This is a genomic window from Photorhabdus akhurstii (assembly GCF_019090985.1).
GTDB lineage: Bacteria > Pseudomonadota > Gammaproteobacteria > Enterobacterales > Enterobacteriaceae > Photorhabdus > Photorhabdus akhurstii.
In genome coordinates this window covers 2,883,571-2,998,913 of record NZ_CP020335.1, presented here as the reverse complement: position 1 = coordinate 2,998,913, position 115,343 = coordinate 2,883,571, and the positions used below count along the sequence as shown (strand labels likewise).

At 41.2% G+C, this 115,343-nt stretch carries 108 protein-coding genes (2 of these 108 only partly in view); 65 read left to right on the top strand and 43 right to left on the bottom strand.

Annotation, left to right across the window (positions count from 1 at the left end; genetic code table 11):
* On the bottom strand, positions 1 to 885 hold the 5' portion of the coding sequence (locus tag B0X70_RS13125; protein WP_217469535.1) for an MATE family efflux transporter. It extends 489 nt beyond the left edge of the window; only the first 885 of its 1,374 coding nucleotides appear in the window; it begins with the start codon at positions 883 to 885; its stop codon lies off the left edge, out of view.
* 224 nt (positions 886 to 1,109) lie between these two features.
* On the opposite strand from B0X70_RS13125, the gene B0X70_RS13120 reads away from it, so the two are divergent.
* Together B0X70_RS13120 and B0X70_RS13115 are read left to right on the top strand one after the other, a co-directional pair.
* Complete coding sequence (locus tag B0X70_RS13120) at positions 1,110 to 1,766, top strand: riboflavin synthase (RefSeq protein ID WP_046396892.1); 657 nt, start codon at positions 1,110 to 1,112, stop codon at positions 1,764 to 1,766.
* A 424-nt stretch (positions 1,767 to 2,190) separates the two neighbouring features.
* Positions 2,191 to 3,168, top strand: a complete 978-nt coding sequence (locus B0X70_RS13115) for a CgnE/CgnB domain-containing protein (protein WP_217469534.1) — start codon at positions 2,191 to 2,193, stop codon at positions 3,166 to 3,168.
* A gap of 62 nt (positions 3,169 to 3,230) precedes the next feature.
* Here the strand turns inward: B0X70_RS13115 and cfa are convergent, their stop codons facing one another.
* Complete coding sequence (gene cfa, locus B0X70_RS13110; protein WP_046396890.1) at positions 3,231 to 4,382, bottom strand: cyclopropane fatty acyl phospholipid synthase; 1,152 nt, start codon at positions 4,380 to 4,382, stop codon at positions 3,231 to 3,233.
* Between the two features lie 297 nt (positions 4,383 to 4,679).
* Positions 4,680 to 5,876: a purine nucleoside transporter PunC gene (gene punC / locus B0X70_RS13105; protein WP_046396889.1), complete on the bottom strand. Its 1,197-nt coding sequence runs from the start codon at positions 5,874 to 5,876 to the stop codon at positions 4,680 to 4,682.
* Positions 5,877 to 6,023: 147 nt separating this feature from the next.
* Here punC and punR point away from each other — a divergent pair, with 147 nt between their 5' ends.
* On the top strand, positions 6,024 to 6,932 hold the full coding sequence (gene punR, locus B0X70_RS13100; protein WP_046396888.1) for a DNA-binding transcriptional activator PunR: 909 nt from the start codon (positions 6,024 to 6,026) through the stop codon (positions 6,930 to 6,932).
* Positions 6,933 to 6,938: 6 nt separating this feature from the next.
* Here punR and purR read toward each other — a convergent pair whose 3' ends face one another.
* Positions 6,939 to 7,964 (bottom strand): HTH-type transcriptional repressor PurR, encoded by a 1,026-nt coding sequence (purR, locus tag B0X70_RS13095; protein ID WP_046396887.1) that lies wholly within the window; start codon positions 7,962 to 7,964, stop codon positions 6,939 to 6,941.
* A 691-nt stretch (positions 7,965 to 8,655) separates the two neighbouring features.
* On the opposite strand from purR, the gene B0X70_RS13090 reads away from it, so the two are divergent.
* Positions 8,656 to 9,003, top strand: coding sequence for a Grx4 family monothiol glutaredoxin (locus B0X70_RS13090; protein WP_046396886.1), 348 nt, complete (start codon positions 8,656 to 8,658; stop codon positions 9,001 to 9,003).
* A 112-nt stretch (positions 9,004 to 9,115) separates the two neighbouring features.
* Here B0X70_RS13090 and rnt read toward each other — a convergent pair whose 3' ends face one another.
* Together rnt and gloA are read right to left on the bottom strand one after the other, a co-directional pair.
* On the bottom strand, positions 9,116 to 9,772 hold the full coding sequence (gene rnt, locus B0X70_RS13085; RefSeq protein WP_046396885.1) for a ribonuclease T: 657 nt from the start codon (positions 9,770 to 9,772) through the stop codon (positions 9,116 to 9,118).
* Positions 9,772 to 10,185, bottom strand: coding sequence for a lactoylglutathione lyase (gloA, locus tag B0X70_RS13080; protein WP_040149886.1), 414 nt, complete (start codon positions 10,183 to 10,185; stop codon positions 9,772 to 9,774). Before gloA ends, rnt begins: the two co-directional genes overlap by 1 nt.
* A gap of 172 nt (positions 10,186 to 10,357) precedes the next feature.
* On the opposite strand from gloA, the gene B0X70_RS13075 reads away from it, so the two are divergent.
* Positions 10,358 to 10,597, top strand: coding sequence for a DUF1289 domain-containing protein (locus B0X70_RS13075; protein WP_036805434.1), 240 nt, complete (start codon positions 10,358 to 10,360; stop codon positions 10,595 to 10,597).
* Positions 10,598 to 11,156: 559 nt separating this feature from the next.
* Positions 11,157 to 11,588, top strand: coding sequence for a transcriptional regulator SlyA (gene slyA / locus B0X70_RS13070; RefSeq protein ID WP_036805437.1), 432 nt, complete (start codon positions 11,157 to 11,159; stop codon positions 11,586 to 11,588).
* A gap of 86 nt (positions 11,589 to 11,674) precedes the next feature.
* Here the strand turns inward: slyA and B0X70_RS13065 are convergent, their stop codons facing one another.
* Positions 11,675 to 12,145, bottom strand: a complete 471-nt coding sequence (locus B0X70_RS13065; protein ID WP_036805439.1) for an outer membrane lipoprotein — start codon at positions 12,143 to 12,145, stop codon at positions 11,675 to 11,677.
* A 347-nt stretch (positions 12,146 to 12,492) separates the two neighbouring features.
* Here B0X70_RS13065 and anmK point away from each other — a divergent pair, with 347 nt between their 5' ends.
* The 4 genes from anmK (at position 12,493) to pdxY (ending at position 16,666) form a co-directional block, all read left to right on the top strand.
* The gene (anmK, locus tag B0X70_RS13060) at positions 12,493 to 13,605 is read left to right on the top strand and encodes an anhydro-N-acetylmuramic acid kinase (RefSeq protein ID WP_046396894.1); all 1,113 of its coding nucleotides are present in this window, start codon (positions 12,493 to 12,495) and stop codon (positions 13,603 to 13,605) included.
* 49 nt (positions 13,606 to 13,654) lie between these two features.
* A complete protein-coding gene (pdxH, locus tag B0X70_RS13055) occupies positions 13,655 to 14,308 on the top strand; it encodes a pyridoxamine 5'-phosphate oxidase (protein WP_036805442.1) in 654 nt (217 codons plus the stop codon).
* 119 nt (positions 14,309 to 14,427) lie between these two features.
* The gene (gene tyrS, locus B0X70_RS13050; RefSeq protein ID WP_217469533.1) at positions 14,428 to 15,702 is read left to right on the top strand and encodes a tyrosine--tRNA ligase; all 1,275 of its coding nucleotides are present in this window, start codon (positions 14,428 to 14,430) and stop codon (positions 15,700 to 15,702) included.
* Between the two features lie 100 nt (positions 15,703 to 15,802).
* A complete protein-coding gene (gene pdxY, locus B0X70_RS13045) occupies positions 15,803 to 16,666 on the top strand; it encodes a pyridoxal kinase PdxY (RefSeq protein ID WP_214039461.1) in 864 nt (287 codons plus the stop codon).
* 47 nt (positions 16,667 to 16,713) lie between these two features.
* Here the strand turns inward: pdxY and gstA are convergent, their stop codons facing one another.
* The 9 genes from gstA to pspF all read right to left on the bottom strand — a co-directional run bounded on the left by gstA (position 16,714) and on the right by pspF (position 26,460).
* Positions 16,714 to 17,319 carry a glutathione transferase GstA gene (gstA, locus tag B0X70_RS13040; RefSeq protein WP_105395165.1) on the bottom strand — a complete coding sequence of 202 codons (606 nt, stop codon included), beginning with the start codon at positions 17,317 to 17,319 and terminating at the stop codon, positions 16,714 to 16,716.
* Positions 17,320 to 17,694: 375 nt separating this feature from the next.
* Complete coding sequence (locus tag B0X70_RS13035; RefSeq protein WP_217469532.1) at positions 17,695 to 18,453, bottom strand: hypothetical protein; 759 nt, start codon at positions 18,451 to 18,453, stop codon at positions 17,695 to 17,697.
* Positions 18,454 to 18,908: 455 nt separating this feature from the next.
* Positions 18,909 to 19,697 (bottom strand): enoyl-ACP reductase FabI, encoded by a 789-nt coding sequence (gene fabI / locus B0X70_RS13030; protein WP_105395195.1) that lies wholly within the window; start codon positions 19,695 to 19,697, stop codon positions 18,909 to 18,911.
* Positions 19,698 to 19,871: 174 nt separating this feature from the next.
* Positions 19,872 to 20,681, bottom strand: a complete 810-nt coding sequence (gene sapF / locus B0X70_RS13025) for a putrescine export ABC transporter ATP-binding protein SapF (protein ID WP_046396878.1) — start codon at positions 20,679 to 20,681, stop codon at positions 19,872 to 19,874.
* Positions 20,682 to 21,674, bottom strand: coding sequence for a putrescine export ABC transporter ATP-binding protein SapD (sapD, locus tag B0X70_RS13020; RefSeq protein WP_046396877.1), 993 nt, complete (start codon positions 21,672 to 21,674; stop codon positions 20,682 to 20,684).
* Positions 21,674 to 22,564 (bottom strand): putrescine export ABC transporter permease SapC, encoded by an 891-nt coding sequence (gene sapC / locus B0X70_RS13015; RefSeq protein WP_217469531.1) that lies wholly within the window; start codon positions 22,562 to 22,564, stop codon positions 21,674 to 21,676. Before sapC ends, sapD begins: the two co-directional genes overlap by 1 nt.
* The gene (gene sapB / locus B0X70_RS13010) at positions 22,551 to 23,516 is read right to left on the bottom strand and encodes a putrescine export ABC transporter permease SapB (protein WP_105398747.1); all 966 of its coding nucleotides are present in this window, start codon (positions 23,514 to 23,516) and stop codon (positions 22,551 to 22,553) included. The genes sapC and sapB overlap by 14 nt, the downstream gene beginning before the upstream one ends.
* Complete coding sequence (sapA, locus tag B0X70_RS13005; protein WP_217469530.1) at positions 23,513 to 25,177, bottom strand: ABC transporter substrate-binding protein SapA; 1,665 nt, start codon at positions 25,175 to 25,177, stop codon at positions 23,513 to 23,515. The genes sapB and sapA overlap by 4 nt, the downstream gene beginning before the upstream one ends.
* Positions 25,178 to 25,440: 263 nt before the next feature.
* Positions 25,441 to 26,460, bottom strand: a complete 1,020-nt coding sequence (gene pspF / locus B0X70_RS13000; protein ID WP_046396874.1) for a phage shock protein operon transcriptional activator — start codon at positions 26,458 to 26,460, stop codon at positions 25,441 to 25,443.
* 186 nt (positions 26,461 to 26,646) lie between these two features.
* Between pspF and pspA the strand changes: the two genes are divergently transcribed.
* The 7 genes from pspA to tyrR all read left to right on the top strand — a co-directional run bounded on the left by pspA (position 26,647) and on the right by tyrR (position 32,469).
* Positions 26,647 to 27,321 (top strand): phage shock protein PspA, encoded by a 675-nt coding sequence (pspA, locus tag B0X70_RS12995; RefSeq protein ID WP_046396873.1) that lies wholly within the window; start codon positions 26,647 to 26,649, stop codon positions 27,319 to 27,321.
* A 37-nt stretch (positions 27,322 to 27,358) separates the two neighbouring features.
* A complete protein-coding gene (pspB, locus tag B0X70_RS12990) occupies positions 27,359 to 27,577 on the top strand; it encodes an envelope stress response membrane protein PspB (RefSeq protein WP_036805474.1) in 219 nt (72 codons plus the stop codon).
* Positions 27,577 to 27,930 (top strand): envelope stress response membrane protein PspC, encoded by a 354-nt coding sequence (pspC, locus tag B0X70_RS12985; RefSeq protein WP_046396872.1) that lies wholly within the window; start codon positions 27,577 to 27,579, stop codon positions 27,928 to 27,930. The genes pspB and pspC overlap by 1 nt, the downstream gene beginning before the upstream one ends.
* 46 nt (positions 27,931 to 27,976) lie before the next feature.
* The gene (locus tag B0X70_RS12980; protein ID WP_217469529.1) at positions 27,977 to 28,114 is read left to right on the top strand and encodes a hypothetical protein; all 138 of its coding nucleotides are present in this window, start codon (positions 27,977 to 27,979) and stop codon (positions 28,112 to 28,114) included.
* 55 nt (positions 28,115 to 28,169) lie between these two features.
* Entirely contained in the window at positions 28,170 to 29,567 is a 1,398-nt protein-coding gene (locus tag B0X70_RS12975; RefSeq protein WP_105395170.1) for a YcjX family GTP-binding protein, read from the top strand.
* Entirely contained in the window at positions 29,564 to 30,628 is a 1,065-nt protein-coding gene (locus B0X70_RS12970; RefSeq protein ID WP_217469528.1) for a YcjF family protein, read from the top strand. The genes B0X70_RS12975 and B0X70_RS12970 overlap by 4 nt, the downstream gene beginning before the upstream one ends.
* A gap of 257 nt (positions 30,629 to 30,885) precedes the next feature.
* Positions 30,886 to 32,469, top strand: coding sequence for a transcriptional regulator TyrR (tyrR, locus tag B0X70_RS12965; RefSeq protein ID WP_046396869.1), 1,584 nt, complete (start codon positions 30,886 to 30,888; stop codon positions 32,467 to 32,469).
* A gap of 42 nt (positions 32,470 to 32,511) precedes the next feature.
* On the opposite strand, the gene tpx is transcribed toward tyrR, so the two are convergent.
* Entirely contained in the window at positions 32,512 to 33,015 is a 504-nt protein-coding gene (tpx, locus tag B0X70_RS12960) for a thiol peroxidase (protein ID WP_217469527.1), read from the bottom strand.
* Positions 33,016 to 33,188: 173 nt separating this feature from the next.
* On the opposite strand from tpx, the gene B0X70_RS12955 reads away from it, so the two are divergent.
* The gene (locus tag B0X70_RS12955; protein ID WP_217469526.1) at positions 33,189 to 34,811 is read left to right on the top strand and encodes a peptide ABC transporter substrate-binding protein; all 1,623 of its coding nucleotides are present in this window, start codon (positions 33,189 to 33,191) and stop codon (positions 34,809 to 34,811) included.
* Positions 34,812 to 34,827: 16 nt separating this feature from the next.
* Positions 34,828 to 35,811: a zinc transporter ZntB gene (gene zntB / locus B0X70_RS12950; RefSeq protein ID WP_217469525.1), complete on the top strand. Its 984-nt coding sequence runs from the start codon at positions 34,828 to 34,830 to the stop codon at positions 35,809 to 35,811.
* 370 nt (positions 35,812 to 36,181) lie between these two features.
* On the opposite strand, the gene ttcA is transcribed toward zntB, so the two are convergent.
* The 8 genes from ttcA to B0X70_RS12910 form a co-directional block, all read right to left on the bottom strand.
* Positions 36,182 to 37,111, bottom strand: coding sequence for a tRNA 2-thiocytidine(32) synthetase TtcA (ttcA, locus tag B0X70_RS12945; RefSeq protein WP_217471729.1), 930 nt, complete (start codon positions 37,109 to 37,111; stop codon positions 36,182 to 36,184).
* A 702-nt stretch (positions 37,112 to 37,813) separates the two neighbouring features.
* Positions 37,814 to 38,221 carry a hypothetical protein gene (locus B0X70_RS12940; RefSeq protein WP_217469524.1) on the bottom strand — a complete coding sequence of 136 codons (408 nt, stop codon included), beginning with the start codon at positions 38,219 to 38,221 and terminating at the stop codon, positions 37,814 to 37,816.
* A gap of 29 nt (positions 38,222 to 38,250) precedes the next feature.
* Positions 38,251 to 38,658, bottom strand: a complete 408-nt coding sequence (locus B0X70_RS12935; protein WP_217469523.1) for a hypothetical protein — start codon at positions 38,656 to 38,658, stop codon at positions 38,251 to 38,253.
* A gap of 29 nt (positions 38,659 to 38,687) precedes the next feature.
* On the bottom strand, positions 38,688 to 39,092 hold the full coding sequence (locus B0X70_RS12930; RefSeq protein WP_246593290.1) for a hypothetical protein: 405 nt from the start codon (positions 39,090 to 39,092) through the stop codon (positions 38,688 to 38,690).
* Between the two features lie 294 nt (positions 39,093 to 39,386).
* Positions 39,387 to 39,794: a hypothetical protein gene (locus B0X70_RS12925; protein WP_217469521.1), complete on the bottom strand. Its 408-nt coding sequence runs from the start codon at positions 39,792 to 39,794 to the stop codon at positions 39,387 to 39,389.
* Positions 39,795 to 40,354: 560 nt separating this feature from the next.
* Positions 40,355 to 40,771, bottom strand: a complete 417-nt coding sequence (locus tag B0X70_RS12920; RefSeq protein ID WP_217469520.1) for a hypothetical protein — start codon at positions 40,769 to 40,771, stop codon at positions 40,355 to 40,357.
* Positions 40,772 to 40,800: 29 nt separating this feature from the next.
* The gene (locus B0X70_RS12915) at positions 40,801 to 41,208 is read right to left on the bottom strand and encodes a hypothetical protein (RefSeq protein WP_217469519.1); all 408 of its coding nucleotides are present in this window, start codon (positions 41,206 to 41,208) and stop codon (positions 40,801 to 40,803) included.
* A 1-nt stretch (position 41,209) separates the two neighbouring features.
* Complete coding sequence (locus B0X70_RS12910; protein WP_217469518.1) at positions 41,210 to 42,100, bottom strand: hypothetical protein; 891 nt, start codon at positions 42,098 to 42,100, stop codon at positions 41,210 to 41,212.
* Positions 42,101 to 42,590: 490 nt separating this feature from the next.
* On the opposite strand from B0X70_RS12910, the gene B0X70_RS12905 reads away from it, so the two are divergent.
* The 3 genes from B0X70_RS12905 (at position 42,591) to B0X70_RS12895 (ending at position 44,376) form a co-directional block, all read left to right on the top strand.
* Complete coding sequence (locus B0X70_RS12905) at positions 42,591 to 43,070, top strand: Hcp family type VI secretion system effector (protein WP_036805511.1); 480 nt, start codon at positions 42,591 to 42,593, stop codon at positions 43,068 to 43,070.
* Between the two features lie 602 nt (positions 43,071 to 43,672).
* The gene (locus B0X70_RS12900) at positions 43,673 to 44,005 is read left to right on the top strand and encodes a DMT family transporter (RefSeq protein ID WP_036780782.1); all 333 of its coding nucleotides are present in this window, start codon (positions 43,673 to 43,675) and stop codon (positions 44,003 to 44,005) included.
* 53 nt (positions 44,006 to 44,058) lie between these two features.
* On the top strand, positions 44,059 to 44,376 hold the full coding sequence (locus B0X70_RS12895) for a putative hemolysin (RefSeq protein ID WP_217469517.1): 318 nt from the start codon (positions 44,059 to 44,061) through the stop codon (positions 44,374 to 44,376).
* 137 nt (positions 44,377 to 44,513) lie between these two features.
* Here B0X70_RS12895 and dsbB read toward each other — a convergent pair whose 3' ends face one another.
* Both dsbB and nhaB read right to left on the bottom strand, forming a co-directional pair.
* Positions 44,514 to 45,023 (bottom strand): disulfide bond formation protein DsbB, encoded by a 510-nt coding sequence (gene dsbB / locus B0X70_RS12890; protein ID WP_046396855.1) that lies wholly within the window; start codon positions 45,021 to 45,023, stop codon positions 44,514 to 44,516.
* Positions 45,024 to 45,201: 178 nt separating this feature from the next.
* Positions 45,202 to 46,749, bottom strand: coding sequence for a sodium/proton antiporter NhaB (gene nhaB / locus B0X70_RS12885; protein ID WP_217469516.1), 1,548 nt, complete (start codon positions 46,747 to 46,749; stop codon positions 45,202 to 45,204).
* Between the two features lie 222 nt (positions 46,750 to 46,971).
* Here nhaB and fadR point away from each other — a divergent pair, with 222 nt between their 5' ends.
* From fadR to B0X70_RS12865, 4 genes are all read left to right on the top strand, one after another.
* Positions 46,972 to 47,700, top strand: a complete 729-nt coding sequence (fadR, locus tag B0X70_RS12880; RefSeq protein WP_217469515.1) for a fatty acid metabolism transcriptional regulator FadR — start codon at positions 46,972 to 46,974, stop codon at positions 47,698 to 47,700.
* 509 nt (positions 47,701 to 48,209) lie between these two features.
* Entirely contained in the window at positions 48,210 to 49,520 is a 1,311-nt protein-coding gene (locus tag B0X70_RS12875; protein ID WP_217471728.1) for a D-amino acid dehydrogenase, read from the top strand.
* Positions 49,521 to 49,526: 6 nt separating this feature from the next.
* Complete coding sequence (gene dadX / locus B0X70_RS12870) at positions 49,527 to 50,609, top strand: catabolic alanine racemase DadX (RefSeq protein WP_217469514.1); 1,083 nt, start codon at positions 49,527 to 49,529, stop codon at positions 50,607 to 50,609.
* A 262-nt stretch (positions 50,610 to 50,871) separates the two neighbouring features.
* Positions 50,872 to 51,624 (top strand): MipA/OmpV family protein, encoded by a 753-nt coding sequence (locus B0X70_RS12865; protein WP_217469513.1) that lies wholly within the window; start codon positions 50,872 to 50,874, stop codon positions 51,622 to 51,624.
* An 80-nt stretch (positions 51,625 to 51,704) separates the two neighbouring features.
* On the opposite strand, the gene B0X70_RS12860 is transcribed toward B0X70_RS12865, so the two are convergent.
* Complete coding sequence (locus tag B0X70_RS12860; RefSeq protein WP_217469512.1) at positions 51,705 to 52,583, bottom strand: D-hexose-6-phosphate mutarotase; 879 nt, start codon at positions 52,581 to 52,583, stop codon at positions 51,705 to 51,707.
* 125 nt (positions 52,584 to 52,708) lie between these two features.
* Positions 52,709 to 53,704 (bottom strand): glyceraldehyde-3-phosphate dehydrogenase, encoded by a 996-nt coding sequence (gapA, locus tag B0X70_RS12855; protein ID WP_036780816.1) that lies wholly within the window; start codon positions 53,702 to 53,704, stop codon positions 52,709 to 52,711.
* A 467-nt stretch (positions 53,705 to 54,171) separates the two neighbouring features.
* Between gapA and msrB the strand changes: the two genes are divergently transcribed.
* Both msrB and B0X70_RS12845 read left to right on the top strand, forming a co-directional pair.
* Entirely contained in the window at positions 54,172 to 54,582 is a 411-nt protein-coding gene (gene msrB, locus B0X70_RS12850; protein ID WP_046397475.1) for a peptide-methionine (R)-S-oxide reductase MsrB, read from the top strand.
* A gap of 82 nt (positions 54,583 to 54,664) precedes the next feature.
* Positions 54,665 to 54,934 (top strand): YeaC family protein, encoded by a 270-nt coding sequence (locus tag B0X70_RS12845; protein ID WP_036805531.1) that lies wholly within the window; start codon positions 54,665 to 54,667, stop codon positions 54,932 to 54,934.
* Positions 54,935 to 54,996: 62 nt separating this feature from the next.
* Here B0X70_RS12845 and pncA read toward each other — a convergent pair whose 3' ends face one another.
* The 3 genes from pncA to sppA all read right to left on the bottom strand — a co-directional run bounded on the left by pncA (position 54,997) and on the right by sppA (position 58,658).
* Positions 54,997 to 55,635 carry a bifunctional nicotinamidase/pyrazinamidase gene (gene pncA, locus B0X70_RS12840; protein ID WP_217469511.1) on the bottom strand — a complete coding sequence of 213 codons (639 nt, stop codon included), beginning with the start codon at positions 55,633 to 55,635 and terminating at the stop codon, positions 54,997 to 54,999.
* Between the two features lie 12 nt (positions 55,636 to 55,647).
* Entirely contained in the window at positions 55,648 to 56,667 is a 1,020-nt protein-coding gene (gene ansA / locus B0X70_RS12835) for an asparaginase (protein WP_217469510.1), read from the bottom strand.
* 125 nt (positions 56,668 to 56,792) lie between these two features.
* Positions 56,793 to 58,658: a signal peptide peptidase SppA gene (sppA, locus tag B0X70_RS12830; protein WP_217469509.1), complete on the bottom strand. Its 1,866-nt coding sequence runs from the start codon at positions 58,656 to 58,658 to the stop codon at positions 56,793 to 56,795.
* Between the two features lie 171 nt (positions 58,659 to 58,829).
* Here sppA and B0X70_RS12825 point away from each other — a divergent pair, with 171 nt between their 5' ends.
* From B0X70_RS12825 to B0X70_RS12815, 3 genes are read left to right on the top strand one after another with little or no spacing between them, the layout of a single operon-like run.
* A complete protein-coding gene (locus tag B0X70_RS12825) occupies positions 58,830 to 59,381 on the top strand; it encodes an NAD(P)H nitroreductase (RefSeq protein WP_217469508.1) in 552 nt (183 codons plus the stop codon).
* A gap of 12 nt (positions 59,382 to 59,393) precedes the next feature.
* A complete protein-coding gene (gene selD, locus B0X70_RS12820; protein ID WP_217469507.1) occupies positions 59,394 to 60,437 on the top strand; it encodes a selenide, water dikinase SelD in 1,044 nt (347 codons plus the stop codon).
* Positions 60,438 to 60,442: 5 nt separating this feature from the next.
* Positions 60,443 to 62,371, top strand: a complete 1,929-nt coding sequence (locus tag B0X70_RS12815; protein ID WP_036780803.1) for a DNA topoisomerase III — start codon at positions 60,443 to 60,445, stop codon at positions 62,369 to 62,371.
* A gap of 65 nt (positions 62,372 to 62,436) precedes the next feature.
* On the opposite strand, the gene xthA is transcribed toward B0X70_RS12815, so the two are convergent.
* The gene (gene xthA / locus B0X70_RS12810) at positions 62,437 to 63,243 is read right to left on the bottom strand and encodes an exodeoxyribonuclease III (protein WP_036805539.1); all 807 of its coding nucleotides are present in this window, start codon (positions 63,241 to 63,243) and stop codon (positions 62,437 to 62,439) included.
* 502 nt (positions 63,244 to 63,745) lie between these two features.
* Here xthA and B0X70_RS12805 point away from each other — a divergent pair.
* Positions 63,746 to 64,609, top strand: a complete 864-nt coding sequence (locus B0X70_RS12805) for a helix-turn-helix domain-containing protein (RefSeq protein WP_036780805.1) — start codon at positions 63,746 to 63,748, stop codon at positions 64,607 to 64,609.
* 268 nt (positions 64,610 to 64,877) lie between these two features.
* On the opposite strand, the gene B0X70_RS12800 is transcribed toward B0X70_RS12805, so the two are convergent.
* Complete coding sequence (locus tag B0X70_RS12800) at positions 64,878 to 65,834, bottom strand: hypothetical protein (RefSeq protein ID WP_418889068.1); 957 nt, start codon at positions 65,832 to 65,834, stop codon at positions 64,878 to 64,880.
* A gap of 1,173 nt (positions 65,835 to 67,007) precedes the next feature.
* Here B0X70_RS12800 and B0X70_RS12795 point away from each other — a divergent pair.
* From B0X70_RS12795 to B0X70_RS12740, 13 genes are all read left to right on the top strand, one after another.
* Positions 67,008 to 69,536 carry a type VI secretion system Vgr family protein gene (locus B0X70_RS12795; RefSeq protein ID WP_217469505.1) on the top strand — a complete coding sequence of 843 codons (2,529 nt, stop codon included), beginning with the start codon at positions 67,008 to 67,010 and terminating at the stop codon, positions 69,534 to 69,536.
* 2 nt (positions 69,537 to 69,538) lie between these two features.
* Complete coding sequence (locus tag B0X70_RS25785) at positions 69,539 to 69,919, top strand: hypothetical protein (protein WP_336246289.1); 381 nt, start codon at positions 69,539 to 69,541, stop codon at positions 69,917 to 69,919.
* Positions 69,916 to 71,148 (top strand): Tle4 family T6SS lipase effector, encoded by a 1,233-nt coding sequence (locus B0X70_RS12790; protein ID WP_336246288.1) that lies wholly within the window; start codon positions 69,916 to 69,918, stop codon positions 71,146 to 71,148. Before B0X70_RS25785 ends, B0X70_RS12790 begins: the two co-directional genes overlap by 4 nt.
* Positions 71,141 to 72,235 carry a Tli4 family immunity protein gene (locus B0X70_RS12785; RefSeq protein ID WP_217469504.1) on the top strand — a complete coding sequence of 365 codons (1,095 nt, stop codon included), beginning with the start codon at positions 71,141 to 71,143 and terminating at the stop codon, positions 72,233 to 72,235. Before B0X70_RS12790 ends, B0X70_RS12785 begins: the two co-directional genes overlap by 8 nt.
* 552 nt (positions 72,236 to 72,787) lie before the next feature.
* Positions 72,788 to 73,906: a KPHS_23130 family T6SS system protein gene (locus B0X70_RS12780; RefSeq protein WP_217469503.1), complete on the top strand. Its 1,119-nt coding sequence runs from the start codon at positions 72,788 to 72,790 to the stop codon at positions 73,904 to 73,906.
* Entirely contained in the window at positions 73,903 to 77,274 is a 3,372-nt protein-coding gene (locus B0X70_RS12775) for an ImcF-related family protein (RefSeq protein WP_217469502.1), read from the top strand. Before B0X70_RS12780 ends, B0X70_RS12775 begins: the two co-directional genes overlap by 4 nt.
* Before the next feature lie 454 nt (positions 77,275 to 77,728).
* On the top strand, positions 77,729 to 78,019 hold the full coding sequence (locus B0X70_RS12770) for a hypothetical protein (protein WP_217469501.1): 291 nt from the start codon (positions 77,729 to 77,731) through the stop codon (positions 78,017 to 78,019).
* Positions 78,020 to 78,084: 65 nt separating this feature from the next.
* Positions 78,085 to 78,516, top strand: coding sequence for a hypothetical protein (locus tag B0X70_RS12765; RefSeq protein ID WP_217469500.1), 432 nt, complete (start codon positions 78,085 to 78,087; stop codon positions 78,514 to 78,516).
* Positions 78,509 to 79,036 (top strand): hypothetical protein, encoded by a 528-nt coding sequence (locus B0X70_RS12760; RefSeq protein ID WP_246593289.1) that lies wholly within the window; start codon positions 78,509 to 78,511, stop codon positions 79,034 to 79,036. Before B0X70_RS12765 ends, B0X70_RS12760 begins: the two co-directional genes overlap by 8 nt.
* Before the next feature lie 72 nt (positions 79,037 to 79,108).
* Positions 79,109 to 79,351, top strand: coding sequence for a hypothetical protein (locus B0X70_RS12755; RefSeq protein WP_246593288.1), 243 nt, complete (start codon positions 79,109 to 79,111; stop codon positions 79,349 to 79,351).
* 282 nt (positions 79,352 to 79,633) lie between these two features.
* The gene (locus B0X70_RS12750) at positions 79,634 to 79,834 is read left to right on the top strand and encodes a tail fiber assembly protein (protein ID WP_036781745.1); all 201 of its coding nucleotides are present in this window, start codon (positions 79,634 to 79,636) and stop codon (positions 79,832 to 79,834) included.
* A 64-nt stretch (positions 79,835 to 79,898) separates the two neighbouring features.
* Entirely contained in the window at positions 79,899 to 80,645 is a 747-nt protein-coding gene (locus B0X70_RS12745; RefSeq protein ID WP_217469499.1) for a hypothetical protein, read from the top strand.
* A gap of 511 nt (positions 80,646 to 81,156) precedes the next feature.
* Positions 81,157 to 82,062, top strand: coding sequence for a phage tail protein (locus B0X70_RS12740; RefSeq protein ID WP_217469498.1), 906 nt, complete (start codon positions 81,157 to 81,159; stop codon positions 82,060 to 82,062).
* Positions 82,063 to 82,131: 69 nt separating this feature from the next.
* Here the strand turns inward: B0X70_RS12740 and B0X70_RS12735 are convergent, their stop codons facing one another.
* Positions 82,132 to 82,614 carry a winged helix-turn-helix domain-containing protein gene (locus tag B0X70_RS12735; protein ID WP_246593287.1) on the bottom strand — a complete coding sequence of 161 codons (483 nt, stop codon included), beginning with the start codon at positions 82,612 to 82,614 and terminating at the stop codon, positions 82,132 to 82,134.
* Between the two features lie 683 nt (positions 82,615 to 83,297).
* Between B0X70_RS12735 and B0X70_RS12730 the strand changes: the two genes are divergently transcribed.
* The 19 genes from B0X70_RS12730 (at position 83,298) to B0X70_RS12640 (ending at position 106,741) form a co-directional block, all read left to right on the top strand.
* Positions 83,298 to 83,747, top strand: a complete 450-nt coding sequence (locus B0X70_RS12730; RefSeq protein ID WP_036805577.1) for a phage tail protein — start codon at positions 83,298 to 83,300, stop codon at positions 83,745 to 83,747.
* 79 nt (positions 83,748 to 83,826) lie between these two features.
* A complete protein-coding gene (locus B0X70_RS12725) occupies positions 83,827 to 84,942 on the top strand; it encodes a phage tail sheath family protein (RefSeq protein WP_217469497.1) in 1,116 nt (371 codons plus the stop codon).
* A gap of 12 nt (positions 84,943 to 84,954) precedes the next feature.
* Positions 84,955 to 86,337 carry a phage tail sheath family protein gene (locus tag B0X70_RS12720; RefSeq protein ID WP_105396544.1) on the top strand — a complete coding sequence of 461 codons (1,383 nt, stop codon included), beginning with the start codon at positions 84,955 to 84,957 and terminating at the stop codon, positions 86,335 to 86,337.
* 48 nt (positions 86,338 to 86,385) lie between these two features.
* Positions 86,386 to 87,585, top strand: coding sequence for a phage tail sheath family protein (locus B0X70_RS12715; protein ID WP_217469496.1), 1,200 nt, complete (start codon positions 86,386 to 86,388; stop codon positions 87,583 to 87,585).
* Between the two features lie 13 nt (positions 87,586 to 87,598).
* A complete protein-coding gene (locus B0X70_RS12710) occupies positions 87,599 to 88,057 on the top strand; it encodes a phage tail protein (RefSeq protein ID WP_046396635.1) in 459 nt (152 codons plus the stop codon).
* Positions 88,054 to 88,233 (top strand): DUF5908 family protein, encoded by a 180-nt coding sequence (locus B0X70_RS12705; RefSeq protein ID WP_040148756.1) that lies wholly within the window; start codon positions 88,054 to 88,056, stop codon positions 88,231 to 88,233. Before B0X70_RS12710 ends, B0X70_RS12705 begins: the two co-directional genes overlap by 4 nt.
* The gene (locus tag B0X70_RS12700) at positions 88,220 to 88,903 is read left to right on the top strand and encodes a CIS tube protein (RefSeq protein WP_217469495.1); all 684 of its coding nucleotides are present in this window, start codon (positions 88,220 to 88,222) and stop codon (positions 88,901 to 88,903) included. Before B0X70_RS12705 ends, B0X70_RS12700 begins: the two co-directional genes overlap by 14 nt.
* Complete coding sequence (locus B0X70_RS12695) at positions 88,900 to 90,501, top strand: phage baseplate assembly protein V (RefSeq protein ID WP_217469494.1); 1,602 nt, start codon at positions 88,900 to 88,902, stop codon at positions 90,499 to 90,501. Before B0X70_RS12700 ends, B0X70_RS12695 begins: the two co-directional genes overlap by 4 nt.
* Positions 90,502 to 90,514: 13 nt before the next feature.
* Positions 90,515 to 90,931, top strand: coding sequence for a GPW/gp25 family protein (locus B0X70_RS12690; protein WP_217469493.1), 417 nt, complete (start codon positions 90,515 to 90,517; stop codon positions 90,929 to 90,931).
* A complete protein-coding gene (locus tag B0X70_RS12685) occupies positions 90,928 to 91,344 on the top strand; it encodes a contractile injection system spike tip protein (RefSeq protein WP_217469492.1) in 417 nt (138 codons plus the stop codon). The genes B0X70_RS12690 and B0X70_RS12685 overlap by 4 nt, the downstream gene beginning before the upstream one ends.
* A gap of 82 nt (positions 91,345 to 91,426) precedes the next feature.
* Positions 91,427 to 94,132, top strand: coding sequence for a baseplate J/gp47 family protein (locus B0X70_RS12680; protein WP_217469491.1), 2,706 nt, complete (start codon positions 91,427 to 91,429; stop codon positions 94,130 to 94,132).
* Entirely contained in the window at positions 94,125 to 97,067 is a 2,943-nt protein-coding gene (locus B0X70_RS12675; protein ID WP_217469490.1) for a baseplate wedge protein, read from the top strand. Before B0X70_RS12680 ends, B0X70_RS12675 begins: the two co-directional genes overlap by 8 nt.
* A 144-nt stretch (positions 97,068 to 97,211) precedes the next feature.
* Positions 97,212 to 98,495: a tail fiber protein gene (locus tag B0X70_RS12670; RefSeq protein ID WP_217469489.1), complete on the top strand. Its 1,284-nt coding sequence runs from the start codon at positions 97,212 to 97,214 to the stop codon at positions 98,493 to 98,495.
* Between the two features lie 63 nt (positions 98,496 to 98,558).
* Positions 98,559 to 100,229, top strand: coding sequence for a contractile injection system tape measure protein (locus B0X70_RS12665; protein ID WP_217469488.1), 1,671 nt, complete (start codon positions 98,559 to 98,561; stop codon positions 100,227 to 100,229).
* Positions 100,230 to 100,238: 9 nt separating this feature from the next.
* A complete protein-coding gene (locus tag B0X70_RS12660; RefSeq protein WP_217469487.1) occupies positions 100,239 to 102,323 on the top strand; it encodes an ATP-binding protein in 2,085 nt (694 codons plus the stop codon).
* A gap of 24 nt (positions 102,324 to 102,347) precedes the next feature.
* The gene (locus tag B0X70_RS12655; RefSeq protein WP_036781780.1) at positions 102,348 to 103,247 is read left to right on the top strand and encodes a Pvc16 family protein; all 900 of its coding nucleotides are present in this window, start codon (positions 102,348 to 102,350) and stop codon (positions 103,245 to 103,247) included.
* A gap of 149 nt (positions 103,248 to 103,396) precedes the next feature.
* Positions 103,397 to 104,296 (top strand): protein-glutamine deamidase Cif, encoded by a 900-nt coding sequence (locus tag B0X70_RS12650; RefSeq protein WP_217469486.1) that lies wholly within the window; start codon positions 103,397 to 103,399, stop codon positions 104,294 to 104,296.
* Between the two features lie 162 nt (positions 104,297 to 104,458).
* Positions 104,459 to 105,478 (top strand): cytotoxic necrotizing factor Rho-activating domain-containing protein, encoded by a 1,020-nt coding sequence (locus B0X70_RS12645; RefSeq protein ID WP_217469485.1) that lies wholly within the window; start codon positions 104,459 to 104,461, stop codon positions 105,476 to 105,478.
* Positions 105,479 to 105,790: 312 nt separating this feature from the next.
* Positions 105,791 to 106,741, top strand: a complete 951-nt coding sequence (locus B0X70_RS12640) for a YwqJ-related putative deaminase (protein ID WP_217469484.1) — start codon at positions 105,791 to 105,793, stop codon at positions 106,739 to 106,741.
* A 93-nt stretch (positions 106,742 to 106,834) separates the two neighbouring features.
* Here B0X70_RS12640 and B0X70_RS12635 read toward each other — a convergent pair whose 3' ends face one another.
* Complete coding sequence (locus B0X70_RS12635; RefSeq protein ID WP_046396646.1) at positions 106,835 to 107,671, bottom strand: S1 family peptidase; 837 nt, start codon at positions 107,669 to 107,671, stop codon at positions 106,835 to 106,837.
* Between the two features lie 746 nt (positions 107,672 to 108,417).
* Between B0X70_RS12635 and B0X70_RS12630 the strand changes: the two genes are divergently transcribed.
* Positions 108,418 to 108,765, top strand: coding sequence for a type II toxin-antitoxin system HicB family antitoxin (locus B0X70_RS12630; RefSeq protein WP_040148744.1), 348 nt, complete (start codon positions 108,418 to 108,420; stop codon positions 108,763 to 108,765).
* 189 nt (positions 108,766 to 108,954) lie between these two features.
* Here B0X70_RS12630 and B0X70_RS12625 read toward each other — a convergent pair whose 3' ends face one another.
* From B0X70_RS12625 to ltnD, 7 genes are all read right to left on the bottom strand, one after another.
* Positions 108,955 to 110,340, bottom strand: coding sequence for a GntP family permease (locus tag B0X70_RS12625; protein WP_217469483.1), 1,386 nt, complete (start codon positions 110,338 to 110,340; stop codon positions 108,955 to 108,957).
* A gap of 2 nt (positions 110,341 to 110,342) precedes the next feature.
* Positions 110,343 to 111,308 carry a D-erythronate dehydrogenase gene (gene denD, locus B0X70_RS12620; RefSeq protein ID WP_040148742.1) on the bottom strand — a complete coding sequence of 322 codons (966 nt, stop codon included), beginning with the start codon at positions 111,306 to 111,308 and terminating at the stop codon, positions 110,343 to 110,345.
* Positions 111,309 to 111,480: 172 nt separating this feature from the next.
* Entirely contained in the window at positions 111,481 to 112,248 is a 768-nt protein-coding gene (locus B0X70_RS12615) for a DeoR/GlpR family DNA-binding transcription regulator (protein ID WP_036805631.1), read from the bottom strand.
* A 12-nt stretch (positions 112,249 to 112,260) separates the two neighbouring features.
* Positions 112,261 to 113,037: a 2-oxo-tetronate isomerase gene (gene otnI / locus B0X70_RS12610; protein WP_217469482.1), complete on the bottom strand. Its 777-nt coding sequence runs from the start codon at positions 113,035 to 113,037 to the stop codon at positions 112,261 to 112,263.
* Between the two features lie 22 nt (positions 113,038 to 113,059).
* A complete protein-coding gene (otnC, locus tag B0X70_RS12605; RefSeq protein WP_046397687.1) occupies positions 113,060 to 113,698 on the bottom strand; it encodes a 3-oxo-tetronate 4-phosphate decarboxylase in 639 nt (212 codons plus the stop codon).
* A complete protein-coding gene (otnK, locus tag B0X70_RS12600) occupies positions 113,691 to 114,968 on the bottom strand; it encodes a 3-oxo-tetronate kinase (RefSeq protein WP_217469481.1) in 1,278 nt (425 codons plus the stop codon). The genes otnC and otnK overlap by 8 nt, the downstream gene beginning before the upstream one ends.
* A protein-coding gene (gene ltnD / locus B0X70_RS12595) for an L-threonate dehydrogenase (protein ID WP_217469480.1) crosses the window boundary here: on the bottom strand, positions 114,968 to 115,343 show its end. It continues 530 nt past the right edge of the window; only the last 376 of its 906 coding nucleotides appear in the window; its start codon lies beyond the right edge, outside the window — the gene reads right to left on this strand; its stop codon occupies positions 114,968 to 114,970. Before ltnD ends, otnK begins: the two co-directional genes overlap by 1 nt.

Sequence of the window (115,343 nt, the reverse complement as noted above, 5' to 3'; positions counted from 1 at the left end):
GGTTGCCGCGGCTAAAGATATTGGGAACATAAACATTAATGAGCCGAAATTTAGTGCAATTTGATGCCCTGCAACAGCAGTAATGCCTAAAGGAGAGATCAGCAATGACACTATGGCAAATAGGGTAATTTCAAAAAACATCGCCATCGCAATAGGAAAACCGAGAGCTGAAATACGTTTCAAAATATGCCAATCTGGTGCGGCAAAACGATGTTTAGGGCGGATATCCTTTTGTGATGACGAATGTTTCACATACCAACGCATTAATAGGAACATGGCCCAGTAAACGCTGGCGGTTGCAACGCCACAACCAACACCACCTAAAGCGGGCGCGCCGAATTTACCGTAAATGAGTATGTAGTTAATCGGAATATTAATCAACAATCCTAAAAAACTAATCACCATGCCTGGTTTGGTTTTCGATAAACCTTCACATTGATTACGCAGCACATGATAAAACAGAAAGCCTGGCGCACCCCACATGATTGCGTGGATAAATCCAACCGCTTTTTCTGCCAAAAGTGGATCTATATTATGTTGCCTGTCAATCAGGAACTTGCTGTTGTATAAAATAGCGATAATGATAATGGAGAGGAAAATCGATAACCAAAATCCTTGTTGAGTTTGGTTAGCAATGAGATTCCTGCGTCCAGAGCCATTCATTTGCGCAATAATGGGTGTTAAAGCTAATAGTAAGCCGTAACCAAATAAAATAACTGGCAGCCAGATAGAGGTGCCAACGGCAACCGCAGACATATCGGTTGCACTGACGCTACCCGCCATAACTGTATCCACAACTCCCATTGCAGTTTGGGAAAATTGGGCAATAATGACGGGGATCCCCAGAGCGAGCAAACTACGCGCTTCTTTTAAATACTTCTGCACGCATCACACCTTATTTTAAAAGTAGAAAATATTAAGAAAAACGCCTGTATATAAGAAACGATTTTCGAAAAATCAACCGTTTACTAACCGGGGTATTGTATCTATTTGATACTATATTACAACAATCATGCTGAGTTTATATTCAAATGTTTAGGTGGTATTTATCAATGACAACTTGATATAAACTAATTAATAATTATACACAGTCATTAAGAGGTTCTTCTATGTTTACGGGCATCGTTCAGGGAAAGGCACCCTTGGTTGCTATTGATGAAAAGAGCAATTTTCGGACTCATGTTGTTAAATTCCCGGCTGAATTATTGCCAGGTATTGAAACTGGAGCGTCGGTTGCCAATAACGGTTGTTGTCTGACGGTAACTAAAATAGAAGGCGATGAGATTAGTTTCGACTTAATGAAAGAGACTCTACGTCTGACTAATCTTGGTGATTTGCAGTTAGGGGATTATGTGAACCTGGAGCGTGCGGCTAAATTTGGGGATGAGATTGGTGGACATTTGATGTCCGGTCATATCATCACGGTTGCTGAGATAGTTAAAATTTTCACTTCAGAAAATAACCATCAGATATGGTTCCGTATCCATGATAAGCAACTAATGAAATATATCTTACATAAAGGATTTATCGGCATCGATGGAATTAGCCTGACAATTGGCGATGTGGTTAATAATCGTTTTTGTGTTCACCTTATTCCTGAAACATTGGAACGTACAACATTGGGTAAGAAACGTCTTGGTCAGAGAGTAAATATTGAGATTGACTCACAGACTCAAGCGATTGTTGATACTGTGGAGCGTGTTCTTGCCCAGAGAGAGCGGGAACAGGTCGTCTCTCAGCAGCCAGAGACATTGATGGAAGAATGATCAATAAATGAGGAGCGACAGGATGAGCCTGCTTGTCGCTTTCAAACAGAATTAACTGCGTTAATTAAGGGAGCATTGAACCAGCGATGCTCCTTTTTGTGATTTATGTAGCAGTGTTCTGTATATTGTGTTAACTAATATAATTAACATTGTTATTATTGTGTTAATGCTCTTTCTCGTAAAGCGCAGACTAATCCCCACGATGATATTTTTAGAGGCTACTTTATGGAAAACCCGATTGAGTTAGATGAATGGCTTGAAGAACCTACACACGATGATGCTGTTGAAATGATGAATGCGCAAGCTGTTGTACCTTTTGGTACGGCACTTTGGCCTTAATAGTTGTTTATAATTAAGATTCTTTATAATAATAGATAAGTAAGGGGAGTCTCCCCCTTACTTAAAAATAAACAGGATTGTCCTCATGGATAAAAGTCTTGAGAATATGTATCGTTGTTTATCGCATCATCCTGCGATTTCGGATAAAGTAAGAAATGATGAATGTATAAAGATATTTATCGGATCTGATACTGAGCATGGCGATATTGCGCAGAAGATGCATGTGTATAAAAAGCATTTCGATGTGAAATCTGATTTCGCTTTCTTAGAAAAAACACCGCCAGACGATGTAAAACAAAAAATAGCCGATTGTGATTTATTTATTTTTCTTTACGCATCATCAACATTAAAGAATGCATCTCCACAAGGGCCTGAATATCTAACCAAAATAAGAAGCTTTATTACTGAATCATGGAAGAAATCTGTACTGTTTAAAGATTATGGCCCGCATTTTATTGAAGCATTCAGTGAGCCACCAGCATCAATAACAGAAAGGAATCAAAAACTTATTAGATTATCAAGTCGATCACAGAAGATTCAATATACAGATAATAAAGGGAACTCGATTGTAGGTTATTTAGCAAAAGACCATAAGTGGACTTCCATTGATGGCAGTGGAAATATTGATGTTATTCCTGGGGAAATAGCAAGTCATATAAAGAACCTTAACGGCAGTATTAGCTTTAGTGGTACTTTTTTGAGTACTGCGCCCTTTGCCATAAAGTATGGGGTTGTCAATGATATGATGACTATAAATATAAAAGAGGGTGAAATTATTGGTTTTGGTTGTGAGAATGATGAATTTAGTAGAGATTTTAATTTATATCTAAATCATAATCACGGAAATAGAATTGTTGAAGAGTTTGGTATTGGTACTAACACCGGTGTGAAAGCGCTTTATGGCAGAAATGCCGGTTTTGAAGAGCGGCATCCTGGCTTACATCTTGGTTTAGGTGGTGGTGTAAAAGGGAGCCATCATTTAGATTTGATATTTTCTGGTGGAAAAATAGCATTTGATCAAACCGTTTTCTTTGATAATGGTTATGTGGGTGATTTCCGTTAATGAGAAATAGATATACTGCATTGAATAAAAGCTACAGTGGAAACCTGTAGCTTTTAGGTTAACTATCGGGCTACCCGTAACCCGCCTTCAATGCCTTTTAGACTGAATATGATTTGCCATAATTGAATATCGCGAGCACGAAATGCACCGGCACAGGCATTCAGATAATAGCTAAACATGCGTTTAAATGTTGGGCTATAGTTATCTTGTATTTCAGGCCAACTGGCAATAAATCTTTCATACCAGGCCATCAATGTACGATCATAATCTGCGCCAAAGTTATGCCAATCTTCCATAACAAAACAGTTTTTGCTGGTGCGAGCTATTTGCTCAATCGAAGACAAGCAGCCATTAGGAAAAATATATTTGCTGATCCACGGATCAGCACTGGCCTTAGTTTTGTTGGAACCAGAGGTATGTAGCAGGAATAGGCCATCAGGCTTCAAGTTTCTTTGAACAACGTCGAAGTAAGTCGCATGATTTTTAGGTCCAACGTGTTCAAGCATACCGACAGAAACAATTCTGTCGAACTGCTCATGTAAATCCCGATAATCTTTCAGAATGATTTTTACATCCAGATTTGTACATTGTTTCTGTGCATATTTCTGTTGTTCGGCTGAAATAGTTATACCTGTGACAGAAACACCATAATTTTTAGCAGCATAAGCTGATAGCCCACCCCAACCACATCCAATATCCAGCAGGGCCATACCTGGAGAAAGTTCCAATTTCTCGCAGATGAGTTTCAACTTATCAAGCTGAGCCTGCTCCAGTGTTTTAGCTTGTTTCCAGTATCCGCAGGAATATTGCATATAAGGGTCAAGCATACGGGTAAAAAGATCGTTTCCTAAATCATAATGTTGATAACCGACAATCCATGATCTTTTTGGCGTTTGCAGATTACGTAAGCGGGTTGTTGCGATTCTTACTATATCTTTGAGATTATTGGGCATTTTATTTTCTAATCCAGCGCGTAAAACGCGATAAAAGAAAATATCTAACCGCTCACAATCCCACCAGCCATCCATATAACTTTCACCTAATCCCATAGAACCTTGTTGTAAAACTCTTTTGTAGAAATTAGGGTTTTTTATCTGGATGTCATAAGGATTGTGACCATTAATTTGAATTCCTGCTTCCTCTAGCATCTGATTGGCAATTCTCTGCCAGGAGTTAATGGCTGTTTTCGGGTTTTCAATATAGGGTGAACTCATATACTCTCCAACGTTAGGGTGATGGAATATTGAGGAGCTCGTTTTAGCTAACAAAGCAGGATGCGAAGACGCAAAATGCAAAAAATAACAAAGAATCAAAGTAAAAAAATCTTAAAGATGACTAATCCATGAGTTTAATGGGGCAATCATTGCTCCTGAAAACCTCAAATTCCAGGTTATTTGTAATAAAGATCTTTATTAAGTATAAAAGCGTAAAATTGTTTTATCAATTAATAAATAAAGGCCGCAATTAATTGATAATTAGCAGCCTTTATTGGAGTAACAATTTGATTAATATCAAGAATTTTGTTCAACTGTTTGAATGCAGCGATCAGCGTTTTTTTTCCACTGTATAAAATATCCTAATGTCATTGGAACAACGGTAGAAACCATGACAGTGGTTGTGGATATAAGTGGATTGCTGATAAATGCTGATACAACCAGACTGGCAATAAAACAGAGTCCTAATTGAAGCGTGTTTTGTAATGCAGTAGCTTTTCCACTGTCTTGTGGATAAGCGGATAAAGCGTTTGCTACTGCAATTGGATATGATGCGCCATTCATTGCAGCCATAAAGCAGAAAGGGATCAGAATAGTGAATAGAGTTGGCTCGCTAAATTTTGCAATCAAATAGAGCGTAATCATGCTGACAGCATAGCCAACTAACAGATAAGGAAAAATAATCTCACTTTTTATTTTGGTCAAAATACTGCGACATCCATAACCTCCAACGATAAAGGCCAACGTTTGAGGGATATAACTCAGACCGATGTCATCGGGGGTATATCCCATTTCACCGAGAATTGAAGGGGAGCCGGTTAACCAGGCAAAAAAGCCGGCGCTGCATGATGCGAATATCAGAACGTTGCCATTAAACAGTGGTGATTTTAATAGCGTAAGGAAAGAGACATTATTTGTTTGCACTTGAGTTTCACGGTTTTTGCGATTTTCTTGCAAAAATAGAGTAAAAAACAACAGTACTAATGTGATTGTCAGTAAGATTAGGAAAATTATGCGCCAGCCGCCATGTTGCAACAGCCAGGCTCCCATTAAAGGCGCTAGGGCAGGGGAGAGTGCAACCAATGGCATAATCGTTGCGAAAACACGTTTGGTACGATTGGAATCGTAACGATCAATAACTAATGCTTGCCATGAGACGGCGGCTGAACACACACCTATGGCTTGGACAAAACGCAAAACTAAAAGTTGGGTGGAATCTGTTATCCACATCATTCCCAGACAGCCAATAGAAAACAGGGATAGGCCGGTGATAATAATCGGTTTTCTGCCAAAGCGATCTGAAAGAGGCCCCCACAAAAGTTGCGCAAAGGCGAAACCTGCAAGAAAGATGCTTAGGCTGGCACTAATTGCGTTTGCTGATGTCCCTAATTCTTGTTGCATAGCACCGAATGCTGGCAGATACATATCAATAGCCAGATAACCTAGCATACTCAAGCCTGCAAGGTAGAACATGAACTGACTTGAGTTTTTCATTTGATTACTCTCTTTGAATGTCATGATTAAAATAATTTGCAGTGATAGGTAGATAACAATATTGACACATATTCTATACGTCGTGATTTTTACTTGTGAAATGGTAATATTTGCATAGTGCTGTGAAAAAAATTGAAAGGTAAAATTATGTGGTCGGAATATTCGCTTGAAGTCGTGGATGCGGTTGCCAGAACAGGCAGTTTTAGTGCCGCTGCATTGGAGCTTCACCGTGTCCCTTCTGCGATCAGTTATACCGTAAGACAATTGGAAGAGTGGCTTGCCGTTTCGTTGTTTGAGCGTCATCATCGGGATGTAGAATTAACTGAGGCAGGCGCTATTTTTATCAAAGAAGCTCGCTCTGTTATCAAAAAAATGATTGATACTCGTCACCAATGTCAACAAGTTGCAAACGGCTGGCGAGGGCAATTTAATATTGCTATTGATCGCGTTGTCAAACCAGAACGTAGTCGTCAGCTTATTCTTGATTTTTACCACCATTTTCCTGATATAGAACTTTTTATTCATCAGGAAGTGTTTAATGGTGTGTGGGATGCGCTGGTGGATAGTCGAGTTGATGTTGCCATTGGGGCAACCCGAGTGGTTCCTGTCGGGGAAAGGTATAGTTTCCGAGATATGGGGTTTATGCCTTGGTTATGTGTGGTTAGCGCAGACCATGAGTTGACTCAATTGCCGGGGCCGCTATCTGATGACCAAATGCGGCCTTATCCAAGTTTGTGCCTTGAAGATACATCTCGTAATTTACCGAAGCGTGACACCTGGAATCTTGATAACCAGCGCAGGCTGGTAGTTCCTGATTGGGAGTCTGGTCTGTCTTGTTTAAACGAAGGGTTATGTGTAGGAATGGTGCCTAAGCATAGGGCGATGCCGCTTATTCGGCAGAAGAAATTAGCCGTGCTGGAATTGGAACAGCCTTTACCAGACAGTCCATGTTGTTTGGCATGGGTACAAAACAGCCATTCTCCAGCATTAAGTTGGTTGCTTGACTACCTTGGCGATAGTGAAACTCTTAATGCTGAATGGCTTCAAGATGAATAAAGCGGGTTAACGGCGATAGTCGATAAATGGACCATCGACGACAGAGCGTCGTTCAACCAAGCGTGGATGTACTTCAATAGTTTGTGCATCTTCACGTTTGTTGACGATTCTGTCCAATAACATAGAAAACGCCATTTGTCCCAGTCGTTCTTTTGGCTGATGAATGGTGGTCAATGCCGGAGAGAAATAACGAGCGTTGCGTATATTGTCATAACCGATGATAGAAATATCCTGCGGGACGCGTAATCCTGATTCATCAGCAGCGCAAATAGCCCCCATAGCCATAACATCTCCGCCGCAGAAAACCGCAGTCGGACGCTGTTTTTGATGCAGAATTTGATGCATGGCTTTATAGCCCGATTCTGGCTCAAAATCCCCCTGAATAATCCATTCTTCTCTGATCGGAATATTGGCTTCTTTTAACGCCTTCAAGAATCCTTGATGGCGACCACCGCCGGTATTTCGTGCCAGAGGGCCGGGGATCGCGCCAATATCACGATGGCCACGCTCGATAAGATAACGACCAGCCAGATAACCTCCGTGGAATGCGTTATCAATAATCGTATCGGTGAAGTCGCTTCTGGCTTGACCCCAATCCATAACGACCATTGGAATATTACGATAATCTTCCAACATTCCCAACAACTGTTCCGGGTATTCTGAACACATAATCAACAGTCCATCCACACGTTTTTGTGCCAGCATGGCGAGATAGGCTTTCTGTTTATCAATGTTATTGTGTGAGTTACATAAAATCAGCGTATAGCCTTTGCTATAACAACTGTTTTCAACAGCCTCAATGACTTCAGCAAAATAGGGGGCTTCACTGGACGTTGCAAGTAATCCGATCGATTTTGTGTGGTTAACTTTCAGACTGCGAGCGACGGCGCTGGGTGAATAATTCAGTGTCTTAATAGCAGCCCAAACGGCAGCTTTAGTATCTTCAGCGACGAAGCGGGTTTTATTAATAACATGGGATACGGTAGTGGTTGAGACACCAGCGTGTTTAGCCACATCTTTGATCGTTGCCATGAGGTGAAAGACTCCTGACCTTTTGGTCTAAATTTAAAACGCTTTGTTAATCATTTGCCAGCCCTTTTACACAAGGGCTGGCAATAAGTTAGCGATAAATCTTGGATTTTGTCTGATCTGGCTCAAAAGTGAAAGCAATAATCAGTGTTATAAAATGAATGGTAATCGCTATTTATGCTTTTCCTTATGTAAGGGCAATTAACCATCTCGATAGACTGGTTTTTGTCGTTATAAACTTTTTATTCTGAGGAGGCTTTATGAATACCGATTTGAAACTTGGTTTATTTACTGCTGTTAGCACGTTGGTGATGATTGCCATTTTTGCCGCTCTTTGCTTGATCTTTGCCTGATTTGAGCTGATGAGATGGATTAAAAATTGACTTTACGTTTAAAAGAAATTGGGCGGATAGTCTCAGTGGTTTATCTGCCCTTTGCCTTTGGGTGTTAAAATAGAGAGTAATGAATTAATCTGATGGTTGTTAAGCCCACCCCAGAACCAAAAGCTTTCACTGCTGCGCCGGTAAATTTCTGGTCGTCCTGGCAACTTCTACGATAAATAACAGTGAAAATGATGCCATCTGCATCAGGATAAGAAAAGATCAGGATACATCTTAGTGAGAGAAAATGGTATTCTCCGTAGTATTGTGACGATGTTGGTTATCAACATAGTGTTGGTTTAAAGGAAATAAAAATGATGACTATTGAGAAGATTGAGCGCCAAATTAAAGAAAACCCAATTTTATTGTATATGAAGGGTTCTCCTAAATTGCCAAGTTGTGGATTTTCTGCGCAGGCTGTTCAGGCTTTATCTGCATGTGGTGAACGTTTTGCTTACGTAGATATTTTGCAAAATCCAGATATTCGTGCAGAATTGCCAAAATATGCTAATTGGCCAACCTTTCCTCAACTTTGGGTAGCAGGTGAGTTGATAGGTGGATGCGATATTATCATTGAAATGTATCAGCGTGGTGAGTTACAAACATTAATCAAAGAAACTGCTGATAAATATCGTCCCGAAGACGAAGACGCGACAGAGTAATTTTTTAATTACTTACAGACAGATTATTATGCTATCTCCCCATATATTGATATATGGGGGGGTATTATTGCTTAATTTAGATTTGATTATATTAATCTAGCCGTTCAGCTATTTATCCGTTTTTTTCTTCTGTTGCGGTCGTTAATGGCCAGCCACCAAGTTGTTTCCAACGGTTAACCATTTCACAGAATAATTCAGCGGTACGATCAGTATCATATAAAGCGCTGTGAGCTTGATGATTGTCGAATGGGATACCGGCGGTGATGCAGGCTTTTGCTAAGATTGTTTGTCCTAATACCAGACCACCTAAAGCAGCGGTGTCAAAAGTTGCAAACGGATGGAACGGATTTCGCTTTAGTCCGGTGCGTTCCGCGGCAGCCATAACAAAGCTATGATCGAAGCTAGCATTGTGAGCAACGATAATTGCCCGATTACAATGATTATTTTTTATCCCTTTACGAACCATTTTAAAAATAGCGTGTAGAGCTTCATATTCGCTCACTGCTCCACGTAGCGGATTTAATGGATCAATGCCGGTGAACTCCAGGGCTGCTGGTTCAAGATTGGCTCCTTCAAATGGCTCAATATGGAAGTGAAGCGATTCGCTAGGCGTTAGCCAACCTTCACCATCCATCTTCAGTGTAACGGCGGCAATTTCAAGTAATGCGTCTGTTTTGGCATTAAAGCCGCCAGTTTCAACATCAATAACAACAGGGTAATAACCTCGAAAACGTCCACTAAGGACGTTTGGCTCTTTTTTATCAGACATCAGATCGAGTTACCCAGAGCGTTGCTGGCATTTTTATTTTCAATCAGTTCAATTTTGTAACCATCTGGATCTTCAACGAAAGCAATAACGGTTGTTCCGCCTTTTACAGGGCCTGCTTCACGGGTAATGTTGCCACCGGCTTGGCGAATAGATTCGCAAGTGGCTGCGACATCATCAACACCTAATGCAATGTGACCAAAGGCATTCCCCATTTCGTAATGGTCAACTCCCCAATTATAGGTTAACTCGATTACTGCCCCTTCGCTTTCATCAGCGTAGCCAACGAAGGCGAGTGAGTATTTATATTCGATGTTTTCACTGGTGCGTAGCAGACGCATGCCTAACACTTCAGTGTAAAAATTAACGGAGCGTTGTAGATCACCAACACGGATCATGGTATGGAGTAAACGCATAATTACCTCTAATTTAATGGTTTTACCAATATTTTTGTGCGGTAGGTCGCACAAAAACCACTAACTATAACGTGTCTTACGGTTACAGTTCAATTTTCCCATAATTATAATTTATTCTTATCTAGGTTTATAATTAAATATAGTATGTGAATTGTATAGGAAACGGGATGTGATGGCTGAGCAACTGGAGTTTTTTGCTATTCCCAGTCCTTGTCGAGGAATTTGTCAGGCTAATGAGCGAGGTTTTTGTCTGGGGTGTTATCGCAGCCGGGAAGAAAGATTTAATTGGATGAAAATGTCTGATGGGCAAAAGCGTGAAGTATTGCGACTGTGCCGGCAAAGATATTTACGTGCATTGAGAGCACAAAATCAGACAGATGAAGAACCACCTGAGCAGCCATCACTATTTTAATTAGAGATTTTTGAAGTTATTAAAGTTAACAATTCAATGATTTACTTATATAGGGTTATATTTTTGGCGAAGTTATAAATGTTCTACTATAATCTTAAGTATTTTGTTTGTTATTTTTTTATTTTTTACTTAACGAAAAGACTAAGGGAGCTTATTTGAGTGTTTTTATAACTTTATGTTTTAAATGGAATTTTAAGCCAAATTGTGTGATAAATGTAAAATAAAAACAACATTAATGTAAAAATAGATAGCTTAGCATTTAGATGACAGCTATTCTTATAGTACTTTGAATAAAGTATTGAATGATATTTATTGGTTTCTGTTTGCTTGTATTCATAGTTCTGATAGTTTTTATGGTAAAAATATTGTATGTTAATTGTTTTGTTCTGAGTTTAAATTAAGTTTAGTTGTTCTTGGTTATAGTTACCTGAATTAGTTAGTTGCTAAGAATTTACTGTGATTATGCAGAAGTTATATATACTTTTTTAAGGCTAGTTAGCCTGATTTAGAAAAATTTGGCTGTTATGTTTAGTAGGCTAGTTTATTTAAGGAGGGACAATTGGAATCTACATTGGGATCAGATCTGGCACGGTTAGTTCGTATTTGGCGTGCTTTAATTGACTACCGTTTAAAGCCGTTAGAATTAACTCAGACTCATTGGGTAACGTTATACAATATTAGCCGGTTACCTCAGGAGCAATCTCAGATACAGTTGGCGAAAGCTATCGGTATCGAGCAACCATCTTTGGTCAGGACATTAGATCAGCTTGAGGAAAAAAAACTTATCACCCGGCATACTTGTGCCAATGATCGTCGTGCAAAGAGAATCAAGCTAACTGAAGATTCTGCATCGGTTATTAGGGAGTTGGATGGTGTTATTGAATCCACAAGAAATGAGATTCTGGAGGGTATTTCACGCGAGGAACTTGCTTTTCTTTCCACTTTAGTGCAGAAGTTAGAGCAAAATATTATCCAATTACAGAGTAGATAGTAATTACGATAGCCATGAAATGTTAACCGGATGAAAGAAGACCGCGACTTACCAAAATGAAGTCACGGTTTTCTTATTTCTATATCTTATTGTCGAGGTGAAACAGTAATACTACTGCCTTGGCCTGCGATTCTTACTCGTTGACCTTTATGGAAAACAGTTTTACCTTGCTTTTGAACAACAATGATACTTTCACCGCTGTCACGACGAATTTCGAGTTCCACACCTTTAGTTGTGTTAAGAGCCCCCTGAACGTTTTGGCCTGCAACACCACCGGCAATCGCACCAGCGGCAGTCGCCAATGTATTGCCACTACCGCCGCCAATAGTATTACCAACCAAGCCTCCTAGAACCGCGCCGCCAATTGCGCCTAATACATTCTCATCGCTACCCGCCTGAATATTGATAGGACGAACAGAAACAATTGTACCGTAAGAGACAGTCTGGACCTGCTTAGCTTGTCCAGCGGTATAGGTATCACCAGAAAGAGAATCGGTGTTGACACAGCCTGATAATGAAGCAACGGCAACCGCGCTAACTAAAAAGTGCTTAAACATAGTAACTCCTAATTTCGATGCCTGACTGCGGAAATCTGATAGCTTACTGGGCAATCAGGCTAACAACTGGCATTGGCAATAAGTAATAAAAAGTTTATCCAAATAGAATGCCAGTACATTAGCAATCTAGTGCTAAACATATATTAAACGTCAATAGAGATTTTTAAAAGAAATAGCTATTAATGAGAAATTCAGCATTTTTTGTGAAGTTGTTTCCAAAACTCAGGTTTTATTCCTTAGTTTGTCTATTAGTCATATACAGCCAAAACCACTGCGCTTTATAGTTATTGGCGTGGTTTCTGATTTTATCAAGACAGATTTTAAGCAGGAAGGCAAATTAAATGGTTATGAAGTCAGGTCGTTATATTGGTGTAATGTCGGGGACAAGTCTGGATGGCGTTGATGTGGTGCTTGCAGCAATCAATGATAAAGTTGTTGCTCAACAAGCCAGTTATTCACATCCATTCCCACACGAATTAAAACAGAAAATTCTTGCGGTCTGCCAAGGGCAGCAAACGACATTATCAGCAATTGGTCGGTTAGATTATGAACTAGGTTCTTTATTCGCTGAAGCAGTGCAGGGCTTACTGATTAAAACAGGGTTAACCACCAGTGACATTATCGCTGTGGGATGTCATGGACAAACCGTTTGGCATGAGCCAGATGGTCACACGCCTTTCACTATGCAGCTTGGCGACAATAACCGTATCGCAGCTTTAACTGGGATGACTGTGGTTGGCGATTTTCGTCGGAGAGATATGGCATATGGCGGGCAGGGAGCGCCATTAGTTCCCGCTTTTCATTTCGCCGTCTTAGGGCATCCGACAGAACGCAGAATAATTCTCAATATCGGCGGTATTGCCAATATAACGACGCTATTACCGGGATCACCGGTCAAAGGTTATGACACAGGTCCGGGTAATATGCTGATGGATAGTTGGGTGTGGCGTCATCAGAAAAAACCTTATGATAAAGATGCGCAATGGGCGCGGGAAGGTGCGGTTAATAACCAGCTACTTAGACAAATGCTTTCTGATCACTATTTTTCACGGCCAGCTCCTAAAAGCACAGGCCGGGAGTATTTCAATATGAGTTGGTTGGAGGCGCAATTAGCTAACTTTCCTGACATATCTCCAGTTGATGTCCAGGCAACACTGGCCGAACTGACAGCAGTGTCTGTGTCACAGCAAATCATGTTGAGTGGTGGATGTGAACGTCTGTTGGTTTGCGGCGGCGGCGCACGTAACCCACAGATAATGAGTCGACTTTCTGCATTATTACCGGGAACGGAGGTTTGCCCGACAGATAAATATGGCTTAAGCGGCGATGATATGGAAGCACTGGCATTTGCTTGGTTGGCATTCCGTACGATGTCAGGCGCGTCAGGGAATTTGCCTTCTGTTACCGGTGCGAGTACTGAAACCATTTTAGGGGCGATTTATCCTGTTAATAATCAATAACAATGATAAGCTGTCTGGTATTTAGTGAGTCATAAACAGAGCTACGTTAATGTCAGAACATAATGAATTTGATGTTGCAGAATTACGCCGTGAATATATTCGTGGTGGGTTAAGACGTAAAGATTTAACTAAAGAACCTATCGAACTTTTTGAGCGTTGGCTCAAGCAGGCATGTGAAGCTAAGTTGAGTGATCCAACTGCAATGTGTATAGCAACGGTTGATGAGAATGGTCAACCGTATCAACGTATTGTGTTATTGAAGCATTTTGATACAAATAGTTTGATTTTTTATACAAATTTAGGCAGCCGGAAAGCAAAACATTTGGCGCACAATAACAAAATCAGCCTCCATTTCCCTTGGCATCCTCTGGAAAGGCAAGTCTCTTTTCTTGGTAAAGCAGAACGTCTTTCTCCTGTTGAAGTGATGAAATATTTCCATAGTCGTCCCAGAGATAGCCAGATTGCTGCATCGGCATCACAACAATCCTCTCGTATTTCCGCACGCGGTGTTTTGGAAGGGAAGTTCCTTGAGTTAAAACAGAAATTCTTGAATGGCGAGGTGCCTTTGCCTAGCTTTTGGGGAGGATTCAAAGTGACTTTTGATTCTGTTGAATTTTGGCAAGGTGGTGCAAATCGGCTCCATGACCGGTTTATTTATCAACGGGAAGGCGATAGTTGGCATATTGACAGGCTTGCGCCATAAATCGTGGATTATCGTTTTTAATACTAGCACTTATAGTATTGGCGTTTTATGCTATGCCGCACTCTTTTTAAGTCGCGATTTATACAACAGACAAAATACACAAATTGATGGAGTCATTAATGTCTAGCAATAACCTGATAAAACAACTGCAAGAGCGGGGCCTCATTGCCCAAGTGACGGATGAGAATGCGTTAGTGGAGAGACTGGCGCAAGGCCCTGTCTCCCTCTATTGTGGTTTCGATCCGACCGCTGACAGCTTGCATTTGGGGCATCTGGTTCCCTTGCTGTGTTTAAAACGATTCCAGCTGGCCGGGCATAAACCCGTGGCGTTAGTTGGTGGGGCTACGGGTTTGATTGGCGATCCAAGCTTCAAAGCTACTGAACGTAAACTGAATACTGAAGCTACCGTTAAAGAGTGGGTAGAGAAAATCCGTAGACAGGTTTCACCTTTCCTCGATTTTGATTGTGGTGAAAATAGCGCTAAAACAGCCAACAATTATGATTGGTTTGGCAACATGGATGTTCTGACTTTCCTGCGTGACATCGGCAAACATTTCTCAGTTAATCAGATGATTAATAAAGAAGCGGTTAAACAGCGTTTAAACCGTGATGATGTGGGTATCTCTTTCACTGAATTTTCTTATAACCTACTGCAATCCTATGACTTTGCTCGCCTGAATGAAGTACATGGCGTTGAGTTACAGATTGGTGGTTCCGACCAGTGGGGAAATATTACTTCTGGTATTGATCTAACTCGTCGTATCAACCAGAAACAAGTATTTGGCATGACTGTTCCGCTGATCACGAAATCTGATGGCACTAAGTTTGGCAAAACAGAAGGTGGCGCTGTTTGGTTGGATCCGAAGAAAACCAGCCCGTACAAATTCTATCAATTCTGGATTAATACTGCGGATGCCGATGTCTATCGCTTCCTGAAATTCTTTACCTTCATGAGTCTTGAAGATATTGATGCGTTGGAAGAAGAAGATAGAAATAGCGGTAAAGCTCCTCGTGCTCAGTACGTGTTGGCAGAACAAGTTACTGGTATGGTGCATGGTGAAGAAGGGTTGTCAGCCGCTAAGCGGATTACAGAAAGTTTATTCTCTGGGGCCGTTGCTGATTTGACCAAAGCGGATTTTGCTCAATTGGCACAGGATGGTATGCCGGTAATTGAGCTGGAAAAAGGTGCGGATTTGCAACAAGCTTTAGTTAATGCTGGGTTAGTACCTTCTCGTGGTCAGGCGCGTACTATGATCAGTTCCAACGCTGTCGCAATTAATGGTGAAAAACAATCGGAACCTGAATATCTGTTTACTGACAGTAACCGTCTGTTTGGTCGTTACACCCTGTTGCGTCGTGGTAAAAAACACGATTGTTTGATCTGCTGGAAATAACTGATATTGCATTATAATGGGGCAACACAAATGTTGCCCTTTTTCTTACCATGACTTTAATCTTATAAACAGAAGCCAGAATAAAATATAGGCCGTCATTGTGAAAAATATTCTCTCAATTCAATCCCATGTTGTCTTTGGTCACGCTGGTAACAGTGCTGCGGAATTCCCTATGCGTCGGATGGGGGTGAATGTATGGCCATTGAATACCGTACAGTTTTCAAATCATACCCAATATGCTCAATGGAAAGGGTGTGTTATGCCGGCGAATCATCTTACGGAAATCGTTCAGGGCATTGAAGAAATTGAACAGCTTAAATCTTGTCATGCGGTACTGAGTGGATATATCGGTTCACCGGAACAGGGGAGCCATATTATCGATATAGTGAAACGGGTAAAAGCGGTGAATCCTGATGCTTGGTATTTCTGTGATCCCGTCATGGGGCACCCAGAAAAAGGTTGTATTGTTGCGCCGGGGGTGGCTGAATTTCTGTGTGAAGAAGCACTGCCTGTAAGTAACATTATTGCACCAAATTTACTGGAGCTTGAAACACTGAGTATGCAGAAAGTGGCTAATGTAGAACAGGCTGTTGTGGCTGCCCGAACACTATGTGAGAAAGGGCCGGATATTGTACTGGTTAAACATCTTAGTCGTGCTGGTTATCGGGCTGACTGTTTTGAAATGTTATTAGTGACTAAAGAGCATAGCTGGCATGTAAGTCGGCCTTTGGTGGATTTTGGCGAACGTCAGCCTGTTGGTGTGGGTGATTTAACCAGTGGCCTGCTATTGGTTAACCTATTAAAAGGCGAGTCTTTACAAACTGCTCTCGAACATGTTGCTGCTGCGGTTTATGAAGTGATGGTAACAACGAAAGATATGGGCGAATACGAACTACAAATTGTGGCTGCGCAGGACAGAATGGTGACTCCTGGCTATAAATTCTGTGCGACGCAATTGGATTAAGATATTTAACCGTTCCACTGATATTATGTGGAACGGTTTTTTTACTCTTAAATTAACCCTTCTGCTTTCAGGGCATCATGAACACTTGGACGTTCTGCAATCTTCTTTTGATAATCTTTAAGATGAACCAGATCAGATAGATCCAATTGCACTAAAGGCGCCCAGCTACTGAGGGTGAATAAATAAGCGTCAGCAACAGTAAAGTGCTCCCCGGCAATGTATGGCTGTTCTGCTAATACCTTATCTATATACTTGAATCTCCTGAGTAGATTATTAATAGCAACAGGACGATAATTTTCTGGTGTTCCCGGGAAAAACAGGGGTGAAAATCCTTTATGGATTTCACTGGAAAGATGGCTAATCCATTCAAGTTGATGATATCGTTCCATCGTTCCGGCTGGTGCGATTAATTTTTTGTCCGGTCTCTGGTCGGCAATATATTGGACAATAACAGCTCCTTCGGTGAGGATCTCATTGTTATCTAACAGAAGAGTTGGTATCTGGCCTTTTGGATTAATTGCGAAAAAATCGTCGCCGTTCTCCATTTTTTTAGTTTTCAGATCAACTTTAATCATGCTGAAATCAAGTCCTGCTTCACGAAGTATGATGTGAGGTGAGAGAGAACAAGCTCCAGGTTGGTAATAAAGTTTCATGTGCCGCTCCTTAAAAGTTTCCGGTAATAGATATAATAGGACAAAGGAACTCAGTAAGGCATTGCTATAGCCTTGATATATACTACCACGACAGATGGAAATAAATGAATGATTAAATAGATATAAGGTGGTGTGGTTGTATCGTGAATAATCCTTTTCTATATTCTGGTATAGAGGCGATTATTTATTTTTTTATCATTATTTTCAAATAGATTGGTTACGTTAATTTAGAAGTTTAGGGAAAAATTTTGGATGAAGTGACTTATCCAAAACTTCCCCGTATTTTGTGTCATATAGTATATTTTGCAATTGGTTATATTATATGGAATAAATAATGGCGATTATTGATAGTTACAAGAATTCATTTTATATTGGTTATAAGATAATTAATATATTATTCTTGTTAAATGATTTGTAATCATAGGAAAATAAATTGAATTTATTTGTAAAGTCACTAAAATAAATCATGCATTGTCTATAGTTTCTTGTAAAAATATCTTTTTTATTCTCTTGATTAAAGTTTTCGACTAACTTTTTATAAATATTATTAATTGTTTCTGTTTGTCCGTTAAGTCTATTGACGGAATTATTTATATTTCTAAGACTAAATGAAACGTCTGATATATTTAATGTGATTTCTTCCATCAATAAAGAGACTTTGTATATTTGTTTTTTATCTTCTCCATCGGGAATATTCTTTAATAATTGTTGTATTTTTATGTGTGTTTTTTCTGCGAAGTTTTTCTTGTGTTCAAAATCAATTTGAGATATTTCAAATAGTTGTGGTAGTTTTGAGATGAAATCGTTTAGCTTACTAAAATCTGATTCAATTTCTTTCAATGCATGATCGACTCTGGCAATATAACCATGACCTAAATATCCACTGCTAAGTGAACCTAAATAAGTTGTTGCTTTGTGTATATTTTTAATAATTCTATCAATATCTTGTTCATCGGAATTATATGCATATTCATAATCTTCCAATGCTGATGGCCAGTGATATAATGATTCCTTAAACTCATTCCAAGAAACTGCAATTCCTTGGGATGGATCATGATTTTTCAGACATTCTGGCAATTTTATATTGGTGATTGATTTAAACATATTAGATATAATTAAAAAATCATTTTTCATTTTATGCACCTTGCTAAAATAATAAATATCATTAAATTGTATAAAAGCGTGAAATATAATATTTAAACTAAAAGGGTAAAATAATAATAAAATATTGCATTAAAAATATTTAACTGGAAATATTTACCTGTAAATGTTGTACTGATAATCGATTTAATGAAATTAAGTTATTGATTATATTAAAGGACATATTACTGATTAGCGCAAGGAAACAAGATGATATTTTTTATTTCAGTAAAATAGTTATAAGGTAATATCGCTTAACTCTTTAATTACAAAGGGTTTAATAATTCGTTCCAATAGGTTTTTTATATTTTGACTTAGAATTAATTTTTACCTATTAGTGATGATTTAATGAAGTAATTAATTTGTTATTTTATTGATAATAAAAGGCCCGAAAAACTAGCTCTTCGGGCCTTGTTTTGTGAGTTGAAATTTACTGATTATTAATCAGATTATTTCAATTCCAGTTCATTCATTGCGACAATGCTGAAACCACCATCAACATGCAGAATTTCACCGGTAATACCGCCGGACAGATCCGAACACAAGAATGCCGCAGCGTTACCAACATCTTCAGTTGTTACAGTGCGGCGAATTGGGTTAACAGTTTCACAGTGAGCCAACATTTTACGGAAATCTTTGATGCCAGACGCAGCCAAAGTGCGGATAGGGCCAGCAGAGATACCGTTAACACGAATACCTTCGGCACCCATAGCGTTAGCCATATAACGAACGTTAGCTTCCAGAGATGCCTTTGCCAGACCCATTACGTTGTAGTTAGGGATTGAGCGCTCTGCTCCCAGGTAGGTGAGAGTCAGTAAAGCAGAATTTGGGTTCAGCATTTCACGGCAAGTTTTTGCCATAGCGACAAAGCTGTAAGAGCTGATGTCGTGTGCGATTCTGAAACCTTCACGGGTAACGGAATTTACATAGTTACCATCCAGTTGATCAGCCGGTGCAAAGCCAATGGAGTGAACAAAGCCATCGAATTTTGGCCAGACCTTACCCAATTCAGTGAACAGGGCTTCGATGCTTTCATCTTCGACTACATCGCATGGCAGAACGATAGTAGAGTTCAGGGAAGCTGCAAATTCTTCAACACGAGGTTTCAACTTGTCATTTTGATAAGTGAAAGCCAGCTCAGCTCCCTGGTCATGCATTGCTTTTGCAACACCATAAGCGATGGAGAGTTTACTGGCGACGCCAGTGATCAGAATGCGCTTGCCGGTCATAAAACCCATAACAGTATCCTTGTGTGATAACGCCGGTAATGATATTAATGGATTAAAATTGCTCATAGAGACAATATCAATATGACGTTTTATTGTTAATAAACCCAGTAATTCTATCACGCTAGAGAGAAATATGCTGTATTTTGCGTTCTGCTCCGAGCAGTGATTATCGTTTTCTATATGTCAAGGAATATCCTGCCGCCAGGCATCAGCGGTGAGTGGCTCACCAAAATGGCTGGCGATCAGACGGCGGGTCATATCATGCAGAGGAGAAGCCAACACTTCTGCGGTATTTCCCCGTTCGACAACTTCCCCCTGATGCATGACCAGCACCTGATCGCTGATATGTTTCATCATGCCAAGATGCTGGGTGACATAGAGGTAAGAAATACCCTGTTTTTCCTGTAATTCCAACATTAGATTAATGATTTGAGATCGCATAGACATATCGAGTGATGCCAATGCCTCATCAGCAATAATAATCTGCGGTTGTAATATTAATGCGCGCGCCAGTGCTACCCGTTGTTTTTGGCCTGAGGCTAACATATGTGGATAATAATTGGCATGATCCGGTAACAGGCCAACTTGTCGCAATGTCTGGTTGATCCGTTTTTCCCGCTCCATTGTATTGAGTGATGTATTAAGCAGAAGGGGAATATCAAGAAGTTGCCCAATACGCTGACGAGGATTTAGCGATGTACTTGGGTCCTGAAATATCATGCGAATGCGTTGGCTGCGATAACTGTAATCACCGTAAGTGAGTTTATGGCCTTCGATCATGATTTCGCCGGAAGTTGGTTCAATAACACCTGAAAGCATTTTTGCCAGTGTTGATTTCCCGGAACCGTTTTCACCAATAATCGCCAGTGTCTGTTTAGCTTTTAAAGTAAAACTAACAGGTTTTACCGCATCAAGATGTTGACGGTGAAAAAAACCGGTTCGATAACGAAAAGTTTTAGCTAAATTCTTGACTTCTAGCAGAGTATTAACCAATTACTGTTCCTCCAGATTCAGTGGAAAGTGGCAGGCAAAAGCATGGTTTTTAATCACCCGCAACCGTGGTGTTTCAATACACGTTTTTTGCGCGTAAGGGCAGCGCGGGCCTAAACGGCAGCCGATGGGTAGATGCTCAAGGGATGGAATAGCGCCGGGTAAGGTGTTTAACCTACTTTTATGGGGCAAAGAGCTGCCAAAATCAGGAATAGCGCGGCTTAACGCTTGTGTGTAGGGGTGATGTGGCGTTATCAGTAATTCATCGGGAACGGCGCTTTCGACCGTTTGACCACAATACAGAACATTAATGCGATCCACCAGTTTGCTCATGACTTGCAAGTCGTGGCTTATCAGTAAAATAGTGGTGTTATTGTTCTGATTCAATCGTGCTAACAGACGGAAAATCTGAGCTTGGGTGGTCGGTTCCATCGCATTGGTTGGTTCATCTGCAATCAGCAGACGTGGTTGGTTAGCCAATGCGATAGCAATCATAACTTTCTGGCATTCTCCTTCCGTTAATTCGCAAGGGAAGCTACTCATGATGTCTTTATGATCTTTAATTCCCACACGGTGGAGTAATTCAATAGCTCGGCGTTTTCGCCATTTGAAACGTTGCCACCAACGGCCTTTGTAAGTCCAGCCGGGGATGGCTTGAATGAGCTGTCGACCAATATTTTCAGAAGGATCAAGACAGGATTGTGGTTCCTGAAAAATCATTGAGATATTGTGGCCGATCACTTTGCGGCGCTGTCGTGGAGTCAGACGGAGCAGGTCAATATCATCGAAGCGAAAACGGTCAGCCGTCACTTTGAGATTATCTTTAGTGACTCCACTTATTGCTTTGGCAATTAGACTCTTACCGGAGCCTGATTCGCCCACCAGACCGCGTATTTCGCCTTCTGTCAGTGAAATACTGACGCGATCAACCGCTTTAACTGGCCCTTTGGCAGTCATAAATTCAATAGTGAGATTGCGAATGTCGAGTAATGGCATTATTCCACCCCGGAATTAATTGCACGGTGTAATCCATCACCTAATAAATTGACTAACAAGACACTGAACATGATTGCCGCGCCGGGCAACATAACGGTCCAGGGCGCAACATAGATTAGCTCTAGTGAATCGCCCAACATGGCTCCCCATTCGGGTGAGGGAAGTTGGGCGCCAAGATCAAGAAAACCAAGTGAAGCGATATCAAGTATGGCGATAGAAATGGCGCGTGTTAACTCATTGACCAAGGCGGCGGTAATGTTTGGTAATACGGCATACCATAGAATATGGTAATTAGAGGCGCCATCCAGGCGAGCGGCAATAACATATTCTTTATCAAGCTCATCGTGAACTGCGCTGTAAACCGTGCGAACGATACGTGGCAATAGCGCTAACCAAATAGCGATTATTGCATGTTGCAAACTGGCGCCCACAAAGGCGACGACAATAATTGCCAGTAATAGTGATGGGATAGAGAGTAATGTGTCGAGAATATGATTGAGTACCGCGGATTTCAATCCTCGTGTCATGCCTGCCAGACAGCCGATAATCAGACCACATAAAGCGGCCGCTAAAGTGACTAACAGCGCTGAACCGAAGGTGGATGCAGTACCTATTAGCAATCGGCTGAGAATGTCGCGCCCAAGATCGTCGGTACCTAGAAAAAATGCGATATTACCGTGATATGACCATGAAGGCGGCAGTAGTTGGTGACCAAGAAATTGTTGATCGAGCTGATAAGGGGCCAGATAGCCACCAAGCAGACTGAGGGCAATCAGAATAAGCACCCCATAAAACCCCATCATTGCCAACATGTCGGAATAAAAAAAGCGCCAGATGACCTTTATCGGTGACGGCATTTTCTTTTCACGATAAAAATTATCTAAGGGCATACCATTCCTTATGCTTCAGAGGGTTAGTTATTGCGCCAATAATATCAGACAGAACATTGACAGAAATCACCAGTGTGCCAATCACCATAACACCGGCAGAAATGGCGGAATAATCTTGCTGACGAATGGCGCTGACTAACCAATGGCCAAGTCCCGGCCAGTTAAATACGAGTTCTGTCATCATTGCCAGTGTCAGCATGGTGGAAAATTGTAATCCTAGTTTCGGAATGATAGGGGGCAACGCATTGTGTAACACATGACGACGGATAATTGTCAGCCTTGATAAACCGCGGGTTGCGGCGGCTTTGATATAGTTTTCACCAAAAACCTCTTCTGTACTGTTTCTCATCAACCGAATAACTTCGGTGGTCGGTGCAACTGCGAGGGTAATCACGGGTAGCAGCAAGTGTTGCACGGCGCTAATGATCATCTCATTACGATGGGGTGATTTTGATAACCAGGCATCAATTAATGAGAAACCTGTCACCGGTTCAATCTGATATAGCAGATTAAAGCGCCCTGAGACCGGTAGCCAGCCGAGATAAAGGGAAAAAAATAGGGTGAGTAATAGTGCTAGCCAGAAAATCGGGATGGAAAATCCGACTAGAGCAATGGAAGTGATAACCGTATCCGCTGGTTTGTTACGCCATACCCCCGCAATAATCCCGAGTGGGATGCCGACTAGCAAGGCGGCAGAGAAAGCCAGAATACAGAGTTCCATTGTGGCGGGGAACACTTCCCATAGTTGTTCGCTGATAAGTTCACCGTTGACGCTGGATACGCCAAAATCCCATAGTAATAAGCTGTGGAAAAAGAATATATAAGCATCAAACAGGGATGCTCCGCTGAGAGGAGCATTAGGGGTGAAGTAGCTGAGACTAAAGCTTATCAGCGACAGGAAAAACAGGGTGATAATCAGCAAAAGCAGACGACGGAGAGTGTAAATAATCATTTGCCACCTTTTTGAGTCATTTGATCAGTCTCTTTTTCCCGATAAACACCGGCAAAAGAGGTATTACCAAATGGACTGAGTACTAGCCCTTTAATATCGTAACGGTAAGCCTGTAAATGCAGAGAATAGGCTAATGGTAATACAGGTAATTGCTGTTCAAGGATTTGTTGAGCCGCATGGTAATACTTAATTCGGGATAATAATTGCTGGTTAATCAAAGCTTCCCGCAAAGTTTTATCAAATTCTGGATCACACCAATGGCTGAAATTGGTCTGTGAAGCAATAGCGGCACAACTTAACAGTGGCCGGAAAAAACTGTCTGGGTCATTACTATCAGTCGACCAGCCTGATAGGGTCATATCGTGAGATTTATCCATCAGCTTGGTTTCCTGAAAGCGGCCCTCAACAGGTTTAATACTCATGGTAATGCCAACTTGTGCTAAATCGGCCTGAATCAGCTCTGCCATTTTGAGTGGACTTGGATTATATGATTGAGAGGCGGAAGGTACCCATAAGCTCAATTGCAAACCGTTTAATCCAAGACCATTAAGTATTTTGCGGGATTTTTCTGGGTTGTATTCCGTAATCTCAGTTTGATTATCATAAGCCCATGACGCCCGAGGTAAAATTGATGAGGCTGTTTCCGCCGTACCATAATAGATGGATTGCATCAGCCGTTGGTTATTAATAGCGTAGGCAATGGCTTGGCGAACCTGTAGTTTATCAAGTGGCGGCTTGCTGGTATTGAAAGCCAGATAAGCGATATTCATTCCTGGGCGTAAAGTCAGACGCAAGCGGGGATCATCTCGTAAAACTGTCAGTTGGCTGGCAGCGGGATACGCTAATACATCACATTCACCGGTTAAAAGCTTAGACATTCTGCCGGTGCCGCCGGCGCCGACATCAATAACTATTTGCCGCATTTGTGGTTTGCCTTTCCGGTATTTATCATGGCGAACCAGACGGATAAATTGTCTGGTCCGATGATCTTTCAACATAAACGGGCCGGTGCCGACAGGTTTCCAGTCAATTTGCTCATGGCGATTCATTTGATGCAATTGTTGCCCATATTCTTGTGAAAGTATCGGGGCATAGTGGGTTGCCAAATGCCAAAGAAAAGAGGCATCTGGTTCGTTTAAGCGAAATTCCACCGTATATTCATTAATTTTACGGATACTTTGAATAGAGTCGGCCAATTGGAGACTGTCAAAATAGGGATAATGCCCGCCATTGACGTTATGATAATAGTGTTGCTTATCAAACAGACGCTTAAAGCTAAAGATGACGTCATCAGCATTCATTGTGCGGGTCGGAGTAAACCAGTCTGTTGATTGAAATGAGACATTACGGCGCAAATAAAAACGGTAAGTAGCGCCGTTATCCAGTATCTCCCAATGGGAAGCTAATTCAGGGAGCAAACGGTAAGTATAAGGATCAACATCTAATAGACGCTCGTAAAGTTGGGCGGCCAGCGTATCGACAGTTAAGCCACTGCTAGCCAGTTGGGGATTAAAGGTATTCAGATTGCCATTAACGCAATAAATAAACCCGTGTTGCTGAATGTCAGCCGGAACGTGGGGCTGTTTTTCAGGCGCAGCCATTGTTTCTGCAATAGCTGGGGCTGAAAGGGATAATATGATCCAATAAATCAAACTGCGCATATAAGGCATCTGTCATTAATTAGAATTGACACATTGTATCTCAAGTAGCGCTTGAGCCCAAAAAAACGCGGTGGTGATGATAATGAGAAAAATTCTCAATAAAGTGCTTTACAAATCGTATTGAGAACCATTATCATCTATACCGCACTTCCGGGGAACAGTTACAGTTTCTATGTCCCAGGAAAGGCACGACATTGCTCACATTGCTTCCAGTGTTTTTTTAGCCAGCTCGGGTGCTGGCTTTTTTTTATCTGTCATTCGGATCACTTATCGCCGACATTGATATCATGTTTCTTCATTAAGCCTCGTAATTGATAATAGGTCAGCCGTAGTTTCTCTGCCGCTTTTCTTTGGTTAAATTTGCTCTCTTTTAACGATAACTCTATGAGTTGTCGTTCGCTGTCATGTTGCCACTGTTTCAAATTAATAGGCAGTGAAGGCAGAAGTTGTGGAGATAAATCATTACTGTCATCAATATTACTATCATCAACATTGGCTATAAAATGCGATGTGGAGGCGAATGGGTTAATAATAATATTATCAAGTTGATCAGAATTCTCGCCGTGACGATAAACGGATCGTTCCACAACATTTTTCAGTTCACGGATATTACCGGGCCAAGTGTAATTCTGTAACTGTTGTTTTGCCTGGTCAGTGAAACCGGGAAATAGCGGCAAATCAAGTTCCCGGCACATCTGAATAGCAAAGTGTTGCGCTAGCAACATGATATCCTGTTGTCGCTGGCGCAATGGAGGAATTTTGACCACATCGAAAGCCAGTCTATCGAGCAAATCAGCGCGGAATTGCCCCTTAGCGGCCATTGCGGGCAGATCATCATTGGTTGCGCATATTAGTCGAACATCGACCTGTAATGGTTGGTTGCCGCCAACGCGTTCAAGATGCCCATATTCAATGACGCGCAATAGCTTTTCCTGAACTTGCATTGGTGCGGTTGCCAACTCATCAAGAAATAGCGTTCCCCCATCGGCACGTTCAAATCTGCCTTGGTGCTTTTTTTGTGCGCCGGTAAATGCGCCAGCCTCATGACCAAATAACTCTGAATCCAATAAATTTTCATTCAACGCCGCGCAGTTTAGGGAGATCAATGGCCCTTGCCAGCGAGGGGATAAATAATGCAAACGGCGGGCAATCAGCTCCTTGCCGGTTCCGCGTTCCCCAATAACAATAACGGGTTTGCTTAATTTTGCTAGTGTGGATACTTGTTCCAAGATTTCGACAAAGCTGTTTGCTTCACCTAATAGATTTTCTGTGGCGTCATTCATGGTTATTTTCACCAATAATTGGTTATTTATACCACTTTATTTTGTTGTGATAAAAAGTCAAATAAAAAATTCTCTTTGTATTTCATGAGAATAGAACAAATAAAAAGTTGGCACGATTCTTGATAATAAATTATAGGAGTGACATGAATAGTATTAACTAACCTTAACCAAAGAGGATAATTTATTATGGGTATTTTCTCTCGTTTTGCTGATATCGTGAATGCCAATATCTCTTCATTATTGGATAAAGCGGAAGATCCGCAGAAAATGATTCGTCTGATGATTCAAGAAATGGAAGACACTTTAGTTGAAATTCGCTCAACTTCCGCCCGTGCTCTGGCAGAGAAAAAGCAGTTGTCTCGCCGTATTACCGCAGGTGAACAACAAATGCACGATTGGCAGGAAAAAGCGGAACTGGCGTTGAATAAAGAGAGAGAAGATTTGGCGCGAGCAGCGCTGATCGAAAAACAGAAAGCAGCTGCTTTAGTGGATACATTGAAACATGAATTAACCATACTGGAAGAGACGCTTGAGCGGATGAAAGGGGAGGTTGTTGAGCTTGAAAATAAGCTAAGTGAAACCCGAGCAAGACAGCAAGCGTTGGCTTTGCGTCATCAGGCGGCGGCCTCTTCCCGACAAGTTCGTCATCATTTAGACAGCGGTAAAATTGATCAGGCAATGGCTCGCTTCGAGCAATTTGAGCGGCGTATCGATCATATGGAAGCGGAAACAGAAGCTGTGGGCATGGGAAAACAAAAATCTCTGGATCAACAGTTTGCTGAATTAAAAGCAGACGATGAAATCAGTGCGCAGTTAGCGGCAATGAAAGCTAAAATAAATGCTAATAAAGAACAACATTAAGTGTTGGCGCACTCAACTAACCGTTTAAGGAAAAGTGATGGGCTCGATATTTCTCGGCATTCCACTGACTATCTTTGTACTTTTTGTGTTACCCATCTGGTTGTGGTTGCATTATAACAGCCGGAATTCCAATCACAGCCAGTTGGATCAGAATGAAATTCAGCGTCTGGCAGAGCGTGTACAACATATGCAGACACGAATCAAAACATTGGAAGATATTCTGGATGCAGAACATCCTGATTGGAGGCAATCATAATGTCGAATAGTAACCGTAGGAAACTGTATCGAATACCCGAAAAGGGCAAAATTAAAGGTGTTTGTGCCGGGCTGGCCGATTATTTTGATGTACCGGTGCGCTTGATTCGTGTCATCGCGGTATTGTCACTCTTTTTTGGCCTGTTTGGTTTTGCGGTTGTCGCTTATATTGTATTGGTTTTCGTCCTTGACCCGGCACCGCCGGGTTATACCCAAGAGGCCCATTTTTCAGCGCAAAACTTGCTGAATGAAATTGATTATCAATTGAAATCGGGAGAGGTTCGTCTGCGCCAAATGGAACGTTATGTTACCTCAGAAACGTTCAGTGTTCGCAGTCGTTTCAGGCAGCTTTGATTTGATAGTAATTAAGGGATGATTTGGGCTAATTGTGGGGTCATTAGTGTTGCAACGAACTCATGAAGCGGCGGAACACAGTAATTGGTTCCGGGAACAAGTGAAACAGAGTTTCAATGAATCCGATGACCCTAACACGGTTTGGGTTTTTCATAAATTGGCCAAACAAGAGATGCAGCTTTAGCGTGAAGCCTTGCAAACACGTATTGATTGATCGCAATATTTATCACAGGGGAGATATGAAACGGCTGCAAAATGAATTAACTGCGTTGGTTAATCGTGGGATGGATCGCCATTTACGGTTAGCGGTGACAGGATTAAGTCGTAGTGGGAAAACAGCGTTTATCACATCTTTGGTTAATCAGTTACTTAACCTCCATAGTGGTGCAAGATTGCCGCTATTTTCTGCTGTGCGTGACGGTCGCTTGTTGGGTGTAAAACGGGTTCCTCAACGCGATTTAGGCGTTCCTCGTTTTACTTATGATGAAGGGTTGACCGCACTTTACGGCACACCACCTGCCTGGCCGACCCCGACACGGGGTGTCAGCGAAATCCGTCTGGCGCTTCGTTACCGTTCTGAGGATTCTCTGCTGCGTCATTTTAAAGAAACAGCCACGTTATATCTGGAAATTGTGGATTATCCCGGTGAATGGTTGTTAGATCTACCGATGTTGGCACAAAGTTATTTAACATGGTCCCACCAGATGAATAGCTTATTGCAGGGACAAAGAGCTGAATGGGCAAAGCCTTGGCTGGAGTTTTGCAAACAGTGTGATCCACAGGCGCCCGCAGATGAGAATCTATTGGCTGCTATTGCTCAGGTCTATACGGAATATTTGATTAAATGCAAAGAGCAAGGGTTGCATTTTATTCAGCCGGGGAGATTCGTTCTGCCCGGTGATATGATGGGCGCTCCGGCTTTACAATTTTTCCCGTGGCCGGATATCAACCCTATCACTGAATCACAATTTGCTCAGGCAGATCAACACACCAATATCGGTATGTTACGTCAGCGCTTTGAATATTACTGTCAGTCGGTTGTGAAAGGGTTTTATAAAACACATTTTCTACGTTTTGATCGGCAGATTGTGTTGATAGATTGTTTACAGCCATTGAACAGTGGACCACAAGCATTTAATGATATGCGCTTGGCGCTGACCCAATTAATGCAGAGTTTTCATTATGGTAAACGCACTCTCTTCCGCCGCCTGTTTTCCCCTTGTATAGATAAATTAATGTTTGCTGCCAGTAAGGCGGATCATGTTACCGCGGATCAACATGCTAATTTGGTGTCTTTACTCCAACAATTGGTTCAGGAAGCCAGACAAAATGCGGCTTTTGAAGGTATCAGCATGGATTGTGTCGGCCTGGCATCGGTACGGGCGACAGAAAGCGGCATGATTGAACATCATGGTGAAAAGATTCCGGCGTTGAAAGGATATCGACTTACAGATGGTAAATCACTGACATTTTTTCCCGGTGAAGTGCCGCGGCGTTTACCTGACGATAATTTCTGGCAAAAACAGGGTTTCTCTTTCGAAGAATTTGGCCCTTGTCCGGTAGATACTGATAGACCATTGCCTCATATTCGGTTAGATACCGTGCTGGAGTTTTTAGTGGGAGATAAAGTGAGATGACCGAGCCCTTGAAGCCGAGAATTGACTTTGAAGAACCCTTATCAGGGCCGCAAGAGCCGGTTTTAAAACCCGCTCAGATTTTCGATGAGAAAGATATGGCCAATTTCTATCCTGTATCGCCAGAGCTTGAGACGGAAGAGCGCGAAGGTCAGGTCGAAGGGATAGTTAACGCAGCGCTGAAACCTAAGCGTAGTTGCTGGCGTAAAATGGTATATGGCGCTCTGATTTTACTGGGCGTGAGTGCTGTTGCTCAGTTTGTGCAGTGGATTTATCAATCATGGCAGCAACAGGACTGGAGCGCATTAGGTGCCGCGGCGGCAGGGGGCATGATTGTCTTTGCCGGTATAGGTTCTCTTGCCAGTGAGTGGCGTCGTCTTTATCGGTTAAGAATGCGGTCTGAAGAACGCGATACGGCGAAAGCGTTATTACAGCATCATGGTGTGGGTAAAGGCCGAGAATTTTGTGAGAGATTGGCAAGTCAAGCGGGTATCGAACAGCATAACCCTGCGTTACAGCGCTGGCGGGCCGCTTTACATGATACACATAACGATCGTGAAGTGGTGTTGTTGTACAGTAAATGGGTTCAACCTGTTTTGGATGCTCAAGCCAGAACGGAAATCAGCCGCTATGCTGCGGAATCGGCATTAATGATAGCTGTTAGCCCGTTGGCGGTTGTCGATATGGCATTTATTGCCTGGCGTAATATCCGGCTAATTAATCGAATTGCAGCTTTATATGGTATTGAACTGGGATATTTCAGTCGTATTCGACTTTTCCGCCTTGTTCTGCTGAATATTATTTTTTCTGGTGTCTCAGAAATGGTGCGGGAAGTGGGTATGGATTGGTTATCGCAGGATATCACTGCGCGTCTTTCTGCCAGAGCCGCCCAAGGGATCGGTGTAGGCTTATTGACCGCACGGTTGGGTATTAAAGCGATGGAATTATGCAGGCCATTACCTTGGATAGAAGGTGATAAACCTAAATTAGGAGATTTCCGTCGTCAGCTAATCACTCAACTTAAGAATATCCTGCCAAATAAATCTAAGAATATAGTTGATTAAATGATATATACTTTAATTCTATATGAAGGCACAAAATATCCAGATAACAAAAACGTTTTACGTTATTTTATTAATCTGCCTTATAATCAATTGTAGAATTTGTTTATTTTAGTGAAAGTTTCAAATGCTATGTTATTTACGACATTGAAAAAACCGGAGTCTGGTCAATTTTTACTGACAGAATGCTTCATATGAATAATCGTAGAGAGTAGTATTTTAAAAAATTATATGTATTAGTGTAAATAAGGTCAAAACAGATGCGCTTAGAAGTTATTTGCCATGATCGAATTGGGCTTACCCGTGAATTACTCGATCTACTGGTATTAGAGAATATTGATTTAAAAGGGATAGAAATATCCCAAATCGGCCGGATTTACCTTAATTTTTCACCTGTTGATTTCAATGTATTTCGTAAATTGATGGCGGAAATTCGCCGTATTAACGGTGTTATTGATGTTCGTACCGTCTCTTTTATGCCTTCGGAACGAGAACACAAAGCGATGTGCGCACTGTTGGAGTCCTTGCCTGAGCCTGTTTTTTCAGTTGATCTGAAAGGAAATATTGAGCTTGCTAACTCTGCGGTGTTTAAGTTGTTTGGTGTGAGTGAGGAACAAACTTATCAAAAGCCTATCGGACAGTTTATCAGCGGTTATAACTTTTCACGCTGGTTTGAAAATAAAAATGTCCAACAACGAGTGGAAAGGATAACTCTCAAAGGTTTGGACTACCTGATGGATATTACGCCCATCCAACTGATGGATGAAAAGCAGAAAATGCAGTGTGTTGGCACGGTGATTATGCTCAAATCTGCTGCTCGAATAGGGAATCAATTGAAAAAACTGGCTGTCAATGACGGGAGTGAGTTTAAGAAAATTATCTCTGTTAGCCCAAAAATGACTCAAATTATTGAACAGGCTCGTAAAATGGCGATGCTGGATGCGCCATTGCTGCTAATTGGCGAGACAGGAACGGGCAAAGATATTCTGGCAAAAGCCTGTCATTTGCACAGCTTACGCGGAAAGCAACCCTTCTTGGGGTTGAACTGCGCATCGATGCCGGATGATGTAGTAGAAAGTGAGCTGTTTGGCTATGCTGCCGGCGCTTATCCTAATGCGATTGAAGGAAAGAAAGGTTTCTTCGAACAGGCTAATGGCGGCACTGTTTTACTGGATGAAATTGGTGAAATGTCGCCACAGATGCAAATTAAGCTCCTGCGTTTTCTGAATGATGGGACTTTTCGCCGAGTAGGGGAAGAAAACGAAGTCAAAGTGAATGTCAGGGTTATCTGTGCTACGCAAAAAAATCTGGTTGAATTAGTCCAACGGGGGGAATTTCGCGAAGATCTCTATTATCGCCTTAATGTGTTGGCGATTACACTTCCGCCGTTGCGTGATCGTAAAACGGATATTATGCCGCTGGTGGAGTATTTTATTGAGCGTTTTGCTGAAGAACAGGGGGTATTGAAGCCTAAACTGTCCCCGGAACTTCCCCATTTCTTGACCAGTTACAGTTGGCCCGGTAACGTAAGGCAGTTACAAAATTCCATCTATCGGGCATTGACTCAGCTCGAAAATATGGAGCTGACGCCGCGGGATATACAACTACCGGAGTTTGAAACAGAGGTGTCTTTTAGTGAAGATGTGTTCAACGGTTCTCTGGATGAAATCAGTAAACGTTTTGAACGTTCAGTATTGACGCGTCTTTATCGGCACTATCCAAGCACGCGTAAACTGGCTAAACGCCTTGGGGTATCGCATACTGCGATTGCTAATAAACTGAGAGAATATGGCCTGAGTAGCAGGAAACATGCTACTGAATATGAACCGGATGATGACGAGTAAATTAATGCCCATCGGAAGTGGGCATTATATAAATCACGGGATCTATTTCAGTACAGCCAGTGCGCTATCGTAATCTGGCTCATTAGTGATTTCATCCACCAGTTGGCTATAAATCACGTTATCGCTTTCATCAAGCACAATGACAGCACGGGCTGTGAGACCACTTAGAGGGCTGTTGCTGATGGCGACGCCATAATCTTCACTGAAAGTACCGCCACGCAGGGTAGAGAGCGTGACGACATTTGATAACCCTTCCGCGCCACAGAAACGGGACTGAGCAAAAGGCAGATCGGCGGAAATGCACAGAACGACAGTATTTTCCAAATCATTCGCTGCCTGATTGAATTTACGTACTGATGCCGCGCAAACACCGGTATCGATACTTGGGAAAATATTCAGCACCTTACGCTTTCCGGCATAGTGGCTAAGAGAGACATCGGAGAGATCTTTGGCTGTCAGAGTAAAATCTTGCGCTTTTTCCCCTGATTTTGGGAACTGGCCGCTTACGGAGATATCATTGCCTTGAAATTTTACTGTTTGTGTCATCGTTTTCTTCCTCTGATAAATGAACCACGATTGCCCAGTGTAGAAGAATATTCGGCTCTTGCCCATCAAAAATAGTACTTGTGAGAGTAAAATTGTCTGATTGTGTCATTTCGACAATGGCTTATAATTTAACAACGGGATATTTATTTTATAACAGGGCAGATTATTACCTTATGCGTTATTTCAATCTGATTTCTTGTGCACTACTTATCAAGAGTTCTCTTATCACTGTTTCTGCTTTTGCTGCGGAGGTTCCTCCGGGCGCTCAGCTTAATGACAAACAGGAACTGGTGCGTCACCTAAAGGACGAACCGGCGTCTTTAGACCCGATTAATGCCGTGGGCCTGACAGAAGCGCAGGTTCAGCGTGATCTGTTTGAAGGGTTGGTGAATCAGGATGCGTATGGCAAGGCCATTCCCGGCGTTGCAACAGCGTGGAAAACCGTGGACAACAAAACTTGGTTTTTTACATTGCGTTCTGATGCCCGTTGGTCGAATGGCGAACCGGTTACTGCGACAGATTTTGTGTATAGTTGGCAGCGGTTGGTCACTCCGGCTAATACCTCTTCTTTTGCTTGGTTTGCCGCACTCGCGGGTATTGAAAATGCTCAGGAAATTATTGACGGCAAACTGCTGCCGGCAAAACTGGGTGTTGAGGCCATTGACAAGCACACATTAAAGGTGACGTTAAACCGGCCAGTGCCTTATTTTCCCAACCTGACGGCGAATTTCAGTCTCTATCCGGTAAATAAGAAAATAGTAGAGAAATATGGGAAAGAGTGGATAAAGGTTGGTCATTTGGTGGGAAATGGCGCTTTCAAATTACATGATCGAATTGTTAATGAGAAAATCGTTCTGACACCAAACCCTTATTATTGGGATCATAAAAAAACCGTCCTAACCAAAGTCACATTTGTACCCATTAATCAGGAATCACACGCGACTAAACGCTATCTGGCGGATGATTTGGATATCACCGAATCCTTCCCAAAAAATATGTATAAAAAATTGCAGCATGAATTACCCGGGCAAGTCTATACGCCGGATCAGTTAGGAACCTATTATTACGCTTTTAACACCCAACGCGCGCCCACTAATGATGCCAGAGTGCGTAAAGCGCTTTCTATGGCAATTGACCGTAAAATCATTGCGGAAAAAGTTTTGGGGACAGGAGAGAAACCAGCCTGGCATTTTACGCCGGATGTGACTGCGGGTTTTCATCCTGCGCTCAGTGACATGGAACAACACACACAGGCAGAACTGGACCAACAGGCTAAAGTTTTGTTACATGCGGCTGGTTATGGGCCGAACAATCTATTGAAACTTTCTCTGCTCTATAATAATTCTGAAAACCACCAGAAAATTGCGATTGCTATTGCCTCTATGTGGAAGAAAAAACTGGGGGTGCAAGTAAGTTTGATGAATCAGGAATGGAAAACTTATATTGATAGCCGTAACACGGGTAATTTTGATGTTATTCGTGCATCTTGGGTGGGTGATTATAACGAACCCTCTACATTTCTAAGCCTGTTAACATCAACACATAGTGGCAATATTGCTAAATTCCATCAGGCAAATTATGACAAACTGCTACAATCTGCTAGCTTGCGAACAGATGACGGCTTAAGAAACGATGACTATAACAAAGCGGAGCAAATGATTGCTGAACAGGCTCCTATCGCGCCGATTTATCAATACACTAACGGTAGATTGATAAAACCTTGGTTAAAAGGATACCCGATCACCAATCCAGAAGACGTGGCATATAGTCACACTATGTACATAATTAAGCACTAAGGGTAAGGAGCTGGATGTGGAAACCATTTATGGTTCATCATTGCAAGAGGCTGATGCAGTCTATGCTTGTCAGTTTGATGGTCAAGGCGGTATGACACCGATTGATATGAATAGATTAGCCACACCAGCTCAACCTTTCTGGCAACATCTGGATTACCACAATCCCAAAAGTTATCGCTGGATAATGGACACTGATTTGTTGCCGGAAACTGTCAAAAAGGGGCTGGCCGGGGAGAGTTTTAGGCCGAAAATAGTTCGTACCGGAGATGGTACGATGATTACGCTGCGAACAATTAATAGCAATAAAAGCGAACGTCCCGATCAACTGGTCACGTTCCGTATTTATATTAATTCTGAAATTATCGTTTCCAGTCGCCATCGTAAAGTTCATTCACTTGAACAGGTACTGAGTGATTTACAGAATGGAATAGGCGCGAAAACGACCGGGCACTGGTTGGTTGAAATGGCTGATGCAATAACCGATGAAGTGGGTAATTTTATTGAAGATCTGCATGACAACCTTATTGAGCTTGAGAATATGATTCTTGAGCAACGGATACCGGGGCGGGGTGGATTAGCTTTACTGCGCAAGCAATTGATTATTCTGCGCCGTTATATGGCGCCTCAAAGAGATGTATTTGCTCGTCTCGCCAATGAAAGATTACTCTGGATGAGTGATGAAGATCGTCATCGAATGCAGGAAATATCTGACCGCTTGGGAAGGGAATTGGATGATTTGGATGGTTGTATTGCTCGCACAGCGATTATTTCAGATGAAATTACATCCATGATGGCGGATGCGATGAACCGTCGTACTTATACTATGTCATTATTTGCCATGATTTTTTTACCGACAACATTCCTGACTGGATTATTTGGTGTCAACCTTGGCGGTATTCCTGGTAATGAAAACCATCTGGGTTTTAGTATTTTTTGTTTGCTGTTATTGGGATTGATTATATTTGTTGCCTGGTGGTTAAAAAGAAGTAAATGGCTATGAAAATTAAATAGTTATTTGGAGAGATGAAACACGGCTGCGAGAAAGTGTTACAAAAATCGGTTCTTAATTTGAGATATATCAATATTCACCAAGCCTCATTGAGGCATGATAACTCTCGCAGGTGAAAACAACGTTAAGCGATGAACGTTGTTCTCCGTAATTGTAGTTTTTCTCACATAAGTCTTTATACAGAATAATTGCCCATTCTTGTGCCGATGTTAATTTCTAATGTCGGCTTTTTTTTATTTTTCATTTTCGTGGAGGAAAATAAATAAAAATCAAGGCGAAAGAGCAGAAGAAATTAGCGCTCTGAAATATATCCAGAGCGGTATGATTAAGATCCTGCTATTGGGATAGGCAGTAAGAATAGCTATTTGACTTCAATAACATCCAGTCGTTCTGATTGATAATCGGATTGATCTTCTATATCACTGACGAGTTGCATGGGTAATTCTTCGCGGTCAAAAGCGAGATCGCCACCATCAATCACTTCGCTGTTGTGAGTGATATTTTTAAAATCGAATAGATTAAAATCGCTGAGATGCGATGGAACGACATTTTGTACCGCACGAAACATAGTTTCAATTCTGCCGGGATAACGCTTATCCCATTCCCGTAACATATCCTTGATAACCTGACGTTGCAGATTGGGTTGTGAACCACAGAGATTACAAGGAATGATCGGGAATGCTTTAGCGGTCGCATAGCGTTCAATATCTTTCTCGCGGCAATAGGAGAGAGGGCGAATAACAACATGTTTACCATCATCGCTCATCAATTTTGGCGGCATACCTTTTAGTTTGCCGCCATAAAACATGTTGAGAAATAAGGTTTGCAAAATATCATCACGGTGATGGCCTAATGCAATTTTCGTGGCGCCCAACTCAGTGGCTGTACGATATAAGATGCCACGGCGCAGGCGGGAGCAGAGAGAACAAGTTGTTTTACCTTCGGGTATCTTCTCTTTCACTATGCCATAAGTGTTTTCTTCGACAATTTTATATTCGACACCCAGTTCATCCAGATAAGCGGGCAGGATATGCTCAGGAAAACCGGGTTGTTTCTGATCCAGATTAACTGCAACAAGTGAGAAATTAACCGGAGCGCTTTTTTGCAGATTTTGCAGGATGGACAGCAGGGTATAGCTGTCTTTACCACCAGAAAGGCAGACCATAATGCGATCGCCTTCCTCAATCATATTGAAATCAGCGATTGCCTGACCGACATCACGGCGTAAACGTTTCTGTAATTTGTTCAGGTTATATTGTTGTTTCTGATCCACCACGGACGCTCTGTAAATAATGTTTAAATGGGATTTAGGCGGTGGAGTATACCATTTTTGTTACCTTAACACCTTAAAGAGTTTGTGATAGCTTCCGCTCGTTTTTACCTGTTAATGCGGATGAATTGACAGTTTTTTCTGTATGGCAGATGAGGATTGCCTATATTCTAGATGCTAAACGTCATTAAACCTTCACCATTGTTAATGATAGCGGATGCTAACACGTGAAAAACTGGAACTGACATTTGATGTTTATTGAGCCTCTTAAATAGATTTAACACGATGAATAATGTTTTTGAATTAAGGTTATTATTGTTGATATGAGAATCAATGCTGCACCTATATAAGTGGTAATGATACATATTTTCATCCAATGAGTTAAACTGGAGGGTGGGTTTTGAATAAAGTAATAAAATTCTTGGTGCATATATTTACTATCAGGCTGATTTGTCTTCATTCTTTTTTCGATTAACAGCATGTAGAAGAACAAAATGACGTAAACCTGATCACGCATCCTTCCGAAGCGTTCTATCGTTATTCCTATTGGTAAATAAAACCCTTCTTCTATATATAATTCAATAATTTGATCCATATTTTTCTGATTTATTTTGCAAATGGCTATTGATATAATAAGAAAAATGTTAGAAGAAATAAAAGAAATAACCAAGATGATAAAAGTGACTCTGTTCATATAAAAAGCCCATTGAGTATTTAGTATGGTTAAGCGTATTTTTCAAACAGGTATATTGCCATTGATATAGATAAGGATACAAGGCTTATATTGATAGTGATGAAATATATTTTTATCCAGTGGGTCAAATTGCAGGGTAAGTTTTGAATGAAATCATAAGATTCTTGTGGCATATATTTACTATTAGGTTTATTTATTCTTATTCTTTTCCCTGTTAATAACTTATAGAAAAATACGGCAGGATGAATCTGACCATGAATACCCATAGAATGACCAATGTATGCTGCTGTTGATAAGCAGAAACCTTTTTCCATATATAAATCAATAATTTGATCCATCTTTTTTTGATTTATTTTGTAAATGGCTATTGATATAATGAGAAAAAGATTGAAAGAGATATAAGAAATAACCAAGATGATAAAAGTGACTCTGTTCATATAAAAAGCCCATTGAGTATTCAGTATAATTAAGCGTATTTTTGAAATAGGCATATTGCCATTGATATAATAAAAAATGCAACACTTATATTGATGGTAATGTAACATATTTTTATCCAGTGAGTTAAATTTGGGGGTAAATTTTGAATGAAATCGTAAGACTCTTGTGGCATATATTTACTATTAGGTCTATTTATTCTTATTTTTTTTCCTGTCAATAATTTATAGAAAAATGCGGCAGTATAAAATTGACCGTGAATACCCATAAAATGCCCCATGTATGCTCCTGATGATAAACAAAATCCTTTTTCCATATATAAATCAATAATTTTATCCATCTTTTTTTGATTTATTTTGTAAATAGCTGCTGATATAATGAAAAAACCAATAAAAGAAGCGCAAGAAATAACCAAAATGATGAAAGTGATTCTATTCATATTAAAGTCCCATTGAATGTCCAGTATAGTTAATAATATTCTCTAAATAGAAATGTTATCATTGTTATGAAGAAAAATGCACCACTTATATTAAAGGTGATGAAATATATTTTTATCCAGTGAGTTAAGCTGGAGGGTAGGTTTTGAATAAAGTTATAAGATTCTTGATACATATATTTGCTATCCTTTTCATTGATTCTCATTCTTTTACCAGTGAGTAGCATATAGAAAAATACCGCAACCTGATACTGACCATAAACACCCAAAAAACGGCCCAGCTTTACGCCTGCTGATAAATAAAGTCCTTTCCCTATATATGATTCAATAATTTTATCCATTTTACTTTGATTTATCTTATAAATAGTTATTGATATAATAAAAAATAATAAGAGAAAAATAACGGAAATGATGGTTATTAGGTCTAATATACTCATAATAAATGCTCTATAAATAGATCTGCGAAAAATCCCATAGTCTTCTCTAATCCATAGCATAGCTAGCTAAGTGTTTTCCTAAAAAGATCTTAATTAAAAAATAGCTTATTTTTGCTCGTGCTGACATATATAGTACAGTTTCTGTGTATAATTCAATTGTTTTATCTGTTTTTTTATTTATTTTTCAAATGGCTATAAATATAATCATAAAAATAGATAATGAAATATGCAAAATAAATAAAATGATGTGTTTTACTCTGCTATTATTAATGTTAAATATAAATTTTTAGTCTTTCAAGTGTATTTGAAATATAAAACAAATATCATTCCAATAGAGAAAGATAATATGCTGATGAAGGTGGTTAAAATATAGGTCTTTAACCAACTTGTCATATTTCTTGGTAATTGCCGGATAAAGTCGTAGGACTCTTTATACATATATTTACTATCCTTTTCATTGATTCTCATTCTTTTTCCAATTAGTAATTGGTAAAAGAACATAGCAACTTGAAATTGACCATAAACACCTAAAAAACGACCCAGCTTTACTCCTGCTGATAAATAAAGCCCTTTTCCTATATATGATTCAATAATTTCATCCATCTTACTCTGATTTATTTTGTAAATAATGATTGATACAACTAAAAAAACAATAGATAAAATATAAAGGATAGTCATAATGATAAGAGTTAATCTGTTCATGTTAATTTCCTGTTTGTGTTTTAATCAATAAGGTGTGTTTTATGTATTCGTTAAATACTTGTATAACAAGAGAATTAGACAGCTTAAAATGAATAAGAATATAGAGACAGAGAACAAATAATAATAGATAATCATTATTGATGCAAGTTTTTTAGGTATACTCTTTGCGAACTCATATGCTTCTTGCGGGATGGAATTACCTATAAAAGCACGAGATATTATAGTCTTTCTTCTAGTTATTATCTGGTAGAGGAAACATGATAGATAATAACTCCCATAGAAGCCAGAAAACGATATTACATATATAATTTGTGGTATAAAAAAACCATTTTGTATATATTCGTCTCTGGTTTCTATGAAGGATTTTTTATTTATTCCATAAAAAACGAATAAAGATAGTAACAAAAACATACTAACTAAAAATAAAGAAATCATGATAAATTTAACTGTATTAATTAAGATGTTCATGTTATTCACTTACTATTTTATCAATTAAAAAATCTCCTGCTGTGCTTCCGGCAACTCCACCTACTACACTACAGACAGCTACGCATATCCATTTAGCACGATGAATAATATTTTTGAATTAATATTATTATTGTTAATATGAGAGCAAATGCTCCACCTATATAAGTGGTAATGATATATATTTTTATCCAATGAGTTAAGCTGGAGGGTAGATTTTGAATAAAATCATAAGATTCTTGGTGCATATATTTGTTATCAGGATGATTTTTTTTCATTTTTTTTCCAGTTAACAGCCTGTAGAAGAACATAACGACTTGAAACTGATCACGCATCCTTCCGAAGCGTTCTATCGTTATTCCTATTGGTAAATAAAACCCTTCTTCTATATATAATTCAATAATTTGATCCATCTTTTTTTGGTTTATTTTGTAAATGGCTATTGATATAACTAGAAAAAGAGTGGATGAGATAAAAGAAATAACTAAAATGATAGAAGTGATTATGTTCATATTAAAATTCCATTGAATATTTAGTATGGTTAAGCGTATTTTTCAAATAAGAACATTGCCATTGATATAAAGAATAATATTCCACCTATATTGATGGTAATGAAATATATTTTTATCCAATGGGTTAAATTGGAGGGTAAACTTTGAATAAAGTCGTAAGATTCTTGGTACATATATTTACTATCAGGTCTATTTATCCTCATTCTTTTTCCAGTTAACAACATGTAGAAAAACATAGCAACCTGAAACTGACCATAAACACCTAGGAAACGACCAATATTTACGCCTGTTGATAAACAAAGCCCTTTCCCTATATATAATTCAATAATTTCATCCATCTTTTTTTGGTTTATTTTATAAATAGCTATTGATACAACTAAAAAAACAAGAAATAAAATATAAAGGATAGTCATAATGATAAGAGTTAATCTGTTCATGTTAATTTCCTATTAGTAATTCAACAATAAATTCAGCAAACTTTTCTCCACCTTTATTGCCAATATAGCCTCCTGTTAAGCCACCACCCGCCATGCAAATTCCAACAGCTAATCCTTCAGTTGCAAACCCAAGGGCAGCACATGCTGCGCCTGCGGCCATGCTACTATAATATCCTGCACCTATCCCACCTCCTGTCCTACCAACAAATTTACTATATTCCTTGATGGCCACTTTTTCACATTTTCCTGCTTGCCCATAATTGCAGGCATCAATAACCTGTCCGGTGGTATCAACAAAATCCAGGCTAATGGCAACTCGGCCGCCATATTTCATCCATTTAACCATTTTAGCACTGCGGGTGATTATATGACTATATCCCTTTATCGCGCCAATCCCTGCTTTATCCCATTGGTGAGCAATGGCTTTGGTTGATAACTTTAACGCATGTTTTAAATTAGGATGTTGGTCGATTTTCAAAGAGAGTCTGCTAAATTTATTTAATAATCCCTTTAAGTTACCCATAATCAGTTGTCTTTCTACATAAAACTCGGTACTGATAAATTTTCGGTTTAGCCCATTTAACCGATATTCTTTTTCATAAAGCTTTTGTAACTTTGACAGATTTTTTTTGATTTGGGAGAAATAAGTGTCACCCATTGATGATGCGGTGCCAACTAAGGTTCCTCCTTGATCCAGTACATAGTGAAACAGACCAAAATGACGATGCAAAAATGCTGCGGATTCACCAGGCAGAGCTGAAACGGATTGGTTGACTTCATACTGAGATTGTTTCAATAGCTGTATTATGTGTGGCGGATTATAGGAATCTGGATCTGCCACCAGCAGGATTTGTCCCGGTTTCAGGAATCGGTAATTTGAATTTAATTCCATAAAATAGCGGGCCGCTTCGCTATTTGAATGGCTGAATAACAGACTTGCTTGAAAGCTCAATCCTCCGGGTTGCTGTACGACACAGAAACCGGGTTGTATGTTTCTTTTCATATACCCTATTTGTTCCGCTAGTGGCTTTTAACATGCTGGCTCAACGTTAGATAACATCACTTAATCAGATAATCGGATTATCTTCAACATATAGTAAACGGGTCTGTAATCTCTACAGAGTGAGAATTCATAGGGGGTTAGGTGATGGATAAATTCAATCTGATGCTGTCCGTTGATATTGATTAATTTACGGTTTTTTCTATACTAAAGGATAGAAATAGTGAGAGAAGTTCGTTTGTATATTTGTCCTGACTACAAGCCTGCAATATTTACATTTATATAAGATAACTAACGATTCATTACAATTCTCTTCTTGAAATCAAAGGAAAATAATTCAGAATGCGAACTCGAACATAAGGTAAACTAAGTAGGTAAAGCTATGGCAAATATGATTTATGTGACGATAAAAGGTGAATCTCAGGGGCTTATTTCTCAAGGATGTTCAACTTTGGATTCTATTGGTAATCGGTATCAGAATGGACATGAAAATCAAATTATGGTGTTGCAATTTAATCATGGTCTGACTGTTGCTCAACATGTCAATTACCAGCCGGTAAACTTCATTAAACTATTAGATAAATCTTCCCCATTGTTAATGATAGCGGCAGCTAATCGTGAAAAACTGGAATTGACATTTGATATTTATCGGACTTCTCAAATAGGTTCACAGGAACTTTTTTATTCCATTTTGCTCACTGGAGCAAAAATTTGCGATTTAAATGTTAATTATCCGCATGTTATTAATGATAATAACGGCCAGCCGGAGGAAGTTGTTTCAGTTCAGTATGTTAATATTACTTGTCGACATCATATGGCGGGAACATCAGGATATTGTATCTGGGATGAGATGGTTTATTGATAAATGCAGTTTATACGCTTAGTTTTCATTTAATAGCTAAGCGTGTTTTTAAAAGTAAGTACATTGCCATTGATATCAAGCATAATATAAGGCTTATATTAATGGTGATGAAATATGTCATTATCCAGTGAATTGCTGTACGATACAGGAACTGGGTTGAATGTTTCTTTTCTTTGCTTCGGTAGTCGTTTTTAACATGTTGACTCAACGTTAGGTAACATAACTTTCTTATCGTTTCATCACCACCATTGCTTAATAAAATGATAAGATTATTTTTAGTTTATAAATGTACACGTTTTTAATTCTACCGCGCTATGTTTTCTTAGCAATCCTAAAGGGTGTCGTGCGAATGATTCTGATCTAAATCTCAAAGCTGGAACCTATCGTTAGCACTTTTCCATATTCTCTGTAAAATCTCTCCAGCGATTTTCCTGCCTGAGCGGTGCCTCTTAAGCGGGGAGTAAATAAGGCTTGAATTGGATTTAAGGAACGAAATATATCAATTTTGTTACGTTACACCTTAAAGCGTTTGTGATAAATTCAATCCGTTTTTGTCTATTAATATTGGTCGATTTGTTGTTTCTACTATAGAGAGTAAGGATATGAATGGATTTGCATATTTAGCAATGGCAATTGTTGCCGAAGTTATCGCAACGGCTTCATTAAAAGCCTCCGATGGGTTTAGTAAATTATTCCCCTCTATACTGGTCATTGTTGGATACGGCATTGCTTTCTGGGGGCTATCTCAGGTGGTTAAAGTGGTGCCATTAGGAATTGCTTACGCCATATGGTCGGGCTTGGGTATTGTGCTGGTTTCTGTTGCGGCGATATTCTTATATCAGCAGAAGCTGGATTGGGCGGCTATTTTAGGTATGTCTCTTATTGTCGCCGGTGTCATGGTAATAAACCTGCTTTCTAACACCAGTGCGCATTAATTAACAATTAACGGTGCTTCTGTTTTCCCTGAATTCTTTTCTGGAGAAGAGATATGTTAAACGTCAGTAATAAGAAAAGATGCCAGACAGTCTTATTAGGAGTACTCTTTAGTATTGCTGTATTAGCTGGTTGTAGTAGCCAGACAGGGAAAACAGCTACCCAATATCAGGGGATTCAATATTCTCAACCGGAAAATTCTCAACCGGAAGTTGCTCTTAGAGATAATGCCAGAGCAATCTGTTCTTATGTAGGTGGTATACCGGCGTTAGCAATACAATTAGATGGTGAGCAAATACCTGTTTGCCAGTTGGCAAATGGTAAGCGTTGTGATGAAAGGGCGTTATTGCAAGGTTCCTGTGTGTCAAGTTGAAAGTTGAGGTAGAAATCAAGCAACTAATATGAGCAGAAACATGCCGTTGGAATATCCGATTATAGGCTGCCTTGGGCATGATTCTGTGAGTATATTTGATTCATCAGACAATCATTTTCAACTATCTAAGTTGGAAATTATTTACGGCCAAAAAATTGGCTGATTAATACTAATGCAGCAACAATCAAATAAGCCGCAAAAATACCGACCAGCCATTGTGGCATCTCTAATGTCAGGAATTGCCACTGTCTTACTGAGCAATCACCTGTAGCTTCGAATACAGAAGGCAGCCATTGATTTAACGCCAGCCATGAAGGGAAGTTGACGAAGAAATCACAGGTATTAAATGGCGAAGGGTGCAACAGCATCATAGTATGTTCCCATGCGAGTCGCAGGCCGCTCCAGGCACTGTAGATCCACAAAACAATAGCCAGCCAGCGTAACGGCGTTTTTGGCGCGATCATACCCAATACCCCGGCGCCTAACACACCAAACAGCGCAACCCGCTCATAAATACACATCACGCAGGGCTGTAATTTCATCATATGTTGAAAATATAATGCCGAACCTTCCAGTATCAGGGCAGTCAAGGTCATTAACAGCCATGCGCTTCGTCCTTGAGAACAGTGGTTTAAAAATCGCATCATTTCCGTTTTTCCATGCAGATTAAGATAAACAATTGAACGCTTATTTTGCCGATTTACAGGTAACAAAAAAAGTCAATTAAGGTAAATTTGGTTTTTTCGGAGAAAAAACTAAAACCGTATTGCGTGTAGTCACTGTGCAATACGGCTTTGATTATGTTACGAAATAAATTGTTGCTGATTATGGCAAGGCAATTAAGCCCCATTGAACCATCATGTCAGTGACCGGAATTAATAGAAATTCTACGCACAGCAAACCGACCAAAGTCATCACGATAGTATAGGGTAATGCCATCATCACCATGCGACCGTAAGACAAACGAATTAACGGCGATAATGCCGAAGTCAACAGGAACAGAAATGCCGCTTGCCCGTTCGGTGTGGCAACGGAAGGTAGGTTAGTGCCGGTATTAATGGCGACAGCCAGATATTCAAATTGTTTATGTGAAATTAACCCCTCTTGCATAGCAGCCCTCGCTTCGTTGATATAAACCGTACCAACGAATACGTTATCTGATACTGATGAGAGCAGACCGTTGAACAGATAGAATAGAGAAAGTTGAGAAGTTTCAGAAACCTGTAATACAAACTGAATAAATGGCGTAAATAGTTGCTGGTCAACGATGACCGCAACGATAGAAAAGAATACAGTCAGTAATGCTGTGAATGGTAGCGCCTCTTCAAATGCTTTACCCAGTGCATGCTCTTCGGTAATACCACAGAGCGACGTAGTTAGAATGATGACTGATAGGCCGATCAGACCAACTTCTGCTAAATGAAATGCCAGCGCGACAATGAGCCATATACCAATCAGCGCTTGAGTAATAAGTTGCGCTTTTTCTTTACGAGTGCGTTTTGCGCTGGTTTTCTTGTCGTAATCTTCCAATACCTGCCGGACGCGTTCTGGCAATTCTGCGCCATAACCGAATAGCTTAAAGTGTTCGACCAGAAAACAGACTAACAGCCCGCAAATAAAGACAGGCAAGGTAACCGGAGCCATGCGAATAAAGAAGGTGACAAAATCCCAATTAACGTTTTTGGCGATAATCAGATTTTGCGGTTCTCCTACCATTGTCATCACACCGCCGAGGGCAGTACCTAAACCGGCATGCATCATCAGGCTGCGCAAAAAAGCACGAAATTGTTCAAGCGTTTGTTTCTTTTTTGCTGTGTCAATGTGATCGTCATGTTTAGAATTAATGACATCATGTTGATCGGTAATAAAGTTGTTGTAGATGGAATAGAAGCCAAGGGAGACACTAATAACCACGGCAATAACTGTCAGCGCGTCAAGAAATGCTGACAGGAATGCGCTAGCCAGACAGAATGCCAAGGCAAGCATGCGCTTAGATTTTATGGAGAGCAGGAGTTTAGTGAAAGCGAATAATAGTAATTGCTTCATAAAGTAAATTCCCGCCACCATAAATATCAGCAACAGTATAACTTCCAAATTATTAGCAATTTCATGACCCACTTGTTGAGGCGAGGTCATACCGATGATGACCGCTTCAATTGCCAACAAGCCACCCGGTTGTAATGGGTAACATTTAAGCGCCATTGCTAAAGTGAATATAAATTCGATAACAAGCAGCCAGCCTGCGACAAATGGGTTAATAAAGAAGAATATCAATGGGTTGGTGATGAGAAAAGTGATGATAGCTAGCTTATACCAATCTGGCGAGTTGCCGAGAAAGTTTTTTACTGTTGTTTTTAGGATACTGGTTTCCATTGCAATTAAAGTTCCTCTAAATTCGTAAGATTGTGTTCTTTAAACAATAGTACGCTTTAATACAGAATATTTTAAGGGAAACGAGTCATAGTTAAGCATGAGTACGCTTGTTTTTATGACCGTCTTTACGCTTTCTAGACTACATAGCTATATTGAAGTTGCGTATTCTGATATAATTTCATCTATTATTAGTTGAAAAAATCACGTTGGAATAACAAAAATATGGTCATTAAGGCTCAAAGTCCCGCAGGTTTTGCGGAAGAGTATATTATTGAGAGTATATGGAACGGCCGTTTTCCTCCTGGTTCCATTCTTCCGGCAGAACGTGAATTATCTGAGTTAATTGGTGTAACAAGGACCACCCTGCGTGAAGTATTGCAGCGTTTGGCACGCGATGGTTGGTTAACTATTCAGCATGGCAAACCAACAAAAGTAAATAACTTTTGGGAAACATCGGGTCTTAATATCTTAGAGACTCTGGCCCGTCTTGATCACGATCGTGTTCCTGAGTTGATTGATAACCTACTGGCGGTGAGAACGAATATCGCGGCGATATTTATTCGCACGGCTTTTAGGCATAATCCGGGTAAGTCATTGGAAGTATTGGCAGAAAAAGAGAAAGTGGAAGATAGTTCGGAGTCATTTAGCTCGCTGGATTATGATATTTTCCGTGGTTTGGCTTTCGCTTCGGGCAACCCAATTTACGGCCTGATTATCAATGGGTTGAGAGGGCTATATACCCGTGTGGGGCGTTATTACTTCTCTAATCCTGAAGCGCGTAAATTGGCGCTGAATTTTTATCAGCAACTGGTGATATTATGCCGCGATAAATCCTACGATAAAGTCATGGAATGTGTTCGTAACTATGGTAAAGAGAGTGGCGTCATTTGGCACAGTATGCAAAGTACAATGCCTGGTGATTTATCTGAATTGTCGCTGATATCTCGTTAATATTCTTACTTAATCTCAGGCTTTATCCAATCTATTAGTTTCAAATCAAAATTATTTTGAGTTGGCCCGGTGCAGCATGCTCTGTACCGGGAGTTTTGTTTCTTTCTCACTCAATTTCAAGCCAATCGTTAATGTCTCTATTTTAGAATATTATTCTAAATATTGGGTTTTTATTTGAATTTTTATTTCGATTAATTGATGGTTATTGGTATCTTGTGGTTGTTTAATTGATTCGCTTTTTTTGCCGAAAAACTCAGAATAATGACTTGATATGAAATAATTAGCATGTGATTCATATTGTAATTATTATCTTAATTTTATGATTTTAATATTAATTTTTATAATTTGGTTATGTGTTAATCACAAATAAGACTGTTGCATAAATGTAATCTAATTGTGACCTAAATCATAAATGTAGATTATTGACGTGACCGATGATTGTTCTATATTGGTTTTTTATAAACAGCATATTATGCTTGCCTAAAATTTTAAATCATCCGAGGGCTATGATGAAAATCCTTGTTTTAGGTAGTGGTGTGATTGGTGTAACCAGTGCCTGGTATTTGGTACAGCAAGGTCATGAAGTCACTGTCATTGATCGCCAGGGAAGCGCTGCTGAGGAAACCAGTGCGGCTAATGCCGGGCAGATCTCGCCGGGATACGCGACCCCGTGGGGAGCGCCGGGCATTCCATTGAAAGCCATTAAATGGATGTTTCAACGCCATGCTCCGTTGGCTATTCGTCCTGATGGATCGCTGTTTCAGTTACGCTGGATGTGGCAGATGTTGCGTAATTGCGATGCCAGTCACTATGCGATAAATAAGAGCAGAATGGTGCGACTGGCAGAGTACAGCCGTGATTGTATCAAACAGTTGAGGGCAGATACCGGTATTCAATATGAAGGGCGTCAAAAGGGCACGCTTCAGTTATTCCGTACGAATAAACAGTTTGATAATGCCGTGAATGACATAGCTGTTCTTGAACAGGAAGGCGTTCCTTACAATTTATTAACGGCGGATAAACTGGCGACAGTAGAGCCAGCGTTAGCGCATGTCGCTCACAAGTTGGCGGGGGGCTTGCAATTACCGAACGACGAAACGGGTGATTGTCAGCTTTTTACCAAAGAGTTGGCGAAAATGGCAGAAGCGGCAGGGGTAACGTTTCTGTTTAATAAGCAGATCAAACAGTTATTGGTGGAAGGGCAGCGGATTACCGGCGTCCAATGCGAAGATGACGTTATGACAGCAGACAGCTATGTTGTCGCGATGGGTGCCTATTCCACTGAATTGCTGAAAGGTTTTGTCAAAATTCCCGTATATCCACTGAAAGGTTATTCATTAACGATGCCTGTTGTCGATGCAGAACGGGCTCCGGTATCTACTGCATTGGATGAAACATACAAAATTGCGATTACCCGGTTTGATAACCGTATTCGTGTGGGCGGAATGGCAGAAGTTGTAGGCTTCAATTTGGATCTGCTTAAAGCACGTTATGAAACATTAAAAATGGTGGTACAAGACCTTTATCCCGGCGGAGGCGATATTACTCAGACCCGTTTTTGGACGGGATTACGCCCAATGACGCCAGATGGCACCCCAATTGTTGGCCCGACTGAATATCACAATCTCTACCTAAATACAGGGCATGGTACATTGGGATGGACAATGGCATGTGGTTCCAGTCAATTACTGGCTGATATTATTTCGGGTAAAAAGCCCGCCATTGCGTCTGATGATTTATCAGTATTTCGTTATGTTAATGGTTTTAATACAAAATTGGCACCATTTAGCCACCAATTACACACTGAACTAAGAGGCTAATAGAATATGCCACGTCCGATTTCGGCAACGATTCATCTTGATGCATTGGGAAATAATCTGGCGATTATTCGTAATAAGGTCGGTAATAGTAAAATCTGGGCTGTTGTTAAAGCAAATGCTTATGGGCATGGTTTGAGTCGCATATGGCAATATCTCGATCAGGCTGATGGATTTGCTTTACTTGATTTTAATGAGGCGATTTTATTACGGGAGCAGGGTTGGCAGGGGCCAATTTTGCTATTGGAAGGATTTTTTAAACCTGAAGACTTGTCGATAATTGATGAATATCGGTTAATAACGGTAGTACATAGTCATTGGCAACTGAAAGCAATAGAGATGGCCAATTTAAGTAAGCCAATCGATATTTATCTCAAACTCAATAGCGGTATGAATCGATTGGGATTTCCTGCGGATCAATATAGAACGGTTTTATCATCGGCAAAGCGTATCCGGCAAATTGGGCAAATAACATTAATGTCACATTTTGCGAATGCGGATAAGGATAATAAGGAGATTAGCGTTGCTGAACAACTTAACGTTATTAATTCGGTCAGTCATGGATTGGATATTTCTCAATGTCTGGCTAATTCAGCCGCTTCTTTGTGGTATCCACAAACTCATCGAGATTGGGTACGTCCCGGGATTGTGCTGTATGGCGCCTCACCGAGTGGAAAGTGGAAAGATATTGCCGATATTGGGTTGAAAGCAGTGATGAGCCTGCAAAGTGAAATTATTGCCATTCAGGATCTCAAAGCAGGAGACAAAATTGGTTATGGTAGTGAATATACAGCACCGGGTCCTATGCGAGTAGGTACAGTTGCCTGTGGCTATGCTGATGGTTATCCCCGTCGTGTAATGACGGGGACGCCGATTATTGTCGATGGTGTTAGGACTCAAGTATTAGGCACAGTATCAATGGATATGTTGTCGGTGGATTTAACGCCTTGTCCGCAGGCTCAAATTGGTAGTCCTGTTGAATTATGGGGGCAAAATTTGCCGGTGGATGATGTGGCCGAGATTTCCGGGACGATTGGCTATGAATTATTGTGTGCATTGGCAAATCGGGTCCCGGTATCTCTATGTCGTTAAATGCTATGTCGTTAAATACCAGACAGAGTGTCAAATAGTAGTTAACGACGGGTATTATTACAGGAAATAAGTTACCGCTTTCGTCAAATTAATATATTTTTGTTTTGTACAATCTATCTATTCTCGCCAGCAAAATTGGATGGGCAGTAAACATATTGTGCTCTTTAAGAAAAATAGGACATTATTACTTGAAAATGAGGGAAATGATCTCTTACACTTGATATAGCTAATTGTATAATTGTTTTAAAGGAAATAGTTAATCATGATCAACAAAGCTAAAATTTTAGCCACAGTCGTCACTTTTTGCCTGTCTTCATCTTTAGCTTATGCAGGGCAGTGGTCAATTGGCGCTTCTGTTTTGGCTGAGGCATCACCTTATAAAGGTGTGAAGAATAAAGATAAAGTGTTGTTTGTTCCAATGGTTAATTATGAAAGTGACAATTTCTATTTTCATACTTTAGCCGCCGGGTACTATTTGTGGAATCAACCAAAAGATCAGTTATCTTTAGATGTCTATTACTATCCTCAAAGTTTCCGCCCAAAAGATAATGAAGATAAGCAGATGAAAAAGCTGGATCGTCGTGATGATACTATGATGGGCGGTTTTAGCTATCGTCATATTGAAGATTGGGGGACGTTGCGTAGCTCTTTTGCCGCGGATACGTTGAGTAAAAGTAAAGGTATAAGGATTGACCTGGCTTATTTGTACGAATTTAAAAGTGATGATTGGTCATTACAACCGGGATTAGGCGTGGTTTGGAATAGTAAAAAACAAAATCGTTATGAGTATGGTATCAAAGATAATGAATCGCGCCGTAGCGGACTAGAAAAATATACGCCAGATGATAGTTGGACTCCCTATGTGGAATTATCTGCCAATTATAAATTTAACCAGGAATGGTCTGCATTTATGATGGGACGTGTTGAGCGTTTACCAAGTGAAATTAAAGATAGTCCGATGGTTAATAAGTCATATTCAAGTATTGTTTGGACAGGTGTTACATATAGTTTTTAATTACTCACTGCGATAATATCGAATAGAGACTGAATTCACTAAATAGTATTCAGTCTTTTTGATTTAAATGAGAGAGATATTTACTGGTAATCTTTCCGGCAACGGATTAGAACCGAAATATGGGCTGGACTATCATCTTTAGAGATCAATGGTTTATTGATACGAGCTGTTTCTACACAAACCATATTCTTATAACCTTCATTGCACATATCTTTCATTCCGTTCGATAGTTGGGCGCCGGGATTCCAGCATACAACATCACTGTGATGATAATGGTGAATTTCAATGGTTCGTTTCAGCGATTTATCCCTTATCAGATTAAAATCTTCTGGCTCGGTATAAATATGATCGGTACGACCGTTGAAAATAAGATCCTCTGTTGTTGTGTATTGCTCTTTATCGGCAACCGTATCAATAAAATGTTTACCTAAGCCACTGACTGAAATTTGATTAATATCGCCAATATTCAGATAAGTGTGTAGGGCACAGGTTGCTTGATAATCACCATAGGTTTCCAGTTCCACTTCACAGGTTTCACACAGTTTGAACCGGGCAATCAAGGTAAAATCATAAGGCCACAATTTATGGGTATATTCATTGTCTCTCAGCGTAAAAGTGAGTATGACGCCATTTTCATGTTCATTATGTGCGCTAAATTCCCAGGGAAGAATTCTGGCAAACCCGTGACTTGGCGCTCTTGAGGAACCAAACCAAGGCCAACAAATAGGAATACCACCGCGGATAGCAGTACCTGCTGCAAATATGGTTTTCCTGCTTAACCACAACCCCGGTTCCTCACCACTGGGTTGCCAGGCGATGAGATGTGCCCCTTGCAGACTGATTGCGCCACGAACCTTAGGATGATCGACGACTATCAATGGGAAACCGTCTATATTTCGTTGACTAATCGCTGGAGAAATTTGTTCTGCGACCGGTAATGAAAAGATTCTGTCGTTCATCCGTATAACCTTGTGAATCAAAGTTGGGCGATGGCAAGGCCCAAGAATAACGCATGTTGTATACAGATTGAAACAAAAGAGCTGCCGGGGAAGGGCAGCTCTTTTCAGGCAAGGAGATTACTCAGTTATTTGGCGATGTGAGCAATCAGATCCAGAACTTTGTTAGAGTAACCGGTTTCGTTGTCATACCAAGAAACCAATTTCACAAAGTTGTCGTTCAGAGCGATACCTGCTTTGGCGTCAAATACAGAAGTCAGTTTTTCGCCATTGAAATCGTTGGATACGACGTCATCTTCGGTGTAACCCAGAACGCCTTTCAGTTCACCTTCCGCAGCATCTTTGATTGCATCACAGATTTGTTGATAAGTGGCTGGTTTTTCCAGACGCACAGTCAGGTCGACAACCGATACGTTAGGAGTAGGAACGCGGAAAGCCATGCCAGTCAGTTTACCGTTCAGTTCAGGGATAACTTTACCCACCGCTTTAGCCGCACCGGTAGATGATGGGATGATATTTTGAGCGGCGCCACGACCACCACGCCAATCTTTCGCAGAAGGACCGTCAACAGTTTTCTGAGTTGCCGTTGTTGCGTGAACAGTGGTCATCAGACCTTCAACAATGCCGAATTTATCATTGATAACTTTAGCCAGCGGGGCCAGACAGTTAGTGGTGCAGGAAGCATTAGAAACGATGTCTTGGCCTGCATAAGTTTTGTGGTTAACACCCATAACAAACATAGGCGTGTCATCTTTGGACGGGCCGGTCAGAACAACTTTTTTCGCACCAGCGGCAATGTGCTTACGGGCGGTTTCGTCAGTCAGGAAGATACCTGTTGCTTCTGCAACAACATCAACACCCACTTCATTCCATTTCAGGTTAGCTGGATCTCTTTCTGCTGTAACGCGGATAGTTTTGCCGTTAACAATCAGGTGGCCGTCTTTTACTTCAACAGTGCCGTTGAAGCGACCGTGAGTTGAATCGTATTTCAGCATGTAAGCCATGTATTCGGCGTCCAGCAAATCGTTGATTGCAACGATTTCGATGTCTGAGCGTTCTTGTGCGGCACGGAAAACAATACGGCCAATACGACCAAAACCGTTGATACCTACTTTGATAGTCATAGTGTTCCACCAGCTATTTTTTAGTGAATTAAAAATTATTACTAAAGTTACCAAAACCTTGCCAGCCGTCAAGCGGAATCGTGTCAATAGCTGAAAAACATTAGCTTTGAGTTCACCATTTAGACGCTTGCCATAGGGTACTGGCAATCGAGCCGCCCATCATTATCAAGGCGTAGACAGATATTGAAAGTTAATTAGTTAGATATGCGAGTCACATCACAAATAGTAGGATTACCCGTTATCTTTCAAGTTGCCTCTTTGTTGGCCGCGCTCACTCACCCCGGTCACATAGCTCGCTATGCTCCCGGGGATTCGCTCCCTTGCCGTCGCGATTCATCTTGAAATCCATAGGGTATAGACAGATTCAGTTAACCACTTAAAATAAATTCCACTGATGTGATGTTAATTTTTTGTTATTATTAATCAATTTTATTGAGAACATGAGTCTTATTATTAAGGTGGTCGTTATGGCTAAGAATCCTGATGTTTCCCTTTGTAAAGAACTTACTGATATTCAGCGTCATGTAACCCAGAATGCCGGGACAGAGCCGCCATTCTCAGGGAAATTGCTGCATAATAAGAAAAGTGGCATGTATCATTGTTTATGTTGCGAGCAGCTGTTATTTATGTCCGATACTAAATTTGATTCTGGTTGTGGCTGGCCGAGTTTTTACCAGCCTGTTACTCATGATGCGGTGAAGTATCTTGATGATAATAGTCACAATATGCACCGTATTGAGGTACGTTGCGGTCATTGCAACGCTCATTTGGGGCATGTGTTCCCTGATGGCCCGCAACCGACAGGAGAACGTTTTTGCATCAACTCGGCTGCATTAAGCTTTACTGATGAAAATACAGGCGAAAAAACAGTAGGTTAATCGTTTTTATGATTGCGGACATAATCTTAATTTACGCAAAAAATCGTTTCAGCTAATTCTGGAAAATAATGAGGAAATATCAATGGAACTGGATGATCTGTTATCTGTAATGACACCAGAAATATATCAACGCTTGGTTCAGGCGGTAGAACTGGGTAAATGGCAGGATGGCGTGCCTCTAACGGTAGAGCAGAAAGAGCATAGTTTGCAAATGATTATGCTATGGCAATCAAGGCATAACCATGATCCGCAACATATGACGATCGGCACTGACGGTCAGTTGGTGATGAAGAGTAAACAAGAACTGAAAGCGATCTTTCAGTCTGAAATGGTGGCGACATTCAAGCCATAATCTTTGGCAAGTAGGTGATGAAAAGGCTGAGTGTGTAAACTCAGCCTGGCCTTGGATTGATATCAGAGGAGAGCGTTTTCTAGTTGATCAAGTTCTATCAATATAGCGCCTTTCTCTTTTATCTCTTTGAATGCTGATTGGCTATCATTTGGGCTGAGGTTAACCCCCCGGCAACCATCAGTAATGACCCAAGTCTCATAACCTAATGCCAGCGCATCCAGCACAGTAAACTTCACGCAATAATCAGTCGCGATACCGATAACAAACAGACGTTCAATTTGCTGTGTTTGCAACCAGTCATCAAGCCGGGTTTTACTCAGATGACCGTTGTCAAAGAAAGCACTGTAGCTATCGATCTGTGGATTTTCACCTTTATGGAAAATTTCGAGAATGGCTTGCTTGTTTAGCTGTGGATGGAAATCAGCGCCAGGCTGACCCTGAACACAGTGTACCGGCCACCATACTTGTGGAATACCGTTTAATATACCGATATCACCGATCTGTTGCCCGGAATTTACTGCGAAGCTCATATGTTCAGCCGGATGCCAGTCTTGAGTGGCAATAATGCTGATATTGTGTTTCAGACAAATATCAATTGCCTGATTTGCCGCAACAATGACTTGTTCACTCTCTTCTACGGCTAAAGCGCCGCCGGTACAGAAGTCGTTCTGTAGATCAATAAGTAATAGGGCTGTTTTCATCTTTTTCCTTGATTATTTATCAGGATAACTTAATTCACCACGTAAATTTTGTTGCATTAAATAACGAATTTTTTCATTGCTATAGGGTTGACTGAGTAAATAGTGCAACTTGGTTAAAGTTGCTTCAAAAGTCATATCGTAGCCGCTGATTACCCCTGCTTCCGCCAGAGCATGGCCCGTTGCATAACCTTCCATATTTACTCGGCCAGAAATGCATTGAGTCAAATTAACAACCACGATCCCTCTCTCTGTTGCCTGTTTTAGCTCTTTCAGCAGTTCAGGGCGCTGAGGTGCGTTTCCGACGCCATACGAGCGCAGGATGAGAGCCTTAACCGGCTGCATTAAAATATTATTCACAACCTGACTGGAAAGGCCAGGGTAAATGGTGATGACGCCAATTGGCTGAGGGGTAATCCGATGAGTAATAAACTCACCATGACTGGCAGGGGCAGAGCAAGCATTGAAAGTTTTGATGTTAATACCGGCTTCCATTAATGGAGAACAGTTTGGCGAGGCAAAAGCATCGAAACCGTCGGCATGTGCTTTGACGGTTCGATTCCCACGAAACAGTTTATTATTGAAAAACAGGCTGACCTCGTTAACCGGGTAATTAGCGGCAAGGTAAAGCGCGTTCAATAAGTTTGTCTGCCCATCAGAGCGCAGCGCTTCCAGTGGGATTTGCGACCCTGTGACAATGACTGGCTTACTCAGATTCTCAAACATAAAGGAGAGGGCCGATGCCGTAAATGCCATTGTATCCGTACCATGCAGGATCACGAACCCATCATAATCATGGTAATTTTCTCGGATATCATCAGCGATAAACTGCCAGTCTTCTGGGGTCATATCAGAAGAATCGATCAGTGGTTGATGTTCACGGATGGTGAATGTCGGCATTTCCGGTCGATGGAATTCGGGCATCTTTGTTAATTGACGCTGTAAATGCCCGGAAACGGGAATGTATCCCTGAGATGAGTGTTGCATCCCAATAGTTCCGCCAGTATAGACGACATAAATAGACTTCTTCTGCATGACTGTACCTCATAAAAAGATCAGCTGGATTATAGGAGTATTACAGAAGAAAAAAAGCCTGACAGGGATTTGTCAGGCTAAATTAATCGAGTTATTACCTGGAATCAGGCATTATTATGGGCTGTTTAGCGAATATCTCCGCAATTTAAACAGAATGCATAACGATTTTGTGGATCATTCAGATGGCGATAGAACTCACTTTGTTGTTTCACTTCCTGAGCCACCTGCGCCAGTGGAGCGGGGAGCCAAGCTTGAACCGCTTCCGGTACGATAACTTGCGCGGTTGTTGTCAACTGACTCATCAGCAACTCACTGAATGACATTTCAGGCTGCATCCAGTCAAGCTCTGGGTTATCCAATTTTGCCAATGCAGCCGCTTTAGTGACCGCATCATCGAAATCCCCTAATTGGTCGACCAATCCATTGGTTTTAGCATCATGACCAATCCACACATGCCCCTGAGCAATTTTATCGACTTCTTCACGTGTTTTATGGCGTGAATCAGCAACAATACCGATAAAGTTGTTATAGCCATTTTCGATATTAAGCTGCATCAGCTCTGAGAACTGTTTGCTGAGTCCTTTGGTAACAGAAATACCCGCGAGTGGCGTCGTGGAAACGCCGTCAGTATGGATACCAATATGTTCCAGACTGTTTTCATAAGTGGTGATGACACCGAAGATACCAATAGAACCCGTCAACGTACTTTGGTTTGCGATGATGTAATTAGATGGAGTAGAGATCCAGTAACCACCGGATGCCGCCATTCCCCCCATAGAAACCACCACAGGTTTATTCGCTGCACGTAGCGCGGCCAGTTCAGTGCGAATAACATCAGAAGCGCTCACACTGCCGCCAGGGCTGTTTACTCGCAGAATAACAGCTTTGATATTATCATCCAGGCGAGCTTGACGAATCTGAGCGGCGGTTGTGTCACCGCCAACCATACCTGGCGTCTGCTGCCCATCGACGATTGCGCCTTGTGCGACAATAACGGCGATATTGCCTTTAGATGATGATCTGCCTTCCACCAATTGCGGTGCATAATCGTAAATGCTGATAGCATTGAAGTGGCGGTTTTTTTCGTCCCAACCAAAGGCTTTTGTCATGTCGCTTTCAATGACATTGCGTGGCGCAACATAATCGACCAGCTTATGTTTAAGCGCATATTGCGCATTGTCTCCGCCAACAGCACGTAAGCCGGCAATCATCTCATCAGCGCCTGGGAATACTTGATCAACAGTGAGTTTGCGGTTGGTAGCGACAGTATTGAGATAGTTGTGCCACAGACCGTTGACCCAACGGCTATCAGCTTCGCGGGCATCGGGGGACATATCATCACGCATAACCGGTTCAACGGCTGATTTATACGTGCCGACGCGGAAAATATGCGCGGTGACTTTCAGTGAGTCCAGCAAGGATTTGTAATATAGGTTATTGGTTGAATAGCCATAAAGACCAACCGTTCCTTGTGGCGATAGATAGATTTTATCGGCAAAGGTAGACAGATAATACTGTGACTGATTATAACTGTCACTGATAGCATAAACGGGTTTACCGGAAGTTTTAAACTCATTAATTGCCTTACCGATATACTGCATGGATGGCTGGTCGGCGCCGATGAAATCATCAAGTTTCAGCACCAGACCCGTGATTTTGGTATCGGTTTTTGCCTGGCGAATGCTATCAACAATGTCAAACAGGGAGTTTTCCTGAAATTTATTGCCGGATGTGCCAAACAGTTCACGGCTCAATTGAGTCAATGGAGTACGGCTGGAGACCTGATCCACAATAACACCGGTGAGATTGACATATAATGCTCCCCGATAACTATCTGCCGTTTTGTTTGGCTGTTGATAAAGCAGGAAACCGCCAATCACAACCAGAACCAGCATGATAAAAATCAGGTTTGAAATGACTTCCCGAATAAAATTTAATAGTCGCCAACTCCATTTAAATAATCTTGCGATCAACTTCCATAAAATACGCATATCATCTCCAAAAATAGGATCAAGTAAAGCTATCCTAATGATCAGACATGTAAATGTCAGCTTCAAATAGTGGCATATTGTCTGAAAAGACAGCTTTTGGGACTTTTATTTGTTAACAAATAAACAGAAAATGTTAGCTTATAATAAAATACATTATCTAGGAGAGAAAAGATGGATGCATTAGAACTTTTGTTGAACAGACGTTCAGTATCACGTTTAACAACCCCGGCGCCTCAAGATGAAGCATTACAGCATATTCTGGCGGCGGGAATGAGAGCGCCTGATCATGGCGCACTGCGTCCGTGGCGCTTTATTGTCATGCAGGATGAAGGTATTGAACGGTTCAGTCGATTACTCCATCAAGCAGCCATTGATAGTCAGCTTGGCGCTGACGCGGAAGAAAAAGCGAAAAGCGCGCCTTATCGGGCGCCATTAATCATCTCTGTTATTGCAAAAGTGGCTGAGAATTCCAAAATACCGGAATGGGAACAGGTGGTTTCCGCGGGTTGTGCGGTACATGCGATGCAAATGGCGGCGGTGGCTCAAGGGTTTGGTGGTATCTGGCGTACCGGTCCGTGGATTGATGATAATACCGTGCGTGCCGGTTTGGAGTGTGATGAACATGACAAAATAGTGGGTTTTCTCTACCTTGGAACGCCTGTGTTAAGAGCGCCCAATAAGGTTACTCCGCCGGATATGACCAATTTTGTCAGCTACTTGTAACCGGGGTCTGTTATGTCAACAGAAGTTCGTCTTACCCAATACAGCCACGGCGCTGGATGCGGTTGTAAAATTTCACCAAAAGTTTTGGAAACCATTCTACATAGTGAGCAGGAAAAATTTCTTGACCCTCATTTACTGGTTGGTAGTGAAACCCGTGATGATGCCGCGGTTTATGATATTGGCAACGGTATCGGTATTGTCAGTACGACAGATTTCTTCATGCCGATTGTAGATGATCCATTTGATTTTGGGCGCATTGCCGCCACAAATGCTATCAGTGATATTTATGCGATGGGCGGTAAGCCCATCATGGCGATAGCTATTTTAGGATGGCCTATCGATAAATTGGCGCCGGAAATTGCCCGTAAGGTGATTGAAGGCGGCAGAGCCGCGTGTAAAGGGGCCGGGATTGCACTGGCGGGAGGGCACTCTATTGATGCGCCTGAGCCTATTTTCGGCCTGGCTGTAACCGGTGTCGTTAATATTGACCGAGTGAAGCAGAACAGCGCGGCGAAAGCGGGCAGCCAGCTATTGCTGACCAAGCCGCTTGGCATCGGTGTATTGACTACGGCGGAGAAAAAAGGCTTGCTGTTGCCTGAACATCAGGGCGTCGCGATCGAAACCATGTGTCGTTTAAATAAGTTGGGGATGGATTTTGCCGAGGTGGCGGGTGTTACCGCAATGACTGATGTAACCGGGTTTGGTCTGTTAGGGCATTTGAGTGAAATTTGTGAAGGATCGGGGGTTCAGGCCACTCTCCATTTTGCAAAAGTGCCTAAACTGCCGGAAGTGGAATCCTATATTGAAAAGGGTTGTGTTCCGGGGGGAACCGGGCGTAACTTTGATAGTTACGGTCATCTTGTTGGTGAAATGACAGAACTTCAACGCAAGCTGTTATGTGATCCACAAACATCCGGCGGCCTGCTGTTGGCTGTTCTACCAGAAGCTATGGACGAAGTGAAAGCAATTGCACGATGTCATGGCATCGAACTGACCGCGATTGGTGAATTGTCTGAGCAACAGTCAGGCAGAGTACTAATTGAGGTTAATGAATAATATCCATGCGGCTTTTTATTGCAGAAAAACCTAGCCTGGCCAGGGCGATTGCCGATATTTTACCCAAACCGCATCGCCGTGGTGATGGCTTTATTGCTTGTGGCGATAACCAGTTTGTTACCTGGTGTATCGGTCACTTGCTGGAACAAGCGGAACCTGATGCCTACGACGGTCGTTTTGCCCGTTGGTCATTAGTTGATCTTCCAATTATTCCTGAAAGATGGCAGTTAAAACCGCGACCTTCTGTTGAGAAACAGCTCAACATCATCCAGACGTTATTGGAAAAAGCCGATGAAATAGTGCATGCCGGTGACCCGGATCGGGAAGGGCAACTGTTGGTGGATGAGGTTCTGGATTTTTTGAAGCTGGATGATGTCAGGCGTAAAAATGTTCGTCGTTGCTTGATAAGCGATCTAAATCCACAGGCGGTGACCAGAGCGGTTGAGCGGTTGAGAGATAACCGGGATTTTATTCCGCTATGTGTTTCAGCTCTCGCCAGAGCCAGAGCGGATTGGTTGTATGGCATTAATATGACCCGCGCCTATACCTTGCTTGGCCGTAATGCAGGGTATCAGGGGGTATTATCTGTCGGGCGTGTTCAGACTCCGGTTTTGGGGTTAGTGGTCCGCAGGGATGAAGAGATTGAGCATTTCGTACCCAAAGATTTTTTTGAGGTGAAAGCGCATATTGTCACGCCGAAAGATGAACGTTTTATCGCTATCTGGCAACCAAGTGAATCTTGTATCGATTTTTTGGATGAAGAAGGACGATTGATACACCGGCCTTTGGCTGAACATGTGGTTGCCAGAATAACCGGTCAACCAGCCTATGTGACCTCTTATCAGGATAAACGGGAATCTGAAATCGCGCCTTTGCCATTTTCATTATCTTCTTTGCAGATTGAAGCTGCTAAGCGTTTTGGCCTAAATGCGCAACAAGTGTTGGATATTTGTCAGCGATTGTATGAAACACATAAGCTAATTACTTATCCTCGTTCTGATTGCCGTTATTTGCCTGATGAACACTTTGCCGGTCGTCATGCAGTGCTTAATGCGATATCTATTCACGCAACAAATCTGTTGCCACAAGAATTATTGGAAATAGATAGAAAGAATCGTTGTTGGGATGATAAAAAGGTTGATGCTCACCATGCAATTATCCCGACAGCACGAAGTAGTCATATAAATCTGACGGATAATGAGGCTAATGTTTATGGTTTGATTGCCAGACAATATTTGATGCAATTTTTCCCGGATGCCATATTCCGTAAATGTGTTATTGAATTAGAAATTGCCGGTGGAAAATTTATTGCTAAAGCTCGTTTTCTTGCTGAGGCAGGTTGGAGAACGTTGCTTGGTAATAAAGAGCGTGATGAAGAGAATGACGGAACGCCATTACCCGTTGTTGCTAAAGGTGATGAATTATTGTGTGAAAGAGGGGAGGTGGTAGAGCGCCAAACCCAACCGCCGAAACCATTTACTGATGCAACTATCCTTTCTGCTATGACGGGAATTGCCCGTTTTGTACAGGATAAGGAACTGAAAAAAGTTCTTCGTGCAACAGATGGACTGGGGACGGAAGCAACCCGGGCTGGCATTATCGAATTGCTGTTTAAGCGGGAGTTTCTTTATAAGCAAGGGCGCCATATTCATGCTACACCTGCGGGTAGGGCGTTGATTCATGTATTGCCTGATATGGCTGCTTTACCGGATATGACCGCCCATTGGGAATCCCGGTTAACACAAATCAGCGAAAAACAGTTCCGCTATCAAGATTTCATGGGGCCGCTTGAGGAGACATTGCAGCAATTAATTTGGCAGGCTAAACAGAACCGTAATTTAACAGCTTTTCGTGATTTACCACCACTGCCGGTTAAAGATAAAAGAGGGAAAAAAACGAAAGCAACAAAAAATAGTAAAACAGCTGCGCCATAGGGCGCAGCAATTATTAATTAACGTTATTTTAAAATAAACGATTGATATTCTATGTTAATAGAATATCAGATTTTAAATTCTGCCCAAACAGGGGCATGGTCCGAAGGTTTTTCCATCTCACGGATTTTATAGTCAATACCTGTTGCGATACAGCGCTCCACCAAGGGTTTAGTTGCAAGCAATAAATCAATACGTAGCCCGCGATTATCATCAAACCCTTTGGAGCGATAATCAAACCAGGAAAATTGGTCGTTACATTCAGGATTGAGATGGCGGAATGTATCAACCAGGCCCCAGTTTTTCAGGCGATCCATCCAATCTCTCTCTTCTGGCAGGAAAGAACATTTACCCGTTTTTAGCCAGCGTTTTTGGTTGTTCTCACCAATTCCGATGTCCAGATCTGTCGGGCTGATATTCATATCGCCCATGATAATCACTTGTGATTGAGGGGTTAAGTTTTGCTCCAGATAGTTTTGCAGATCCTGATAAAATTTCTCTTTTGCCGGAAATTTCACTGGATGTTCACGGCTTTCTCCCTGTGGAAAATAGCCATTAATAACGGTCAATGGCCCGTGTGGGGTCTCCATTTCTGCCATGATAACACGGCGTTGAGCATCTTCATCATCCCCTGGAAAACCACGATGTACGGCAAGAGGCGCCTGGCGCGTTAACAGAGCGACGCCGTAATGGGCTTTCTGGCCGTGATAAAATACATGATAGCCAAGTTCTCTCACCTCTTCTAAAGGGAACGCTTCGTCATGAACTTTTGTTTCCTGTAAGCCGATAACATCGGGTCGATGTTGCTCGACGATCGCAGCTAACTGATGGGGGCGGGCACGTAATCCATTAATATTAAAAGAGATAAATTTCATCTTTTACAGCCATCCAGTAAAAAGACACAGGAACAATAGTAACAGATGGATCTTAAAAAGTAACTATTGACAATGGTCAGTACGAAATAGTAACGGCCCCCCTAATATTATAATTTGTTGTGGAAAATATAATAATTTGTGGTGAGAAACAGCCTCTGTTAGACCGTTTTTATCTCAAGTGTTACAAAAATTGATTACTGAAAAATGTAGAACCCTATCCTAATCTTTGATAGAAAATTGAGCTCGTTAGTAATGTTTATATTTTCTAATGGTTGATTGGTTGAGATTAATTTTTGAACCATGATAAACATGAATAATAGAGTTTATTGAGCCACCTATGTATTGAACATACGCTTTTTTTATGTGGTATATGTTTGAGAAGTATTTGTTTTTTTGTACAAAATTTATGCCTTCACAGTATCAAACTTGATTTAGCTGTCATTTGGTGAAGGCTATTTCAAAGAAATTATTTTAGCCACAAGTTATATAGGAACGGTGAATTATGTTTTTTTCTCGTAAATTAGAAGCATTCATGGCAGTGGTGGAAAATGGTTCTTTAAGTAAAGCGGCAAGAGTGATGAACCGTACAACTCCTCCAGTAGCTAAATCAATCAAAGACTTCGAGGCAACATTAGGGAAGCGCCTTTTCAAAAGGGAGAAATTTGGGATGAGTCTGACTAAAGATGGTTTAGAATTATATAATGATCTTAAAGATCTTTATTTACAAGAAAAAGAAATAACTAAAAAACATATCAGTGGTAGTATATGTAACATAGTTAATATTTATTACGATTGGGGGAAAAACAAACATCTTATTTATTTATATAAAGCAGCTGACAGAAATAGCTCCCAGGTAAATATATTCCGGTTTAGTTATGATAACATTGAAGAAATAGTGGATTACGACGGCAACACGCTCATTCTGAGCTCAGAAAAGATACTAAGTGACCGTTTTAGTCTCATTCGTAAAATAAAAGGGCCTGAATTGGGAATTTGCTGCCGAAAAGAATTATTGGATATTGCTGGTGGCGATGTGATGCAATTGCTCAAGAGTAATACTTGGCTATGCGATCCTGTACTTTATAAAAGTAGTTTCATTAAAAACCTGGAAGAAGAAGTTATTCAAAGTGGTGGAAAAGTAAATATGCGTCAGATGGATAATATGGGATGCTGCATGAATTTCATTTATTCCAGAGATTATATATTTATTACCGATTCTCATCCTGACGAATTGGAAGGAGGAGATGCTTTGAGTTTTGTTCCTATTGCAAAACCTGGTGCAGCAAATCAATGTTATATTTATAAATCTAAATCGCACTCAAGTGTACTTAATCGTTTCATCGATTCAGTCAATGACATGAGTTAAAATTCACCTACGCGGAGAGGATTATTGTAAGCTCCGCGTTGTTGTTATGTGGAGATAATTATAAAGACTTTTCACTGTACCTAAATGATAAACTTATATTTATAATTCTTATTTGAATATTCCGAGTGAATATCTGGTAATGGTGAGGAAAAATGGACTGTTCCTCGCCTTTTGGGGCAACGTATACGAAAGCCTGACATACTTATTCATTCTTGTCTGGTGTCAGGACAACCCATTTGTGCATGCACAAATCTGCATGGCCTTTGTTTTACTGCTTTAGCCACGGTGTTGTGGCGCTCCAAAAAATAATGTTCGCCCCTAAATAGCTTTCGGCAAAATCGGTAAACTCCTGCTGAGTGAAGGGTTTTTTGGTTTTTGGGTTGGTATAGGTTAGCGTGGGTTCTTGGACTGCCATTGCCACCAAATCCAGTTTGCCCTTGTAGCGATTGAAAAAGGGATAAGCGTTTTTCATCTGAGCAGATTGATACGGTACGATATCGGGGCCGCCGAGGCCAATCTTATTTTTCGACGCGAAATTAAAAAAGCGAGACATATACTGATGATCATTATCCCATTCACATGGCCAGAAATTAACATATTGTACCACGTAGGATTTTTTAAATACCTGGCGGGCAAATTTGATATTATCAAGTTCGGCGGCAAAATAGCGGTCACAGCTAAAACCGGTCTTATCCTGTTTCATATCAATATCAACGGCGGTTTCTGGTAGATTAATCCCGGCAATACGGCCATCAAATTTTTTTGCCAGTTCGGAAAGCAGATTCTGATAGCTTTTACGCAACGCTGTATTCCACTGAATAGCAACCCAACCATAACTTTGTGCTTTGCCTTCACCGGGATTATCAACTTGAGCAACTAAACCGCCTTGATATTTTGTGTCTTGTTGGAGATAAAATGGAATGTAGCGAGCATTTTTCTCAAAAAAGCGATCTTGGATCTGAATAAACAGCTTCTTTTTTATTCTATTAAGCAACGACAAATCTTTTTCGATGGCGGAAAAATCATATTTCCCTGTCTCGCTCTCCAATTGTTTCCAGCTATAAACAACCTGTACACCGTCAATGTCTTGACGTTCTAACAGAGGACGTAATTGATCGAGCTCATCGGATGAAGTGTAGAGATAGTTTTGTGGTTTTCCTGCGAGTGCAGCAGTTGACAGTAGACTAAAAATCAGAGTAGCTGAGATAAGTTGTTTTAGCATTATAGTTTCTATCCTTAATTATAGGGGAATGAATCTCATCAATTTATGACAGCTTAACAAGGTAGATAGTTCCATTACTTGATGAATTTATTTAACATCAAAAAGTTACTTTATTGATTAATTGGTAATTATTTGCCACGTCTTAGTACTCATTTATCTCTATCTTTGTGAATAAATTCTCATTAAAAACAAATGAGCATGTTATCAATGAATATCATATTCATTGGGATTGTTGACTGTTTTACAGAGAAACGTTTAGTGATTTATTTTGAAGTTTAATGAAAATTAAACGAAATGCATTTTATGATAAAAAAGTATTGACTTTATTATCGGCTAATTAAGAGAATTGTCCTGCTCTACAAATAATTTATCTTGCTGTAGAAGATTAAGGAATAAATGGTGGGCATATCAGCATGAAATGTAATTTACACTCATTCTTGATAATAGGTTGTTTGAATCGGTTAATCGAATTGCTAATTCTTGGGACAGTAAAAGGGTAGATATCCTGAGAGAGTATCATTAACAATATTCTGATTAATCCATCGGATTGTATTCGTGGTAGCGCCTTTACACTTGCCTTGCGGCGAAAAGGTTGGTCTGTTTTTTTATCTTGCATCACTGGATATCTTGTTATTCGTATAGCATGAATGAGAATTATTCTTTTTTACAGCGAATTGATGCGTGATATTTAAAAAGGAATAATGAAATTGAAATCCATGTAACATATTGAATAGGAATGAAAATAGGATATTGCTCTTATAGGGGATTATCTGATTATAACAGAATGCTCAAGTCCTTCTCATTTTATGGCAATCAATGCAAGCTTATTTTTGTCAATAAATGTCATGTTACTGTTTATGGAGTCTAAATATTCTGTCCGACATGCTGTTATATCGACAGAGATAAGAGGGTACATTAAAAATCGTATTTTTTTGAAAAAAAGAGTTGATCTTTATAAGCACCCGCCAAGAAGATAGGAAAATTCAGAAATCGTTCATCCTGTTCATGTGTTGATGTATTGCGAAAACATGAATGACACATGTAAATATTTACGGCTCAGTTAACTGCCGACCGGGAAATACCGGTGTGGGTTACTTCCCGATATAACCATAATGACATGGCCCTATATTGAGTTCTTATCATTTACTCATGATCGCAGAAGATTTAGGAGAAAATATGACGTATTCAACACCGGTGATTATCTTTGATCACAGCCGCTACAGACTAAAAGTGTGGGGCAATAAAGCCCCGCTGGATGTGTTGGCCTTTACCGGGCAGGAAGCCTTAAGCCAGCCGTTTCACTATGCCATTGAATTCACCAGTGTGGAGAAAGGGATTGAACCGGCACAGATGCTGATGCAGCAGGCTGCATTTACCCTGACTTCGCCTGAGATCAATCCGGGGATACGGGGCTGGCCGATCGAACCCCCGGCGCCATTGCGCTCGGTTTACGGGGTGATCAGCGGCTTTAAACTGCTCTCCACCTCACCGGATGAAAGCCGCTATGAAGTGACGCTCGAGCCGCGACTGGCGCTGCTGGCGAGAAGCCATCAATACGCCATCTACCAAAAACTGTCGGTGCCGGAGATTGTGGAGAAAATCCTGCGGGATCGTCATGGATTTCGCGGGCAGGATTTCCTGTTCAGCCTGGCATACAGCTACCCGAGGCGGGAACAGGTGATGCAGTATGGCGAAGATGACCTGCGCTTTATCCAACGCCTGCTGGCGGAAGTGGGTATCTGGTACAAAGTGACGGCGGATGACCGATTAAAGATCGATGTGGTGGAGTTTTACGACGACCAGCGTGACTACCAGTTCAACGTCTACCTGCCTGCCCGCAATCCATCGGGTATGCACGGCGAAGAGGACGCAGTGGTCTGGGGGATGGAAACCGCGTATCAGGTGGTGGAGGGAAAAGTCGCGACCCGCAATTATGACTACCACGATGCCCGGCCATATCCCGGCCTGAACACCGAGGCGGATGTGGCGCGGGGCGACCGCACTACTTATGGCGAAGCGTACCATTACCGCGATCACTACCGGATACCCGGCGACCGTTACGCCTATCAACCGGAGGCGGAAAGTGGAGTATTTTATGCCCGCCTGCATCACGAGCGTTACCTGAATCAACGCATTCGCCTGCGGGGAATGACCACCTCCGCCACGCTGGTGCCGGGGCAGGAACTAAAAGTGAAAGGAGACGCCCCGGAAGCATTTCGCAAAGGGGCGATAATCACCCAGATCACCAACAGCGCTCGCCGGGACAGCAGTTTTGAAATGGCGTTTACCGCCATTCCTTATTCTGAAACCGTCTGCTTTCGCCCGGAACGGGTGCCGAAACCGGTGATGGCGGGCACGATACCTGCGCGGGTGAGCAGCACGAAAGTGAATGATATCTACGGCGATATCGACAAAGACGGCTTATATCGGGTGGCGTTTAACTTTGACCGGGAGAAATGGCCGCAAGGAGGCGAAAGCCTGTGGGTGCGTCTGGCGCGTCCGTATGCGGGGGAGAAGTATGGCTTTCACTGGCCGTTGCTGGAAGGCACCGAAGTGGCGATCGCCTTTGAAGGGGGCGACCCGGACCGGCCCTATATCGCCTATTCCCTGCATGACTCGGAGCACCCGGATCACGTCAATCTCTACAACTACAAATGCAACATTCTGCGCACCCCGGCGAACAACAAACTGCGGATGGGTGACGAACGCGGTCGGGAACATATCAAACTGAGTACCGAATACGGCGGTAAAAGCCAGTTGAACCTAGGTCATCTCGTTGATAGCCAGCGCCCACACCCGGATAAACGGGGTGAAGGCTTTGAGCTGCGAACCGACGACTGGGGCGTGATCCGGGCCGGTAAAGGGTTGTTTATCAGTGCGGATAAACAGGCCAAAGCGGGGGGTGAGGTGCTGGCGATGGAGGCGGCGCTGAATCAACTTCAACAAGCGCAGACCTTAACCGAGGCATTATGCGGCGCGGCTGAAATCGCTAAAGCGGAACTGGCGGATTTGCAGCAACAGAAGGCGTTGTTAAGTGAAACATTAGCTGAACTGAAAAAATCCGCGTTGTTACTCTCCGCGCCGGAGGGTATCGCGCAGACGACGGCAAAAAGCCTCCAGTTGGCGGCCGGGGAAAATATTATCGCCACCAGTGGGAAAAATGCCGATTTCAGTGTGCTGAGAAAATTCACGGTAGCGGCAGGTGAAAGGATCAGCCTGTTTGCCCAAAAACTGGGCATCAAACTGTTTGCCAGCAAAGGCCGGGTAGAGATTGAGGCGCAGGGTGATGCAATGGGGCTGGCGGCACTGAAAGATATCACGGTGAATAGCCATGAGGGAAAAGTGATCATCAGTGCCAAACAGGAGATTTTGTTGGTCAGTGGCGGTGGTTATATCCGAATAGGGAATGGTCAGGTGGAATGTGGTGCGCCCAATCACATCATCCAACGGGCGACAGCGTGGCAGAAGTTTGGCGGGCAGAGTGTTAGTCAGATGGTTTCCCAACGTGAAACGGTGGATTTTTCTGTCACACCACAGGTGCTCTGGCCTTTTGATGATATGCCGGTGAAGGATCAACATGCCTTTTTACACAATCATGACGATAGTCAGCACTCTTCGATAACGGGTGAAGATGGCAAGACGGCTAAACAGAAGAAATTGGGTGTGGAAGCAATAAAGTTTTATTTAAAAGAAGGTAAGGAGTGATTATGACTGACTCATCAGAAAAAGTGGTTGTTTATCCTGTTTATGATGAACATGGCAGGTTGTATTACCCGCTAATGAGTGCGCCCAGTCACAAGGACCTGACGGCGATTTGTTATAAGGTGCCTAACCGGGTGATCCCAGTGATTTTTTTGCCAGGCGTGATGGGGAGTAATTTGCAAGATAAACGAGGGAATGAAGTTTGGCGTGTGGATGGTTATGGAAGCGTGTGGGAGTGGATGTTAAAAGGACCAGAAACACGAAAAAAGCTGCTTGATCCGGAAAATACCGTGGTCGATTCGCGTGGAAGGGTGGATGACAATCATAAAGAAGGCCCCAAATTTCCTTCTCGTCAAGAGCGAGGCTGGGGCAGGCATCTTATATGAGTTATGGAGAATTTTTACCCTGGCTCCAGGCTGCGTTGGATGATCAGGATGAGTTATTGTTTAACCGGTTGAATAAGACAGGAGAACTGACCCTGCGCCAGAAACTGGAGTTTATGGATCTACAGGCGGAAACGGGGGAAGAAAAGCTTTTATCGAAAGAGATTAAGCTGAGTTATCAATATCAGTTTCCGGTTCATGTCATGGGATATAACTGGCTCCAGTCTAATGCTGATTCAGCAAATCAACTGGTTGAGTATGTTATTGATATTATTACACGCTATAAACAGCGTGGTCAGCCCTGTGAAAAAGTGATTCTGGTGACCCACTCAATGGGGGGATTAGTGGCGCGTCACTATTCAGAGAAACTGGGAGGACATAAGAAAATACTGGGTATTGTACACGGTGTCATGCCGACCTATGGCGCGCCGACGGCTTATAAACGGATGAAAGCGGGTGAAGGGGGAGGAGTTGGACTGGTTATCGGCAGTAATGGCGCCGAGATGACGCCAGTGATGGCGCAATCACCGGGACCACTTCAACTATTACCTAGTTTGAGATATGGCACAGGGTGGTTGCAGATTAAAGATGGTAAGACACTTTATACCTTACCCAAACGCGATCCTTATGAAGAAATCTACTTGCAACGTGATAAGTGGTGGGGGCTATGTGAAGATCGTCTAATTAATCCGACCAATGAGAAAAGAAACCCGGTAGTAATGCAGGCGGATTGGGATACATATCGTGATATATTGTCGACAAAAGTCCGGCCTTTTATTGAGGGACTAACTAGTTGTTATCACAGCAATACCTATGCCTTTTATGGTAACAGTACCACACACCTCTCTTACGGCGTCGTGAGGTGGACTCGTAGAAGTTATGTTGACCGGGGAGATGATCCTAATCTGGTATTTAATAGACCGGTTTATGATCCTTTTAATAATCACTTTTCTGATACACGCATGGTGGGATATTCCCTCGACCCAAACAAACCCGATGACCATAGTCATTTAAGAGCTTTTATTCTTGAAAAGCCGCAACAACCCGGTGATGGCACAGTACCGGTGCAAGGTGGAAAGTTTACCGCTGGAGGGCTGCGTTCAATATTGGGAGCGGAGGTTGATCATGAGCATGCCTATAATACCGATAAAACCCGTTTTTTTACTCTACGGGCAATTATCAAAATAGCGCAATTAGTTAAACAAACTTCCCTGGCTTATCCCGATGAATAGAAAAAGAGTATTAATCATTATTGCAATTGTCAGCTTGTTGTTGCTGGTGTTTTACGGGTTATGGCAATGGTTACAGCCTTATCCCCCTCATACTGTGTTAAATCAGAAGGAAAAATTAGCCGTGGATAAATTATTAACAAACTTACAAACCCGTTGTGTTGGCCGATATCTGGTTGATTTGCCAGCAGACTATAATAATACAGTCAATGATGCTATTTGGGTGAATGATAATCTCATCGAGACCAGCTTGCTCTATCCGCCTGCTTTTGAGCAGCGTATTCAATTACGGGAAAAGGCATTACGGCAAACAAAAACGGTGGAACCGATTGATATGCCTTATTTGAAAAATATCTATCGTTTACCTGAAGGAATGCAGGGAATTATTTTCGAGCGGATAGAGAGCCGAAGTGTACCGGATGTAGTCCGGGTGCTAGAAGCTCATCTGTACAGTAATGGTGTGGCAATAAAAGTGGAAATGAAAGCGAAAGATGGCTCTGCGGCACGTTATGACAAGGATCGACAGACTGAACCAACGGTTTATACCAATAATGTGCCAGAGAAATTGGTTGAGTTGAAAAACTTATTATCCCGTATACAAGGACGTAAGGAGACGGAAATACCCACTACCGCTGGGAGTTGTATTCCCAATGCGTTTATTGCCGATAATAACAGAGATAAAGAATTTATGGAGTTGGTGTATAAAACGAATCCGGCTAATTATTTGAATGTCACCATGATGACGAATAACTATATTCGGGAAAAAGACAGTATGCTGGAACGCTTCGGTGTAATTGCAGCGAGTCTGTATCGGGGAGGGGTTTTCCGTAAAGGAGTGAGGAAAATTAATAAGTTGGATACCGAAGAGTTGCTGTTGGTGGGGCAGCAGCCGAATAGTGATGATCCGCGTTATCTGTTTACATTACTGACAAATGAAAAAACTGGCGGAAGAGAAACACCGGTGTTTGATTTAACGGTGGTTAATGATGAAGAAACACCAACAGCCTATACCCAGAATGAAATTGTAGCATTTTGGGATGCAATTAGTCAGACCGTCAGGGTTAGGCCCGGTGCTTTTAAACGGCAATAACATGCTTCAAATAAAACCCCTTATAGGGATGTAAGGGTTAACCATCAGCAGAAGGAAAAACCAGATGTTTAAAGAAATAATCAGTTAGTGAGGTTAGATGTGATTAGTTTTGGTTTTTGGGGATCGGCATTATTAGTCTATCTTTTAATATTATTTTACACTTGGCCGATAATTGTGATGCTTGATGTATCTGCCATTTGTCGGATAAAGAAAAGCATTAAAGATAAGAAATACTGGCGTGCGTCATTCTTGATTTTTGCCGCTGTATTAATGAGTGGTTCCCTTATCTTCTTTCTAATGATATGGATAAGACCATATGGTTAAACGGATGAGAATATGAGGAGATAATTATGTTTATCAGTCATATCACTGATCAAAGTAGAATCGCAAGCGTGACAGCGTTAACGCTCTATGATAAAGACAAATCGGTTAAATTAATCAGTAGCCTGATCTTTTATTTAAATGCGGAACAAGGTATGCATTCAATGGTGATATATGATTGTTGTTGCCTGTTTTCGATTCCATTTCCCAGGATAATATCGAGTTATTATTATGAGTTGGCCCATACCTGAAATACCGGAACTTAAAGCAGTGTCGCCTCTGCGTTATCGGTTATGGTTTATCATTTTACTTTTAATACTGATTGCCGGCACACTGATTTATGCTTTTATAAAAGACACCACCGATTTCTATCATGCGGCGATTTATAGCAGCTTACCGTCCTTTCTGGTGTGGCTGCTATTATTTGGTGCGGTATTAAATCGCTATGAGCAATATTGCGCGGCAGCATACGCTTGGGAAGAAGCCAGTGCTGAAACTCGTTTCCAATGGCAGCAATGGAGCAGAAAACAACTGGCGGTGATCGGTAATATTATTCTGACGCCTGAGCAACAAGGTATTGCGCCGCTGTTAGGTGATGCGAAAGAGATTCCTGTTTTTCCTGAACAGGGGCGGGAATTATCTCTGCCATCGAGCGATAGACGGCAATTATTGGCTAACATTGATCAGGATTTTGAAAAACAGTGTCCGGGTTATCGTTCTCTTTTACGCCAGATTTATATTGCTTCCGAGGATCACGCTTCTTATAAGCCTGCGATATATCGACAGTGGAAAATGAGTCCTTTACCGATAATAAACCGGGATGAGATCGATAAATTATACAATGAGGATGATTTTGAAGGGCTAATAATGGTTATCGCATTCCAGTGCTGGCCTTCTGAAAACAATAAAAAAGCGTACAGTGAATTTGTCTCGGCTCAATTATTTTCGTCGACAAAATTTGCCACGCAGGAAAAACTCAATGTCCTTGCCGGTATGGGGCGAACATTACCTTCATTACCCGGAGAAATAATCAAAGACTTACAGATATTGTTTGAATATAACCGTATTGATAAAAATAACATGCGGCACCTTTGGATAACGGGTGTCACGAATGATGCTCTGACTGAACTGACAATTAACAGTCATGACTCTGCGTTTAATCTTTTTACCGAAAATTCGGTTCATTTAATCGATCATACTTTTGGTCCTCCGGGACCGCTATCGATATTTTTGGCATCAGCCATGCTAACTAAGGCAATTAGCTTGATCGGTAGCGATCATATCGTTATCAATCAATTACCTGAGGGGAGCGCTAGCCTCTATTTAATGACTAAGGAATTACATCAATGAAAGTTAATCGTCATCACCAATATGGCTATTTTGGGTATATTTTTATTACCCTTAGCCTTGCTGGGATATTTCTCATGTTGATCTACTTGAATCAAACATTACTTGAGGAGCGAGGGCTGCTTAAATCCGCATGGTATGCCTACGCCACAGTTTTTCCGATCCTATTAATAGGCTTATTTGGCAATGCTGTCTGGTGGCATATTCGGCAGAATAAAGCACAGAAAAAACTCAGACCTGAAATCGAGCGGGCAGCGGGTCGCTCTAGCCAGGCCGCTTTGGTATTGAGTGATTTGGGCGATCGCATGCGCCTCCGTTACGGGCGGTTCTGGTGGTATAGAGTCCGCATTTTACTGGTGGTGGGCGAAGTGGAGCAGGTGGAAGCCATCGCGCCGGGGCTGACCACGGCGTATTGGCAGGAAGGTTATCGCTCGTTGTTGCTCTGGGGCGGCAGTTTGCAAGCTGAACTGGATACCGCTCAGTTGATGGCGCTGCGTCGCCTGCGCCGTTACCGGCCGCTCAATGGTATTGTCTGGGCGCTGACCGAAAACCAAAGCGCGCAGCCGGTGTTGATGGATAAAGCCCTGCGGATGTTGCAAAAACAGGCCCAACAGTTACGCTGGCAGGCTCCGGTCTACCTGTGGCAGGTGTGTCACAGCATCTGGTCTCAGGAAGATCGTATCACTCAGGCCGTCGGCTGCTTTTTTCCTGAACGCTGTACCCCGGATATTGTAGAGACACAGTTGCAAGAATTGGTTGACCCGTTGCGCGAGCGCGGGATGCAGCAACTGCTGGAGAAGACGGCCCACGATTTTCTCTGTCGTCTGTCCGCGAACTTGAAACAACGGGGGATTGCTCACTGGAAACAGGTACTGACGCCGTGGTTAGCGGAGTATGGCGATGTGGTCTTGCTGCGTGGTTTGATGTTCAGTTTGCCGCTCAAGGCGCTGACGACTCGCATCCCGCAGATCTGGCTGCCCGACACCGCCTGGCAGGGGGTGTTGGAGGGCAGTCGTCGTTTCCACGGCCAGCGGGTTGGCATGCTCCGCACACAGACCGTTTGTTATGGCCTGATGGCGCTGGGCTTATTGTGGGGCGCCGGCATGGTGCTCTCCCTTTTCACCAACCGTGACCAGATAGTCGAGGTGCAGGCGGTGGTAACTGACCTCAAAACTCAGCCGGAGAATTCTGATGCCCAGTTGATAGCTTTAAAGGACCTGAGTAACGAGGTGGAACGGCTGCAATACCGGGCTGAACATGGCGTGCCGTGGTATGAGCGTTTTAGCTTGAGTCAGAATCAGAAACTGTTGACGACGGTGCTGCCCTATTATGCGCAGGTCAATAACCGCCTGATACGGGACAAAGCGGCGGCGGTGCTGCATGCGAAACTGAGCGCATTAGTGAATTTACCGCCGGGCAGCCCTTTGAGGGCCAAATGGGCGCAAGCCGGTCACGACCAGTTGAAAGCTTATCTGATGATGGCGCAGCCGGAAAAAGCGGATGCCGCGTTTTTAACCCGAATACTGAATGAAAATGAACCTGAGCGGGCCGGCATTGCCCCCGGCGTCTGGCTGGACGCGTCGTGGGGTTTGTGGAAGTTTTATGCGGAGAATCTGCCCGCGCATCCCGAATGGCGGATAACGCCGGATAAAGCGCTGGTTAAACAGGCGCGTCAGCTTTTGCTGCTCCAGCTAGGTAGGCACAATGCCGAAGCGGCGCTCTACCAGCAGATGCTGCAATCGGTGGAGAAAAATTACGCGGACCTGACACTCAACCAAATGACCGGCGACACCGATGCTGAACGGCTGTTTACCACCTCTCGCGTGATACCGGGGATGTTTACCCGTCAGGCGTGGGAAGGCGGGATACAAAAAGCGATAGCGGAGGCGGTGGCGTCACGTAAGGAAGCGATTGACTGGGTGCTGAGTGATAACCGTCAGACGGTCTCGGCTGCGGTGTCACCCGAAGAGCTGAAAGCCCGCTTGACCGCCCGTTACTTCACCGATTTTGCCGGCGTGTGGCAGGATTTTCTCAACAGTCTGCGCTGGCATAAAACCCGGAATCTGTCGGATGTTATCGACCAGCTAACCCTGATGGCGGACAGGCGTCAGTCTCCGCTGATTGCGTTGATGAACACGCTGGCCTATCAGGGGGAGACCGGACTACAGGGGCCGACGTTATCGGATTCATTGGTGAAATCCGCTAAGACGTTGCTGAATAAAAAAACGCCGCGAATGATTGACCGACAGACGGTCGGCGTGCGCGGGCCAATGAACGAGACCTTTGGGCCGTTGCTGGCGCTGATGGGAGAAAACCGGGCGGCCGGGGGAATCAAGACTGACAGCACCCTGAATTTGCAAACTTTTCTTACGCGGCTAACCGAAGTGCGGCTGAAACTGCAACAGATGAACAACAGTGATGACCCGCCGGCAATGGCGAATGCGCTGGCTAAGACGGTCTTTGAAGGGAAAAGCACCGATTTGACCGATACACAGGGCTACGGCCGCCTGATAGCCGCCAGTCTGGGGGGACAATGGCGGGGTTTTGGTCAGGCAATGTTTGTGGAGCCGTTAACGCAGGCGTGGCAGGGCGTACTGAAACCGGCGGAAGCGAATCTGAACACCCAGTGGCAGAGGGCGATAGTCGACAACTGGAACCGGGCATTCACTGGCCGTTACCCGTTTGCCAGAGGGGAAAGTGAAATCTCATTGCCGATGTTGGGGCAGTTTATTCGGTCGGATTCGGGGCGGATAGAGCAGTTTTTGACGCGTCAGCTAGGCGGGATAGTGCATAAAGCGGGTAACCAGTGGGTGGTGGATGAAGTGAGCGGTCAGGGCGTGCAGGTTAACCCGGATTTTTTGAAAGCGATAAATCAGCTCAGTCAGCTATCGGACCTGTTGTTTGCCGATGGCAGTCAGGGGCTGCGGTTTGAACTGCGGGCCAAACCGGTTCGGGATGTAGCGGAAACTGACCTGACGATAGATGGACAGCAATTGCGTTATTTTAACCAGATGGAAAGCTGGCAGAGTTTTCGCTGGCCGGGCGAGACCGATGAACCGGGGGTGACGCTGATGTGGACCAGTGTCAATACCGGGGCAAGGTTGTTCGGTGATTACCAGGGGAACTGGGGGCTGATCCGCTGGCTGGCGCAGGCAAAAGCGGAGAGACTGGATGAAAGCCGTTACCGCCTGATATTTACTGCCCCGGATGGATTGCCATTAACCTGGATTTTGCGCACAGAACTGGGCGAAGGGCCGCTGGCATTATTAAAACTGCGCGGATTTAAATTGCCGAAAAATATCTTTGCGGTAAAACCGGGTAGTCACAGGACAATATCAGCGGTAAATGACGATGATCTGATAGCGGAATAATGCATGCTATTGGGAATAAATAAGAAAATAGCGTAATCGTTAACTTTTTTCGTTAACAGACTAGCTGTCAGGATAGATATTAATACAGATATTCCGATAAAGATTTTTGTCTATATAATTGAAAAGCCTGATGATATTTTTCTCATTGAAGAAGGAATATTACTATGGGGTAAATGAGGTTTAAAAAGGAGTGATGAGATTGAAACAGAGATAATCTATTGGATAGAATGAAAATAATAATTGTTCTTATGGGGACCTGATTATAACAGCGTATTCAGGTCGCCTTCATTTTATGGCAATCAAGGTAAGTTTATTTTTGTCAATAAATGGTTTGAAATACGTGACTAAAGTGATCCCAATAATTTTCCTGCCGAGCGTGATGGGGAGTAATCTAAAATCGAAAGATAATATCTAGGTCTGGCTGGTAAATTCTAAGTTTGGTGTTGCAAGTTGAATGGCAAAGAATGCTTCTTATAGGAAAGAGCTGTTAGATCCTCAAAACACCGATATTTATGATTCTGGGGCAATAAATAATTATATCGCCGAAGATAGGAAATTCTTTATAGAAAAAAATGATAACGGGAACCTTCATATTAGTGGAAGGGCTAAATCACTAGCGAGTGTTGCAACGGACAACGTGTATATTGCAAGGGGTATAATGTATACTGGAGACGTTTGCGGCAAGGCGTGGCTAAATGTACAACTGTTACAAAACGCTATGGATGCCCCAAAGATCATTGGCTAAGAAAGTGCCGGATTAATCCGATGTATCAGATGTGAAACAGCAGAAAGAACACACAAGAGGTCTGAATGAATTCAGAGAGAATAGCTTTCATTTTTCCCGCCACAAAGGATGCCAGAGGTAGGGAAGAACCGATACTCAGTTTTCGATGTACAGCATTACCTGTTGAAACGAAAGTTACTATTGCTGTCGCTTTTGTTGGGCTTCACCAATCTAAAGACTATCTAATTTCTATAGATATTACTGACAAAAACGGCACAACAATTCTACATGGTCGAGCAGAAGAAATACCCGTAAAAATATCAGTAACTGCTGATGATATTGAAGCAGAACCGACAGATGTGCCTGGGTTTTTGAGTGCTTCGGCTTCAATTAGAGTAATAAATACAGGTATTTATGCAATAAAATGTTCTATAGCCCGTGCTGATACACCTGACGAGACTATTCATAAATCAGAAGCTCACTTTAGAATGATTTCATTGGAGGCGCGCAATGGATAGTGAAAATTCTGTCATTGATGGCGTGCGATTTTCTAATGGCCGGTGGTTGGCTGATAGTGTTTCGCTAAGTAGACATTTACTTGATAATGGTTCATCATTCAAACATGGTAGCGGAGATGGGGGAGGTGGAAATATGTTGGAAGCTCGTGTAGCAAGGCTTGAGTCTGATGTTGAGCATATCAAAACTACCATGAGTGATATGAAGTCTGACCTGAAATCAGTCACCGGTGATGTTGGCTCAATAAAGACCGACATTGCTTTAATACTACAAAAAATAGATAACCTCTCTTCATCCGTAGAAAAGAAAGCAAGCTCTGAGCAAGTAACAGAACTGGATGGTAAGATTTCAAAAAGACCAACAGAAGAACAAGTAGATCTGAAAATTTCAAAAATAGACACAAAAATTGGCGGCTTAGAGAAGAAAATTGGTGATCTTAAAGTATGGTTTTTGACCATATTACTATTTTCAATAGCAATGCCCATCATTATGTTTTTACTTAATCTTTACTTTAAGAAATAATTATTTAAACACCTATTCACCATCTAACAATTAAACCGCTTAACTGCGGTTTTTGTATAGTGAGGTCACTCATTGGTTAAGTTAACAAAGCAAGAAATAAAGCAGATCAGTGCCCAGTATATCAGTTGTGATGCTTCAAATAATTTTCCATCCGAAGTTTCCTATTTAATGAAAAAGCATCAAGTCTCCAGGAGCGCGATACGCATTGATGCACGTCATCCTTGCGGGGAAGATTGCATCTTTATAAAAAAAAACGGAGTGGAGTTTTGGGGCGGTTACATTGATGATCAGTTTTATGAAGAAATGAACTCATAACTTGTTCTATATGGGGTTTTTTATGGAGTTTTTGTATGCCAGTATCAATAGAATCAATAACCGGCGATTTATCCAAGGTGTTGTTAGTGACAGCAAATCACTTTTATTACAGCTTCGAATTGCGGTACCCGGAATAATGCATGCTATTGGGGATAAATGAAGAAATAGCATAATCGTTAACTGTTTTCGTTAATAAAATACTCAGTAAGGAAGGAATACTGCTATGGAGTAAATGAGGTTTAAAAAGGAGTGATGAGATGAGGTTGAATCGGATATAATTTATTGAATAAAGTAAAAATAGGAATTTTTCTAGACTCGGCTGACTTTGAAATTGCTACTGATGCAGATAAAGCTGTTTTACTCGAATGGAAAAAGTACAGAGTATTGCTTACTCGTGTAGATGTGAATCAAGCGCCTGATGTGGAATGGCCGGAAGTGCCGAAAACTGCGAGCAAGATCACTACATTTACACAGTCTCAGTAAAATATTTATTCATTGAATTTGTTACACTATTCCCTATTTAATGAAAAATCAAGGGAGTTAATATATGAGATTTGGGAAGGGTTTGGTATTTATTTTATCAAGTTTATTGTACTCTTTTTCCGCAAATGCTGATATTTCGGAATATACAGAGAGAATTGAATGCAATAAAAGTCATAACTCCTTTACTATCAGGAAGCTCAAACATTCTAGCGATATATATGGTTTAGTGTGTTATCAGTTGAAAGATATAACTTCCTGGGCTACTGATGATGGAATGAAAATTACAACATATGTTATCCCGGATACTAAAAAATTAGTCGCTATATTTACACTGGAGGAGGATAAGCCAAAAAATAGTGAGCCTAAAAGTAGCATTAGAGTAATTTATGTTGACGAAGGTGGAGCTATCGTTAAAAAAGATATTATCACACAGCGTTATACAAAAGATCCTAGAATGACTTTATCTAATATGAAAATTATAGATTATGAACACTACAGCAAAACTGTCTATTTTGAAGTTCCTGCCTGGGATGAAAATAATGCTATATATGCTTTTTCTATCCCGCCTGATAATAATTACGATAATGTGCGTGAAAAATATATTACAGATGGAAGTTTGACGTTTATAAATGTAACTAATTTTTCACACAATAATAACCACGGCAATGACATAGTTGTTAAAAGAGGAGTTATCAAAGAGGATGGAGAGCTTTCTTACGGTGAATATTGGGTTTCGTCAAAAGGCAAAACTATTTGTGAATTGGATACAGATTTAGAAGGCTGGAAAATTTATATGCTATGTAAAAATTAGTGTCTGGTGGGGTAAACATGGTTGATAGCTCCATAATAGGGCTTTCTGGTTACCTTGACAATTTATTTTGGGAGCTAGTACTTTTCCTCTGTAATAGCTCCTTTATCTTTCAGTTTTGCGGGCTTATCTAACTGAATTGTTAGCTTTGAAGCATGAATAAATTGAGTAGGAGAATAATTAGCCCGATTTGTTTTATTTATCTCATTTTCTAATTTTGGAGGTTAATATATGAATTCCTCATAAATAGAGGATATGGGAAGAGATGGGAATAATAAGAAGAAAATAGTTTAAAGATGTTAGATATGTATCTATGAATATATTTTCCATCCAAAAACATTGAATGAATTATTATTGCCAATTATACAAAAATAGTTAATGTCATAAGCAATAAGAATACTGCATTATTATTTTTCTGAACTAGACTTTGATTAGTCCGAATTACAGGAGATTATTTTTACAATAATTCAAGATGTTGATTATAAAATAACATTATTTAATTCCAGGGGGGTATATGAGTTACAGAAATGATTTTAAGGCTTTTTCTATTAGTAATAATGCAAATGTCGTGAGTCAGAGATTATATGAAGAAAGTAAGGATTTACTGACTGGATTTCCACCAAATGATGTCCCATCTCACTTATTAAATAAGGTATTACGTCAATCATCATCCATATCATCTGTTTTGGCTGATTTCATCTCGACACAATCTGGCGAGGATGTTCTTGATGATGGGGATATAGCTAAACTCACCGCACAATTAAATAGAGCTTTAGAACGAAAAACCATAACAAAAATTCCCGATGCTTCATTAACACAAAAGGGTGTTGTCCAGCTCACAAATGTGATTGGCAATAGCGATACATTGGCGGTTACACAAAAGCTTGCTCAGGAAATAGTAAATTCATTGCGTGAAGATATTAATAGTAGTAAAGCTAATGATATACCCGTAGGTACTCCTATTCCTTGGCCGACTGCTATACCGCCGACTGGGTGGTTTCAATGTAATGGAGCGGTCTTTGATAAATCGAAATTTCCGAAGTTAGCCGAAGCCTACCCTGACGGTAAATTACCTGATTTAAGAGGCGAGTTTATTCGTGGCTGGGATGATAGACGTGGTGTTGATGTGGGGCGTGGGGTGTTGTCGTGGCAGGGGGACGCCATTAGAAATATCACAGCATCAGTAACAGGACGTACAGTAAATGTGTCAGGAAGAATATTTTCAGGCAAGGTATCTGGAGCATTTTCAACATCAGGTGAATACGGTGAATACAGTGCAGGGGATAGCCGGTCAATGAGTGCAGTAGGTGCACGTGATCGACTTGCAGAGTTATCGTTTGATGCATCTCGTACTGTGCCGACTGCGAATGAAAATCGACCCCGCAACGTTGCATTTAATTACATAGTGAGAGCAGCATAATGAGTCATAATATTTTCTTATCAAAGCGGCCCATAAATTGCTGAAATGAGCCGCAAATAAAAATCATCATTATCTCTTAGCCAGAAAGGGGGCGGTATATAGGAGAGTTGATATCCAGATAATTGCAGTGATAAACATAACAATCATCTTGGTGAAACGCCAGTAAAATGGCTTTGGGGGTGTAGCGATGGGAATAGGTAATTTGGTATTTTGGGGCTGATTATTATCTTGTTCGTTATCTTGAGATGACAGGATAAAACGATAGCCTTGTCGGTATACAGTGTGTATGGCTTCACCGAGATCACAATAGCGTAACGTTCGGCGTAACTTACAGATTAATTGCAATAAATTAGTTTCTGCTACGCCGTTTTTGCGTTCGGGCCAAACCAGAGGAATCAATTGTTCCCGATTTAATGTCTTCCCTTGTGAGGCATGTTCCCACAATGCAAGTAGCAGGCGTTTCTCTTTTTCAGTAATGATAAATACATTTTTACCATAAATTATTTTGTTTGAGTCACAGTCTAAATAAACATCTCTAGTTATTTTCAACATAACGCATTCTCTGCCTCTGTTTAATGTTTGTCTATTCGCTATAGCCAGGATGGCTCAATTAGGCTTATGCCCGATAGAACTTATATAGTTTTCCCATGAGTAATGCAAGAAAATAAATTATTTAAAATCTTTTATTTTATTTTGTCATGTGAGTTATTTTTCTGTTTTTTATTTATAAATAAAAATAATGATAATTAATTATTAGTTTTATTTATATTGTGATGATTGTGCTTCTATTGTCCATGAAGTGATGGAGGGCTTATAAATATAGATAAAATATTTTTAGGTATTATTGATTGTATATAAATTCATTTTGTAAAAATAAGTGAATAGATATCCATGAGAAATAATGCTGTGAATTGAGGGTAATTTCCATATGTAATTGAATTAATAGATAAAAAATTGATAAAAATAATTATTTTTTATTTTTAACTTTTATTTGGCGGTATTTGAGTGATTACTGTTCAACAAGTAGTTTAAAGCTCCAACAGTGTGATGTTTATCACGTATTAACTTACGTTAATCAGTAGTCAGGTCGCCTCATTCCCTTGAATGAGGGTTTGGATATTAAAGCACGGTGAATACACAAGTCAGGCATTAGGCATGATACCTAAGGGCGGTAGCGTACCTAAAATGATGTGTGTTTTAACCCAGTTATGAATTTAACTCTTAAGGAAATAACAATGTCTACAACTGCCGATCAAATTGCTGTTCAATACCCCATTCCAACTTATCGTTTTGTCGTGACTGTTGGTGATGAGCAAATGTCTTTTCAAAGTGTATCGGGATTAGATATTAGCTATGACACGATTGAATATCGTGATGGAATTGGTAATTGGTTACAAATGCCCGGTCAACGCCAGAGACCAACCATTACCTTAAAGCGCGGTATTTTTAAAGGGCAATCTAAATTGTACGATTGGATTAACTCTATTTCGCTTAATCAGATAGAGAAGAAAGATATTTCTATTAGTCTCACCGATGAAACAGGTTCAAACCTGCTGATTACTTGGAATATTGCTAATGCTTTCCCAGAAAAACTAACCGCCCCCAGTTTTGATGCCACCAGTAATGAAGTTGCGGTGCAGGAAATAAGTTTGAAAGCCGATCGGGTGACTGTTGAATTCCATTAATACATTGTTTGGCGTCAGGACTGTTTGTTGTCAGGAATAGTCTGGCACGTCAATGCAGTGCTTTTTAAAGGCGAATATTATGACAATTGATACATCTTATCCGGGTGTCTATATTGAAGAAGATGCTTCATTGGCACTCTCTGTCCGTTCCAGTGCAACGGCGGTACCTGTTTTTGCAGTTGCAAATGATAATAAATTTTTATCCGCAGATTATATCCGTATCAGTAGTTGGCTGGACTATTTGACACGAAAAGGTGGGCAATTTGATCCTGATGATAAGCTTGATGTTTCACTACGTGCCTATTTTATTAATGGCGGTGGATATTGTTATCTTATTAAAACCGAAGAGTTAGTAAACCAAGTTCCGAAGCTGGATGATGTTACATTGCTGGTTGCTGCCGGAGAGAATATTACTACTGCTGTAGATACACTTTGCCAACCGGGCAAAGGATTAAAAGGATTATTTGCCATTTTTGATTTTGATGTCCCAGACACTCAAATAACTTTGGACCAAAAACCCGATGAAGTACTTAAGACTTATACCGCTACCGCCTATGGCGCAGTTTATTATCCTTGGTTGACCGCTGAGTGGGGAGAAAAAGATAAAGAAGGGAAAAGAGCTAGCGTTAATATTCCACCCAGCGCAGTAATGGCCGGTATTTATGCCAGTGTCGATAATAGTCGGGGTGTTTGGAAAGCACCGGCTAACGTCCCTATTCAAGGAGGATTACAACCTAAATATCCGGTGACTGATGACCTGCAAGGACAATATAACAAAGATAACGCTAAAGCGTTGAATATGATTCGTACCTTTCCTAAGAGTGGCACATTGGTGTGGGGGGCTCGTACGCTTGAGGGCAGTGATAACTGGTGTTATATCCCGGTTCGCCGTCTGTTTAACAGTGTAGAGCGAGATATTAAAAATGCCATGAGTTTCGCGGTCTTTGAACCGAACAGTCAACCCACTTGGGAAGCGGTGCGTCGAGCTATCGATAATTATCTCTATTCCCTCTGGCAACAAGGGGGATTGGTGGGTAATAAAGCTGAACAGGCTTATTTTGTTCATATTGGTAAAGGTATCACCATGACTGATGACAATATTAAACATGGTGAAATGATCGTTAAAGTGGGTATGGCGGCAGTTCGTCCAGCCGAATTTATTATCTTGCAGTTTACACAGAATATGAACCAATAGAAGGGAAGGAATATGGCCACACAAACTTCTACTCCTGGCGTCTATATTGAAGAAGATGCATCACCAGCGCTTTCTGTTAGTCAAGGAAGCACGGCAATCCCGGTTTTTATTGGGCGTTTTTCACCGAAAAAACCTAGTACGACTACGACGCCACAAGTGACACGTGTTAGTAGCTGGTTGGATTTCACTAACCAGTTTCATGTAGGTTGTGTTACGTCAATAGTTATTAAATCAACTCCTCCCCCTGCCTCTAAAAAATCTAGGAAAGTTGAAAAAGTTGAAGGTGATATATCAGCCGAAAATGAAGAAGTTAATAGCGATCCAGAAGAAGAAAAAAAAACCGATTACACTTACGAGGTGACAGTTAATTACACAACAAGCAGTGATGCCTTAAAACTTTATTTTCAAAATGGCGGTGGGCCTTGTTATATCCTGCCGATTGCTAAGTCGGAAGATACTAAAACTCTGGCCTTAATCCCTGAGTTAATTAAGCAAGCTTTAGAAATTACTTTAATCGTCTGTCCTGAACAAGATTCTAATTACCAGAGCAGGATATATAACAGTCTGACACCTTCATTATTGGATGAGGGCTATTTCCTTATCGCTGATAATCAGAATAAAACATCCACTATCAGCACTAACGTATCCTCACAAACCGCAACGTATTATCCTGCGATAAAAGTCTCACAGCTTATGCAAACGGAAGAGAGCCTTATAGCTGTTTCAGGTTATCAGGATGCAAAAGCAGCTAATGTTACCAATCTGACGGAACTCAAAGAGAAAAACCCGGATGTCTATCGAAAAGCTATTGATGCAATACAGCACATAAGCAAAATGATTCCTGTCAGTGCAGTCATGGCCGGTGTCTATTGCGCCACTGATGCCAACCGTGGCGTTTGGAAAGCACCGGCTAACATTGTGCTGAATGGGATTAGCGATGTGGCCGAGCGACTCACTGACGATGACCAAAAAGTCATGAACCCGACAGGAATTAATGCCATCCGTTATTTCAGCAACAAAGGTTTTGTTGTCTGGGGCGCACGTACCCTGAAAAAAGATGATGACAACTGGTGTTACATTCCGGTACGGCGTCTATTTAATGCGGCGGAACGGGATATCAAACAGGCAATGCGAATTGCCGTCTTTGAACCCAATAGTCAACCGACTTGGGAGCGAGTACGGTCAGCCATTGACAATTACCTCCATCAACTTTGGCAACAAGGGGCGCTGGTCGGTAGTAACCCCCAAGAAGCCTATTTTGTCCAAATTGGTCAAGGTGTCACTATGTCTGACGACGACATTACACATGGAAGAATGATCGTCAAGGTTGGCATGGCGGCAGTCCGTCCGGCTGAATTTATTATCCTGAAATTTTCGCAAAAAGTAGCACAGTAACCGTACTGGGGCGCGGTTTGCCGCGCCTGTCCTGTAGAGGAAACGATAATGGAAATAAAACAGCCGGGCGTGACAATCGCGGAGAAGCTGATATCCCAGACGCCAGATGATGCATTTATGGGTATACCGGTTTTTATTGGTTATATTCCAAAAATTTCGGCCAGTAAAACCCGTTCGGGTAGTAAAACCATAGTTAAATTAAACAGCCTGACCGACTTTACCCTAAAATTTCACGAGTCAGGATTAATGTACTACTCTGTGCGCCACTTTTTTGAAAATGGCGGTCAACAAGCCTATGTACTGCCGCTGGCCTCTGATGAACCACTGAACGATTTTCAATCATTGATCACTGCGCTGCGACAAAATTGGCTTAAGCAGGCTATTGCCGCGGAAAGTACTATCACCCTGATTATCGTTCCTGATGTTGTCCTGTTTAATCAAATGGAAGAACTAGGTGCTGACATCGATCTTTGGCTACAGTTTTGGCAGTCAGTACTCGACCTTTGCAAGAGCCGACGTGGCATCATGGGATTGCTGGATGCCCCGGATGATCCGGTACCGGCCGCTACATGTTTAGAGCAGTTTTCCTCAAGCGATCGGCAATGGGGCGCGGTATATTGGCCGGGACTGAAAACCACATATCAAGAAAATGGTCAACATATCATCCTTTCGCCTACCGCGGCGGTGGCTGCGGTTATCCAAAGTAATGATAATCAGCAAGGTATCTGGACCGCTCCGGCCAACGTGGCTTTAGCTAAGGTGGTCAGCCCAATACGCTCCTTTATTGAAGCTGATGCGCTCTTTAATCAGAATGGCACTTCGTTGAATCTGGTTCGCAGCTTCCCCGGTAAAGGAATTAAAGTCTGGGGATGCCGAACTCTGGACAACCTCCCCGATTCTCCCTGGCGCTATATCCAAACTCGCCGCTTGGTCTCCTATATCGAAGCGCATATCACCCGATTAGGCCGGGCTTTTGTTTTCGAACCCAACAACGCCATCACCTGGATGAAACTTAAGGGCCAAACCTACAACTGGTTGCATCAATTATGGTTAAAAGGTGGGCTGCTAGGTACCCACGAAGAACAGGCATTTGACATATTACTCGGCGTTGACGAATCAATGAGTGAAGCGGATCTGCGAGCCGGGAAAATGATCATGAAAATCAAACTGGCTCTACTCATTCCGGCGGAATTTATTGAACTGAGTTTGACGTTTGATACACGTACCGGGATAACGGGATTAAATTAAACAGGGGCAAAATATGAACAATCTATACACCCCGTCTGTGTCACATCGTTTTATCGCCAGTTTTCTGTTTAACAACATTCCCAGTCCGCTTGATATTGCCTTTCAGCGTATATCGGGACTTAGCCGTGAACTGCAAACCACGCAACACAGCCAGGGCGGGGAAAATGCCAGAAACGTTTGGCTGGCCGAGAAGATCCAGCACGGTAGTTTGGTATTGGAGCGTGGTGTTATGACGGTTACACCGCTTACTCTGATATTTGATCGTGTCTTGCGTGGAGAAAAAGCGGTTTATGCTGATGTGGTCATCATGTTGCTGAATGAAAATTTTTTACCGGTGGCAAGCTGGACTGTGAGTAACGCGTTACCGGTTCGTTGGTCTACCGGTGACTTTGATGCTAATAGCAATGCTGTTTTGGTGAACTCCCTAGAGTTACGTTATCAGGATATGCGCTGGTTAGGAGTGAAAGCATGACTGTAGAAATTAAGGAACTGATTATTCAGGCTAAAGTCACCGATTCTGCGAGTGATTTAGCATCTCCGCGAACATTAGCCCAAGAAGCGTTAGATGACGCTCTCCTGATTGAAAGGATTAAACGGGAGGTGTTAGAGGCATTACGTGAAACAGGAGGCCAGTATGAGCTTAATTGAACGTAGCCTGTCCAAACTCACGCTGACTGCTTTTAAAGATCGGGAAGGTAAAATCTTGGTGGGCAGTTTACCGGTGATGTATAACCCTGATGCGATCCAGTTCAATTATCAAGCCAATTATAAAAACGATGAAAGCATTACCCATATTCACCAAAGCAACCACCATGTGTCATCTCAGCCTGCGGGCCTGTCATTAGATTTATTGTTTGATGCATCGATGCCCGGCAACAGTACGCCGATAGAAACCCAACTGTCGACGCTGAAAACCCTCTGCGCCGTTGATGCCGGTACCAAAGTCCCGCATTTTCTTAAAATCAAATGGGGCAAAATGCGTTGGGAAAATAAAGGTTATTTTGCCTGCCGGGCCAGTGGTCTCAGTATTCATTACACCTTGTTTGACCGGGACGCCATGCCATTACGGGCAATTGCTGCCTTATCGCTGGTGGCGGATGAGAGCTTTGTTATTCAGTCCACTGAGCAGCAGTTAAAATCGCCACCGGCTACCGCGGTTAGCGTCACCGATATGCTCTCTCTACCATTGATTGCACTGGGCGCGGGTGCGGCTCTGGCGGGGGGTATCGATTATCTTTCGCTGGCTTGGCAAAACGATCTGGATAATCTTGATGATTTCACGCCGGGACAAACGCTGCAAGCACGGAGGGAAGCATGAAGATACCCACGCTCGCGATTAAGATAGGCGGCAAAACGCTCAATCAGTTTACGGTTATCAGTTTGTCAGTCAATTACCCTATCAATGGCATTCCTTCGGCTAACGTCACTTTGGCTATTATTGGTGATACCAGTCATATTTTTGATGCTAAGGCGCAGGCAGAGTTGGCAAATTGTCGCCCGAATCATGAAATTATTGTGCAGATGCAAACAAATGTGTTGTTTAAAGGGATCATTGTTCAGCAGACATTGAAGATTAAAGGTCAGGACAGTTTAATGATTCTGACAGCAAAGCATCCACTGCAAAAATTAACCCATAGTTTCCACTCTCAACTATTCAATAAGCAGAGTGATGAGGCGATTATCAAAAAGCTATTCAGCCAAGCCGGTGTGCCTGTCGCGATAAAACAAGCGCCTCAACTTAAAACGGTACATGAGCAAATGGTGCAGTTTCGTTGCAATGATTGGACATTCTTAAAGAGCCGACTGAGTGCTACCAATATCTGGCTGATCCCCGGCCATGATGTTATTACGTTGGCAACACCGGAATCACTTAATCGGTCAACCGTGCACACCATTCGTCAGCGCGGCGATATTCGGGACATTGTGCTGTTTGAAGCGAATCTGCAATGGGATAATCAGCGCAGCCCCAAAGCGGTAAGTGTACAGTCTTGGGACATTAACCAGCAAAAGCTGTCTCAGGCAGTTCAGGCGAAGCATAGTGGGTTTGGCGGCGGTCAACTTGCTACCGACACGCTGAAACCGCTGACCGATCAAGAGTGGCAATGGATTTTCAGCAGCCCATTGGATAATGAACAAACCAGGCAGTTTACTCAAAGCATCATGGGCAACCGACGTAGCCATAATATATCCGGCAGTTTTGAGGTTGCAGGCAATGATCGCTATCAACCGGGTGATGTTTTGGCATTAACTGGCTTCGGGCAGGGAATGGATGGTCAGGCGATTATCACCGGCGTCAGCCAGATCATCAACCAGCGGCAAGGTTGGCGCACCCGGTTAACGTTAGGCATGCAATCAGACGTAGAACAGGTTGTACCTCAGGTTAAAGAGCTGCATATCGGGATCGTAGAAAAATATCAACAGGATAGCCAATCGCTAGGTCGTATTCCGGTCAAAATACCGGCTTTAAACTTAACCAATGGCACGCTGTTTGCCCGTTTAGGTAAACCTTACGCCAGTCATGACAGTGGATTCTGCTTCTACCCGGAACCGGGGGATGAGGTGATTATCGGTTTCTTTGAATGTGATCCTCGTTTTCCGGTGATATTAGGCGCCATGCATAACCCTAAAAATAGATCACCGTTAGAACCCAGTGAAAAGAATTTGGTGAAAACATTAGTGATTAAACAGGGAGAGCATCAGCAAGCATTAATATTCGATAATAAAGATAATACGCTCGCATTTAATAGTGGAAAAAATACCTTATCTTTGCAACAGGATAAAGATATCACCATTAATTCCGCTAAAAATCTCATTACTCAGGCGCAGGAAATTAATATTCAAGCCGAAAAATCCCTATCAGCCGCTGGAAAATCTGGGGTTGATATTAAAGGGGCGAAAATTAATTTAACACAATAATAGGTTAAATAAGATGGCAGATAAAATATTAGCCGATATTTATGGTCGGGGCTGGACATTTCCGCCACAGTTTTCTAATCAGACCGGAATCATCATGGCAGAAGGAGCAGAACATGTTCGCCAGAGTATGAAAGTTCTTTTTCTGACGGAACCTGGCGAGCGGATTATGCGTGAAGATTACGGTTGTGGCCTAAATGATTATATGTTTGAAAATATCAGTGATGAACTGATGGCTCATATTCAAACTCGTATTGAAGAGCGAGTATTACGTTATGAACCCCGCGCAGAAATTACTGAAATTCAGGTGAATCAAAAAATAGATTTGCCTAATACCCTGCATATACAGGTGAGCTATGCCCTGAGAGGCAGCGACATTAGCCAGCAAATTGAAGGTATTCTTGAAATTGGCGAAGGAGAAGTGATTTTATGAGTAAACAACTGGTGGTTGATGGCGACACTTTGCTGTTCGAACCCTTGTTCGGTAACCGGCAGGTCACCATTCTGGGGCCGACAATCATCCGGGGCAGCGGTCATGCCAAAATCCAAGGTAAAAAGATTGTGATGATGGGTGATGAAAAAAAGGTCCAATTTCAGGCGCAATATATTACCCCTAGCCATCCGGTACCCGGGATGGGCATGGTTACCATTGCTCAATTGGATACTAGCCAGCAGGTAAGCTTTTGTCGTAGCCCTGTCACGGTAATTGTTGTCGGGCAGCAATTTATTGCCCGTTTTACCCCATCGCAGCCGGCAAATAACCCATCGAGCGGCCCGGATATAACCGCACCCAGTATGGGAAAAGGCCGATTTATTGCCGGTCAATACGCTGTCAGTGCCGGATAAATAACGCTTTAATTTATTTTTAAATAATAATTGTCTCCTGAAAACATATTAAAGTTATATTCAAATAACGGGTGGTATAAATATGGGACAGATCGGATTAAATAATAAACTTACCGCTATTGTATCTGAGACGGATTTTAAACTTGATGAAAGAAGTACATTAGATATCTTAAATTGGCTTAAAGAATACGCTGAAAAAATCCCTTTTGGTCAAGAAAAAGAGCAGTTTTGGAGTAGCTTCTATTTTATTCAGGAAAACACGCCGCAGCAATTAGAGGATATTTACCAAGAAGCGAATAGAGCAAATGGTACTTTACCCGCTCATCAGGCTTTTTTATTGGCTTTTTTAAAACTGTTAGAAACGACGAAAATATTATTCAATACCTTTCCGGCACGTCATCGTGATCTTTATTACCGGGAATTATTGGGCTTGAAACCGAGAGATGCACAAGCAGATCAGGTGGCGATAGGTATTACCTTGAATCCTGATCATGTTGAATATCTTATTCCGAAAGGAACTCTCTTTGATGCCGGACATGATAGTGCGGGAAATTCGTTACAGTATGTGTCTGAGTCGAATGTATTGGCAAACCAAGGGGAATTGACTGACCTGTGTTGGTATCGAAAAGAGGGAGATGGCTGGAAATCGGCAATACCGCTGAATCTTGCAGATAACATTGCATTCCCTGAAAACGGTATTCGGCTTTTTAGCCCAACGCCTGATGATATTTCGGTTCTGTCCGGTTATTTAATTACTTCGCCTTTATTTACGATGCCGGCAGGAGAGCGCACGATTAAAGTCACATTAGACAGCGAGTGGCAGGGGGATTCTAATCAAATCACCGCTCAGATTAGCTCGGGAGATAGCTGGCTTTTTCTATCAGTAGAAAAAGAAAATGTTAACCTTAAACTCAGCTTATCAGCTAATGATGACCCCATTAGCCCGCCTAATGCTTTAGACAATATGACGTTTGACGTACCGGTACTAAAACTGAGCACCAAACAGGAACCGATGTTGCCGAAGATTAAAGACATCGAGATCAACATCAACATTAACGACAACCGCAATGTGTACTATGCCTCTGATGGAGGTATTGAACAAACGAATGCGACTAGTTTTCCCTTTGGTCAATCACCGTTATTAGGCTCCGGTTTTAATCTGATTGCCCCTGAATGGTATGGTACTGAAAACGCAACAGTGACGATTACTCCTCAATGGGTTGGCTTGCCTACCATAAGTTTTAAAGAGTGGTATAAAGGTTATAGTCCTGATCCCGATAATAGTGCATTTAAAGTACAGGGTTACTTAGTCACGCCTCAAAAAAGAGAAAAGCTTAATGAAGTGCAATCATTATTCAGTGGAGCTAAGGAACCACAAGGACAAAGCTTAAAATTCACCTTGCCGACAATGCATTACCCTGTTGTAGACAGCTTAAATCCCAACGACTGGCCTGCGTCGGTGCGTATAGAATTGGCCGGACAGGATTTTATGCACACCCAATACTGGAAAGATCCCAAAGATAAAAATTTACCCTATATCCCACAAATCAGTGCATTGCAGATTCAATTCAGTGCTCAAGTTAAATCTAAGCAATTTACTGTTTACCCCCTGACGCCTTTTGGCCGGGGCGAGGCAACAGCAGAAATGCCGACATTGACTCATGATGCATTCTATTTGGGCTTTACCGGAGTACTACCGGGGCAAACTTTATCTCTCTATTGGCAACTAGAAGGTATTAAGAAGCTCACTTTATCCTGGTTTTATCTCAACAAGGGCAATACTTGGAGTAAGTTAGATAAATTAGTTGATGATCAAACTCATAACTTGTTCGACCGGGGTATCTGGCGCACCTTATTGCCACAGGATGCTTCAAATCAGGCCGCTCTAATGCCGATAGGGCGGTACTGGCTGAAAGCCGAGATAACTGATAAGACTGATCCTCAAGATTACCCACGCATTAAAGGCTTGCTGTATAACGCCATCATCGCCACATTAGCCAACGCAGAAACTGTTGAACAGGAGCATTTTATTAATGGATTGGCCGCCGACAGCATAAAACAGCCGGTGGCCACGATTGCCGCAATCAACAGCGTCACGCAACCTTGGGCTTCCTGGAATGGTCGCTCCCGAGAAACGGAGCAAGCCTTCTTAAAACGCATCCCTGTCCGATTGTCCCATCGTAATCGAGTACTGAGTTGGGGAAACATGGTTACATTACTAAAAGATCATTTTGTTAGCCTATTTGATGTCAGATACCATTCAGGCAGCCAATTAACCACCATTCCGGCGCCAGAAAAACAACAACTGATAGTTATCCCGGATAATCGTTACAAGGATAACGATGATGCATTACGCCCAACACTAAACCCGGCGCGATTGAAAGAGATGATCTCATGGCTAAGTCAGTTAAGTAGCCCTTGGACAGCTATTGAAATCAACAATCCTACTTATATTGACGTTAGTGTGAGTTATCAAGTGGCCTTTATTTCAGACGTTAATTCTGACTACGGCCATCACCAATTACAGCAACAATTAAGCCGAATATATATGCCGTGGGCAGAGAATCCTGTTATCGGCGTAACAACCGGTAACTGCATTGACTACTATCAGTTATTAGCCACCATCCAACAATCCCCACTGGTAGAACGAGTCACTAATTTAAGCCTAACCACAGCTAACCAAACTAAGGGGGCCGTGGGTGAAAGTATCGAAGCTAACGATAATGAAGTACTGATTTTAGTTTGGACAGATAAGCGTCTTTCAAGCCAAGGAGTTGATAATGAATAATCAGGATGCTCTGTTTCCCATCATTAAAGACGATATTGCCTTTGATACCTTACTTGCTCAGGCTAAGGCTATTATTGAGCGATATTCCGGTCAATATTGGAGTGATATGAGTGAAAATGATCCCGGTATCACCTTATTGGAAGCCTGTTGTTATAGCGCGTCTGATTTAGCTTATCGTCACTCATTACCACTGAAAGATCTGCTTACGCCCACCCCAGAGGAACAGACCGCAGGAGAGGGTATTTTCCCGCAGGAGTTTGGTCCGCAACAGATGCTGACTTGTGGGCCTATTACGTTGGCGGATTATCGTCGGGCATTGTTGGATTTACACAGTAATGATGCGGTTGATGGTTACTTTTTATTTAATGATGTACTGCTGGTATGTGAACCTAACGATCAACGTTATACATATTGGTATAGCAAAAAGAAGCGTGAATACAGTTTTACTCAAACCCCAGATTCAGATAGTGAACAATTAACGTTAAGAGGAAATTATTGGCTTTATTTGCTGCCTGGCCGGGAAACTCAGGTCGATAATAAGTTGGCTCAAGAGAAACTTAATGCTTTCCTGAAAGATAATCGTAATTTGGGAGAATGGGTGAGTAAAATTATCTGGCTACAACCCGTTGATTTACCATTGAAGATCGATATTCAGCTTGATGATGATGTTAAAGATATTGCTGACATATTTGCCCAAATTTATATGACAGCGGAACAAACGATAATTGAAAAACCGCTACGTTATACCACCCAAGCAATGAAAGAGATGGGTTACAGTAATGAAGAAATTTTTGATGGGCCTTATTTGCATCACGGTTGGATGCCTCAATTACCGCCCATCAGAGATTACAACGGCGCTATGGTATTAAACTTAAGCCATTTGGTTAACCAATTATTGGCGATTAAAGGTGTTCAAAGTGTAACCCGGTTGGAACTAGATAAAGATAATAAGGAAATTATTTCTCTGCTACCGCAAGATAATTGGTCTTGGAAAATAGCTAAAGGATATTACCCCAGACTATGGGGTAAAGATCCTTTAGAGTCGATTACCTTACCAAACAGCCCATTGACTATTATTGCCAAAGGTGGTGTGAAAATTCCAGTTTTTAGGGAAGATATAGAGAAAAAGCTCATTACAGAACCGTTGATTAATACGAAACCAGAATTATTGAACTGGGGTAAACATCGTAAAGTGCGGGATTATTACCCGGCAAGCAATAAATTACCCGCTTGTTATGGATTGCAGACTAATAAACATACCTTACAACAACTACAGTTACACCGATTTATGCTGCCTTTTGAACAACTGTTAGCTAATGGCTGTGCTGAACTTGCCTTATTGCCAAAACTATTGGCGTTTAAACAACGGGGAAATAGGGTATATGGTGTACAATGGCCTTTTAAAGTTAATACAGTTAGTCAGAACGTTCATCAGGAGATAATGCCTGACTTAATTAAGAAACTGAATAATGATACGCAAATTGATAATGATGATGGTATCCATGAACGGAATTATGCAAAAGAGCTGGCTATTCTTGAGTATCTGTTAAGCTATTTTGGTACTCATCGAGCCGCCAGACCACTTATTCTCAATCGACGGGATTTTTTATCCACTCAGCGCGGTTATTTGGCTCAACAGCCAGAGTTGGCCTATCATCGTAATAATATTCGTATTGATAAAGTATCGGCGTTGCAAAAACGAATTGCAGCCCGGTTAGGTTTGGGAAGAAAATGTTTTAGTGAACCACCTGATTTGGCTGATCTGCCTTTCTATTTAATTGAGCATCGTCGACTGTTACCAGTGAAACCTGACGAAGTATTCAACAGTAAACAAACACCTAATAGTTTAGAAATTAAAAATCATCCTGATTCTAAAAGTCATCATTTAATTATTACTCAGAAAAGTACAGCGGGGTTGTTATTGCACGGCCAGATAATTGACTTGATTATTGAAGGTGAAAACGGATTCACATTACGGGGCCAGGTAATCACTGAGATTATAGGAGAATCATTTTATCTTGACACCCGTAACAGTGTTGCTCTGGAATATAATCTGGACAGAGTACAGCAGGCATTTACTGACAAAAAACTATACTGGAAAAATAGCCCCGTATGGTTGGAAGATATAGATTATCAACTGGTTTATGCCGATGAGACAGATCAAATGGATGCCAAAGATGAATGTTGGATCACTTCCAGTCCCCAAAGCCATTTTCCAGCCATGATTAAAGAAGATGATGAAATCACGCTAAAATATAAAATTGCCCCTCATGAGCCAGCCAAAAAAAGATCAGCTAATGTGAACTCTCCATCTGACTATATGCTTAAAGCTGTGGTAAAAGAATGCGATCATATTGAGGGTAGAATATTAATTAAACGAGATAAAGACAATAAAGCTGCTTTTCCAAAAAAGGACAATGCATGGCGCTATCGTTGGTATTTTTCTGGTGCGGAATATGCGCATACTGATCGTTTTTCATTTGTCGTCAGCGTAGTCATTAATCGTCAGTTAATTGAAAATAACAACGTTGATCCTCATAAATTGGAATCATGGGTAAAAACTGAGATTTTAGCTGAATTTCCGGCACATGTTTCCATGATTATCCATTGGTTGCCTCCAGATCATTTCAAGAATTTTGCCAGTACCTATAAACGTTGGCAAAATAATGGTTCTGCTTTAGGAGATGAAGCATACCATATTTTAGAAATGTTAACTTTAGGTCGCCTGCCTTCCCCATTAACGGGGACAGGGAATATGAGAATTGCTACTAAAGAGCAAAGAACTGAGGTCATTGGTGAATCTGAAACAGAATGGAATTCTAAATTTATTGAGAGTAATCAATTGCTGTATGTACCGAAAGCTCAAGAGGATGGAAGGGGGATATTAATTGAAAATTCTCAATTCCAATCTGGGAATAATAAAGAAAAAGATTAATTTATCTATAAGTAAAAAGAGGGTTGATATTGTATTACAATAATAGACACTTGTTGCACTATTAAATTTATTGTCCTTAATTATTATACAGTCGTAATTTTAGGACATTAGCAATAGAATAGACTAATATATAAGGTGATGAAAATGGAAAAGAAGAACGATCTATCCAATTCAAAGATTAATCCAGAAAATACCAATGATAAAGCAGAAAGTCTCTCAGCGGATGATTTAAAAAAACGCTTTAAAGCAGGTAGCATTCCATTGCAAACTGATTATGAACAATTGATTGATATTGCTGATATTGGTCGTAAAGCAGTAGGGCAAGTACCAGGAGCAGGATTGAAACTGGATGATAATGGTACGCTTAATTTAAAAATGGGTACTATCCCCAGTAAAGACTTTTCTCCGCTAATACTAGAAAAAGATATTTTATCTGTAGACCTTGGTAGTGGTCTGATTAATGAGAAAAATGGAATATCTGTTGGTCAAGGTAATGGTATTGTTGTAAATGCAGCTAATGTCGCTGTCAAGGCCGATAATGGTATTAGTGTTGATGGTAAAGGTGTTTCAGTTAAAGCGGGTAATGGTATTTCGGTTGGTGAAAAAGGGGTAGAAGTTAAAGCTAAAGATAAAGGCAGTATTTCCGTTGATTCGGATGGTATAGCTGTTAAGTGTTGGGATGGTGGAGGTATTGTAGTAACTGATAATACCGGTCTCTATTTGAAATTAGAGGGAGGAAATTCAAGTAATGCTTGGAGTGGTGTAAGTGGTTTAAGCTTGAGTACGAAAGGCGTAAAAGTTAAAGCGGGTAATGGTATTAAGGTTGATGATAAAGGTGTCAGTATTGATCCTAACAAAGTACTCCCCAGAGGAATGATTGTGATGTTTTCTGGTAATAATGCTCCTCCTGGATGGGCTTTTTGTGATGGGGGAACTTATGATGGAGTTAAAGTTCCAGATTTAAGAAATCGTTTTATTATGTGCGGTAAGACTATTTCTGAAAAAGGTGAAAGTAGCAAAGCCGAGGGTGATGGAAATAATAAAAATTTCTCCAAAAATACAACATCAACTACAGTTTCTGTCAGTGTTAAAGTAGAAAACACCAATTTGGATATCTCACAAATACCTAAGCATTACCATATTGAGGGTCTTCCTTATTTTGTAGCGGATGGATTTAAATATGGTAATTATCATACAATAGAGTCAAAAGGAGACAAAAACTATCAAATCAATAATGAATGGTCTCATTCTCAGAGCATTTGGCACCCAAAACCACATGGAAATAGTTATTATCCACATACATCAGAAGTTGGGGAAGGAAAAGGGCATGATCACCAAGCAACCGTGACGGTAGATCCCTCTTCACATAGTCATAGAGTTGATGTAATTCCGCCTTATTATTTATTAGCCTTTATCATGAAACTTTAATTCCTTTCCATAAATACAGTTTTAAATTATCTATTATTTACTCATTACCAAGGATATATTGATATGACTTCGGAGCCAAATCTGTTAAATCGGATTACCATTACTATTTCAGCTAATAATCAACGGGTGGCTAAAAAAATATTACATGATTCCATGCTTAATCAGACCAGTGTAAGTAAATTACTTAATCTATACTTTAATAAACATGCGACTAGTCAGGATATCTATTTAGATAAATTAACGCTGAATCTTGGTGAGATTAATTCAAACAGTTTTAATTCTCTGTTTCCTATTCGGCTTAATGCTGAACTAAATAAAGCTTTGGGCCAATATCGCGAAAATAATAAGGAAAAAACCACTTCGGAAAATTCAATAATATCCCAGAATACCGGTAAATCCTCTTTATTACATAGTAATTATTTATCTGATATTGAGGGATTTATCCAGTATTTATATCAAAAAGAGGTTAAATTAAGTTCTGAAAAAGTAATAGCAGATAATAGAAATATTGACGTTAATATTAAAGTTTTAATTAATCAATTAATGCGAATAGAGAAAAATTTAGCATTATTATTGGCAAAAAGTTGCTTATCTGAGCACGGTTTGCAACGGCTTTTAGCTATCAGTCAACCAGATTTATTAACCGCGATTAATTGCAAATTATCGAAGAATATAGATAGATCTCAGCATCAAGGAAAAGTAGTTACCTCTTGGCAATTGGTATTGAATGGATTGGGATATATACAGCGGCATAATATTCAGGAAATACCCAAACCAGATATGAAAGTGATATCATATATCATGGCTGAATTTGATAGCAGTATGCTTGATATTGTGCCTATTATTACGTTATTTCGCCAGAATATAGTCGCTGAAAATACCTTATTAAATGAATGGTTGAAGCCGATTTGGCAAATAGAATGGATTCCAAGACTGTGTAAGACACACCTCTCTATTCAGGAATATAGAAATTTAGTCAATCGTTTTGGTTGTGAAACACAAACTTCTAGAGAACAATCTTTACAGCAAATAGATCCGGTCAATTCAATGATTACCGAGCTATTACAGAAATTATCTACAGAGCATCGAGAAAGTTTATTACAATTAAATCAGCATCAAACTTCTCAAGAACAACCAATATTATCAACACCAGATAATTTGCGCCCTAAAGATAATAATTGTAATCAACCTCGGGCTATTAACAGGCCATATTCTGAATCAGATTTAACTTCTCCATATCAGGTAAGTAATGCTGGAATATTAATTCTATGGCCGATGTTACCCGCTTTATTTAATCAATTAAATCTACTTGAGGAGAAAAAATTTATTCATCAGCAAGCTCAATTTAGGGCGGTTGATTTCCTGGATTATCTTATTTGGGGAGATGAAGAGGGGCGGGTAGAGAGAAAAACCCTAAATAAAGTTTTATGCGGATTAATGATTGATGAAGAGATGCCACCAATCCCTGTTGAGCCAGAAAAACAGTTGATAATAGAGCAATGGTTGGATGCGATTATCGCTCAACTTCCGGGCTGGAAAAAACTGAGCCGAAATGATGCCCGCCAACTGTTTTTACAACGACCGGGTGAATTGCTGATAGATGAACAGGAAATAAAAATTACACTACAACATCAGCCATTTGATCTGTTATTAGCCGACTGGCCGTGGCCATTAAATATCGCTAAACTTCCCTGGCTAAATCGTCATTTACAGATTGACTGGCAAAATATTTAAAAGGTTTATATGAACTCTTTACTTAAAAATAGTCACTATGTGGTAGCTGAATTACATTGGATTTATCCCCATTTGGAACGTATCGATCTGTTATTACAGCGCTACTATTATCAAAAGAGGGAAAGGTACGATTCATTACCGGAGAGTTTTTTACTTAATGAGGATAAGGTAGAGGAATATTTGTTACAACCGCAGGGCTTTCCTCATTGGCTATTTGAGGAAGGTGACGTTATTATTCATCCGAAAACCGAAGAACACTTTACCTCTGATTTATTGTCTTTATTGGTTGAACGCTTTGAACTCACAGAATTTGAGCGTGATGCTTTATTACTCGGTTTATTGCCACATTTTGACAGCCGTTATCATGCATTATTTGCCGCTCTGAATGGTAACAGTAAAAAACAGTGGCCTAATTTTGCTTTAGCAATTGAATTATTTAGTCAACGCCAAAGTGACTGGCAATTCCTGCAAAACAGTTTTTTACCACACGCGCCGTTAATCAATAACCAATTATTACGGCTCAATAACCACGAAGAACCTATTTGGTTACAAACGCAATTTTTAACCCACAGCGCCGCCTGGCATTTTTTATCAGGGCAACAGGTAATTTTGCCGCCTCTAATAACTTGTGCTTATTGGCATTATCCTGTTTCACGCCTTTGGTATCCACCAACCCTGTGTCATTCATTTGAAAAGATATTATTGAAAGAAACTGATGAAATTCGTCCGCTGGTGATACTTAGGGGAAAACAGGGCAATGCCAGAGAATTAGCGGTCAGCAATATTATGGCGTTTCACAGAATCAGCACTTTAACCTTGAATTTAGCTCGATTACCAGAGGAAGAGAACTCAACTGTAATAGTTAATTTGTTAGCAGATGCAGTGAGAGAAGCACGGTTACATAATGCTTGTTTATTAATTCGCAATTTTTCTTTGCTTGCAGAGGAAAAGAAAATATTGAATAACGCATTATCCGTTTTATTGAGTCAACCAAGGTTACGGGTGGTTTGTTTAGTAGAACCGGGAGATACATTAATATGGATTAATTATCTGCCAATAGTGCAAATTAATATGCCGCTAGCTACGCTGGTGGATAAAGAGTCTATGTTGAAAGAATATTTACCGGATAATACCGCTCAGAGGATTAATATTGCTCAATTGTGCCAGCGTTTCTCATTTACCGCAGAAACCTTGCCATTAATTCTAAAAGAAGCTTATCGATATCAAATATTACGGCAACCGGATGGTCAATTAGAGGAAATAGACTTACGTAAAGCATTAAGTTTCCGTGCTCAACAGAACTTAGGTAAACTGGCTAAACGAATAACGCCAACGCGTAATTTTAATGACTTAGTAGTTTCTGATGAATTAGCTCAACAATTGAAAGAAATTATCGCGGCAATTAATTACCGTGACCAGATTTTGAGTGCTGGCTTTCAGGAGAAAATAGGCTATGGTACCGGTATTAGCGCACTATTTTACGGTGAATCGGGAACGGGAAAAACAATGGCCGCAGAAGTGATTGCCGGGCATCTTGGTGTTGATTTGATTAAAGTCGATCTTTCTACCGTGGTGAATAAATATATTGGTGAAACGGAAAAAAATATTGCTCGTATTTTCGACCTGGCTGAGACGGATTCCGGGGTACTGTTTTTCGATGAAGCCGATGCACTATTTGGCAAACGTAGTGAAACCAAAGATGCTCAGGACAGACATGCCAATATTGAAGTTTCTTATTTGTTACAACGGTTGGAGGATTATCCGGGATTGGTGATTTTAGCCACGAATAATCGTAGCCATCTGGATAGCGCTTTTAATCGCCGTTTTACCTTTATTACCCATTTTACTTATCCTGACGAAACATTACGTAAAAAAATGTGGCAAACCATCTGGCCTGAACAATTGAAATTATCCGACGAAATTGATTTTACACATTTGGCTAAACGGGCTGATTTAACTGGGGCTAATATTAGAAATATTGCCTTATTGGCATCAATATTAGCCGTAGAAAATAATAGTGAAAAAATTGAACATCAACATATAGAGCGGGCGGTTATTCTCGAATTAAATAAAACAGGCAGACTGATTTTTTAAATACTTATTAAATTTGGAGTCGATATGAAAGATATCATTGAACCTAATAATGCTATTGTGGAAGTTAATAACGCATTAAAAGATATTCTATCTCAATATTTAAATAATATTGATATTCGTTTTGATTTACCGGAGATAAATTCGATTCCATCGAAGCCGACAATAAGTGTATTTCTCTATGATGTACATGAAGATTTGCAATTACGCTCTGCTGAACCAAAGCGTTATAACCCTGTAACTAATTTATTGTTACCTGGGTGGGTCAATATTAATTATAATTATTTGATTACTTACTGGCATTCGAATAAACCCTCAGTTGATGGCAGTAACCCAGATAGCCAACCTGATAATCAAGCCGCAAAAATAATGACTTCTGTTTTGAACGCATTGATTAATCATCGTCAATTACCAAAAATTCCTGGTGCTTACACCAGAGTTATTCCGCCGCAGGAGAATTTAAATAGCTTGGGTAATTTTTGGCAGGCTCTTGGTAATCGTCCAAGACTCTCTCTATTATATTCAGTTACCGCACCGGTAGAACTTCAAGATATTAAAGATACAATAGAGCCAGTTATGGAGATTTCCCATTCTGTGAATCAAAAATTGAATCCTACTAGTTCACAAATAAGCCAAGCTTTGTTAGCAGAATTATGTACTGATTTAGGTGGTACAGAAGATGTGCGTTTGGCGCTAACTAAAGTGAATCTAATAACTAAACCAGTCTTATCGGTTGTAGACAATAATGATAAGCAAGAAAATGAAAAAATTATTCTTGAGATTTCAGGCATTACTTTTTCAATCTATTGTTCTGAAATAAAGGAGATTCTTTCAAGATGGGTAAGCAGCCGTAAAGCGGTTGTTAAGATAAATGGCATAGGTATTATTGTTGATAAAGTAGATTCTAATAAATTAATTAGCATTTAAAAATAATCACTTAATTAATTACCCATAATAAAATGGTAAGTAGTAGAAGATAATAATATTTTTATTGATTGATTTATATAAAAACATCTTGTTGCTAGGAGTGTTTTAGCCTATATATTACTTACTTATAACTCTTGGGTGATAATATTATGCCAATCAGCGACCTTGCAAAAAAAATTGAAACTCGTGCCGGAAAAGATAAAACATGTGAAAATATAGAAACCGGTAATCATCTGGATATAGGGCTTTCTACTGGCTTATCGAGAACAAAGGATAGATCAAAGTTAAAAAAACATAATATAAATGCCGTAAAATTGATAGATGATATTATCGCATTACATAATGATCCAAAAGGAAATAAATTACTTTGGAATGATAATTGGCAGGATAAAATCACTGATCGGGATTTGGCAACTATATTTAAGGCAATTGATGAAATTGTTTCTGAATTCGGTGGTGTTGAATCCTATCAAGAAATAGTTGGGGTAAATCCTTATGATCCTACTGAGCCAGTTTGTGGTTTATCTGCCCAAAATATATTTAAATTGATGATTGAGGGGGAACATGCTGTTGATCCAGTAAAAGCGGCCCAGACAGGAAAAATAGATGGCAATGAATTTGCCGAAAGAGTTGATCAACTCAGTAGTGCAAAAAATTATGTTGCATTGGTTAATGATCGTCGACTAGGGCATATGTTTTTAATTGATCTCCCATCCAATGACCAGGAAACAGTGGGATATATCTATCAATCAGATTTAGGAGAAGGGGCATTGCCTCCCCTTAAAATAGCAGATTGGTTAAATTCCAGAGGAAAAGATCCCGTTAATCTTAATAAACTAAAAATATTGTTAAGTCATGAATTTAATCTATTATCTGACGATGAAAAGAGAGCGTTAATTTCAGAGGCGTTTGATATACATAAAGATGTATCTAATATTAAGTTAGATAGAGTGAAGAGAGATCAAGGCGTGGACATTTATTTAACCGAATATGATGTTAATGATTTTTATGAAAATATTGAAAAATTAAAATCTAAACTTGATAACTAAACTTGATAATTATGATAGAAAATTTAGTAAACCAGAGTGAATTGTATTATTCAGATGTTTATATTAGGATTGCGAAAATAATATTAGGTAAATCAAAATCTTAGATGTAATAAATTTAACCAATTTAACCAATTTAACCAATATAGTGGAGTGGGCCTATTAATGTTAAAACATGCTAATCCTCAAACAATATCCACACAACGTACTAGAAATAGTGCCACGCAGTCGCCATTATCAAGTTCTTCTGGTGGACATCTTGAGCTTTTAAATAATGAAAGTGAGTCTGGGGAAGGTTATAAAAGCAGGCAAACCAAAGGATTGAAGCAATTTCTTGCGGATAGAAGCCTTAATAAGGGATATATTTCCCCGTTGAGGAATAAAGGGTTATTGGTGGGGAGTGAAGAGGCGCCAATTAACGTGCCTGTCGTGGCCCATCGTTATGACAGTAATCGGGAACTTGCACAGGCAATACCTTTGAGAAATAACGTTCCCCGTCAGGAAAATCCTTTTCATGATGTTGTGATGGGATTTCTTGGTGATCAAGTTACATCATCAGAATCGGGTTCAGGAGCGATAGGAGTGCATTGGGGAAAAAATACGCTGGACCCCAATATTACCGGGATTAATGTGGTGAATGGCGCGTCGGGAACCGTGGGGATTAGAATTGCTTTGAAGGATATTCAAGCGGGACATCCGGTTATTGTTACATCTGGCGCATTGAGTGGTTGTACTATGATATATGCCGTGAAGGATGGCTATTTTTTTGCTTATCATACGGGACAGAGACCCGGAGATAATGAATGGAAAACAGGTCGGCAGGGTGTTGTTGCTACTTATGAGAGCCATAAAGCCCTTTCGCCGGACAGCGAGCCGATGACGGTTGGCGAACAGAATAACGATCTGGTGAATATATTTGCAAAGTATGATCAGAGTGTTATTACCTATATGGGCAAACCGGGCGTTGTGATTGATAATACGGCAGAAAATGTTGGCGTTTTTAACTATGACGAAATGAAGCCTGAAAGACCTGCTATTAGGGCTGGCTATAGTTATGCTCTGTTGGCTAGGGATGATAAAGGAAAGATGAATGTCAAAGTATTGTCGGAAGATGCTACTGTTTCACCCGGCAAGAAAGGTAATACTATTGAGGTCATTAATTCACTCAAAAAACGGTTGTTATAATATAGTAGGTTTGTTTAATAGCCTATTTATTTAAAATTATCTTTCTCATTTATCCAGCAATATTCTTTACTATCTGATTTATCAGAATTGATTGATTTATTTTGTAGTTCGACAAAAAGCATGACAATGTTGTCTGGCATAAAATAGTTATGTTGATAAACAATGAAATAATATCCAAATTAAGTAATGTGTTGTGGATAATGAGAAAGTTATTAATAGTATTTTTTAGTTAAATTCTAATAAGTTAAATGTCAGTTTGTCATAATGATAATATCAGGTATCACAAGTTCAGCCATTATAGAGAGCTTAAAAATGTTCAAGAATGGTATTTGCGAAAAAACAGTTAAATTTGGTAAAAGTAAAACTTCAAATGAAAGATTGTTGGATGTATTACATTTGGAATTACCTGATGTAGAAGCAGTTATGTCAGCTTATAAGGATAAGGGTAAGAATAAGGAACAGCCTTCTGTATTTGGTAAGTTTCATGAAAAAACGAAATTAATTCTCAGTTCTTCGGAAGAGTTTGGGCTGTTGAAACCTGCAAAGCAGCGTAAGTTCTCTAAACCGGGTTTAAAAAATAAAGGTGTCTCTAATGGAAAGTTTATTTATTCAAAAAAATCTCTGCAAGATTTCGCTGCTCATGCAGGATATGTGCATAATGGTGATTATGACGATGAATTTGTTAATTTTAAGGATAATGATAGAAATTTAGCGGATGGAAGATTATTTCCGGGTATTATCCTGAAGAAACGTCCGAAATTATCAATCGTAAAAGATAGAGAAGAATGGAAAATACGGCAAAGTTATGAGGCCGAAGCTTATAAGATCACTGATATTGAAGCCTTTATTTCAGGGATAAGAGAGATGTATGGTGAGGAAAATCCTTTGCATCCAGTAATAGAATCTTTGATCAGAAATCATATTATTAATAATCAATATATATTACCGACGATGGCGGGTATTGCGGGTTTGCATGCAGAGGTACAAGCACTGAATAATTTATTGACTTTAGAAGATGAAAGGGAAGGGAAAGCTGTTGGAAGTCGGAAAATAGGGGAATATATGCGGGATATGTTGCAATCATCTATTTTTACTCAGCGGTTGACAACAAAACAAGCTGGAGATGATTTTGCTGCTTGCCATAACTGTTCGGGGATATTGTCATCACCGGTCAATGTTATTACAGGAAAAGTGCAAAGTGCAGGAAGTAATTTTTCATCAACATTATCTCGATATAAAAAATCGCAAGAATCACCAATATAAAATAAGATCTTTTTTATGCCTGAGTATTTCACTTCTCAGGCATATTACTTGCTTCTTATTGAACTTTTTATGCTAAGATTGGTTTAATAGGAATTAATTATTTTTCATGGTTTCGAGTATCCAATTATTGAAAAAACTGACCTTAGTAAACTGTTCTGCTGGTTTTAACAGTGACCGAGAGACTAATCCAGAAACTAAATAGTCGTTGTTATTTGTTTTAACCATTAATGGCCCGCCTGAATCTCCGCCGCCGACACCGCCATTTGGATTGCCAGAACAAATATTTATCTTGGGATCATAATTTGTATCAGGATATCCTGGGGGGACTTCGATACATTTCTTATCATCAAGAATATGTTCATTGGTTTTCATTAATATATCTGGAGTTAATACGCTTTCCGTCCTGCCAAAACCAATAACCGTTAATTCTGTACCAACGGGTAGTTCAATGTTTTCGTTTATTCCATTGAGTTTGGCAAATGCGTTACTATGAGTATCTCGGTTGAGCTTAATTAACGCTATATCATATTGTCCTCGTTTTCGTGCTTCTTTTTTTGTTCCCGTTTTATATTGAGTATTTTCTGGCGATGTAAACCAATTTGGATGAATAATTATTTTCTCAATATCAACTTTATCTTTATATATTGGTGTCGGTTTATACCTTTCTAATCCTACATAGATTGTGGATTTAATATTATCATCTTCAACACAGTGAGCTGCTGTTAAAACCCAACGTTTATTGATTAATATAGAGCCACAATGATGCCCTTCAATGTTTCCATCTTTTGTATTAAGTGCCGAATAGAATGGGAATTCATTCGATGCGGCAGGCTCACCGTTTATTATCTCTATTTCTTCGGCGCTATATGCCATCGATGAGAATGAGAGCGTGCTGATAAAAGCCATAATGAAAAGCAATTTTTCTTTCATAATATAATCCTTGTATAATACGATGATAGAGATAAAATTCCATCATATACTATATCAATACGGCCTGGCAGAATAACAATTATGTGCATATTTATACCTCATTTATAGTTAATGGGTTTTTATTATTTAAAATCGAATTAAATAAATGTTTGTTATTGAGTGACTTGGGGTTTTACAATATGGGTAAGGTTATTTTAATATTATTAACAAGCAAGTGTGGATAATCTTATATCTTATTGTTTAATTGGATTGTATTAAATGCATGATTTATTTTTGGTAATTAAAAATATTATTGAAATTAATAGTGTCAAGAAGAATAGAAAAATATTAAATATCTAAAATTATATTTCAATTTTATTGAATGATATTATGAAGATATATAGTAATGGTATCATTTAATCGATCTGAAGGATATTAATGCCATTTTGTTGCACAAGAAACTTGATTTACTTGATTTATGTAACTATCATTAGTTACATCCTTGAGAGAAAGGACGAATATGTAAGTAAAGCGGAGAAACTGATAAAAAAGTTTCTTAATAGCCAAAAAACTTTTGAATGGTCTAAACTTGTTGTGTTATTAAGTCTATTAAATTATGAGAAACAAGAAAAGCAAGGTTCAAAGGTACGATTCTTCAATGAATCATTGATTCACACAATTTTAATGCACCGCCCTCATCCTGAAAATTACATTAAAGGTAGCACATTAAAAGCGGTGAAACAGATTCTAAAAGAAGTGGGGTTGATATGAAATATTTAAAATATAAAGGTTATTTAGGTACAATTGAATTTGACCTGGAAAACAATACTCTTTTTGGTAAACTGGAATATATCCGCGATTTGGTGACTTATGAAGCCAAAACAATTGCAGAATTGGAAAATGAATTTAAGATCTCAATTGATTTGTATTTGCAAGACTGCAAGGAATTAAATAAAAACCCTGATGTGCCATACAAAGGGGTTTTTAATGTTAGAGTTAATCCAGAATTGCATAGAAAAATTGCAGAATTAGCACTTGAAGAAGATGTGACGGTTAATGCTTTCGTGAATCAAGCGCTAGAAAATGAAGTCAGTAAACATCATGTAGGGTCTTAATAACTTTATCGGATTAATGACAAAGGTCTAGCCATCGGCTTAGGTCTTTGATCTAATAGAAGCACTGGAAAATGGATACCTCGATAATTGATAAATAAAATTTTATAATAGGTTATAGTATGATCAGTGTATTAATTAGCCTCTTATTTTTAAAGAGGCTAAATGGTAATTTAGCTAATGATTTGGTGTTTATAACACCAGATCCAGAATGATGACGCCACATAAGCCAATTGCCCATGCAATAGTGGTTGGTATTGACCAAACTATCATCTGTTGTTTGGCATCTTTGATTCCCATCATACGGTTAACGACCCAGAATAGGCTGTCATTAAAATAACCGAAGAATAACGAGCCCATTGTTGCTGCTTGTGCGGCAACCAGCATGTTGATCCCCGGAATTTGACTAATAATTGGCGCGGAAATAGAAGCAGCGGTAATCATTGCCACAGTGCCGGAACCTTGAATTAAGCGAACCAGTGTCGCAATGATAAATGGAATCAATACCGGTGTTAGGGAGAGGTTGGCTATATATTGCGCTAGAATGGTGCCGGTACCACTTTCACGCAGTACCGCACCTAACGCACCGCCCGCTCCTGTTACCAACAAAATAATACCGGCAGCCTGTAAACCTTCTTCCAGACGATCAATCACTTCATGTTTATTGACTTTTGGCATCAAGGTATAAACCGCCAACAATACACTGATGGCTAAGGCAATAACTGGTGCGCCAAGGAAATCAAATGATTGGAAATAGAAGTTGTTTTCTTGTCCAGTAAAAGTTTCAGTGTTTAATAACAGGCCATTAATGGCTTTAATGAAGATTAAAGCGATAGGAACGATAATCGGCAACAGGGAGAAAAATAGGCTCGGTAGCGGTTTGTTCGCCTTTTCTTCCATGTAGCGTTGGTGGATTGTTTGTAGATCTTGCGCTTCTTCTACTTCATCAATGGGTTGAAATTCAGGATATTTTACTGCTAACCATTTGGCATAAAATACAATGCCAATAACGCAAGGCACCGCCAGAACCATACCGGTTAACATCATGGCGCCGACATCTACACCAAAAATGCCGGCAACCCCCAGTGGCCCCGGTGTTGGCGGAACAGTGTGGTGGGTAACAACCAATCCTCCGGCCAGCGCCACGCCAAGCGTTAGAAGATGACGTTTTCCCTTTTTCGCGAGTGCTTTTGCCAGTGGATAGAGAATAACAAAGGCAGAGTCGACAAAAATCGGAATACTGACAATATAACCGGTGATCGCTAATGCCCACTCTTCGCGTTTTTTACCTAACCATTTGATAAAGCTGTAGGCTATCTGTTCCGCGGCGCCGGAAACTTCCAGCACTCGTCCCATCATGACCCCCAGACCGATAACAATGCCGATACTGCCTAGTGTGGAGCCAAAACCTTTAGTCATAACATCAATGGTATTTGCTGCGGTTAAGCCACCAGATAGCCCGGCGATCGCCGCTGCGATGAGCATTGCTAATAAAGCATGAACACGGGTACGTAGCACCAGAAAGATCAACGTAAATACGGCTACACCCAGACCAATGACCGGAATGTAGTGTTCCATAATTAGCCTCCAGTTTGGGACAGGTTATTGATGATAAAAGCACGGATTGCATCACTGAAAGTATTATCAGCATGGAAACCCAATGATAAGCCACGGCTGATATCGAAGTGACCCGGCCAACTGGCAACAATACGGTTAATGTTTTCGTCTGGTTCGAAGCGGATGAGTTCCACTGTTTTCTGCCCGGCAACTTCTGCCAGTGCGTCAATCATGCCCTGAACCGTGATACTCATACCCGGTAAATTAACTGTACGGGAAAGACCAAATTTTTCCGCCGGAATTTGAACCGCATGGATAAAGTTGCGGATCACGGTTTCAGGGCTGGAAAGCCATAAAGTAAGATCGCGGGAAACTGGGCAGATGCTGCTTTCTCCGTGCAGAGGTTCACGGATGATAGCACTGGCAAAAGAGGATGCCGCTTTATTTGGTTTCCCGGGACGGATACTGATTGTCGGTAGACGGAGAACTCGGCCATCGACATATCCTTTGCGGGAGTAGTCGTTAATCATCAATTCACACATGGCTTTCTGTGCGCCATAGGATGATTGAGGATTAACCGCACACTGTTCGGTAATGGTTGCGGGTAATTCTCCGCCGAATACAGCCAAAGAGCTGGTGAAAATAAATTTCAATTGTGGATTTTTGACCCGTGCAACGTTTAATAAGTTGCGAGTAGCATCAAAGTTAACTTGCAAACCGAGATCAAAATCGCTTTCAGCGTGGCTACTGACAATGGCGGCGAGATGGAATAGTACCGCACTGTTTTCATCGATCAGCTTTTCCGCGGCTCCTGATTGAGTTAAATCCAGTGCCAGACATTGAACGCGGGGATCGTTAACCGGTGATACAGGACATTGAATATCGGTCAATATGAGTTGGTCGAAATTTAATGTTTGATGGTTGTTTAGTAAAGCGCTGGCTAGTTGCTGACCCAGAAAACCGGCTCCACCAGTGATGATTACTTTCATTGCGACTCTCCTTGTTTAATAGCTTTGGTTATATAGGGTTCTTATACCCGTTATCCTTCAAGTTGGCTCTTTGTTGGCCGCACTCACTCACCCCGGTCACATAGTTTTCTATTCTCCCGGGGATTCGCTCCCTGGCCGTCGCGATGCATCTTGAAATCCATAGGGTATATCCTTATACGCTGACGGTATGCAATATCAGATTATGTTCTCGTAATTGTTGCTGCACTTTCGGTGGAAGCTGGCTGTCACAGACAATATCATCCAAACTTGAAAGCGGGCAGACGCGAAACATGCCGTATTTGCCATATTTACTGCTATCAGACACCAAAACACGTCGGCGGGCGATTTCCAATACTGCTTGTTTGACTAAAACTTTTTCTTCATGCGGCGTGGAGACTCCATGCTCCAGATCCCATGAGCTGGTGCTAATAAAGGCAATATCCACATTTAAGTTGCGAAGCAACATAGCGGCGATAGGGCCAACACAGGAATGATTTCTCTTATCTACTTGTCCCCCGGTATGGAACAGATTTAATTGGGGTTTGTTCATCAGGTATTGGGTAATGGAAAAATCGTTCGTGATGATAGTGAGGTTAAAACGCTCAGCCAGAACCCTGGCAATTTCAAACGTGGTGGTGCCGGCGTCAAGATAGACCACTTGTCCATCTTCAACCATAGATACCGCATAGTGACCAATTTCCCGCTTATGACGATGATTAAGCCGGGCTTTTTCATTCCAGGGCAATTCCTGACGTAAAACATCACTAAGTTGCACGCCGCCACTGACGCTAACGACCTTTCCTTCCTCCTCCAGAGTGTGAATATCCCGCCGTACTGTCATATGTGAGACATTCATCAGTTTAACCAGTGCACTGATGGAAATTGTCTGATATTCATGTACGTAACGATAAATAAAGTCTCTACGCTCTGATGGAAGCATATTTTCTCCTGATTATTTCTGTACTTTGGTCAACCAATTCAGACCATCTTCTGTGTGACCGGCGGGGTGATATTCACAGCCAAACCACCCTTGATAGCCCATTTCATCTAGTTTATTAAATAGCCACGGATAGTTCACCTCGCCGCTATCCGGTTCGTGGCGTTCGGGTACGGAGGCAATCTGGATGTGACTGAATTTACCCCATAGACGCTCAATGGTGCGGAGCAAATCCCCTTCCATAATCTGGCAGTGATAAAGATCTAGCTGGATAAAAACATTTTGACGGTCAATGGCTTTAAGTAATGTTTCAGCCTGATGTTGAGTCGTCAGAAAGTAACCTGGCATATCACGAGTATTAATCGGTTCAATTAATACGTTGATGTTATGTTCTGCCATCACATCAGCGGCATGTTGAATGTTGCTGATATAACACTCGCGTTGTTGTATCAGAAATTGGGCATCCAGTTTTCCTGCCATCGCATGAACTTGCTTGCAGTTCAGCGCCAGTGCATATTTCAGCGCGGTTTGTACACCTTCGACAAATTCTTTTTCACGACCAGGAATAGAGGCGATCCCTCTTTCTCCCGCGGCCCAGTTTCCGGCGGGCATGTTGAACAGAACTTGGGTTAATTGATGCTGTTTTAATAGGGCAGCCAGTTCTTCCGCTGCCGCTTCATAAGGAAACAGGTATTCAACGCCTTTAAATCCAGCTTTAGCTGCACGGGCAAAACGTTCTGTGAAAGGTACGTCGTTGAACATCATGCTCAAGTTTGCCGCAAATTTAGCCATGATGAATTCCTTGTTTGTTTACTCAGTTCTTGGGGTAACGAGTTTCAAGTTCTTGTACTTGCTCTTCATTTAATGTGGTGAAACCATGTGGCAGTAACGTTAAATAGAGCCGTGCGGTATCTTCCAATTCTTCTGCATTGAAAAAAGCTTGCCGTAAAGTTTTGCCGCCGACAACAGGTCCGTGGTTGGATAGGAGGATTGCGTTGTGTTTTGCGGCCAGCTTCGCAATTTCCTCGCCGATTCTTTCATCTCCTGGTGGTAGGTATTTGACCAAGGGCAGTTTTCCAACTCGCATCACATAGTAGGGCGTAATGGGTGGCAGACAGTTACTTTTATCCAGATTGGATAGGCAGGAAAGGGCGGTTAACCAAGGGGAATGTAGATGGACCACCGCACGGCATTCGGGACGGTTGCGATACATTGCCAGGTGCATGGAAACTTCTTTGGTGGGTTTGTCACCGGATAGCCAGTTACCTTCCGCGTCCAGCTTACTCAGGCGATCGGCTTGCAAGTCGCCAAAACTGGAGTTGGTCGGCGTGATGATAATCGCGCCATCTTCCAGTTTGGCACTGATGTTACCTGCGCCGCCGCTGCTATAACCCCGGTAGAACATTGAGCGAGCCCATTCGACTAATTCTATCCGTAGTGCTTGTTCACTCATGAAACATCTCCTGTACATGCAGGAAGAAATCAATATTGCCGAAGTTGCCTGATTTTAATGCCAGCCAATAGTTGTGTTGTCGATCGTGTACCCAAGGTACGCCCGGGGCGATTGGCGCACCGATATTGAACTGTTTGATATCCAGACTTTGTACTATCTTACCGGCGGTTTCACCGCCTGCGACAATAAAGGTATTGAATCCGAGCTGACACAGGCTTTTTACAACCTTGGCGAAGGTGTTTTCTATTGCTTCACTGGCAGTGGCGGCACCGTATTGTTGTTGGATTTTCTGTAATGTTTCTGGGGGTTGAGTGGCGTATAGCATGGGTGCCAGATGGTTTTGGGATTGCTGAATAACCCACGCGACCAGTTTTTCGGCATATTGTGGATCTTTGATGCATGAATCAATATTCAGGGCCTTAGCAGGGGCCAGTTTCTGGTACAGGGCAACTTGTTTGTTGGTCATGACGGAACAACTGCCGGAAAGGATCACAGTGCGTCTATTCTCGGCGGGTGGGGTTGCCCCTTCCAGTTGGCATGGCATCAATGGCTTACCGGTGTCGGTGCTGGCAAGGGCAGCGCCAAGGCCGGAACCCCCAGTGATTAATTTCAGTTCTGATGCCGCTCTGGCAATAGGCAGTAAGTCATTCATGGAGAGAGTGTCTGTTACCGCGTAACGTATGTTTTGTTGCTGTAAATGATTTATTCGTTCGCGGATTGCCTGTTCTCCCTGGTGTACACATGCCAAATCCACCAGATCTGCTTTCCCCTGAGCCTGTTGTTCCATTAGACGTAGCAGATTGGCATCTGTCATGGGTGTTACGGGATGGTGCTGCATGCCGCTTTCATTAAGTAGTTGACCATTAACAAATAGATGTCCATGTACAACTGTTCGCCCGTTAACCGGGAGGGCAGGAGAGATCAGCGTGATGTCTGTTTTCAGTTCATCCATCAGGGCATCGGTGACCGGTCCAATGTTGCCTTTGTCGGTAGAGTCAAAAGTTGAGCAGTATTTGAAGAATATTTGTTGACAACCGGCTTTCTGACGTAACCAACGGCAGGATTTCACCGCGTTATTTACCGCTTCGTCTATCGGGCAGGAACGGCTTTTCAGGCTGATAACAATAGCATCAATGTTCTGTGGAATGGCGGTATTTTCATCAGGCGTATCCAGTAGCTGGACGACTTGCCAGCCGCTTTGCACCATAAAACCAGCGATATCGGTTGCGCCGGTAAAGTCATCGGCGATAACGCCCAATTTAATGGTCATTATTTTTTCTCCGGCAAAGCGATGCCTTTAAATGTTTTGATCACCGCGCTGTCATCCCATTGGCCGAAACCTTCGTTACTGGCGGCAAGGAACATTTGATGGGCAGCGGCTGATAATGGTAATGGGAATTTCAGATCCTTACCTGTTTCTAATGCTAATCCCAGATCTTTGACAAAAATATCGACAGAGGATTTGGCAGTGTAATCTCCCGCCAGAATATGGGGGACGCGGTTTTCAAACATCCAAGAGTTACCGGCAGCGTGGGTTACAATATCGTACATCAATTCTAGGGAAATACCGGCTTTGGCTGCCAATGCCATACTTTCTGCGGCGGCTGCAATATGTATACCTGCAAGTAATTGATGGATTGTTTTA

What these genes read in the sequence shown, in the direction of transcription:
- B0X70_RS12720 (WP_105396544.1), top strand. Translation starts at nt 84,955, where the DNA reads ATGGCCACACAAACTTCTACTCCTGGCGTCTATATTGAAGAAGATGCA.
- B0X70_RS13120 (WP_046396892.1), top strand. Translation starts at nt 1,110, where the DNA reads ATGTTTACGGGCATCGTTCAGGGAAAGGCACCCTTGGTTGCTATTGAT.
- B0X70_RS12790 (WP_336246288.1), top strand. Translation starts at nt 69,916, where the DNA reads ATGAGTTATGGAGAATTTTTACCCTGGCTCCAGGCTGCGTTGGATGAT.
- B0X70_RS12650 (WP_217469486.1), top strand. Translation starts at nt 103,397, where the DNA reads ATGCCAATCAGCGACCTTGCAAAAAAAATTGAAACTCGTGCCGGAAAA.
- ansA (WP_217469510.1), bottom strand. Translation starts at nt 56,667, where the DNA reads ATGCAGAAGAAGTCTATTTATGTCGTCTATACTGGCGGAACTATTGGG.
- sppA (WP_217469509.1), bottom strand. Translation starts at nt 58,658, where the DNA reads ATGCGTATTTTATGGAAGTTGATCGCAAGATTATTTAAATGGAGTTGG.
- B0X70_RS12930 (WP_246593290.1), bottom strand. Translation starts at nt 39,092, where the DNA reads ATGAGTATATTAGACCTAATAACCATCATTTCCGTTATTTTTCTCTTA.
- B0X70_RS12895 (WP_217469517.1), top strand. Translation starts at nt 44,059, where the DNA reads ATGTTAAACGTCAGTAATAAGAAAAGATGCCAGACAGTCTTATTAGGA.
- B0X70_RS12710 (WP_046396635.1), top strand. Translation starts at nt 87,599, where the DNA reads ATGAACAATCTATACACCCCGTCTGTGTCACATCGTTTTATCGCCAGT.
- rnt (WP_046396885.1), bottom strand. Translation starts at nt 9,772, where the DNA reads ATGTCTGATAAAAAAGAGCCAAACGTCCTTAGTGGACGTTTTCGAGGT.
- B0X70_RS12730 (WP_036805577.1), top strand. Translation starts at nt 83,298, where the DNA reads ATGTCTACAACTGCCGATCAAATTGCTGTTCAATACCCCATTCCAACT.
- purR (WP_046396887.1), bottom strand. Translation starts at nt 7,964, where the DNA reads ATGGCAACGATCAAAGATGTGGCTAAACACGCTGGTGTCTCAACCACT.
- B0X70_RS12825 (WP_217469508.1), top strand. Translation starts at nt 58,830, where the DNA reads ATGGATGCATTAGAACTTTTGTTGAACAGACGTTCAGTATCACGTTTA.
- pspC (WP_046396872.1), top strand. Translation starts at nt 27,577, where the DNA reads ATGTCGAATAGTAACCGTAGGAAACTGTATCGAATACCCGAAAAGGGC.
- denD (WP_040148742.1), bottom strand. Translation starts at nt 111,308, where the DNA reads ATGAAAGTAATCATCACTGGTGGAGCCGGTTTTCTGGGTCAGCAACTA.
- B0X70_RS12680 (WP_217469491.1), top strand. Translation starts at nt 91,427, where the DNA reads ATGGGACAGATCGGATTAAATAATAAACTTACCGCTATTGTATCTGAG.
- dsbB (WP_046396855.1), bottom strand. Translation starts at nt 45,023, where the DNA reads ATGATGCGATTTTTAAACCACTGTTCTCAAGGACGAAGCGCATGGCTG.
- pncA (WP_217469511.1), bottom strand. Translation starts at nt 55,635, where the DNA reads ATGAAAACAGCCCTATTACTTATTGATCTACAGAACGACTTCTGTACC.
- sapA (WP_217469530.1), bottom strand. Translation starts at nt 25,177, where the DNA reads ATGCGCAGTTTGATTTATTGGATCATATTATCCCTTTCAGCCCCAGCT.
- nhaB (WP_217469516.1), bottom strand. Translation starts at nt 46,749, where the DNA reads ATGGAAACCAGTATCCTAAAAACAACAGTAAAAAACTTTCTCGGCAAC.
- B0X70_RS12635 (WP_046396646.1), bottom strand. Translation starts at nt 107,671, where the DNA reads ATGAAAGAAAAATTGCTTTTCATTATGGCTTTTATCAGCACGCTCTCA.
- B0X70_RS12690 (WP_217469493.1), top strand. Translation starts at nt 90,515, where the DNA reads ATGGCAGATAAAATATTAGCCGATATTTATGGTCGGGGCTGGACATTT.
- B0X70_RS12865 (WP_217469513.1), top strand. Translation starts at nt 50,872, where the DNA reads ATGATCAACAAAGCTAAAATTTTAGCCACAGTCGTCACTTTTTGCCTG.
- B0X70_RS12970 (WP_217469528.1), top strand. Translation starts at nt 29,564, where the DNA reads ATGACCGAGCCCTTGAAGCCGAGAATTGACTTTGAAGAACCCTTATCA.
- B0X70_RS12725 (WP_217469497.1), top strand. Translation starts at nt 83,827, where the DNA reads ATGACAATTGATACATCTTATCCGGGTGTCTATATTGAAGAAGATGCT.
- B0X70_RS12910 (WP_217469518.1), bottom strand. Translation starts at nt 42,100, where the DNA reads ATGGAATTAAATTCAAATTACCGATTCCTGAAACCGGGACAAATCCTG.
- B0X70_RS12920 (WP_217469520.1), bottom strand. Translation starts at nt 40,771, where the DNA reads ATGAACATAATCACTTCTATCATTTTAGTTATTTCTTTTATCTCATCC.
- otnC (WP_046397687.1), bottom strand. Translation starts at nt 113,698, where the DNA reads ATGAGTGAACAAGCACTACGGATAGAATTAGTCGAATGGGCTCGCTCA.
- B0X70_RS12685 (WP_217469492.1), top strand. Translation starts at nt 90,928, where the DNA reads ATGAGTAAACAACTGGTGGTTGATGGCGACACTTTGCTGTTCGAACCC.
- B0X70_RS12955 (WP_217469526.1), top strand. Translation starts at nt 33,189, where the DNA reads ATGCGTTATTTCAATCTGATTTCTTGTGCACTACTTATCAAGAGTTCT.
- B0X70_RS12695 (WP_217469494.1), top strand. Translation starts at nt 88,900, where the DNA reads ATGAAGATACCCACGCTCGCGATTAAGATAGGCGGCAAAACGCTCAAT.
- tyrR (WP_046396869.1), top strand. Translation starts at nt 30,886, where the DNA reads ATGCGCTTAGAAGTTATTTGCCATGATCGAATTGGGCTTACCCGTGAA.
- fadR (WP_217469515.1), top strand. Translation starts at nt 46,972, where the DNA reads ATGGTCATTAAGGCTCAAAGTCCCGCAGGTTTTGCGGAAGAGTATATT.
- gloA (WP_040149886.1), bottom strand. Translation starts at nt 10,185, where the DNA reads ATGCGTTTACTCCATACCATGATCCGTGTTGGTGATCTACAACGCTCC.
- B0X70_RS12640 (WP_217469484.1), top strand. Translation starts at nt 105,791, where the DNA reads ATGTTCAAGAATGGTATTTGCGAAAAAACAGTTAAATTTGGTAAAAGT.
- msrB (WP_046397475.1), top strand. Translation starts at nt 54,172, where the DNA reads ATGGCTAAGAATCCTGATGTTTCCCTTTGTAAAGAACTTACTGATATT.
- cfa (WP_046396890.1), bottom strand. Translation starts at nt 4,382, where the DNA reads ATGAGTTCACCCTATATTGAAAACCCGAAAACAGCCATTAACTCCTGG.
- B0X70_RS12630 (WP_040148744.1), top strand. Translation starts at nt 108,418, where the DNA reads ATGAAATATTTAAAATATAAAGGTTATTTAGGTACAATTGAATTTGAC.
- B0X70_RS13065 (WP_036805439.1), bottom strand. Translation starts at nt 12,145, where the DNA reads ATGTTTAAGCACTTTTTAGTTAGCGCGGTTGCCGTTGCTTCATTATCA.
- selD (WP_217469507.1), top strand. Translation starts at nt 59,394, where the DNA reads ATGTCAACAGAAGTTCGTCTTACCCAATACAGCCACGGCGCTGGATGC.
- punC (WP_046396889.1), bottom strand. Translation starts at nt 5,876, where the DNA reads ATGAAAAACTCAAGTCAGTTCATGTTCTACCTTGCAGGCTTGAGTATG.
- B0X70_RS12660 (WP_217469487.1), top strand. Translation starts at nt 100,239, where the DNA reads ATGAACTCTTTACTTAAAAATAGTCACTATGTGGTAGCTGAATTACAT.
- sapB (WP_105398747.1), bottom strand. Translation starts at nt 23,516, where the DNA reads ATGATTATTTACACTCTCCGTCGTCTGCTTTTGCTGATTATCACCCTG.
- B0X70_RS12675 (WP_217469490.1), top strand. Translation starts at nt 94,125, where the DNA reads ATGAATAATCAGGATGCTCTGTTTCCCATCATTAAAGACGATATTGCC.
- B0X70_RS12940 (WP_217469524.1), bottom strand. Translation starts at nt 38,221, where the DNA reads ATGAACAGAGTCACTTTTATCATCTTGGTTATTTCTTATATCTCTTTC.
- pdxH (WP_036805442.1), top strand. Translation starts at nt 13,655, where the DNA reads ATGTCAGAACATAATGAATTTGATGTTGCAGAATTACGCCGTGAATAT.
- B0X70_RS12905 (WP_036805511.1), top strand. Translation starts at nt 42,591, where the DNA reads ATGGCAAATATGATTTATGTGACGATAAAAGGTGAATCTCAGGGGCTT.
- B0X70_RS12770 (WP_217469501.1), top strand. Translation starts at nt 77,729, where the DNA reads ATGGCAAAGAATGCTTCTTATAGGAAAGAGCTGTTAGATCCTCAAAAC.
- B0X70_RS25785 (WP_336246289.1), top strand. Translation starts at nt 69,539, where the DNA reads ATGACTGACTCATCAGAAAAAGTGGTTGTTTATCCTGTTTATGATGAA.
- pspA (WP_046396873.1), top strand. Translation starts at nt 26,647, where the DNA reads ATGGGTATTTTCTCTCGTTTTGCTGATATCGTGAATGCCAATATCTCT.
- B0X70_RS12745 (WP_217469499.1), top strand. Translation starts at nt 79,899, where the DNA reads ATGAGATTTGGGAAGGGTTTGGTATTTATTTTATCAAGTTTATTGTAC.
- B0X70_RS12860 (WP_217469512.1), bottom strand. Translation starts at nt 52,583, where the DNA reads ATGAACGACAGAATCTTTTCATTACCGGTCGCAGAACAAATTTCTCCA.
- B0X70_RS12875 (WP_217471728.1), top strand. Translation starts at nt 48,210, where the DNA reads ATGAAAATCCTTGTTTTAGGTAGTGGTGTGATTGGTGTAACCAGTGCC.
- punR (WP_046396888.1), top strand. Translation starts at nt 6,024, where the DNA reads ATGTGGTCGGAATATTCGCTTGAAGTCGTGGATGCGGTTGCCAGAACA.
- B0X70_RS12915 (WP_217469519.1), bottom strand. Translation starts at nt 41,208, where the DNA reads ATGAACAGATTAACTCTTATCATTATGACTATCCTTTATATTTTATTT.
- B0X70_RS12785 (WP_217469504.1), top strand. Translation starts at nt 71,141, where the DNA reads ATGAATAGAAAAAGAGTATTAATCATTATTGCAATTGTCAGCTTGTTG.
- B0X70_RS12625 (WP_217469483.1), bottom strand. Translation starts at nt 110,340, where the DNA reads ATGGAACACTACATTCCGGTCATTGGTCTGGGTGTAGCCGTATTTACG.
- B0X70_RS12925 (WP_217469521.1), bottom strand. Translation starts at nt 39,794, where the DNA reads ATGAACAGATTAACTCTTATCATTATGACTATCCTTTATATTTTATCT.
- gstA (WP_105395165.1), bottom strand. Translation starts at nt 17,319, where the DNA reads ATGAAACTTTATTACCAACCTGGAGCTTGTTCTCTCTCACCTCACATC.
- B0X70_RS12765 (WP_217469500.1), top strand. Translation starts at nt 78,085, where the DNA reads ATGAATTCAGAGAGAATAGCTTTCATTTTTCCCGCCACAAAGGATGCC.
- B0X70_RS13075 (WP_036805434.1), top strand. Translation starts at nt 10,358, where the DNA reads ATGGCTGAGCAACTGGAGTTTTTTGCTATTCCCAGTCCTTGTCGAGGA.
- B0X70_RS13090 (WP_046396886.1), top strand. Translation starts at nt 8,656, where the DNA reads ATGATGACTATTGAGAAGATTGAGCGCCAAATTAAAGAAAACCCAATT.
- B0X70_RS12740 (WP_217469498.1), top strand. Translation starts at nt 81,157, where the DNA reads ATGAGTTACAGAAATGATTTTAAGGCTTTTTCTATTAGTAATAATGCA.
- B0X70_RS12715 (WP_217469496.1), top strand. Translation starts at nt 86,386, where the DNA reads ATGGAAATAAAACAGCCGGGCGTGACAATCGCGGAGAAGCTGATATCC.
- pspF (WP_046396874.1), bottom strand. Translation starts at nt 26,460, where the DNA reads ATGAATGACGCCACAGAAAATCTATTAGGTGAAGCAAACAGCTTTGTC.
- B0X70_RS13115 (WP_217469534.1), top strand. Translation starts at nt 2,191, where the DNA reads ATGGATAAAAGTCTTGAGAATATGTATCGTTGTTTATCGCATCATCCT.
- tpx (WP_217469527.1), bottom strand. Translation starts at nt 33,015, where the DNA reads ATGACACAAACAGTAAAATTTCAAGGCAATGATATCTCCGTAAGCGGC.
- otnI (WP_217469482.1), bottom strand. Translation starts at nt 113,037, where the DNA reads ATGGCTAAATTTGCGGCAAACTTGAGCATGATGTTCAACGACGTACCT.
- anmK (WP_046396894.1), top strand. Translation starts at nt 12,493, where the DNA reads ATGAAGTCAGGTCGTTATATTGGTGTAATGTCGGGGACAAGTCTGGAT.
- xthA (WP_036805539.1), bottom strand. Translation starts at nt 63,243, where the DNA reads ATGAAATTTATCTCTTTTAATATTAATGGATTACGTGCCCGCCCCCAT.
- B0X70_RS12735 (WP_246593287.1), bottom strand. Translation starts at nt 82,614, where the DNA reads ATGTTGAAAATAACTAGAGATGTTTATTTAGACTGTGACTCAAACAAA.
- B0X70_RS12805 (WP_036780805.1), top strand. Translation starts at nt 63,746, where the DNA reads ATGTTTTTTTCTCGTAAATTAGAAGCATTCATGGCAGTGGTGGAAAAT.
- B0X70_RS12845 (WP_036805531.1), top strand. Translation starts at nt 54,665, where the DNA reads ATGGAACTGGATGATCTGTTATCTGTAATGACACCAGAAATATATCAA.
- B0X70_RS12665 (WP_217469488.1), top strand. Translation starts at nt 98,559, where the DNA reads ATGACTTCGGAGCCAAATCTGTTAAATCGGATTACCATTACTATTTCA.
- B0X70_RS12615 (WP_036805631.1), bottom strand. Translation starts at nt 112,248, where the DNA reads ATGCTTCCATCAGAGCGTAGAGACTTTATTTATCGTTACGTACATGAA.
- B0X70_RS12780 (WP_217469503.1), top strand. Translation starts at nt 72,788, where the DNA reads ATGAGTTGGCCCATACCTGAAATACCGGAACTTAAAGCAGTGTCGCCT.
- B0X70_RS12975 (WP_105395170.1), top strand. Translation starts at nt 28,170, where the DNA reads ATGAAACGGCTGCAAAATGAATTAACTGCGTTGGTTAATCGTGGGATG.
- otnK (WP_217469481.1), bottom strand. Translation starts at nt 114,968, where the DNA reads ATGACCATTAAATTGGGCGTTATCGCCGATGACTTTACCGGCGCAACC.
- B0X70_RS12705 (WP_040148756.1), top strand. Translation starts at nt 88,054, where the DNA reads ATGACTGTAGAAATTAAGGAACTGATTATTCAGGCTAAAGTCACCGAT.
- B0X70_RS12655 (WP_036781780.1), top strand. Translation starts at nt 102,348, where the DNA reads ATGAAAGATATCATTGAACCTAATAATGCTATTGTGGAAGTTAATAAC.
- B0X70_RS12935 (WP_217469523.1), bottom strand. Translation starts at nt 38,658, where the DNA reads ATGAATAGAATCACTTTCATCATTTTGGTTATTTCTTGCGCTTCTTTT.
- pspB (WP_036805474.1), top strand. Translation starts at nt 27,359, where the DNA reads ATGGGCTCGATATTTCTCGGCATTCCACTGACTATCTTTGTACTTTTT.
- fabI (WP_105395195.1), bottom strand. Translation starts at nt 19,697, where the DNA reads ATGGGTTTTATGACCGGCAAGCGCATTCTGATCACTGGCGTCGCCAGT.
- gapA (WP_036780816.1), bottom strand. Translation starts at nt 53,704, where the DNA reads ATGACTATCAAAGTAGGTATCAACGGTTTTGGTCGTATTGGCCGTATT.
- B0X70_RS12670 (WP_217469489.1), top strand. Translation starts at nt 97,212, where the DNA reads ATGGAAAAGAAGAACGATCTATCCAATTCAAAGATTAATCCAGAAAAT.
- B0X70_RS12900 (WP_036780782.1), top strand. Translation starts at nt 43,673, where the DNA reads ATGAATGGATTTGCATATTTAGCAATGGCAATTGTTGCCGAAGTTATC.
- B0X70_RS12795 (WP_217469505.1), top strand. Translation starts at nt 67,008, where the DNA reads ATGACGTATTCAACACCGGTGATTATCTTTGATCACAGCCGCTACAGA.
- B0X70_RS12815 (WP_036780803.1), top strand. Translation starts at nt 60,443, where the DNA reads ATGCGGCTTTTTATTGCAGAAAAACCTAGCCTGGCCAGGGCGATTGCC.
- B0X70_RS12775 (WP_217469502.1), top strand. Translation starts at nt 73,903, where the DNA reads ATGAAAGTTAATCGTCATCACCAATATGGCTATTTTGGGTATATTTTT.
- sapD (WP_046396877.1), bottom strand. Translation starts at nt 21,674, where the DNA reads ATGCCATTACTCGACATTCGCAATCTCACTATTGAATTTATGACTGCC.
- dadX (WP_217469514.1), top strand. Translation starts at nt 49,527, where the DNA reads ATGCCACGTCCGATTTCGGCAACGATTCATCTTGATGCATTGGGAAAT.
- B0X70_RS13035 (WP_217469532.1), bottom strand. Translation starts at nt 18,453, where the DNA reads ATGAAAAATGATTTTTTAATTATATCTAATATGTTTAAATCAATCACC.
- sapC (WP_217469531.1), bottom strand. Translation starts at nt 22,564, where the DNA reads ATGCCCTTAGATAATTTTTATCGTGAAAAGAAAATGCCGTCACCGATA.
- tyrS (WP_217469533.1), top strand. Translation starts at nt 14,428, where the DNA reads ATGTCTAGCAATAACCTGATAAAACAACTGCAAGAGCGGGGCCTCATT.
- B0X70_RS12645 (WP_217469485.1), top strand. Translation starts at nt 104,459, where the DNA reads ATGTTAAAACATGCTAATCCTCAAACAATATCCACACAACGTACTAGA.
- B0X70_RS12700 (WP_217469495.1), top strand. Translation starts at nt 88,220, where the DNA reads ATGAGCTTAATTGAACGTAGCCTGTCCAAACTCACGCTGACTGCTTTT.
- B0X70_RS12760 (WP_246593289.1), top strand. Translation starts at nt 78,509, where the DNA reads ATGGATAGTGAAAATTCTGTCATTGATGGCGTGCGATTTTCTAATGGC.